A 115343-nucleotide genomic window follows, 5' to 3' on the forward strand; every position below is an offset into this window, starting at 1 on the left:
GGCAAGGACAGTGTAGGTCTCTACCTCGAAGAGATCGCGCGCACGCCTCTGCTGACGGCTGAGGAAGAGGTCGAGCTCGCTGAGACGGTCGAGGCAGGACTCCTGGCGGAGCAACTGCTGGCCGAGGGGCGGGTTGGACGCAAGAAGGGCGGAGCGCCCAAATATGCGACGGAGGATGAGCTGGAGTGGCTGGCCGCGGAGGGCCGGCGGGCTCAGCAGCGGTTCGTGACCGCGAACCTCCGGCTGGTGGTGTCGATCGCGCGCCGGTACGGACGATCCCAGATGCCCTTGCTGGACCTGGTCCAGGAAGGCAACACGGGACTCATCCGGGCGGTGGAGAAGTTCGACTACCGAAAGGGATTCAAGTTCTCGACGTACGCGACGTGGTGGGTGCGGCAGGCGATCACCCGCGGTATCGCGCAGCAGGCCCGCGTGGTCCGGCTGCCGGTGCACGTGGTGGAGCAGCTGAACCAGATCGGATCGGCGCGGCGGACGCTGGAGCGCAAGCTCGGGCGCGAGCCGGAGATCGACGAGATCGCCGCCGAGCTGAACCTGGACGAGGAGCGGGTGACCGAGCTCATCCGCATCGGCCGGGACCACATCAGCCTGAACAGCCCGGTCGACGACGAGGGTGAGACCTCGCTGGGCGACCTGATCGCGGCCGAGACCGCGCCAGGTCCGGACCAGCTGGTCGCCGACGCGTCGGACCGTTCGGGCCTGTTCAGCCTGGTCGATCAGCTCGACCCACGGTCCGCCGACGTGATCCGCCGCCGGTACGGTCTGCACGACGGCCGTCAGGCCAAGCTGGCCGACATCGGCGCGGTGCACGGCATCTCGGCGGAGCGAGTCCGCCAGATCGAGCGTGAGGCGCTGGGCCGCCTGCGCCTGATGGCAGACCCGACCCTCGCCGCGTAACACCCACTCCGAAACCCCTCAGGACCCCCTGGCCACGATCTGGCCGGGGGGTCCTTCGGTTTTCAGCGGGTCAGCGAGACCCAGGCCTCGACCGGCAGGTGGTCACTCGGGAACTGCCCGTTCTTGCTGAACGTGTTGATGTTCGCCTTCCGTACGCGCAGGCCGGGCGTGGTCAGAATCCAGTCGATCCGGTCCCCGTTCGGCGTCAGCGGCTTGTAGCCGTGGAACGTCGCGTACAGCGCGCTACGCCGCTCGGCGGTCAGCCAGCTGTCGGCGAACTTCCCGCTCGTGACCAGCTTGTCGTACACCGGCAGACCGGGCTTGGCGGCTTCGTTGTAGTCGGCGGTGAGGATGACCGGCAGGGCCGGGTCGAACCCGGCGATCCGCTGCAGGATCAGGTCGGCAGACTTGGCGCGGGCCGGCGCGGAGTACGCCTCCAGGTGGGTGTTGACGGCGTAGAACTCCCGACCCGTCGCCTTGTCCTTGAAGTGCACCCAGGTGACCATCCGCGGGCAGCAGCCTCCCCAGGTCTGCGAACCAACCACGTCCGGGGTGTCCGACAGCCAGAAGTGGTCGTACTCGAGCGGTTGCAGCCTGCGCTGGTCGAAGAAGATCATCATGAACTCACCTTTGCTGCCGCCCTCCCGCCCGAGCCCGATCGAGTCGTACGACGGACCCAGGTCGGCCTGGAGGTCCTGCAGCTGGGAGTACAGGCCTTCCTGGGTGCCGATCAGCGCGGGGCGGGTCTTCTTCAGCTGCTCGCGCATCACCGGCCGGCGCTCCGGCCAGCTGTTCGGCGGGGTCGCGCTGGCGTACCGCAGGTTGTACGACATCACGTGCAGCGCGGTGTCCGTCGTGGCTGTGGTCGCGGGCGTTCCGGTCGCTTCCGTGGGGGCCGCCTGGGAAACCCCGCTGGTGAGGGTCAGGCCGGCAGCGGCCGCCGCGACAAGCGCGGCGAACCGACGGCGGGTGGTGAACATGTGAAAAACCTCCAAGGGCGGTCGGCAAGGAGGTTGGACGTTAACCACTCCAGGTAACCATCCGCTAGCCGAAGCGAGTCGCCCACATGACACCAAACCTCCACCCCCTCCGCCTCCTCCCCGCGCCCCGAGCTCCCCAAACTGGTTTGGGGAGCGCCGCCTACCCAAATCAGGCAGTAGATCTCCCCGGTCCAGGGCGAATCCCGCCCCAAACCGGTTTGGGGAGCTCGGGGTTCTGGAGCAGGGCTTCGGATAGGCCCCGGTCCAGGGCGAATCCCGCAGGGCGTCAGGCGGCGCGGTTGTTCCAGGTGTCGATCAACGCCGGCAGCTCGGCCAGGCGCTGGATCGTCGCCTCGGGGGTGCCCTCGGTGTGGCCTATCTGCTCCAGCGGGATCGCGCTGTGCGGGAGGTGGGCGGCGCGCATGCCGACGTTCTGAGCACCCCACACGTCGTCGAACAGCCGGTCGCCGACGAACAGGCAGCGCGACGGATCACTCACCCCGACCGCGCCCATCGCCGCCAGGAACGCCTCCGGGTGCGGCTTGGTGTGCGCGATCTCGCTCGTGTACACCGCGCCGTCCAGCAACTCCAGCACCCCGTCCCGCGCGAAGATCGCCTCGTGCCGCCGCCGGGACCAGATCGTGTTCGACAGTACCCCGACCTTCAGACCGCGCTCGCGCAGCGCACGAAGCGTGTCGATCGCATCCGGCTCCAGCTCGGTATGCGGATCCCATTGCCGTTCGTACTCCGCGAGTGCCTCCGCCGACAGCACCACCTCGGCCAGTACGCAGACCTCCTCCAGGGTGCTGCTGCGGTGCTCGTCGCGCGAGCGCCGCCAGATCGACCCCTCGGCCGCGACCAGCCGGGCCGCCAGCTCCTCGGCGCGGGGCGCGTCGAGGACGGTCGTCACCGCCCGCCAGGTGTCGTGCAGGTCGATGTCGTGCCAGGTGGCAAGCGTCCCGCCCCAGTCGAAGAGGACGGCTTCGATGTTCGCGTCAGTCACGGACGCAACCCTGCCAGAGCCCACCGACAGTTTCAGCCCAGTTTCAGCTCACCGTGGCCACGCGCTTGCGCTTGGCCAGCCAGAGCACGGCGAACGCGTAGAACGCCAGGCACGGGATGTCGGACACCAGCAGCGTCCACGGCGCGCCGCCCTGCTCGTCCCAGCCGCTCAGCCGACCCATTGCCGCAGGCAACAGAAACGCGGACAGGTTGTTGAGCGCGTGCAGCGCGATCCCGGACTCCAGTCCCCCGGTGCGTACGGTCAGCCAGCCGACGACGACCGCGAACAGGAACACGTCGGCCATCGCCCAGCCGGTGTACCCGTGCGCCGAGACGAACGCCAGGCCACCGATCACGATCCCCGGCCACGGCGTCCGGAAGATCGTCCGCAGCCACCGCATCCGCCCGTGCGGCTGATCCGGCCCGTACGCGCCGATCGCCTGCAGCAGCCAGCCGCGGAACACGAACTCCTCCGCCGCGGACTGGAACGGCACCAGCGCGATGATCACCAGCGCCGGCGCGATGAACGCACCGAGGCCGACCCAGGACCCGCCGTCCTGACCGATCGCGTCGTTCGACGGGAACACCGCGTCGACGAGGATGCCCATCAGGTAGGTCAGCAGGATGTACCCGAGGCCGGGCAGGCAGCACCAGAGCAGCCAGCGCCAGCGAATCCGGTTCAGTACCGAGGCGACACTCCAGAACGGCCGGCGCTGGACCAGCCAGGCCGTCAGGCCGACGGCCGGTGTCAGTACGCCGAGCAGAGCCAGGTTGAGCGCCAGGTTCTCGGTCTCGCTCGAGAACAGGTCCGTACCGCTCGCCGCCGGCAGCGGGCCGATGAGGACGCGGTGCACCACCACCCAGGCGACCGCCACGAAGCCGGTCAGGAAGAGCGTGAGCGCGCCGAGCAGGAGCGTACCGACCACCGGGCGCCACCAGGCGTGCTTCGGCGTACGGCCGAGCCGGTGGTACGGGGTGCCCTCCGGCGCCGGGATGATCCGCGGCTCGCGGTACCCGAACTGACCCGGGTACGACGGCGGTGCGCCCCACGGTTGTGGGTACGGTCCCGGATACTGCTGAGTGTGCGGCTGCGGATACGGCTGTACATAAGGACCCGGCGGCCCAGGCGGCGGGTACGGCCCCGGCTGTTGCGGGTACGGGCCCGGTTGCGAAGGTGGTCCGGGCTGTTGCGGGTCCATGTCTGGACTCTAGAAGATCGGGCCAAAGTCGACGGAGGGAGTACACGGTGGTTACTGAACCGGCACCGGGGGCAGCTGCCGCGACCCGAGCCCTGCCACAGTCGGTACTGATGCCGCTGACCGGCTCGGCGATCTTTCTGGTCGTCGCGGTCGAGCCAGGCGGCGAGGAGGCCACCCGTGATCTGCTGGAGGACGTCAGCGGCCTGGTGCGCTCGGTCGGCTTCCGTGTCCCGGCGGGCAGCCTGTCCTGCGTGACCAGCATCGGCGCGGACGTCTGGGACCGGCTGTTCGGCGGTCCGAAGCCGGCCGGTCTGCATCCGTTCGTCGAGCTCAACGGCGACGAACACCACGCGCCGTCCACGCCGGGCGACCTGCTGTTCCACATCCGGGCCGCGCACCTGGACCAGTGCTTCGAGCTGGCCAATCAGATCATGAAGGCACTCGACGGCGCCGCCACGGTGGTCGATGAGGTGCACGGCTTCAAGTACTTCGAGATGCGCGACCTGCTCGGCTTCGTGGACGGTACGGAGAACCCGACCGGCGCGACCGCGTCGGACGCCGTACTGATCGGCTCCGAGGACCCGGCGTTCGCGGGCGGGAGCTATGTGATCGTGCAGAAGTACCTGCACGACATGACGGCCTGGAACACGCTGAGCGTCGAGCAGCAGGAGCAAGTGATCGGCCGGACCAAGCTGGACGACATCGAGCTGTCCGACGACGCCAAGCCCGCCAACGCGCACATCGCGCTGAACGTGATCGAGGACGCGGACGGCAACGAGCTGAAGATCCTCCGCGACAACATGCCGTTCGGTACCGTCGGTACGCGCGAGTTCGGCACGTACTTCATCGGGTACGCCAAGACGCCGTCCGTGACCGAGCTGATGCTGCGGCGGATGTTCCTCGGCGAGCCGGCCGGGAACTACGACCGGATTCTCGACTTCTCCACCGCGGTCACCGGCGGGCTGTTCTTCACCCCGTCGGCGAACTTCCTGGACGAGCTGCCGCCGGCGCCCTGATCCCCGAAACGCCGTCCGGAAACTGTCCGGGGCATGAGTGACACTGGGATCATGTTGCTGAGTGAGGTGGTCACGACGTCGGCGGCGCTGGCCGGGACAAGGTCGCGGCTGAAGAAGGCCGAGTTCATCGCCGGACTGTTGTCGAAGGCCACCGAATCGAGCAGCGCCCAGCCCGCGGTGACCGGGTCCGCGGTGACCGAGATCGTCGTCACCTACCTGTCCGGTGAGCTCCGCCAGCGGCGTACGGGCGTGGGCTGGCGGACCTTGCAGGACGCGCCTGAGCCGGCGGCGGAGGCCTCGCTGACCGTCGTAGCGGTCGACGCCGCGTTCGCCGAGCTGGCAGAGATGTCCGGCACCGGCGTGCAAGCACGGCGGCGGGCGGCCGTCGACGCGCTCTTTGGGCGTGCGACCGCCGACGAGCAGTGGTTCCTGCGGCAGCTGGTCAGCGGGGAGCTGCGGCAGGGCGCGCTGGACGGGGTGATGGCTGACGCGGTCGCCCGCGCGACCGGCATCCCGCTCGGCAAGATCCGGGCGGCCACGATGCTTCGCGGAGCGGCCGCTCCGGTCGCGGTCGCGGTGCTGACCGAAGGTGAGGCGGGCCTGGCCCAGTTCGGCCTCGAGGTCGGGCGCGGCGTGCAGCCGATGCTGGCGCAGTCGGCGACCACGATCGCGGAGGCGTTGGCCAAGACGGGTACGCCGGCCGCCCTCGAATGGAAACTGGACGGCATTCGCATCCAGGCGCACCGGAACGGCGATCACGTGGTCGTGTACACGCGGACGCTCGACGACATCACGGCGCGAGTCCCGGAAGTAGTGACTGCCGTACGCGCCTTGGACGCGCGGCAGATCGTGCTCGACGGCGAGCTGATCGCGCTCCGGCCGGATGGGCGGCCGGAGCCGTTTCAGGTCACTGGATCGCGTACGGCGACGCGATCGGCGACCGGGCCGGACACGGTTCCGTTGACGCCGTACTTCTTCGACATCCTGCACCAGGACGGGCAGGATCTCCTCGGCCTGGACAGCACCGCGCGGCACGAGTGGCTCGCGAAGCTGGTGCCGGAGGAGCGCCGCGTACCGCGCTTGGTGACTGATGACGCGGCGGCCGGCCAGGAGTTCTTCGCGGACGCCGTCCGGCGCGGGCATGAGGGCGTGATGGTGAAGTCGCTGACGGTGCCGTACGAGGCCGGCCGGCGCGGATCCGGGTGGGTGAAGGTCAAACAGACGCACACGCTGGATCTGCTCGTACTCGCGGCCGAGTGGGGTCACGGGCGCCGCACCGGGTGGCTGTCGAACCTGCATCTCGGCGCGCGGGACGAGGAAACGGGCGAGTTCGTGATGCTCGGGAAGACGTTCAAAGGGCTGACCGACGAGCTGTTGCGCTGGCAGACCGAGCGGTTCCAGGAGATCGCCGCGCGCCGCGACGACTGGGTCGTGTACGTACGCCCGGAGATCGTTGTCGAGATCGCGTTCGACGGCGTGCAGACCTCACCGCGGTACCCGGCCGGCATGGCGCTGCGGTTCGCCCGCGTGCTGCGGTATCGCGAAGACAAGTCGCCCGCGGACGTGGACACGATCCAGACCGTCCGCTCGATCCACCTCGGACCTGACTGAATTCAACGCGGACATGAAAGTGTGGAGCATGCCTGAAGATCCTGATGTCGTCTCCCGTCGGCTGGCCCGCGAGTCACTGGACCGTGACGATGCGACCGGCTGGTTCGAAGACCTGTACGCCGCCGCGGCCGACGGCGAGGCGGTCGTGCCGTGGGACCGCGGTACGGCGCATCAACTCCTGGTCGACTGGATCAACGAGTCGCAGCCCGAGGGCACCGGCAAGACCGCGGTTGTTGTCGGCGCCGGCACCGGCTGGGACGCGGAGCTGGTCGCCGACCGCGGCTACGACACCACCGCCTTCGACATCTCCCCCAGCGCGATCGAGACCGCTCACCGCAACCACCCCGGCTCGCGAGCGCACTACCGGGTCGCCGACCTGCTCAACCCGCCCGCGGACTGGCACCAGGCCTTCGACCTGGTGGTCGAGATCTACACCGTCCAAGCGCTCCCCCGGCCCCTCCAGCCAACCGCCATCCACCACGTGACCAGCCTGGTAGCCCCCGGCGGCACCCTCCTGGTGATAGCCGCCGCGGCCCCCGACGCCGCTGCCGCCCCCTCTGACGCACCCACTTCTGACGCTGACCCCCAGTCCGGCGAGCCTCAAGGCCCACCCTGGCCGCTGACCCGGGCCACCATCCAGTCCTTCACCACCCCCGACCTGCACCTGATCCAGCTCGACCGAGCCCCCAGCCCCACCACCCCCTCCATCCTCCGCTGGCGAGCCGAGTACCTCCGCGACTGAACCCCCGCAGCCGGCCCGGATCAGATGGGAACACCTGTTCGATAATGGTGTAGGGTTGTGGTTATGGCGGGGCGTGGGGTGGTGGGGCCGACGGCTTTGCGGATGATGCTGGGAAGTCATCTGCGGGAGCTGCGCGAGCGCGCCGGCGTTTCGCGTACGGACGCCGGCTGGGCGATCCGCGCGTCGGAGTCGAAGATCAGCCGGCTGGAGCTCGGCCGGGTCGGCTTCAAGGAGCGCGATGTCTCCGACCTGCTCAGTCTGTACGGGGTGGTGGACGCCCGCGAGCGGGAGCGGCTCCTCGACCTGGCCCGGGAGGCGAACGACCCGGGCTGGTGGCATCGGTACGGTGACGTCACGCCCGACTGGTTCGACGCCTACCTCGGGCTCGAGGTGACCGCCGACCTGATCCGGAGTTACGAGATCCAGTTCGTGCCAGGCCTGCTGCAAACCGCCGGCTACGCCCGGGCCGTCGCGCGACTGAGTCCCGGCGGATCCCGCACCGACGCCGAGATCGAGCGGATCGTCGCGCTCCGGACGCGCCGCCAGCGGGTGCTCGACCGGGAGCCGCCGCTCAAGTTCTGGGCAGTGATCGAGGAGGCCGTCCTGCACCGCCCGATCGGTGGTCGCGGCGTGCTCCGCGAGCAGCTCACCGCGCTCCGCGAAGCGGTCACCCGGCCGAACGTGACGATTCAGATCATCCCGTTGCACAGCACCGGCCACGCGGCGACCGGTGGCGCGTTCTCACTACTCCGGTTCCCGCAACGCGACCTGCCCGACATCGTGTACCTGGAGCATCTGACCAGCGCGCTCTACCTGGACAAGCGCGACGACGTCGAGGCGTACACCCATGCCCTGGATCTGCTTGCCTCCACCAGCCCGTCACCCCAGCACACCAACCAGGAGCTCACCCGGCTGCTGAACGATCTCCCCTAGAGCTCGAGCTGGTGGTGGTGCGCGTGCGGCGCGAGGTCCGGATGATGCAGGTCGAACGCGGGCGACTCGGAGCGGATCCGCGGCAGCGACACGAAGTTGTGCCGTGGCGGCGGGCAACTGGTCGCCCACTCCAGCGAACGGCCCCAGCCCCACGGATCATCCACCTCGACGCGAGGGCTGCGCCGCGACTTGTAGACGTTGTAGAAGAACGGCAGCATCGACAGGCCGAGGATGAAGGCACCGACGCTCGACACCTCGTTCAGCGTCGTGAAGCCGTCCGCCGGGCTGTAGTCCGCGTACCGTCGCGGCATGCCCTCCACGCCCAGCCAGTGCTGGACGAGGAACGTGGTGTGGAACCCGATGAACAGCAGCCAGAAGTGCAGTTTGCCGAGCTTCTCGTCGAGCATCCGCCCGGTCATCTTGGGCCACCAGAAGTAGAACCCGGCGAACATCGCGAACACGACCGTCCCGAAGACGACGTAATGGAAGTGCGCGACCACGAAGTACGAATCCTGCAGCTGGTAGTCCAGTGACGGCGACGCCAGGATCACCCCGGTCAGACCGCCGAACAGGAACGTGACCAGGAAGCCGATCGACCACAGCATCGGGGTTTCCAGCGACACCGCGCCGCCCCACATCGTCCCGATCCAGTTGAAGAACTTCACCCCGGTCGGTACGGCGATCAGGAAGGTCATGAACGAGAAGAACGGCAGCGCGACCGCGCCGGTGGTGAACATGTGGTGCGCCCAGACCGCGATCGACAGCGCGCCGATGCCCATCGTGGCGGCGACCAGACCCATGTACCCGAACACCGGCTTGCGGCTGAACACCGGGAGCACCTCGGTGACGATGCCGAAGAACGGCAGCGCGATGATGTACACCTCTGGATGCCCGAAGAACCAGAACAGGTGCTGCCACAGGATCGGCCCGCCGTTGGCCGCGTCGAAGACATGCGCCCCGAGAGATCGGTCCGCCTCCAGGACGAGCAGCGCGGCGGCGAGGATCGGGAACGCGATCAGCACCAGGATCGACGTGACCAGCACGTTCCAGCAGAAGATCGGCATCCGGAACATGGTCATGCCCGGCGCGCGCATGGTCACGATCGTGGTGACGAAGTTGACGCCGCCCAGGATCGTACCCAGACCGGCCAGGTACAGGCCCATGATCCACAGGTCGCCGCCGACGCCCGGTGACCGGATCGCGTTGGACAGCGGCGAGTACGCGGTCCAGCCGAAGTCGGCCGCGCCGCCCGGGGTGAGGAACGCGCCGAGCGTGATCAGGCCGCCGAACAGGAACAGCCAATAGCTGAACATGTTCAGCCGCGGGGAACGCGACATCGGGCGAGCCGATCTGCACCGGCATGATGACATTGGCAAAGCCAACGAACAGCGGGGTCGCGAACAGGAGCAGCATGATCGTGCCGTGCATGGTGAAGAGCTGGTTGTACACCTCTTCGTTGACGAACTGCAGGCCTGGCTGGGCGAGCTCGGCGCGGATGATCAGCGCCATCACGCCGCCGACCAGGAAGAAGCAGAAGGACGTGATCAGGTACATCTGGCCGATCACCTTGTGATCGGTTGTCGACAGCACCCGTCCGATCGCCCGCCCCAGCTGCCGCCGCCGCGGTGCGGCGGCGGACCCGGCGCGTGCGGCGACCCCGGCCTGTCCACCAACAGTTGCCATGTGGACCTCCCGAACTACCGCAACCCTTCCGATTAGACACCTGAAGCCGCGACAGCAAAACCCCCGTCGGCCGAACTACCGCGGTGGGCCGGCCGCGATGATCGCGCGGGCATCGGCGAGACGGAGCGTCTCGGAATTGGCTCGCCGGTCCACCCGGTCGTCAGGATGCCGAGGATCAGCCGCCCGCCGGGCAGCGGATCCAGAGTCGTTGCCTCAGCTGACCGTCAGGACCTTCGAAGCCGTCTGTGTGCCCTGGTGGTCGGCGTCCGCGAGCCACACCACGCGGTACGTGTACGTACCCCGCGCCGTCGGCTTGATGCTGAACGCGAACTTCCCGTTCGTCGTCAGCCTGCCGGTCGTCACGGCCACCCACGACGTACCCGACCGCCGCTGCAGGTAGGCGGTCATGCCCGCGTGCGGCGGGTTCAGGTACCCGTACAGCAGCGTCGACGCGCCGAGCTTGATCGCGGCCGGCGTCAGGTACGCCGACATCGCCGGGCGCACCTCCACCAACGTGGCCGCGCTGCGCGTACCAAGGAGCCCGGCCGCGCCGTTGTGTCCCCACATGTAGTACGTGGACACGCCCGGCTTCTGCGAAGTGGACACCACCCCATTGGCATCGGACTTGAATGATCCGACCGTCGACCACTTCGTCGCGTTCTTCGCCTTCGCGTACAGCACGACCGGTACGCCGGCCAGCTTCGCGGCACCGTCGAGCCGGGTCACGGTCGTCGACACCGTCACCGCACCCGTGTACATCACCGACGCCGGGGTCGCGCCGATCGTTGCCTTCGTACCAACCAGGCGTACGTCGACACCGGGCCCGATCTTGCCCTTGCTGTCCTTCACCCACACGCGGTACGCGTAGCTGGCCGAGTTCGGCAAGCCAGTCTGGGTGAACATGCTCGCCGCGCCGTTGTACACCGCCGTACCCGACGTCGGCAGCAGCGGCGGGTTCGAGCCGGCCGAACTCCGGACCATGATCTGGCCGAGCGTCGTGTTGGCCGGCTTCGTCCAGCGCAGGGTGGCGGCCGCGACCCCACCGGTGACACTGAGGCTGGCGACGGGCGGCGGCGGCGCAGTCAGGTTGACGTAGTTCCGGTCGATCTTCATCGTCACGCCACCGTTGGTTTCGGACACATTGCCCGCGAACTGGTGCACCCGCTGGTGGTTGTTCCAGTACGTCGCCGGAATGAATCGGCTCGTACCAACCGGCGTCGCTCCCCAGTGCGCGAACCAGATGTTGTCCGGCCGCGTGTACGCCGTACTCGTGTACACGCTGGCCAGATCCGCCCCGCCGGACGCGGCGCTGACGTACGCCCCACCGACGTACCCGCGTGAGTTCAGCTCCTGCGTCCAGCCACTCAGGTACGACAGCACGGCCGCCTTGCACGCCGCGGTGGAGGGATAGTCCTCGATGTCGCTGTAGATCGCGCTCCGCTGGGCGAAACCGAGCGCCTGCGCGGCGGCCACCGAGTTGATCGCGGCGTTCCGGCCCTGCGTCATCGCTGTCGCCGCGACCGACGACATCCGGTTCGACACCGGGAATCTCGTCGAGCAGGGCGCCTGCAGGCCGACGTCGAGGAGCAGGAACTGCCAGCCCTTCGCGGCATTCGCCGACACCCAGCCGGACGTCAGGTTCGGCTGCGTGCCACAGGTCCGGACCGAACCGCTGATGTAGACACCGACGCCCTGGTACGCCGGTCGCCAGGCGTCCATGGTCGCCTGGGTCGGCGCGTCGCAGGCGTCGAAGGCGTTTCCGGCGAAGTTGCCGGTAGCAACCACCGACGGCGTCACGGCGAGCGGCCGGGCGATCGCCGCGCGTCCGGACTGCGCCTTGCTGGTCACCCGGCCGGTGGCGAGAAGACCGTTCGCGGCAGTCTCGGCGCCCGGCGCGTAGTACGCGGTCGCGAGTACGCCCGCGTCGGTGATCTGGCGGCGCAGCAAGCCGTCGGTGGATGGCTCCGCGCTGGTCAATGGCTCCAGGATCAGGCCGGAGCTCCGGCCGACCAGGTGGGCCGGGCAGTCCGCTTGGGCCGTACTGCGGCCCAGGTAGACGGCGGGCCGGTCGAGCCGGACGCACGCGGTCGGGTCGGCGGCCAGGTCGACCACCGGCCATGCTGCTGGAACGGTTACTTGGTAGCCGCGATACGAAACCGTTCTGGTGCCGTCAGCGGCCGCCGGGCCGGTCACGGCGACAATCGAACCGATCCCCGCCACCAGCGCAAGGGCTAATGGCCCCCCAGGTCTGAACAACCTCACGATGCTCCCCAGTTGCTTGTCGGACAACTCCCCCGAGTGAAACCGAGCAGCGGCCTGTTGTCGAAGAGCCGCTGCCACTCACGTCGATGCGCAGATGCTATCGGTGTAGTTTTGGATAGATCAGTCCAGAACGTGCTAACCTCGGAGTCATGGCCAGACCAAGGACGTTCGACGAGGACAAAGCGGTCGACGCCGCGATGCGCGTCTTCTGGCGGACCGGGTACGAGGCGACCTCGACCCAGGACCTGTGCGACGCGACCGGCCTCGGCCGGAGCAGCATCTACAACACGTTCACCAGCAAGCACGATCTGTTCGACCGGGCCATCCGCCGGTACGTGGCGGACTTCAGTGACGCACAGCTCGCGATGATCCAGGACACCGCGCTGCCGATCCGCGAGCGGGTCCGGCGAATTCTCTGGGCCGCGGTCGACCCCGACCCCGCCAACCCGATCGGATGCTTCGTGATCAACACGATCGTCGAGCTGGGACCGACGGACGCCGAGCTGGCGGCGCTGCTCGACTGCGATCACGACCGCAAGCTGGCCGCGCTCACCGCGGCCATCCGGACGGCGCAAGGCGCCGGCGAGATCGACCCGGACCAGGACGCGGCCGGGCTGGCGATCTATGTGTTCACGGTGCTCGGCGGCCTGAACGTCGCCGCCCGCCGGCGCGCCCCACGCGCCCAGCAGGAAGCCGTCGTCGAAGCGGCGCTCCGGCCGTTCTGACCTGCCATCGGTTCCACCGGGGGCGTACGCATGCCCTGGTTTTGCACTGATCGTTCCAATATTGACCGTTCCCATCTTGAGAGGCACGTCCTATGCCCCGCGCTGTCTACCTGCTCGGCCTGGCGATCTTCGCCCAGGGCACGTCCGAGCTGATGCTGGCCGGCCTGCTGCCTGAGCTCGCCACCGACCTGCACGTCTCGATCCCGGCGGCCGGCCTGCTGATCTCCGCGTTCGCGGTCGGGATGCTGGCCGGCGCTCCGATCCTCGCGGTCGTCACGCTGCGCTGGTCCCGGCGGACCGCGATGCTGGCGTTCCTGGCCGTCTTCACGCTGACCCACGTGGCCGGTGCGCTCACCTCGTCGTACGGGGTCCTGCTCGCCACCCGGGTCGCCAGCGCCTTCGTGTACGCCGGGTTCTGGGCGGTCGCGTCGGTGACGGCGATCGAACTCGCCGGTCCGGAAGCGCGCGCGAAGGCAATGAGCGTCCTGGTCAGCGGGCTCACCGTCGCGACGGTCGTCGGTCTCCCGGCCGGCACGCTGCTCGGCCAGCACCTCGGCTGGCAGTCGGCGTTCTGGGCGGTCGCCGGACTGTCGGTGCTGGCGATCGCGGGGGTGCTCGCGACCATTCCGGGCGGCCGCTCGGCGACGACGCCAGAACTGCGTGCGGAGCTGCGCGGCATGGCGAACCCGCAGCTCTGGCTCGCGTACTCCACCACCGCACTGATGATCAGCGCGATCCTGGTGATCTTCAGCTACGTCGCCGCCCTGCTCACCGAAACCACCGGCGTGCCTGCCGGCTGGGTCCCGGTGGTTCTCGCTCTGTACGGCGTCGGCGCGCTGGCCGGGACCACGGTCGGTGGCCGCACCGCGGACCGGCGCCCGTTCGGCGTCCTGGCCGTGAGCCTGAGCGGTCTCGGCGCCGCCGCGCTCGTGCTCGGGCTCGGCGCCGGAACCCCGTGGATCGCCATCCCGGCGATCATCCTGGTCGGCACCTTCGGCTTCGCCGCGAACCCGGCGGTCAACTCCCGGGTCTTCGCGATCGCGGATTCCGCGCCGACCCTGGCGGCCGCGTTCAACATCTCCGCGTTCAACGTCGGCATCACCGTCGGCCCATGGCTCGGCGGCCTGGCCCTGGACGCCGGCACCGGCTACTCCGCCGTCGGCTGGATCGGCGCGGGCCTGGCACTCCTTGCTCTCGGCACCGTCCCGCTGGCCCGCCGCGCCGCCTACCGCCGGGCCCGCACCGAGGCAACCTCGGCCTTGAGGTCGGCCCAGAACTCCGGGCGTGGGTTGATGGAGAAGGCCAGGCGGTAGGTCGTCGTCGTTGCCGGGCCGCGCACGCGGAGGCGCACTTCGGCGGCGCCGGGGTGCGCGGCGAGGATGTCGCGGAGCTGGTTGACCGTGCGCGGGACGACGTTGGCCTGCGTCATCTCCAGCTCCACGATCCCGGCCGTGGTCAGCTCGGGGACCGTGATCTCCGAGCCGATCAGGCGGGGTACGTCGTCGCGCTTGTCCAGGCGGCCTTTGACCAGGACGACCGCGTCCTGCAGCAGCCGGCCGGACACCAGTTGGTAGGTCGCGGGGAAGAACAGGCACTCCACCGAGCCGGCCAGGTCCTCGACGGTCGCGGTCGCCCAGGGATCGCCCTTCTTCGTGACCCGGCGTTGCAGGCCGGAGATGATGCCGCCGATCGTGACGACCGAACCGTCCGGCCGGTCCGCCAACTGGGCGATCGCCGCGTCGGAGCGATCGGCGAGTACGTGTTCCAGGCCGAAAAGTGGATGGTCCGAGACGTACAGACCGAGCATCTCGCGTTCGCGGGCGAGCAGCGTGGTCTTGTCCCACTCCTCCGGCGCGAACCGCTCATCCACCGCGAAGACCGGCACCTCGCCGGTACCGAACGCCGTACCGAACAGGTCGAACTGCCCCTCGGCCTCCTTGCGCTTCACCGCGACCGCGTTCTCCACGAGCTCCTCGTGCCGCGCGAGCAGACCCTTGCGAGTATGCCCGAGCGTGTCGAACGCGCCGGCCTGGATCAGCGACTCGATCGCCCGTTTGCTGCATCCAGCGCTGTCGACCTTCGCGAGGAAGTCCGGGAAGGACGTGTACCGGCCGCGCTCCCGGCCGCGGGTGATCGCGTCGACGACTCCGGTACCCACGTTCCGGACCGCTGACAGTCCGAAGAGCACCACGTCGTCGCCCTGCGCCGCGAAGTTCGCCACCGACTCGTTCACGTCCGGCGGGAGTACCTTGATGCCCATCCGCCGGCATTCGTTCAGGTACACGGCGGACTTGTCCTTGTCGTCCTGCACCGACGTCAGCAGGGCGGCCATGTACTCGGCCGGGTGGTTCGCCTTCAGGTACGCGGTCCAGTACGAGACCAGCGCGTACGCCGCCGCATGCGCCTTGTTGTACGCGTACCCGGCGAACGGGACCAGGACGTCCCACACCGCCTGGGTCGCCGCGTCCGAGAATCCATGCTTGCGGCAACCATCCCGGAACGGCACGAACTCCTGGTCGAGTACCTCCTTCTTCTTCTTGCCCATCGCCCGGCGGAGCAGATCGGCCTGACCGAGGCTGTACCCGGCGAGGACCTGCGCCGCCTTCTGCACCTGCTCCTGGTACACGACCAGCCCGTACGTGAGCCCGAGCACCTCGCGCAGCGGCTCCTCCAGCTCCGGATGGATCGGCGTGATCTCCTGCTGCCCGTTCTTCCGCAGCGCGTAGTTGTTGTGCGAGTTCATCGCCATCGGGCCCGGCCGGTACAGGGCGGTCACGGCCGTGATGTCCTCGAACTGGTCGGGCCGCATCAATCGCAGCAGCGCCCGCATCGCCGTACCGTCGAACTGGAACACGCCCAACGTGTCGCCGCGGCCGAGCAACTGGAACGTACGCGCGTCGTCGAGCGGCAAGCGCAGCAGATCGATCTCGATCCCCCGCGTTGCCCGGACCATCTTCACCGCGTCGTCGATGATGGTCAGGTTCCGCAGCCCGAGGAAGTCCATCTTGAGCAGGCCGAGCGACTCGCAGCTCGGGTAGTCCCACTGGGTGATCGTGACGCCGTCGGTGTGCCGGACCCAGACCGGTACGTGATCGACGATCGGCTCGCTGGACATGATCACGCCGGCCGCGTGGACGCCCATCTGCCGGACCAGGCCCTCGACGCCCTTGGCGGTGTCGATCACGGTCCGGACGTCCGGTTCTTCCTCGTACATGGTCCGGACCTGGACGGCCTCGTCGTAGCGTGGATGCGCCGGGTCGGTGATCCCGGTCAGGCCGATCCCGGCGCCGCCGACGTCGGCCGGCATCGCCTTGGTGATCCGGTCGCCGGTCGCGTACGGGAAGCCGAGGACGCGGGCCGAGTCCTTGATCGCGTTCTTCGCCTTGATCGTGCCGTACGTGCCGATCATCGCGACCTTGTCCGCGCCGTACTTCCCGGTCACGTACCGGATCACCTCGACCCGGCGGCGTTCGTCGAAGTCGATGTCCACATCCGGCATCGACACCCGCTCCGGGTTCAGGAACCGCTCGAAGATCAGTCCGTGCTCGATCGGGTCCAGGTCGGTGATGCCGAGCGCGTACGAGACCAGCGACCCGGCCGCCGAGCCGCGCCCCGGGCCGACCGCGATGTCGTTGCCCTTGGCCCACATGATGAAGTCCGCGACCACCAGGAAGTACCCCGGGAACCCCATCTGGACGATCACGTCCATCTCGTACTCGGCCAGCTGCTGATACCGCTCGCTCCACCCGTCCGGGAACCGCCGCCGCATCCCACGCAGCACCTCTTCCTTGAACCAGGTCACCTCGGTGAACCCGTCCGGCACGGCGAACCGTGGCATCAGGTCCTGCTTGGTGAACATCCCGGCCGGATCGATGCGCTCGGCAACGACCATGGTGTTCCGGCAACCTTCCTGCCACGCCTCCGACGAGTCCACCGCGTACATCTCGGCCGCGGACTTCAGGTAGTAGCCGGACCCGTCGAACCGGAAGCGGTCCGGCTCGGCCAGCGTCTTGCCGGTCTGGATGCACAGCAGCACGTCGTGCGCCGTCGCCTCTTCGGCGCGGGTGTAATGCGAGTCGTTCGTGACCAACGGCGGAATGCCCAGCCGGCGGCCGACCGCGAGCAGGTCGTCGCGGACGCGACGTTCGATGTCGATGCCGTGGTCCATCAGTTCGAGGAAGTAGTTCTCCTTGCCGAAGATGTCCTGGTACGCCGCTGCCGCCGCGACCGCCTCGTCGAACTGACCCAGCCGCAGCCGCGTCTGCACCTCACCCGACGGGCATCCGGTCGACGCGATCAACCCGTCGGACCACCGCGCCAGGGTCTCCTTGTCCATCCGCGGCCACTTCGTCAGCCAGCCCTCCTGGTACGCGTCGGACGACAGCCGGAACAGGTTGTGCAGGCCGGTCGCGTCCCGGGCCCAGATCGTCTTGTGCGTGTAGCCGCCCGACCCGGAAACGTCATCGCGCTTCTGATGCGGCTGGCCCCAGACCACGCGTTGTTTCGTACGCCGCGAACCGGGCGCGACGTACGCCTCGATGCCGATGATCGGGGTGATTCCGCTCTTGCGCGCCTGCTGGAAGAAGTCGTACGCGCCGTGCAGGTTGCCGTGGTCGGAGATCGCGAGGTGGGTCATGCCGTGCTCGGCGCAGGCGGCGAAGAGGTCCTTCAGCCGCGCGGCGCCGTCGAGCAGCGAGTACTGCGTGTGTACGTGCAGATGTGTGAACGAAGACACCCGGGCTCCACAACTGTCAGTTGTCTGGAGTCCTCATCCAAATGCGGTGACCGCCGCGCGATCAAACAACCCGACACGCTGCTCGACAACTGTTGGTTGTACTGTCTGGTCCCGTGAATCTCGACAGCCTGCGGGCGTTCGTAGCCGTCGCCGAGGAAGGACAGTTCCGGTACGCCGCCGATCGGCTCGAGCTCAGTCAGCAGGCGGTGTCGAAGCGGATCGCGGCACTGGAGGCCTCGCTCGGCGTCACGCTCTTCGACCGGGTTCCCACCGGCGCGACGTTGACCGAGCAAGGACGGCGGTTCCTGCCGCACGCGCACTCGGTCCTGATCGCCGCGCGGCATGCGATCGAGTCGGTGCAGAGTGAGGCGCGGCCGTTGCGCGTCGACATCCTCGGCTCCCGCCTGCTGCCCGCCGTGCTGATGCTCGACTTCCACCACACGCATCCGGAGATCGCGCTCAAGACACTCGTACTGCGGGGGCTGAACGCGGCGGTGCCGGCCTTGATCGCCGGCGAGATCGACGCGACCTTCGCGTACCACCCGGAGCCGCTTCCGTCCGGTCTGAACAGCATGGTCGCGTACCTGGAACCGCATGACGTGATCGTCGGCGACCGGCATCCGCTGGCGAACCGTACGACGGTCCCGCTGGACGAGTTGCGCGCGTACACGATCTGGATTCCGGGGATCATCGAGGGCAGCGAGTGGGGCGCGTTCTATCGCGAGCTGTCCGCGGACTTCGGGCTGACGATCGACTCGACCGGACCGAACTTCGGGTTCGAGGACCTGGTCGAAACCGTGGCCGAGTCCAAGTCACTCGTCACCTTCTGGGGCGAGCGGACCCGCGAGGCCGGGCCGTGGCTGCGGAACCTACGGCGGCTCCGGGTGGTCGATCCGACTCCGGTGTACCCGTGGTCGCTGATCCGGTTGCGAGCCAACAAGCATCCGGATCTGACGACTCTCGTCGAGCACATCCGTGACCACCACCCCCCACCGACCGACACCACTTCGCTCTGGCTCCCCCACCAACTCCGCCGCTGACCCGCCCCAAACCGGTTTGGGGAGGTCTACAGCCCGTTCCGGGTAGGCGCGACTCCCCAAACCGGTTTGGGGCGGTGTCGCCGGGGCGACTAGGATTTCGCGGTGACTGATCTCGACCTGTTCGGCGACCTCGACCTCGCCGCTCTCCCGGAGCGGCAGCAGCGGATCCTGGTGGTGATCCGGGACTGGGTGACCCAGCACGGGTACCCGCCGAGCAGCCGGCAGATCGGCGACGCGGTCGGGCTGCGTTCGTCCTCGTCGGTGTCGAAGCACCTGGCCGCCCTGGAGGACAAGGGATTCCTGCGCCGCAGCCCGTCGGTGTCGCGGCCGATCGACGTCCGGATGTTCCTGCAGGAGCCGGCCGCGCGGGACAACGGCGACAACGTACCGGTCCCGGTCGTCGGAGACATCGCGGCCGGTACGCCGATCTCCGCGATCGAGCACGTGGACGACGTACTCCAACTCCCCCGCGGCCTGACCGGACGCGGCAACGTCTTCGGGCTGCGCGTCCGCGGCGAGTCGATGATCGACGCGGCCATCTGCGACGGCGACATCGTCGTGGTCCGGCAGCAGACCGAAGCACACTCCGGCCAGATCGTCGCCGCGATGATCGACGAAGAGGCCACCGTCAAGGTGTACCGGCGACGCAACGGGCACGTGTACCTGGAACCCCGCAACCCGGCCTACGAAGTGATCGACGGCGACAACGCGGCCGTGCTGGGCGTCGTCGTGTCGGTGCTGCGCAGTGTGTGACTCAATCGGCACAGCGCGGTGGATGGGCACAGCGCGGTGGATGGGCGCGGCGCGGTGGATGGGCACGGCGCAGCTGCGCTCGGCGCCGGAGCACCTGCGCTGCTGTCGCGCCTAGCTCGTCGGCGCGGCCGCGCACGCCAGCGGATCGTCGGTTTCCATCAGCGGTTCGGCCTCGATGATGGAGTCCAGCGTGTCGCGCGCGGCAAGGAGTTCTGCCACGGCCGCGTTGAGTCGTTCACGTTCCCGGCGCAGATTCGGGAGCAGCCCAGAGCAGCCCGGCGTCAACCCTCGGTCATCGTTGATCATGCAGGGCAGTAGTTCGGCGATCGTGGCGGTGTTGAGTCCGGCAGCGAGCAGGATGCGGATGCCCCGCACGGTTTCGGAGTCCTGTTCGCGGTACTCGCGGTATCCGCTGGACCGCCGTAGCGGATTCAGCAGGCCCTGCTCCTCGTAGTAGCGCAACGACCGCACGCTGACCCCGGTTCTCCGGGACAGCTCCCCAATACGCATGTGATGCTCACCGCTTCGAGTTGACTCTCACGCCCACGTGAGGGTCCAGGTTATCCCGTATGACAAATCAGCATTCATCCGGATATGACCGCACTCCCGTCAGCGTCATCGGCCTGGGACCGATGGGAGCAGCGCTGGCTGCGGCGTTCCTGGACCACGGCCACCCCACGACCGTCTGGAACCGTTCACCCCAGAAGGCTGACGACCTTGTCGCCAAGGGCGCCCACCGTGCGTCCACCGTCATCGAGGCGGTCTCGGCGGGCCCGATGATCATCGTCTGCGTCAAAGACTACGAGACCATGCACGAGATCCTCGGCGCCGCCGGTGACACCCTGAACGGCCGCGTGCTGGTCAACCTCAACTCCGGTACGCCGTCGCAAGCCCGTGCGGCGGTCGGCTGGGCAACCGAACGCGGCGCCGGCTACCTTGACGGGGCGATCATGGTGCCGCCGCCTCTGGTCGGGCACCCCGGATCGGTCTTCCTGTACAGCGGTTCGCCGGGCGTCTTCGACCAGCACCGGCAGACGTTGGCGAGCGTGGGCGACCCCCGGTACCTCGGCTCCGACCCCAGCCTGGCGGTGCTGTACAACGCGGCACTGCTGGACATGATGTACGCGACCATGAACGGCTTTCTGCACGCCACCGCCCTGGTCGGCTCGGCGAACGTCTCGGCGGTCGAGTTCGCCGAGCACGCCCTCGGCTGGTTCATGCCCACAGTAGTGGATTCGGTCCTCGCCGAGCAGGCGCCCGAACTGGACAAGGGCAACTATCCCGGTGACCTCGGCACCTTGGAGATGAACCTCAACGCGCTTGAACACATCACCCAAGCCAGTGTGGAACAAGGCGTCCACTCCGACCAGCCGCGACTGATGAAAGAGATCGCCGAACGGGCGATCACCGACGGCTACGGCGGCAAGAACTACCTGGCCGTGTTCGAGATCTTCAAGCAGGCGACCAGGGAGCCGCCCACCTAGTCCGAGCGGCTGGACAGGCGTTCGTGCAGTAGTTCTGGCTGGGCCGGGTTTGTCGTGAGCTCGGCGGCGCGCCACCTCCGGCATATCTGACAAGGTGGGTGCCATGAAACGGCCGATCTTCGCCCGGATGTACGCGCGGGTGCGCCCGACGCTGGACCAGCACGGCGCGGCCGAGCACCGGCGGCGGCTGCTGGCCGGGGCAGTCGGCGAGGTGATCGAGGTCGGTGCCGGCGACGGCGGAAACTTCGCGCACTATCCCGCCGAGGTCTCGCAGGTGCTTGCGGTCGAGCCGGAGCCCTTCCTGCGTGCGCACGCCGAACAGGCAGCCGCGAAGGCGCCGGCTCGTGTGAAGGTCGTCGAAGGTACGGCCGACCAGCTTCCGGCGCCTGACGCGTCAGTGGATGTGGTCGTGGTTTCGCTGGTCCTGTGCTCGGTGCCCGACCAGCGCATCGCGCTCGCGGAAGCCCGGCGCGTACTGCGACCTGGTGGCGAGCTCCGCTTCTACGAACACGTCGCCGCCGAACCGGGCCGCCGCCTCGCGACCGTGCAGCGCGCCCTGGACGCGACCATCTGGCCGTTCTTCGTCGGCGGCTGCCACACCCACCGCGACACCGCGACCGCGATCAGCTCGGCCGGTTTCACGATCGAGGAACTGGATGCGTTCGAGTTCCCGCCGGATCAGAAGAGTCCCGCGAGCCCGCACATCCTCGGCCGCGCGGTGCGGACCGGCTGAGGCCCGGCCGGCGAGTCGGGTCAGCGAATCGGGTCAGGGTGTGAGGTCGGTGGCGGCGTGGCCCTCGGGGAAGTACATCGGGACAGACGCCTGGTCGTGGACGATGAGCCAGGTGCCGTTGGTGCGTTGCCAGGCGGCGGTCCAGCGGACCCACATGCCGGATTCGGTGCCGTCGGCCAGGGTTCCGCTGAGTCGGTTCACGGCGTACGTGACAGCGAGGTCGCCGTCGACCAGGACAGTCAGGTCGCGTACCTCGTACCCGAGTGGGAGTTGGTAGATGGTGAAGATCTGCTCCCAGCTGGCCAGCTTCACCGCCGCCCCGAGGTGCCGCAGCGGCGCCTGGACGTCGAACGAGACCAGGTCCGGCGCGAAGATCGTCTTCAGCGCGCCGAGGTCGCCGGTGCGTACGCCGGTCAGCAGGGTGTCGATCCGCTGCCGGATCTCGATTTCGGAAACCGCGTTCGGTGTGCTCATGATCGGTACGACGGGACAGCCCTCGCGAGTGTCAGACCTGACGTTTCGGCAGGCTGCTTCGTCGGACCGGTATGGACGAGAGGATCGAGATGACCGACCCAGGCCTGAGCGCGATCATGAGCGAGCGGCGGCAGCTGATCAACCTCGCCTACCGGCTGCTCGGCTCGCTGGCCGACGCGGAGGACGTGGTCCAGGAGACGTACGCGCGCTGGTACGCGATGACGCCCGCGGATCAGCAGGCGATCGACAACCCGGCCGCGTGGCTGACTCGGGTGGCGAGCCGGATCTGCCTGGATCAGCTCCGGTCGGCACGCGCCCGCCGGGAGCGGTACGTCGGCGAGTGGATTCCGGAGCCACTGCCCGAGAGCACCGAGTGGCACACCGGTCAGGGCGGCGCGGACCCGGCTGACCGGGTGACGCTGGACGAGTCGGTGAACATGGCGTTCCTGGTCGTGCTCGACTCGATGACGCCGGCCGAGCGGGTCGCGTTCATCCTGCACGACGTGTTCCGGTACCCGTTCGCGGAGGTCGCCGAGATCGTCGGGCGTACGCCGGCCGCGTGCCGCCAGCTGGCCTCGTCGGCGCGGCGGCGGATCGACGCGTCGCAGTCGCCCACGCCCCCGTCGGCCCGGCGCGCCGAGCTCGTGCGGGAGTTCAAGGCGGCCTGGGAGGCGACCGACATTCAGGCGCTGGTCGGCATCCTGGACCCGGACATCACCGCGGTCGCCGACGGTGGCGGGATCGTGCAGGCGATGCTCGAGCCGGTCCACGGCACGGATCAGGTCGCGCGGTACTTCTCGAAGCTCACGCTCGTACTGCACGGCCGGACGATCCTGGAGCGTACGGTGAACGGTCAGCCTGGTTTGGTCGTGCAGTACGAAGGGGTGACCGAGACGGTGTTCGCGTTCGGGTTCACCGGCGAGCGGATCTCCAACATCTGGGCGGTCAGGAACCCGGAGAAACTGCACCCCTGGACGAGCTGACCAGCGTCTGGACGGTCTCCTGGGCGCACGCCTTGTTCACGCCGATGCCACCGCGTGCGCCCCGCTTGATCCAGCCCGCGACGTAATGCCCCGGCCGGCCGACGACGGCGCCGCGTACGTTCGGCACGGTCCCCCGCGCGGAATCGAACGGCAACCCGTCGATCGGATCACCTTCGAAGCCGATCGCGGTCACCAGCGTGCCGGCCGAAATCAGCTCCCCGCCGTCCAGCAGAAGCCCCCGGCCGGCACCGGATGCTCCACTGGCCGCGCGGTCGGCGCTGGGCGTGCGGTCGGCGCCGGTCCAGGCGACCGGTGTCGCGTGGTACTTCAGCGTGACCCGGCCACCCGACATCGCCTGCAGCTCCTGCAACGCGGACTCGGTGTACGCGGCATCCTCCGGCCCGCGCCGCCCGAGCAGCACGACCTCCCGAATCCCACTGGCACCAAGCACCCGCCGCACCCCGGCCGCAACGTCCATCGACCGCAACCGCTCATCATCACTCACCAGCAACCGCGCAACATCCAGCGCGACATTTCCGTTGCCCACCACAACCACCCGGGGACCGTTCAACTCGACCGGCAACACCGCCCCCGGCCGCCCATTGCACCAGGCAACAAAATCCTCAGCCGTACAAGCCGAGTCCTCACCCACGATCCCCAACCGCCGACTCCGCCGGGCCCCCACCGCATGAACCACGGCATCAAACCCACCCCGACCGAGCAACTCCTCGGCTGTGGTCCCCGGACGCCAGCGCGCCCGGGGATGCCGGGTGATGCGCTCGAACGTGTCGATGATCTGCTTCGTCTGCGGGTGATCGGGTGCGACGCCGAATCGCACCAGCCCACCGACCTCCGCGAGCCGATCCACGAGCGTGACCTCGGCATCCGTCCGCAACAGCAGTTCGCGCGTCGCGTACATCCCGGCCGGCCCGGCGCCGACCACCAGCACTCGCCGCGGCCCGCCACCCCACACCTGGTACTCCGGCGGTTCCCACGTATCCAGATCCATCGCCGCGAGCGGGTCGGACCCGGCGAAGTACGCGGCGTTCCGCGAAACATCCTCGGCCGCCGACCGGTCAGCCGGCTTCGCCGCGTCCACCGGGCAGATGTCCGCGCACGCGCCACAGTCGATACAGGTGCGCGGATCGATGAACAGGCTGACACCCGTGCCGAACCCGGCCTCCCCCGGTGACGGATGGATGCTGTTCATCGGGCACACCGCGACACAACTGGCGTCCGAGCAGCACTCCCCCGAGATCGCGAACGTCATCGCATCCTCACAGCAGCCCGGTCCGCCGATACACGCGCGCCGCCGCCGGCGTCAGCAGGCCGACCGACCCGAGGAAATCCATCAAGTTCGCACAGCTCGTCCGCAGCAAGGAGCGATGGTGCTCGTTCCGCCGCGCCTCGCGGACCGCCCGATCCACATCCAGACCGACGTTCGCGTACACCTGCGGGCTGACCATGCTGGACACGATCATGTCGGCGGCGATCGCGATCACCAGCGCGCTCACCCAGCGCCGACCACGTCCCGCCGAAGCCAGCCGCTCCCGCGTCTCCTCGCGGGCGAACACCATGTGCCGCGACTCCTCGACGACATGGATGTGGTTGACGGTCCGTACCAGCGGCGCGACCCGCCGGTCCCGCATCCAGTCACGCTGCATCACGTCGAGGACCTCTTCGGCGACCAGGATCGCGGCGTACGCGGACTCGCCGGTCGCGACGGTCTTGAACATCCGCCCGAGCTCGCGGGCCAGCAGCCGCGGCCGGTACGCGGGTTCGACCAGCTTCGCGGTGGCCCGCGCGAACATGATCGAGTGCCGGCACTCGTCGGCGATCTCGGTCAGCGCCCACTGGAACTCGGCGGTCCGCGGTGGCTTGTCGTAGATGTCCCGCAGGATCAGCTGCTGCAGGATCATCTCGAACCAGATCCCGGTCGTCGCCACCGACGCGGACTCGTGCCGGGTCAGCTCCCGGCGCTGGTCAACGGACAGCTCGTCCCAGTACGACGTCCCGTAGAGCGTGCTCCATTCCGGCGACAACCCGTACCCGTCACCGACCGGCGCGTCCCAGTCGATCTCCGTCTCCGGATCCCTGGACAGCCGGTCCGCCGACCCGAGCAACCGCTGCGCGGTCTCGTCCATCCGACACCTCCGCACTATATGACATCGCCTATGTAACATAACTGCTGTCCCAATCCCGCGCAAGCCATCCCGCGAATGCGCGCCGAGGTGACGAGCTAGATTGAGGCCGGAATCGGCGACCAGCTGCCGGGAGAAGTTCGGTGAAGCAGATGTGGCCGCTCTACGCGGCCGGGTTCACGACCGCGTTCGGGGCGCATGCGGTGGCGGCGAACTTGGGTGGATCGTCGTCGGACGCCGTCACCTCGCTGCTCACGCTGGGCGCGCTGCTGGCGTTGTACGACGGCGCCGAGGTGCTGCTGAAGCCGGTGTTCGGATCGATTGCGGATCGGGTCGGGGCGCGGCCGGTGCTGCTGTTCGGGCTGATCGGGTTCGCGATTGCTTCGAGTACCTCTGTGATCGCGGACCGGCCGGGGTGGCTGTGGGTCGCGCGGCTTGGGCAAGGCGCGGCTGCCTCGGCGTTCTCGCCGGCCGCGTCGGCGCTGGTCGCGCGGTTGAATCCGGCGGCGAAACACGGGCGGGCGTTCGGCAGCTACGGGTTCTGCAAGAGCCTCGGGTACACGGCTGGGCCGCTGCTCGGTGGCGGGTTGGTGTGGCTTGGGGACTTCCGGTTGCTGTTCGCGGTGATGACGGCGTTGGCGCTTGCCGTGGCGGTGTGGGCGTTGGTTGTCGTACCGGTGGTGCCGCCGCTGCCTCGGCGGCGGCAGACGGTGGTCGACCTGGCTCGGCGGATCACGGACCCGCGGTTCCTGCGGCCGACCTTGGCGCTCGCTGCCGCGACGGCGGCGTTGTCGGTCGGCGTCGGGTTCCTGCCCGTGACCGGCAGGTCCGACGGGCTGGGGTCGATCGCGACCGGCGCGGCCGTTTCGCTCTTGGCCGCGACGGCAGCCGTCGTGCAGCCGCGCGCGGGGCGGGCGCTCGACGCCGGCCGGTTGAGCAGCCGCACCGGTACCGCGGTCGGGCTCGGGCTGGCCGCCGCCGGTTTCGTCTGCGCCGCGTTGCCGGGCGTCGTGTTCCTGCTGATCGCCGCCGCCCTGATCGGCGCGGGCACGGGCATCATCACCCCCCTCGGCTTCGCCGCGCTGGCCGCGAGTACGCCACCTGAACGTCTCGGTCAAACGATGGGGACCGCCGAGCTGGGCCGCGAGCTGGGCGACTCCGGCGGGCCGCTCCTGGTCGCGGCAGTGGCCACCGCGACCGCCCTCGATACCGGCTACCTGATCCTCGCGGCGCTCCTCGTGCTCGGCCTGCTCCTCCTCGGCCGTGCGGGAAGAGTAACCTCGCCGTGACGTACAGGTAGGAACTTCCGGGGCCGATGCATAGTTGTTCTTGCGGAGCCTGGACGCGAGTTGGAGGAGAGTCATGGCAAGGCGTGTCGAACAGAAGGCTGCGGCCCGGGAGCGGATCGCAGCGCAGCTGGCCGCGCAGCAGCAGGCCGAGCGGCGCCGGCGCCTCCTGCTCGCGCTCGGAGCCGTGGTGCTGGTGGTGGTGATCGTCGGCGGCCTCATCACGATCCGGCTGGTCGGCGGCGGCAAGAAGACCGCGACGAACCCGAGCGGGTCCGCGGACGCGCAGATCGTGAACGCGCTGTCGTCGATCCCGGACTCCGCGTTCGCGACCGTCGGCAGCGCCGCCGTGCAGGCGGCGCCGAACGCGATCAAGGGCACTCCCCTGACCGCCGACGGCAAGCCGAAGGTGCTCTACATCGGCGCCGAGTTCTGCCCGTACTGCGCCGCCGAGCGCTGGCCCGTGACGGTCGCGCTGTCCCGGTTCGGCAAGTTCACCAACCTGGGTACGACGCACTCGTCCGGCAGCGACGTGTTCCCGAACACGGCGACGCTGTCCTTCCACGGCGCGTCGTACACGAGCCAGTACCTGGCGTTCACCGGCGTCGAGACGACCACGAACCAGCAGGTCGGCGGCCAGTACGCGCCGCTCGACACCCCGACCGCCGAGGACCAGAAGACCTTCGACACGTACAACAAGCCGCCGTACGTCTCGAGCAGCGGGTCGATCCCGTTCGTGGACCTGGGCGGAAAGTTCGTGTCGTCCGGCGCGACGTACACGCCTGAGGTGCTGACCGGGAAGACGCAGGCCCAGATCGCCGACGCGCTGAAGGACCCGTCGAACCCGATCAGCAAGGCCGTCCTGGCCTCGGCGAACGTCTACACCGCCGCGATCTGCAAGCTGACCAACAACCAGCCCGCCAACGTCTGCTCCACCGAGGCCGTGACCGGCGCGGCCGGCAAGCTCGGCGCCGAGAAGGGCTGACGTGAGCAGGACAGCGCAGCCGACCACGAAGGCAGGCCGGCCGTCCGGCGGCCTGGGCGTGATCCCGTGGGCCACGCTCGCCGTCTCGATCGCCGGGCTGGCCGTCGCGGCGTACCTGACCTACGAGCACTTCACCGCCGGTACGACGCTCGCCTGCCCCGACACGGGCGTGGTGAACTGCGCGAAGGTCACCAGCAGCCAGTACTCGAAACTGTTCGGCATCCCGGTCGCACTCCTCGGCCTGGCGTTCTTCGTCGGCATGACAGCGCTCTCGGTTCCACCGATGTGGCGGACCGGATCCCCATGGCCGGCCCGCCTGCGCCTGGCCGGCGTACTGGTCGGCGTGGTCTTCGTGTGCTACCTGATCTGGGCCGAACTCTTCCAGATCGACGCCATCTGCCTGTGGTGCACGGTCGTCCACGGCCTGACCCTCGTCCTCTTCACCCTCGTCATCGTCCGCCAGGCACTCCTCCCGCCGTCGCCCTAGGGCGTCCAGCGCCAGTCGCGGACCTCGGGGAGGTCATCGCCGTAGGTGGTCACGTGGGCGTGATGCCGCGTTCGCTGATCCGCGAAGTACTGACGTGTGCTCGCCGCGCGCGTGCCCAGGGCCGGGACTCGGTCGATCACATCCATCGCCAGGTGGTACCGGTCGAGGTTGTTCCGGACGACCATGTCGAACGGCGTGGTCGTCGTACCCTCCTCGATGTACCCGCGGACATGCAGATTCGCGTGCCCGTTCCGCCGGTAGGTGAGGCGGTGGATCAGCCACGGATAGCCGTGGTACGCGAAGATGACCGGCTTGTCGGTGGTGAACAACGCGTCGAACTCGGCATCCGGCAGGCCATGCGGATGTTCGGTCGCGTCCTGCAACCGCATCAGGTCGACCACGTTCACGACGCGGATCCGCAACTCCGGCAACTGCTGCCGAAGCAGATCCACCGCCGCCAGCGTCTCCATCGTCGGTACGTCACCCGCGCACGCCATCACCACATCAGGATCACCGTCGTCGTTGCTCGCGAAGTCCCAGATCCCGGCGCCGCGAGCGCAATGCAGCGCGGCGTCCTCCCAGTCCAGCCAGTTCGGCTGCGGTTGCTTGCCCGCGACAACGACATTTATGTAGTTCCGGGTCCGCAGACAGTGGTCCATCGTGGACAGGAACGTGTTCGTGTCAGGTGGCAGGTACACCCGGACGACCTCGGCCTTCTTGTTCACCACATGATCGATGAACCCGGGGTCCTGATGCGAGAAGCCGTTGTGGTCCTGTCGCCAGACGTGCGACGTGAGCAGGTAGTTCAGGGACGGGATGCGCCGCCGCCATTCCAGCCGGTTGATCGTCTTCAGCCACTTGGCGTGCTGATTCACCATCGAGTCGACGATGTGCACGAACGCCTCGTACGAGGAGAGCACGCCATGCCGGCCGGTCAGCAGGTACCCTTCCAGCCAGCCTTGGCAGGTGTGCTCGCTGAGGATCTCCAGCACCCGCCCGTCCCGCGCGAGATGGTTGTCGCCGTCGCGCAGCTCGCCGAGCCAGCGCTTGCCGGTCACCTCGTACACGGCGCTCAACCGGTTCGACTCGGTCTCGTCCGGTCCGAAGAGCCGCAGGTTGTCCGGGTTCAGCGTGAACGCATCGCGCAGGTACGCACCGAAGACCTTCGTCGGCTCACCGTCCTCCGCGCCCGGCACCTTCACCGGCACGGCATACTCGGCCACCGCCGGCAGCTCCAGGTCGCGGCTGACTTCCCCACCGTTCGCGTGCGGGCTCGATCCCATCCGCCGCCGTGGTTCCGGGGCGAGCTCGACCACCGACGCGACCGGCCGCCCGTCCGCGTCGAACAGTTCTTCCGGCCGGTAGCTCCGCAGCCACGATTCCAGCTGGCGCAGATGATCCGGATTCGTCCGTACGCCGGACAACGGGACCTGGTGCGCCCGCCACGTACCCTCGACCTGTTCACCATCCACGGTGTGCGGCCCGGTCCAGCCCTTCGGCGTACGAAACACGATCATCGGCCAAGCGGGCCGACTCGCAGACCCCGAGCGTGCCTCGCGCTGGATCTCGTCGATCCGCTGCATGCACTGATCGAGTGTCGCCGCCAGTGCCTGATGCACGGCCTCCGGCTCGGATCCGGCGACCAGGTACGGCTCGTACCCGTACCCGCGGAACAGCGCGGTCAGCTCGTCGTCACCGATCCGCGCCAGGACGGCGGGGTTCGCGATCTTGTAGCCGTTCAGATGCAGGATCGGGAGTACGGCACCGTCGCGCGCCGGATCCAGGAACTTGTTCGAATGCCACGCCGCCGCGAGCGGACCGGTCTCGGCTTCGCCGTCACCGACCACGCATGCCACGACCAGGTCCGGATTGTCGGCCGCCGCGCCGTACGCGTGACTCAGCGAGTAGCCGAGCTCGCCACCCTCGTTGATCGAGCCCGGCACGTCCGCGGCCACATGGCTCGGAATCCCACCCGGAAACGAGAACTGCTTGAACAGGCGGGCCATGCCGACCTCGTCCCGCGTCGTGTTCGGGTACGCGGCGGTCCAACTGCCCTCCAGCCAGGTGTTCGCCACCAGCGCCGGACCGCCATGGCCCGGACCGGTCACGAACAGCACGTCCCGATCACCCTGCCGGATCACCCGGTTGAGGTGCGCGTAGAGCAGGTTGAGCCCGGGCGTCGTACCCCAGTGACCGAGCAGCCGGGGCTTGATGTGCTCCGGCTGCAACGGCTCGCGGAGCAGCGGGTTGGCGAGTAGGTAGATCTGCCCGACGGACAGGTAGTTCGCGGCCCGCCAGTACGCGTCGATCCCATGCAGTTCCGCGTCGGCCAGCGGCCTGGTACCCAGCTGCTCCACGTCTCGCCCCCTCCGGTGCCCTGGTTTCCAGCCCGCCAGTACCCGATGGCGCGGGCCACAATCGGCGCGGTAGGATTGATTCTCGATCGCGCTTACAGGAGCGGTGAATTCTGAGCCGTGTTCCTGGAGGACCCTCTGGACGGCTCCGCGTGACGTCTCGTCCGCGGGCCGGTCCTCGTGCGGTCTGGCGTTCCGCCGCGGCTCCGTCGTGGCACGACACAGGAGGAAACGTTGGCCCGACGAGGTCAGCGCCAGCCCGGCGCTACCCGTTCCGCAGCAGCACCCCGTCGACGGCGCCGTACCCGCGACGGTGAGTCGGACGGTCTGATCCAGGTCCTCGCCCAGGCGGTGCGCGAGGTCGAGGGCGCGGTCACGCGGTCCGCGACCAAGCCGTCGACCCGGACCAAGTTCCAGGTCGTCGCCCTGCTCGTCCGCGAGGAGCGGGCCCGGGTGAACGGTGACACGGCCGCGACCGAGGCGTACCGGACCGAGCAGCTCCGGCGGCTCGACGGGATCGCCACGATCCTGGCCAAGACCGCCGCGCTGGACCCGTCGCTGCTCGGTCTGCTGGCCGAGGAGGCGGTGATCTCCGAGGCGGCCGCGACGCTGCGCAGGCAGATGCTGGCCGACGCCGGGATCGAGCCGCCCGAGGAGCCCGAGCCGGTCCAGCCGGAGATCGCCCCGGAGACCACGTCCCGGCGGGTCGTACCGCAGGCGGTGGTCTCGCGGCAGCTGGCCAACCCGTTCCTGACCCCGGACTTCTCCGCCGCGCCGGCCCGGCCGGCGCACGCCGGCCGGCTGGCGGGCTGGGAGCTGATCGGGCCGTTGCTGCGCTCGTTCGAGCACGCCGCGGCCTCCGCCACGATGAACCTGCCGGACCCGATGTCGATGCGGCTGGCCGGTGGCATCGACGCGCTCCGGCTCCGCGGCCTGGAGCTGATGCCGCACCAGGCCCGGCTGATCGCCGCCGCGGCCGAGGGGCACCGGACCTTCCTGCTCGCCGACGAGCCCGGCCTCGGCAAGACCGCGCAGGCGCTGCTGGCTGCCCAGGCCGCCGACGCCTATCCCCTGCTGGCCGTCGTCCCGAACGTCGTCAAGACGAACTGGGCCCGCGAGGCCGGTCTCTGGACCCCGCGCCGGACGCCGACCGTGATCCACGGTGACGGCGACTCGATCGACGGCTTCGCCGACATCGTGGTGGTGAACTACGAGGTGCTCGACCGGCACGTCGGCTGGCTCGGCGACCTCGGCTTCCGCGGCATGGTGGTGGACGAGGCGCACTTCATCAAGAACAAGAAGTCGCAGCGCTCCCGGAACGTGCTGGATCTGTCCAACCGGATTCGCTCCCGGGCCGGGCGCCCGCTGCTGATGGCGCTGACCGGTACGCCGCTGATCAACTCGATCGAGGACTTCACCGCGATCTGGGAGTTCCTCGGCTGGGTCGACGAGAAGGCGCCGCGGCCGGAGCTGATGGCGAAGCTCGACGACACCGACCTGACCCCGGCCGACCCGGGGTTCGCCGCCGCCGCGCGGGCCGCGGTGATCGACATGGGCATCGTCCGCCGCCGTAAGGTGGACGTCGCCGCCGACATCCCGGCGCGCCGGATCGCCGACCTGCCGGTCGAGCTGGACGGCGCCGTCGGCCGCTCGATCCGGGCCGCCGAGCGGGAGCTCGCCGACCGGCTGGTCGAGCGTTACCGGACCGCGCTGGAGACCCGCCGTTCGGGCGTGGTCGTGGACGGGATCGACCACGACCTGGTCCGTCAGGTGGCCGGCTGGGAACGTACCGAGATGGCGGCCAAGAAGACCGGCGAGAACGTCTTCAGCCTGTTCCGCCGGATCGGTCAGGCGAAGGCCGGACTGGCCGCCGACTACGCCGCCCAGCTGGCGCAGAACGTGGGTAAGGTGGTCTTCTTCGCCCGGCACATCGAGGTGATGGACGCCGCCGAGGAACTGTTCGCCGAGCGCGGCATCCGGTACTCCTCGATCCGTGGCGACCAGACCGCGAAGACCCGGCAGAAGAACATCGATGCCTTCGTCAACGATCCGGAGGTGGCGATCGCGGTCTGTTCGCTGCTCACCGCCGGCGTCGGCCTGAACCTGCAGGTCTCCTCGAACGTCGTCCTCGCCGAGCTGTCCTGGACCAACGCCGAGCAGACCCAGGCGATCGACCGGGTGCACCGGATCGGCCAGGACGAGCCGGTGACGGCCTGGCGGATCATCGCCGCGCAGACCATCGACACCCGGGTCGCCGACCTGATCGACGCCAAGGCCGGCCTGGCCGCGAAGGCGCTGGACGGGTCGGACGAAGAGGTCGCCCAGTCCGCCGACTTCCAGCTCGAAGCCCTCGCCGCCCTGCTGACCAGGGCGCTGGAGGCGGTCAGTTCTTGAGGGCCTCGGCCGCCGTCGGCCAGTACTTGTGCAGGCGGTCGAGGTACGTCCCCGCCTGCGGGCCGGCCTTCCGGCCGCGGGCGAAGATCCGCATGTTGCCGCCGCCGGCGTTGTAGCCGAGGGCAAGCAGTTCGTCCTTGGTGTACAGGCCGGCGCGCTTGGCGGGCAGCCGTTTCGCCAGGTCGTGCAGGTGCCAGGCGGCGGCCTCGATCGCCAGCGCCGGGTTGTCCGGCAGCTCCGACCACTTCCGCTTGGCGAAGTCCCGGCCGCGTTTCGTCTCGTCGAACGCGGCCTCGTGCATGTTCGCGATCCCGAACGCCGGGTTCGAGTCCACCTGCGCCCACTGCCGCTCGAACTTCGGGTCGTGCGGCTTGTACGACTCGCAGTACAGGATCGCCATCAGCAACTGCGGATTGACCCCGGCCGCCTTGGCGTACTTACGCACCTCGGCCGCGAAGTGCGCCGGGTCGTAGTTTTCGTACCAGGGCTTGGTCGCGGTCGCTCTCGGTGTCGTTTTGGTAGCGGTCGGCTGCGGTTCCGGCGCCGACCCGGTCTTCGTGGTCTGGTCCGAGCAGGCCGCCCACACACCCACCATCAGCGCCCCGACCACAACCCACGACCACCGCTTCGCCACCTGCACCCCTCCAACTTATCCGTACGGCCCCCGGATCGAGTCGAACCGGGGGCCGTACGGGTGTTTCGGGGGGTTACTTGCCCTGGAGGACGGTGAAGAGGTCGGTGTGGTCGTTCGTACCGAGAACCGCGTCCGCGCCGGGGCCGTTGGCCCAGACCGGAACGACCGCGCCGGTGTGCTGCTGGCTCGGGCCGCCGGCGACCGGCGCCTTGCCCTCGCCGCCATACCCGGCGGTGCCGTAGGTGAGGCTCAGGGTCTGACCGTCCTTGGTGGTCACGTTCGTGGAGTAGCCGGTCGGCAGACCGGTGCCGGAGGCGTCCTCACCGACGATCTGGCTGGTGTGCGAGTGGTCAGCGGTGATCACGATCAGCGTGTCCGGGTGCGTCTTCTGGTAGTCCAGCGCGACGCCGACCGCCTTGTCGAAGTTCACCGTCTCGCCGAGCTGGCCGCACGCGTTGGTGGCGTGGTCCTGCTTGTCGATCGAGGCGCCCTCGACCTGCAGGAAGAAGCCCTTCTTGTTCTCCAGCAGGCTGATCGCCTTGGCGGTCATGTCGGCCAGGCTCGGCTCGTTCGCCGGGCGCTGGTTCTCCTTGCACGCCTGCGGCGCGTTGCCCTTGCCGAGCGACGCGGCCGGTCCGCTCCACTCCAGCGACATGTTGCTCTTGTTGAACAGCCCCAGCACCGGCTTGCCGGCCTTCACGGACTTCAGCCCGGCGGCGTCGGTGACGTACTGGATGCCCTTGTCCTTGGCCTGGTCCACGACCGTCTTACCGGCGTACGGACCACCGGTGATCTGCTGCTCGAACCGGCCACGGCCACCACCGAGGAGTACGTCAACCTTGTGGTCGACCTCCTGCTCCGCGATCGAACCGAGCCCGCCGGCCGCCTTGGTCTCCTTCGGGCAGGCGGCCATGTCGGCCGGACCCTGGCAGCCGCGCAGCGACATGTGCGAGGCGAGCACGGCCGGCGTCGCGTCGGTGATCTCCGCGGTGGACACGTCGCCGACCTTCTGGCCGCGCTTCTGGGCCAGCTCGAGCAGGGTCTGGTAGTTCGTCCCCGGTACGTTCTCGGCGCTGCTCGGGCCCTGCGAGATCCGCTCGTCGAGCGTCTTCTTGCCGGTCGCCCAGCTCGAGCCGGTGGAGGCGGAGTCCGGGTCGTAGTCGGGCAGGTACGGCGGCTTCGCGGCCGGCTTCACCGAGTACGTGGTGTCGAAGCCGGTGTACTTGGCCCGGTCGACGTTCAGCTTGTTGTGGACGCCCTGGTAGTACCGGGCGGCGGTGATCTCCTGGGTACCCATACCGTCACCGAGGAAGAAGATCACGTTCTTCGGCCCGCGCTGCGGGTGCCCGCCCTTCGCCTCGGCGGAGTCGAACGCGCCACCGGCGGCGGCCGAGGCCATCCCCGCCGCGGCAATCACCGAGGCCGCGGCGAACGCGGCCACGAAAGCCTTTTTCCTGATCATTACGGGCCTTTCTGCTCGGACAAAACATCCGGAACGTATGCGTCTCCGCCGCCCAGCAGGTGACCAGCAACCAACCATCAGATGACGGCACGTTGCGTACTGTTGGGAGGACCCTCCGTGCTGAGTGACCTGGATCACACCGGATTGCAATGGCAACGTGTCGAGCTGCCCGGCGCCCGCTCGACGCACTGGCATCAGGCAGGACCACGAACATTCAAGGAGCAAGCAGATGCGTACCCTCATCACCACCGCGTTCATGTCCCTCGACGGCGTTGTCGAGGCGCCTGGCGGCGACACGGACTACCGGAACTCCGGCTGGACGTTCAAGGGCATCCCGTTCGACCTGGACGCGTACGCGCTGAAGGGCGAAGAGCAGGCCGAGGCGACCGCGCTGCTGCTCGGCCGGGTCAGCTACGACATGTTCGCGCCGGTGTGGCCGAGCATGACCGACGACTTCCCCGGCTACAACGCGATGCCGAAGTACGTCGTGTCGACCACGCTCAAGGACAGCGACCTGGTCACGAACTGGGGTGACATCACCATCCTTCGCTCGCTCGACGACGTCGCCGCCCTGAAGCAGACCGAAGGCGGCCCGATCATCGTCAACGGCAGCGCCGCCCTGAACCGCAACCTGGCCGACGCGGGCCTGATCGACCGCTACAACCTGCTTGTCTTCCCGGTCCTCCTCGGCGCCGGCGACCGCCTCTTCTCCACCGCCGACAAGGACAAGCAGCCCCTCAAGCTGACCGACAGCCAGGCGTACCCGAACGGCATCCAAAAGCTCGTCTACGAGGTCCAGCACTGACCAAACCTGTCCTAGCTCCGTACTACCGTGCGGGCATGGACATTCTGGGGTCGCGATGACGATCGAGGTGCGGGCGGCGGAGGTGTTTGCGGATGTGTGTGCGGTGCTGGGGCCGAAGTCGCCGGCCGCGAGTGTGTGTTTTTGTCTTAGTTATCGGGTGCCGTCGGCGGTGAACAACTCGTTGCGGGGGCCGGCGCGTGGGGAGTACGTGGCGGGGCTGGTGCGGGAGAAGCCGGCGCCGGGGGTGATCGCGTACGACGGGGAGACGCCGGTCGGGTGGGCGGCGGTGGCGCCGCGGGCGGTGACGGCGTTCGCGCGGAACCGGAAGATTCCGCACGTCGACGATCTGCCGGTGTGGTCGTTGTGGTGCATCCGGGTCCGGCCGGGGCATCGCAAGCAGGGGATCTCGCATGCGCTGATCGCGGGGGCGGTCGAGTTCGCGCGCGACAACGGCGCGCCGGTCGTGGAGGCGTACCCGTTGGACAACGGCGACAGCAAAGTCGATCTGACGATGGCGTACGCGGGGCTGCGGAAGAACTTCGAGCGGGCCGGCTTCCGCAAGGCCGCCGACACGACGTCGGTCCTCGCCGGTCACCACCGCATCCTGATGCGGCTCGACCTCAGCTGACCGGTCAGCCGGCCGGGTGCGTCAGCCAGCGCGCGGCCGCGTTGTACGTGTCCGCCGGGCCGTCGTTGAACGCGATCGCCGCATCCGGGGCGTGCCGCCGGACCAGGTTCACCACCGTCTCGAACAGGTCCAGCGAACCCCGGATCCCGCCCCCGATCACCACGCACTCCCACGCCCGCGACGCCAGCGCCTCGCTGACCACGGTCTCGATGTCGTCGCTCCCGTCCAGCCCGACCAGACAGGTCTGTACGCACACGTCGTGCGCCACGAACTGGTCCATCCCGGCCTGAAGTCCGGTGGCCACCGGTTCCGGGTCCCACGGCCCGGGCACCCGGTACGGATCGAGTCCGATCACCAGCACACGAGGTGTATCCATGATCGGACCATACGCCCGCCCGAGCTCTGGATCCGTGAAGCGATGCCCTACTACGTCGTGCTGAAGCCGCGCTCCATCGTGTCCAGGAAGGACTCGACCTGGCGGTACGTCGCGGTGCTGTACGCGCCGATGCCGCGTTCGGACTGCAATGCTTCGCGCATCGCATCCAGGTACCGGCGTTGAAGTACCGCCATTTGCTCGCGGATGTCCGGTTTGGTGTCGCGGAACTGCCGGCTCCCGGACATCAGCCGCGGCACGATCCGTTCCTTCAGCGCGCTCACCGCCGCCGGGTCGAGTGGTTCGCCATCGACGGTCTGTTCATCCAGCGGACCGAGCGCGTCGATCGCCGCCTCGCCGATCTGCCGCATCAGCGCCTGCACGGAGTCACGCTTGTCCTCGGCGCTCTCCGCGCGGAACCGCATCCGCGCGATCACGGCCGGCAGCGTCAAACCGAACAGCACCAGCGTGATCAGCGCGACGATGAAGGCGGCCAGTACGACGGTGGCGCGATGTGGTGTCCCGGCCGGGATGGTCTGCACCGCGGCGACCGTGACGACGCCGCGCATACCGGCCCAGCCGAGCACGATCAGCCCACGGCCGGTGATCGGCTCACGTTCCTCGAAGTCGATGTCGGCGTGGCTGCGGGCGAGCCGTTTGCGGGCCCAGGCGAGCCGGTTCTCCTCGCGCTCCCCCGACGGTTCCATCGCGTCGAGGCGTTCGCCCATCTCGCTCAGCCTGGCCCGGAGCTGGTCGTTGCGGTCGCTCGACCCGAACCGGCTCTGCACGGCGGGCCAGGCCAGTCCGAGGAAGCGCAGCACGATCAGCAGCACGACCACCAGCAGTACGAGCAGGGTGATTTCGCCGAAGGTCGTCTCGGCGCGGGCGTCATCGACCAGCTCCGGCAGCTGGTAGCCCATCGCGAGGAAGACGCCGCTTTCCAGGATGAAGCTGATCGTCGTCCAGGTGGTCGCCTGCGTCTGCCGGTCCCGCGCGGTGAATCGCCGGCTGCCCAGCGCGCCGGTCAGCAAACCGGCGATCACCACCGCGAGTACGCCGGAAGCGTGCACGCCCTCGGCCGGGAAGTACGCGAGGAACGGTACGGCGAACGAGATCGTCGTGTTCAGCACCGGGTCGTCGAGCCGCTGCCGGAGCAACGCGGTCAGCAGGCCGACGGCGCCGCCGATCAGGATCGCGCCGACGACCGCCCAGGCGAAGTCGAGGGCGGTGTGCCCGAGGCTGAAGTGCGTGGTCACCGCGAGCGCCGCCAGCGCGGTCCGCAGCACCACCAGCGCCGACGCGTCGTTGACGAGGCTCTCCCCCTCGAGCACCGTCATCAGCCGCGGCGGCAACCCGACCCGGTGCCCGATCGCGGTCGCCGCCACCGCGTCCGTCGGGCTCACCACCGCTCCGAGCGCGACCGCCAGCGCGAACGAGATGCCCGGGAGCACGGCGTGGACGAGCGCGCCGATCACCAGCGCGGACACGATCACCATCACGACCGACAACCAGGAGATCAGCCCGAAGTTCCGGCGTACGTCGAGCACCGGCAACTGCACCGCGGCCGAGTAGAGCAGCGGCGGCAGTACGCCCGCGAGGATGATCTCCGGCTCGATGTGGATGGCCGGCGTACTCGGCAGATAGCTGGCCCCGATCCCGAGCGCGACCAAAAGCAACGGCGCCGCCACCCCGGTCCGGCGCGCGAACACCGACGCGGCGATCATGATCGCGAGCCCGCACCCGGCGATCAGAACAATCTGATGATCCACGTAACCGCACCTTAGGCCACCGATCCGGGATTTCCGCGCACCTGACTGCTGGACAATTGCCGGGGAGGTGCCGGCGGGACGCTATTGTCTGAGGTACCGACGGTTCGCCCGGTCATGCGGTTCGTGACCTGGCGAGGCAAGAGGGAACCCGGTGGGAATCCGGGACTGCCCCGCAGCGGTGAACGGGAACGACCGCCGTCAACAGCACTGGACGCAAGTCCGGGAAGCGACGGCCAGTAGGTTCACCGGTCATACGACCGGTCCGCCCGTGAGTCCGAAGACCTGCCGTTGGTCCGCGTACCACCCGGTATGCGGCGGATCGGATGTCCCGTGGGAGGACCCGCCCGGCCCCGCGGCAGCACCGGTCCTCCCGGGCAGCCGTGGCCGGCACGTCGTACCCGCGAGGCCCGCCGATCCCTCGGCACGCTCGCGAGGAGAGAGACGTGAACACCCTCACCACGGTCCTGGGATACCCGCGCATCGGCCCCAGGCGCGAACTGAAGCACGCCCTGGAGACGTACTGGCGCACCGGCGACCAGGATGCCCTTGAGGCGACCGGCCGCCGGCTCCGGGAGGAGACCTGGCAGCAACTGCAAGGGCTCGACTCGGTCCCCGGCAACACGTTCTCGTACTACGACCAGATGCTGGACCACGTTCAGCTCTTCGGTCTCACACCGGCCCGCTTCCGGCAGCTCGGCCTGTCGCCACTCGACACGTACTTCGCGATGGCCCGCGGCCGGGACGATGTCGCGCCGCTGGAGCTGACCAAGTGGTTCGACACGAACTACCACTACCTGGTGCCCGAACTCGACGGGACCACGACGTTCGGCCTGGAGCCGGAGAAGTTGCTGGGTGAGCTCGCGGAGGCGCGCGCGCTCGGCGTCGAGCTGCGCCCCGTACTGATCGGTCCGCTCACCTTCTTGTTGTTGTCGAAGGCAACCACGCCGGATCTGAACGTACTGACCTTGCTGGAGCCGCTGCTGGACCAGTACGTCGAGCTGCTCGCCGTACTCGATCAAGCCGGTGCCAGCTGGGTGCAGCTCGACGAGCCCGCGCTGGCCCAGGACCGTACGCCGGCCGAACTCGACGCCCTGCTTCGCGCCTATGACCGGCTCACGGCCGCGCCCGACCGCCCGAATCTCCTGGTCGCTACCTACTTCGGCGACCCCGGCGGCGCACTGCCCGTGCTCGCTGCCACCGCCATCGAGGCACTCGCCGTCGACCTGGTGTCCGCGCCGGGCCTGGTCCGGCGGATCGCCGAGCTCCCGTCGCTACGCCGCAAGACCGTGTACGCCGGGGTGGTCGACGGCCGCAATGTCTGGCGTACCCGGCTCGGCGACGCGGTCTCGACCTGTACGGACCTGCGGGCCGTGGTCGGCCGGCTCGGCATCTCCACCTCCTGCTCGCTGCTGCACGTCCCGTACGACCTGGAGGTGGAGGACGAGCTCGACCCAGCTGTCGGGGACCGACTGGCATTCGCGCGGCAGAAGGTGGACGAGGTCGTCCTGCTCGGCCGCGCGATCAACGAGGACTACGGCGTGCTCGTCGATCTGGAGCGGGTCAAGCGGCGGCTCCCCAACGAGTCCGATCTCCTCCGGGATCAGGCAGTACGCGAGCGGGTGGCCGGCGTACGCCCAGAGGACCGGCAGCGGGTGCCGTACGAGGAGCGTCGTACGGCGCAGCAGGCACTAGGACTGCCCGCACTGGCGACCACGACGATCGGATCGTTTCCGCAGACCGCCGACGTCCGCAGGATTCGTACCGACCTGCGGGCCGGGCGGATCACCCGGCCCGAGCACGACGAGCGGTTGCGTACGGAGATCCGGCGCGCGATCGAGCTTCAAGAGGAGCTCGGGCTGGACGTCCTGGTCCATGGTGAGCCCGAACGCAACGACATGGTCCAGTACTTCGCCGAGCGGCTGGACGGCTTCGCGACGACCAGGCTCGGCTGGGTGCAGTCGTACGGCAGCCGCTGTGTCCGGCCGCCGATCCTGCACGGCGACGTCTCCCGGCCGGGTCCGATCACCGTCGGCTGGACGTCGTACGCCCAATCGCTCACCGATCGTCCGGTCAAGGGCATGCTGACCGGGCCGGTGACGATCCTCGCCTGGTCCTTCGTCCGCGACGACCAGCCGTTGGCGACCACGGCCGACCAGGTCGCGCTGGCGCTCCGGGACGAGGTCGCCGATCTGGTCACGGCCGGGAGCCGCGTCGTCCAGGTCGACGAGCCGGCTCTGCGCGAACTGCTCCCGCTCCGGGAAGCGGATCGCAAGGCGTACCTCGACTGGTCGGTTGGGGCGTTCCGGCTCGCGACCGGCGGGGCTCCGGCGGCGGTCCAGGTCCATACCCATCTCTGCTACTCCGAGTTCGGTGCCGTCATCACCGGTATCGACGGCCTGGACGCCGACGTGACCACGATCGAGGCGGCCCGGTCCCGGATGGAGGTGCTCGGCGACCTCGGCTCGATCGGTTTCCGCCGTGGCGTCGGACCGGGCGTGTACGACATCCACTCGCCGCGCGTGCCGAGTACGGACGAGGTCCGCGCGCTGATCCGCGCGGCGCTCGCGGTGGTCCCGGCCGACCGGCTGTGGATCAATCCGGACTGTGGCCTGAAGACCCGCGACTGGCCCGAGGTCCGGGACTCGCTGCGAAACCTGGTCAGCGCCACCCGGGAGGTGCGCGCCACACTCGGCTGATCTGTCGGTGCCGCCGTCTAGCCTGCGGACATGAATCGGATGGATCGGTTGTACGCCCTCGTGGAGGAGCTTCGCGCGGCGGGGTCGCGGGGGCGTACGGCGCGGCAGCTGGCCGAGCGGTTCGAGGTGAGCGTGCGGACGATCGAGCGGGATCTCAGCGCGCTCGGGCAGGCCGGGGTGCCGCTGGCAACCAAACCGGGGCGTACGGGTGGGTACTCGGTGGATCGCGCGATGACCTTGCCGCCACTCAACTTCACGCCGCGGGAGGCGATGGCGGTCGCGGTCGCGCTGAGCGGGAGTGAGCATGCGCTGTTCGCGAAGGACGCCCGGAGCGCGCTGCTGAAGATCGTGGCGGCGATGCCCGCGAAGGATCTCGACGAGGCACGGGCGGCCGCGGCCAAGGTACGGCTGCTGGTCCGGCCCGCGCCCGATCCGGACGGTGAGATCGCCGAGCAGATCTGGCGGGCGATCAGCGACAACGCGGTGCTGCGGATCGTGTACACCGACACGAACGGGGCCGAGACCGAGCGGGACGTCGAGCCGCAGCATGTGGTGGTCGCGCAGAACGGCTCGTACCTGACCGGCTGGTGTCACCTGCGCCAGGAGGACCGGATCTTCCGGATGGACCGGATCGTCCGCGCGGAGCGTACGCCGGTGCCGCGCCGCCGGGCGACCGAGGAGCTGAAGGTGGTCTGCCGGGACCCGGACCTGCCGATCGAGGCGCTGCGGCCGGAGGAACTTTTCCCAACACCGACATAGGGCTGTCGCGTCCGGCTGGAACCGTGGAACTCGTTCGACGATCGATTCGATGAAAGCGAGTTCCCATGACTCTTCCCGGACCCGGCACGCTGGCCTGGTTCGAGGTCGCGACCGATGACCCCGACACCGCCCAGAAGTTCTACGGCAACCTGTTCGACTGGACCTTCGTCCCCGAGGCAGACGGCTTCGACTACCGCAACATCAAGGCAGCGGACGCGGAGCGGCCGATGGGTGGCATCCTCGGCACCAGTGGCAAGCAGCCGAACCACGCGGTGTTCTACATCGTGGTCGCCGACATCGAGGCGACCTGCGCGGAGGCGGTCCGGCTCGGCGGCTCGGTGATCAGCAAGGAGCTGGACGGCGTACCGGCGCTGGCGCATCTGCGTGACCCGGCCGGCAACCACTTCGGTATCTTCACCCAGCCCGGCGACTGAACCCGGTGCTCGCCGGCCGCGTGGAAACGCGGCCGGCGAGTTTCCACGCCCGTCAGGTGACCATTCACGGTCATTCCCCAACTCGTCCGGATCTCCGTATCGTCAGCGGTCATGGAACGCAGCGTCTACATCGCGTCGCTGGAAGGCACGACCGGGAAGTCAGCCGTCGCCCTCGGCGTCCTGCACCAGCTCGCCCGGCACGCCGGGCGGGTCGCGGTCTTCCGGCCGATCGTGCAGGTCGGCGCCACCTGGCTCGGCGGCCGCGATCACCTGCTCGAGCTGCTGCTCGCGCAGGACGCGGTCGATCAGGAGTACGCGGACTGCATCGGCGCCAGCTACGCCCAGGTGCACGCCGACCCGGACGCCGCGCTGGAGCTGATCGTGCAGCGGTACCGCGCGGTCGCTGCCCAGGCTGATGCCGTTCTGGTCGTCGGCAGCGACTATTCCGACGTCTGCGCGCCGACCGAGTTCTCGTACAACGCCAAGATCGCGGCCAATCTCGGCGCCCCGATGCTGCTGGTGGTGAACGGGCACGAGCGGCGGCCGCACGAGCTGCGCGCGCTCGCCGACGTGACCGTCGCCGAGCTGACCGCGAACCATGCCACGCTGCTCGGGCTGATCGCGATCCGGGTCGCCCTCGACCAGGGCGAGCGAGTGATCGCGGCCCTGGACGGTCTCGGCGTACCGGCCTTCGCGCTCCCGGAAGAGCCGGTACTCAGCCAGCCGGTGGTCCGCGACCTGGTGGCACCGATCGGCGGCCGGCTGCTGAGCGGCGATCCACAGCTGCTGACCGAGGAGGTCACCGGCCTGCTGGTCGCGGCGATGACGATGCCGCGCGTACTCGACCATGTCTTCGACGGCGCGGCGGTGGTGATCGCAGGCGACCGGTCGGAGGTTATCCTCGGAGTGCTGATGGCCAACGCGTCCGGGACCTGCCCGCCGATTTCCGCCGTCGTAGTGAACGGCGACGTCGAGCTGCCCGCGCAGATCCGTGAGCTGATCGACTGCCTCGGTTTCACCCTGCCGATCATCGAGACCCGCCTCGACACGCAGACCACCTCGACCCGATTGACCGCGGTACGCGGGCGGCTGACGAAGGATGCGCCGCGCAAGATCGACACCGCGCTCGCCTTGTTCGAGAAGTACGTCGACGGGCAGGCGCTTGTCGATCAACTCGCGCGGGCGCGAAGCACTGCGCTGACACCGTTGATGTTCGAGCATCGGCTGGTCGACCGGGCGGTGGCGGACCGGAAGCACATCGTCCTGCCGGAGGGCGATGACGAACGCATTCTGCGTGCGGCCGACGTACTGCTCCGGCGTGGGGTCGCGGACCTGACCTTGCTGGGCGATCGTGATGCGATCAGCCGGCGGGCGGAGTCCCTCGGCGTGGACGTGTCGGCAGCGCACGTCGTACACCCCGAGCACAGCGAGCTGATTGAGCAGTTCGCCGCCGAGTACCACCGGCTGCGGCAGCATCGGGGCGTCGAGCTCGAGCAGGCACGTGAACAGGTCCGCGACGGGTCGTACTTCGGCACCATGATGGTCCAGCTCGGCCTCGCGGACGGCATGGTGTCAGGCGCCGTCCACACCACCGCGCACACCGTCCGGCCGGCGCTCGAAGTGGTGAAAACCGTCCCCGACGTGTCGATCGTGTCCTCGGTGTTCTTCATGTGCCTGCAGAACCAGGTCCTCGTGTACGGCGACTGCGCCGTGAATCCGGACCCGACGGCCGAGCAGCTCGCCGACATCGCCATCTCGTCCGCGGCCACCGCGGTCGCGTTCGGCCTCGAACCACGGGTCGCGATGCTCTCGTACTCGACCGGTTCTTCCGGTACCGGGACCGATGTGGAAAAGGTGTCCAAGGCAACCAGCATCGTCCGGGAGCGGGCGCCACGGCTGCCGGTCGAAGGACCGATCCAGTACGACGCCGCGATCGACGCCGCCGTCGCGCGGACCAAACTGCCGGACTCCCCCGTCGCCGGCCGGGCGACCGTGTTCGTCTTCCCGGACCTGAACACCGGCAACAACACGTACAAAGCGGTCCAGCGCTCGGCGAACGCGGTCGCTGTCGGCCCGGTGCTGCAGGGACTGCGCAAGCCCGTCAACGACCTGTCTCGCGGCTCGACCGTCCGGGACATCGTCAACACGGTCGCGATCACCGCGATCCAGGCCCAGCAAAACGGAAGGCTCGGATGACCGAACATGTGCTGGTGATCAACGCGGGCTCGTCATCGCTGAAGTACAGCCTGGTCGACTCCGATTCCGGCGACGCGGCGGCGACCGGGCTGGTCGAGCGGATCGGCGAGCAGAGCAGTCACCACGTACACCATGGGCCGAAGGGGGATTTCGAAGACGACAGCCCGGTCGCCAGTCACGAGAAGGCGCTGGAAGCGGCGGTGCGCGCGTTCGAGACGTACGGGCCCGCGCTCGGCGACGTGGACATCGTGGCGGTCGGGCATCGGGTCGTCCACGGCGGATCGCAGTTCGCGGCGCCGGCGCCGGTCGACGACGCGCTGATCGCGGCGGTGACGGAGCTGGTTCCGCTCGCCCCGCTGCACAATCCGGCGAACCTCGAAGGGATCAAGGTCGCGCGCCGGCTGCTGCCGGATCTTCCCCACGTGGCGGTGTTCGACACCGCGTTCCACCAGACCTTGCCGCCGTACGCCTACCGGTACGCCGTCCCGTTCGACTGGCTGAAGGAATACGGCATCCGCCGGTACGGGTTTCACGGTACGTCGCACGCGTTCGTGTCGGAACGTGCCGCGCAACTGCTCGGGCGCGGCGCCGACCAGCTCAACCTGATCGTGCTGCACCTCGGCAACGGCTGCTCGGCGGCCGCGATCCGCCGGGGCAACTCGGTCGACACCTCGATGGGGCTGACGCCGCTGGAGGGACTGGTGATGGGGACGCGGTCGGGCGATCTCGATCCGGCCGTCCACGGTCACCTCGCGCGGGTCGCCGGCCAGTCCGCGGCGGAGACGGACCGCATCCTCAACTCGGAGTCCGGGCTCAAGGGGCTGACCGGCGAGAACGACTTCCGCGAGCTGACCCGGCGGCGCGCCGCGGGTGACGATCGGGCCCGGCTCGCGTTCGACCTGTACTGCTACCGGATCAAGAAGTACGTCGGCGCGTACTACGCGGTGCTCGGCACGGTCGACGCGATCGTCTTCACCGCCGGTGTCGGACAGCACTCTGCCGAAGCCCGGGCCGCCGCCCTGTCGGACCTGGACGGCCTCGGCATCCAGGTCGACCCGGTCCGCAACACCGCCACCACCGAGGGCGTGATCTCCACGGACGGCAGCCGGGTCAAGGTACTCGTCGTGCCCACCAACGAAGAGTGGCAGATCGCCCGCGAGGCGTTGGCGGTCGTACGCGGCTAGCCGTGCGGGCCGGATCCGGCGTGGCTGTTCATTTGCGGCCATCGGAGAGACGCTGGAGATCCGGTCACCCAGAGCACAGGAGGTCGTCCCATGTCGTCACAACCCGCTCCCATCGTGATCGGGTACGACGGATCGCCGGGCAGCCGCGCGGCGCTGAACTGGGCCGCGGCGGTCGCGGAGCGTACGGAGGCGCCGGTGCGGATCACCGGCGCGTTCGAAATCATGATCGACACCCAGCCCACCCCCGGGTACGTAGTTCCGCTCGAAGCGGCCCGCGCGGCCGCCGAGGAAGCGCTGCTCGCGGCCGCGACCGAGCTCCGGGGCGAGCGGCCGGCCTTGCGGGTCGAGAGCACGCTGGTCGACGGCGGTGCGCCGACGGTGCTGATCGAGGCATCCCGGGACGCCCGGCTGGTGGTCCTTGGCTCGCGCGGTCTCGGCGGATGGAGCGGTCTGGTACTCGGCTCGGTCGCACTCCAGGTGACCGCGCACGCGGAGTCGCCGGTGGTGGTGATCCCGCACGGCGTGACCCCGGAGGTACACGACGAGCTGACGGTCGTGGTCGGCGTGGACGGCTCGAAACCGGCGGAGAAGGCGATCGGCTTCGCGTTCGAACAGGCCGCGGCGATGCAGGCCAAGGTGGTTGCCCTGCACGCCTGGGCGAATCCCTTCCTCACCTACGCGAGCGGCGCGGCGATGCTGCAGTTCGACCAGGAGGAAGTGCTGGAGGACTCCCGGCTGCTCGTCTCCGAGTCGGTGGCCGGCGCGGCGGCGGAGTACCCGGATGTGCAATGGACGATCGAGCTCGCCGGTGGCTCCGCGGCATTGGCACTGACCGAGCGGTCCGGGACGGCTGACCTGCTCGTCGTCGGCTCCCGTGGACGCGGCGGCTTCACCGGCCTGCTCCTCGGCTCCGTCAGCCAGAGCGCCCTGCACAGGACCCGGTGCCCGATCGCCGTCGTCCGCTGATGGGCGACACGAAGCGGGTACCGAAGAAGCGGTACGAAAAGGAGCTCCTGCGCTTGCAGGCCGAGCTGGTCAAACTGCAGGAGTGGGTACGGACCGAGCAGGCGCGGGTCGTGGTGGTGTTCGAAGGACGTGACGCGGCCGGGAAGGGCAGCACGATCAAGCGCGTCGCCGAGTACCTGAATCCGCGCGTCGCCCGGATCGCGGCGCTACCGGCACCGACCGAGCGGCAGAAGACCCAGTGGTACTTCCAGCGGTACGTCGAACACCTACCCGCCGCCGGTGAGATCGTGCTGTTCGACCGCAGCTGGTACAACCGCGCCGGCGTCGAGCGGGTGATGGGGTTCTGCACGAACCAGGAGTACGCGCGGTTCCTGCACCAGTGCCCGATCTTCGAGCGGCTACTGGTCGAGGACGGCGTGCTGCTCCGCAAGTACTGGTTCTCGGTCAGCGACAGCGAGCAGGAGAACCGTTTCCGGAGCCGCCTGGAGGACCCGATGCGGCGCTGGAAGCTGTCGCCGATGGATCTGGAGTCGATCACCCGGTGGGAGGACTACTCGCGCGCCAAGGACGAGATGTTCGTCCACACCGACATCCCGGAAGCACCCTGGTACGTGGTGGAGAGCGAGGACAAGCGCGCTGCCCGGCTGAACATGATCGCGCACCTGCTGTCGACGATCGAGTACCGCGAGGTCAAGCCACCGTCGGTCGAACTCCCGGCCCGCCCACCGTCGCAGGGGTACGAGCGTCCGCCGCGGGAGCTGCACGCTCAGGTGCCCGACCATGCCGCTGCCTTCCGCCGCCGCTGATCACTCTTCGGAGTTGGACGGTTTCGATTTCTCGCCGATTGGTTAAGGGTTCGTGGCGATGAGGAGCTGAGACGGCGGGGAGCAGTGGCGACGGGGCGGAACGTTCGCCGTGGTTGATGCTCGTGCTGGCCACGGTCGGCTTCGCGGTGAACTTCTGGGCCTGGGCGCTGCTCAGCCCGCTCGGGCCGCTGTTCCGCACCCAGGGCACGCTCGGTGAGCTGTCCGAGTCGGACGTCGCGCTGCTGGTGGCCGTGCCGGTGCTGGTCGGGTCGGTCGGGCGGATTCCGGTCGGCGCGCTGACCGACCGGTACGGCGGCCGGCTGATGTTCCCGCTGGTTTCGGCGGCGACGATCGTACCGATCCTGTTCATCGGCTTCTTCGCGCTCGAGTCGTACGCGGCGCTGCTCGTCGGCGGGTTCTTCCTCGGGATCGGCGGCACCACCTTCGCGGTCGGCGTGCCGTTCGTGAACGCCTGGTTCCCGCCCGAGCGCCGCGGTCTCGCGATCGGCATCTTCGGTGCCGGCATGGGCGGTACGGCGATCAGCGCCCTGACCACCGTCAACCTCTACACCAGCGCCGGCCACCGCGTACCGTTCCTGCTCACCGCGGTCATCCTCGCGGTGTACGCGGTTGTCGCCTGGTTCGTGCTCCGGGACGCCCCGAACCGCCGGCCGGCCGCGGGCGGGTTCCTGCCGCGCCTGATCGCGAACGCGAAACTCCCGATCAGCTGGCAGGCGTGCATCCTTTACGCCGTCGCCTTCGGTGGGTACGTCGCGTTCTCCGTGTACCTGCCCTCGTACCTGAAGATTGCCTACAACCTGAGTGCGACCGATGCCGCCAACCGGATGGCCGGGTTCGTCGTGATCGCGGTGGTGATGCGGCCGATCGGCGGCTGGCTGACGGACCGGTTCGGGCCGATCCCGGTGCTGGCGAGTTGCTTCGCGGTCGTGGTCGTCGGCGCCGCGATCGCGTCCACCACGCCGATCCTGGAGAACTTCGGCACGATCGCCTTCCTGGCGATGGCCGCCGCGCTCGGCGGCGGCAGCGGCGCGACGTTCGCGCTGGTGGCCCAGGTGACCGACCCGGCGCGGGTCGGCGGCGTGACCGGACTGGTCGGCGCCGCGGGCGGTCTGGGCGGGTTCGTGCCGCCGCTGATCATGGGGTACGTGTACGGGCGCACGCAGTCGTACGGGATCGGTCTGGTGCTGCTGTCCGTGACCGCGGCCTTGACGCTCCTGCTGACCCTGACGATCGTGAGAAGAACCGCCCAGCCGAACACCCAGGAGCCGCGCACCGCAACCAGCGAGGGAGCCGCATGACTCCGGAGAAACCCGGCCTGGACAACGGGCTGACCGATGCCCTGGTCCGGACTCGGCGCTACTTCACCAAAGGCAAGGTCTCCGACGATCTGCGCACGCTCACGAAGGCAGGTGGCCGTGGCGCGGACGACTTCTACCGGGACCGCTGGAGTCACGACAAGGTCGTCCGGTCGACGCACGGGGTGAACTGCACCGGCTCCTGTTCGTGGAAGGTGTACGTCAAGGACGGCATCATCACCTGGGAGACGCAGCAAACGGACTACCCGTCGGTCGGACCGGACAAGCCGGAGTACGAACCACGCGGCTGTCCCCGGGGCGCCGCGTTCTCCTGGTACACGTACTCACCGACGCGGATTCGCTACCCGTACGTGCGGGGCGTACTGCTTGACCTCTATCGGCAGGCGAAGGCCGAGTTGCACGATCCGGTCGAAGCTTGGGCGAGCATTGTCGACAATCCTACGTTGGCGGCGCGGTACAAGGCGGCTCGTGGGAAGGGCGGGCTGGTTCGGGCGACCTGGGACGAGGCGGTGGAGCTCGTCGCGGCCGCCTACGTGCACACGTTGAAGAAGTGGGGTCCGGATCGGATCGCCGGGTTCTCCCCCATTCCGGCGATGTCGATGGTGTCGCACGCGTCCGGGGCGCGGTTCACGTCATTGATCGGCGGGACGATGCTGTCGTTCTACGACTGGTACGCCGATCTGCCGGTCGCGTCGCCGCAGGTGTTCGGGGATCAGACCGATGTACCGGAGTCGGGTGACTGGTGGGACGCCGGTTACCTGATCATGTGGGGCTCGAACCTGCCGGTCACCCGGACGCCGGACGCGCACTGGATGGCGGAGGCGCGGTACCGCGGCCAGAAGGTCGTCGCGGTCGCGCCGGACTACGCGGACAACGTGAAGTTCGCGGACGAATGGTTGCCGGCGGCACCTGGTACGGACGGCGCGCTCGCGATGGCGATGGGGCACGTGATCCTGAAGGAGTTCTTCGTCGACCGGCAGACGCCGTACTTCGTCAACTACGTGAAGCACTACACCGATCTGCCGTACCTGATCCGGCTGGACGAAGCCGACGGCGGGTACCGGGCCGGCAAGTTCCTGACCGCCGCGGACCTCGGCGTGGAGGAGGAGAACGCCGCCTTCAAAACCGTTGTCCTCGATGCGGCCACCGGGCAGCCGGTGGTGCCGAACGGATCGCTCGGCCATCGCTTCGGCGAGGCCGGGAAGGGCAAGTGGAACCTGGACCTCGGCAGCACCGATCCGCTACTCACCCTTGCGGGTACGGAAACCGGATCTGTCGTTGTGCAACTGGCGCGGTTTGATGGTGGGACCGAGGCGGGCGTGTTGTCGCGCGGCGTTCCGGTGCGGCGGGTTGCCGGCCAATTGGTGACCACTGTCTACGATCTGATGCTCGCGCAGTACGGCGTCGCGCGGGCGGGGTTGCCGGGTGATTGGCCGGCTTCGTACGACGACCGCACCCCGTACACGCCTGCCTGGCAGGAGTCCATCACCGGTGTACCGGCGGCCGCGGCGGCGCGGATCGCCCGTGAGTTCGCGCGGAACGCCGCGGACAGCAAGGGCCGCTCGATGATCGTGATGGGCGCCGGAACCAACCACTGGTTCCATTCCGACACCATCTATCGCGCGTTCCTGGCCTTGACCACGCTCACCGGTTGTCAGGGCGTGAACGGCGGCGGCTGGGCGCACTACGTCGGTCAGGAGAAATGCCGCCCGATCACCGGCTGGGCCCAATTGGCCTTCGCGCTCGACTGGACCCGGCCGCCCCGCCAGATGATCCAGACCGCCTATTGGTATCTGCACACCGACCAATTCCGCTACGACCATTTCACCACCGACACCTTCTCGGCAACCCGAGGAGGAATAGCCGGCAAGACCACCGCGGATCTGATTGCACTGAGCGCCCGCCTCGGGTGGATGCCGTCTTATCCGACGTTCGACCGGAATCCGCATCAGCTTGCCGATGAGGCGGCCGCCGCCGGCCGGTCCGTGGGTGATTATGTGGTGGATCAGCTGAAGTCCGGTGAGCTGCGGTTCGCCTGTGAGGATCCGGATTCACCGGAGAACTTTCCACGGATTCTTTCGATCTGGCGGGCCAATCTGCTCGGCTCGTCCGCGAAGGGCAACGAGTACTTCCTCGAACACCTCCTCGGCGCCGGCTCCTCGCTGCGCGCGAGCGAAGGCGTCCACCCGGAGGAGCTCGAATGGCACGACCAGGCACCCCGCGGCAAGCTGGATCTCCTGCTCACCCTGGATTTCCGCCAGACCAGCACGACCCTGTTCTCCGACGTGGTGCTGCCCGCGGCAACCTGGTACGAGAAGCACGATCTCAACACCACGGACATGCACCCGTTCGTACACTCCTTCAATCCCGCGATCGCCCCGCCCTGGCAAACCCGGACCGACTGGGACGCCTGGCAGACCATCGCCGAAAAGTTCAGCGAATTGGCCCGGACCCACCTCGGCATACGAAGAGACCTGGTCGCCGTACCGCTCCTGCACGACACCCCGGACGCATTGGCCACCCCGCACGGAATCGTTCGTGACTGGAAAGCCGGTGACTGCGAACCGATCCCCGGCGTGACCATGCCAAAGATTGTCGAAGTCGAACGTGACTACCCCGCGGTCGCCGCGAAAATGGCCGCGCTCGGCCCGTTGATGGAGAAACTCGGCGCGACCACCAAAGGCGTCACGTACGACGAATCCGCCTCGGTCGACTACCTCCGCGCCAAGAACGGCACGATCCGCGGCGGGCCCGCCGACGGCCGGCCATCCCTGCGTCGCGACATCCACGCCTGCGAAACCATCCTCGCCCTGTCCGGTACGACCAACGGCCGCCTCGCCACCGAAGGCTTCAAGACCCTCGAAACGCGGGTCGGCAAACCGCTGCACGACCTGGCCGCCGAACACGAAGGCAAGCAGATCACCTTCGCCGACACCCAGGCCGCGCCCGTTCCGGTGATCACCTCACCCGAATGGTCCGGCTCGGAAGCGGGCGGCCGCCGCTACTCCCCCTTCACGATCAACGTCGAGCGGCTGAAACCCTGGCACACTCTCACCGGCCGCCAGCACTTCTTCCTGGACCACGACTGGATGGCCGAGCTGGGCGAGAACCTGCCCGTCTACCGGCCACCGCTCGACATGAGCGCGCTCTTCGCGGAGCCGGAGCTCGGCACGCTGACCGAGCACGGCCTGACCGTTCGGTACCTGACCCCGCACAACAAGTGGTCGATCCACTCGGAGTACCAGGACAACCTGTTCATGCTCTCGCTCAGTCGCGGCGGGCAGACGATCTGGATAAGTGACCAGGACGCGGCCAAGGCCGGGATCGCGGACCACGACTGGATCGAGGCGGTGAACCGGAACGGGGTCGTGGTCGCGCGGGCGATCGTCTCGCACCGGATGCCCGAAGGCACGGTGTACATGCACCACGCGCAGGACCGGCTGATCGACGTACCGCTGGCCGAAACGTCCAAGAAGCGCGGCGGGATTCACAACTCGCTGACCAGGTTGCTGATCAAACCGTCGCATCTGATCGGCGGGTACGCGCAACTTTCCTTCGCCTTCAACTACCTCGGCCCGACCGGGAACCAGCGCGACGAGGTGACGGTCATCCGCCGGCGCTCGCAGGAGGTGACGTACTAGATGCGCGTGATGGCCCAGATGGCGATGGTGATGAACCTGGACAAGTGCATCGGGTGCCACACCTGCTCGGTCACCTGCAAACAGGCCTGGACCAACCGGACCGGCACCGAGTACGTGTGGTTCAACAACGTCGAGACGCGCCCCGGACAGGGCTATCCGCGGACGTACGAGGACCAGGAGAACTGGAAGGGCGGCTGGACGCTCAACCGCCGCGGCCGGCTCAGCCTCAAGGCCGGCGGCCGGATCCGCAAATTGTTGACAATCTTCTCGAACCCGAAGCTGCCGGCCCTGGACGACTACTACGAGCCCTGGACCTACGACTACGCCACCCTCACCGAAGCGCCCGCACAGCAGCACACGCCGGTCGCCCGGCCGAAGTCGCTGATCACCGGGCAGGACACCAAGATCACCTGGTCGGCGAACTGGGACGACGACCTCGGCGGCTCGGCCGCGACCGCCGAGCGGGACCCGATCCTGCGGAAGATCGGCGACAAGGTCCGGTTCGAGTTCGAGCAGACGTTCATGTTCTACCTGCCCCGGATCTGCGAGCACTGCCTGAACCCGTCGTGCGCCGCGTCCTGCCCGAGCGGCGCGATCTACAAGCGCAGCGAGGACGGCATCGTGCTGGTCGATCAGGACCGGTGCCGCGGCTGGCGGATGTGCATCTCCGGCTGCCCGTACAAGAAGGTCTACTTCAACCATCGGACCGGCAAGGCGGAGAAGTGCACGTTCTGCTTCCCGCGGGTCGAGGTCGGAATGCCGACGGTGTGCGCGGAGACCTGCGTCGGCCGGCTGCGGTACATCGGCCTGCTGCTGTACGACGCCGACCGAGTTCTGGAGGCCGCGTCCGTGACCGACGAGCACGACCTGTACGAGGCGCAACGATCCATCTTGCTGGACCCGAACGATCCGGACGTGATCCGCGCCGCCGAGCGGGAAGGCATTCCGCACGACTGGATCGAGGCGGCGCGGCGCTCCCCCGTACACGCCTTGATCAATCGGTACCAGGTGGCGCTGCCGTTGCATCCGGAGTACCGCACGATGCCGATGGTCTGGTACATCCCGCCGCTGTCGCCGGTGGTCGACGTCGTACGCGAGACCGGCGAGGACGCGGAGCGGCGGGAGAACCTGTTCGCCGCGATCGACGCCTTGCGGATCCCGATCGAGTACCTGGCCGAACTGTTCACCGCGGGCGAGGTCGCGCCGGTCGACCGGGTGCTGCGCAAGCTGGCCGCGATGCGCTCGTACCTGCGCGATCTCAACCTGGGCCGTGATCCGGACGCGACGATCCCGGCGGCGGTCGGGATGAGCGAGGAGGACCTGTACGAGATGTACCGGCTGCTCGCGCTGGCCAAGTACGACGAGCGGTACGTGATCCCGCCAGCGCACCCGGAGGCGTACCAGCAGGCGCATGATCTTGAGGAGCTGGCCTGCTCGCTGGACTACGAGGGCGGTCCGGGGATGAGCCCGTTCGGCGAGGGCTCTGGCGCACAGACGCCGCTGGCGGTGGAGAACTTCAGGGAGCTGAAGGACCGGCAGACCGCCGACCGGGTGAACCTGCTCAACTGGGACGGAAACGGCCGACCGGACGGGTTGTTCCCGCCGAAGGACAAGCCATGAGGTACCCGAAGCTGGCACTGCCGGCACACCAGCTGACCATCGCCTGGCAGACCGCCTCGCTCGTCCTCGACTATCCGGACGAGGCGCTGACCGAACGGCTGCCGTTGATCCGCCGCGCGGTCGCCGAGCTCCCCCGCGAGCTCGCGGATCCACTGGGCGCGACGGTGGAACAGCTTGCCGCCGGCAACCTTTCCCAGCTTCAGCAGCGGTACGTCGAGACCTTCGACAACCGCCGGCGCCACAACCTGTACCTCACGTACTTCGCCCACGGCGACACCCGGCGCCGCGGCGTGGCCCTGCTCCGGTTCAAGCAGGCCTATCTGCGCGCCGGGTTCGTGCTCGACGAGTCCGAGCTGCCGGATCATCTGTGTGTCGTGCTGGAGTTCGCCGCGACCGTCGACCAGCAACTCGGGCAACGGCTGCTGCTCGATCACCGCGCCGGCCTCGAACTGCTCCGGATCGCGCTGGCCGAGGCGGATTCCCCGTGGTTCGGGGCGGTTCAAGCGGTGACCGCATCGCTTCCACCGCTGGTCGGCGACGAGCGGGACGCGATCGCGCGGCTCGCGGCCGAGGGTCCGCCTCGGGAAGAAGTCGGACTCACGCCGTACGCGATCGGTGGCCCACGATGAAGCAGCTGCTCTGGGTGGTGTACCCGTACATCTGCCTGACGATCTTCGTCGCCGGACACATCTGGCGGTACCGGTACGACAAGTTCGGCTGGACCACGCGCTCGTCGCAACTGTACGAGAACCGGCTGCTGCGGATCGGCAGCCCGCTGTTCCACTTCGGCATCCTGGCGGTGTTCCTCGGGCACGTGATGGGCCTCGGCATCCCGAAGTCCTGGACCGAAGCGATCGGCGTCTCCGAAGGGCTGTACCACTTCCTCGCCGTCTCGATCGGCGCGATCGCGGGCTTCTGCACCCTGGCCGGCCTGACCATCCTGATCTACCGGCGGCGTACGGTCGGCCCGGTGTTCTCCGCGACCACCCGGATGGACAAGCTGATGTACGTCTTCCTCGCCGCGGTCATCCTGCTCGGCCTGGCGAACACCGTGATCGCGAACCTCGTCGGCCACTACGACTACCGCGAAGGCGTATCGATCTGGTTCCGCGGCATCTTCCGGTTCCAGTTGCACCCTGACCTGATGGCCGCCGCGCCGCTCACCTTCCAGTTGCACGGGCTGGTCGCGATCACGCTGTTCGCACTGTGGCCGTTCACTCGGCTCGTACATGTGTTCAGCGCGCCGCTCGGGTACCTGACTCGGCCGTACATCGTCTACCGCAGTCGCGACGCGCGCCCGGTCTCGCACAGCCCGCGCCGCGGCTGGGACACACCCGCCCGCTGATCCAGGGCTCGATCAGGTTCAGGGCTCGATCAGGTTCAGGGCTCGATCAGGCCGGCGCGGATCGCGTACCGGGTCAGTTCGGTGCGGTCGCGCATGCCGAGCTTCTGCAGGATGTTCGCCCGGTGGCGTTCGACGGTCTTGATGCTGATCGTCAGCATGCCGGCGATCTCCTTGGACGGATGGCCCTCGGCGATCAGCTTCACGACCTCGTCCTCGCGGTCGGTCAGCACCTGGCCGGGCACTCGCTCACCGCGCCGGACCCGCTCGACGTAGTCCCGGACCAGCGTGCTCATCACCCCCGGATACAGGAAGGATTCGCCCCGGCCGGCCGCGCGGCAGGCGTCGACCAGGTCGCGGTCGGCCACCGATTTGAGTACGTATCCGCTCGCGCCGGCTTTCAGCGCGGCGAAGAAGTACTGCTCGTTGTCGTACATCGACAGCATCAGCATCCGCGGCGGTTCGCGCCGCCGTGACAGCTCGCGCGCCGCCTGCAGCCCGGTCATCCGCGGCATCTGGACGTCGAGAACAGCGAGATCCACCGGCGTACTCCGGAACAGCTCCAGCGCCTCGGCGCCGTCCCCGGCTTCCGCGACGACCTCAAGGTCCGGTTCGTTGTCGAGGATCAGGCGCACGCCACGGCGTACCAGCGCGTGGTCGTCGGCCAGCAGAATCCGGATCACCCGGCCTCCAACGGAACTCGCAGCCGGACCGACGTACCCGTCTCGCCGGGGCCGACGGTCAGCTCGGCGCCGATCAGCAGGGCGCGCTCGCGCATGCCCCGGATGCCCGTGCCTTCTTCGGCGCCCCGGAGACCGTTGCCGTCGTCATCGACCGACAGGACCACCGCCGCGCCCTGACGGTGCAGCGAAAGCCGCACGGTACGGGCCTGCGCGTGGCGGGCCGCGTTCGTCAACGCTTCCTGCGCGACGCGATAGATCACCAACTCCCGCTCCGATCCGAGCTCGGGCAGTCCCGGCGAGGTGACGCGGCGTACCTGCAGCCCGTGCGCCGAAAAGTCGGTCGCCAGCGCGGCAAGCGCACTCTGCAAACCAAGATCCTCCAGTACGCCCGGGCGCAGCCGCCGCGCGACGCCACGTACCTCATCGAGGGTCGCCCGTGCGGTCTCCTGCACTTCTTCCAGTGCCTGCCGCAGCTTGGGCGGCGTACCCGCCTCGAGTCCTTTCAGGCCTAGCAGCACGGCGGTGAGACCCTGGCCGATCTCGTCGTGCAGCTCGCGCGCGATCCGGTGCCGCTCGGCCTCCTGCGCCGCCAGTGCCTTCGCGTTGCTGCGGCCGCGCTCGCTTTCCAGCCGATCGAGCATCGCGTTGAAACCTTGAACGAGATGACCGACCGCTCCCCCGCCGGCCTCGGACAACCGCTTCCCGGGGCGTTGCAGGTCGACCGTGTCCATCAACCGAACGAGCCGGTCGAGCGGGGCGAGACTGGTCCGGAGCAGGATCGAGTTGAGTACGACGATCGCGATCAGTCCGACGACCAGGATCACGGCTTCGGACTGCAGCACGGTCGCGGAGACCGTCACCGGGGCCAGCGCCAAGGCGGTGGTCCCGGCAACGAACATCAGCCCGTTGATCAGGCAAACCCGCCAGTACAAAGGCATTCCGGCTCCCGTCTTCACTCCTCCAGCGTCCATCAGCGACGTCCTCGTTGTCCATTCACGGCGGCGAAAGTGGGTGCTGGCACTCATTTCGCCACCGTTGGCCGAACAGCAGACTGGAGCCGCGGACATCTCCGGGAGGCAGGATGCAGCACGCGACAGTTGACCTTTGGGCCGGCGAACCAGCGGCCGCTTATCCGTTGGTGGTGCTGGCGGTGCTCGCTGTGGTGGCGGCCGTCGAGCCGCGGATCGTCCCGCGCGACCGCTGGCTCGTCGTACTGCGGTCCGGCCTGGTCCGCCGCGTGCTCGCCACCGGAGTTAGCGTACGGATCCCGCTGCTGGAGTCGTACGTGTGGATCGCCCGCGGGCGTACGCGCCGGCCGTTGACCGTGACCGCGCGTACCGGCGACGGCACCGAGGTCCGCGTCGCGGCCGAAACCATCATCGAGGTCGTCGACCCGCTCGCCGCGATCCAGCTCTCGCTCACGCCGGTAGATCTCGCGCTCGACGAGACCGAACGAGCGTTGCGCCAACTGATCGCCCGGCACGACGTGGTTTCGCTCGCCGCGCTGCGGACCTGCACGGTCCCGGTCGACGTACCAGGCGTCGTGATCGGTGAGCTCGAGCTCGGGAAGGTCGAGCTCGAGCTCACCCCACAGGCGATCCGCTCGGTCGCGGATCAGACGAAGTAGCGCAACCACACGTACCCCCAGGCCAGCACCATGCTGAACACGGTCACTACCACCCCGTACCGGGTGAACTGCCAGAACGAGATGTGGTGCCCGCTGCGCGAAGCGATGCCGAGGGCAACCACATTGGCGCTCGCGGCAACCGCCGTACCGTTCCCGCCGAAGTCGGCGCCGAGCGCGAACGCCCACCACAGCGACTGCCCGGTCCGGTGGTCCGGCGCCTGCTCGACGACCCCTTCGACCACCGGCGTCATCGTCGCGACGTACGGAATGTTGTCGAAGAACGCGCCGAGGATGCCCGACCCGAACAGCAGCGCGGTCGCGGCCAGCAGGTACCGGTCGCCGATCGCGGCCACCGCCCAGTCGCCGATCGACTCGATCACGCCGGTGTGCGTCAGGCCCGAAACCATCACGAACAGGCCGACGAAGAACACCAGCGTGCCCCACTCGACCTCACGCAGCACCTCGGGTACGTCCGCCTTCGCGACCAGCACCATCACGCCGGCCCCGATCAGCGCGACCAGCGACGGTTCGAGATGCAGTACCGAATGCAGTGAGAACGCGGCGATCATCACCGCGAGCACCACCAGGCAACGAACCAGCAGCCACGGATCCCGGATCGCCCGCTTCTCCTGCAACGCGAGCACCGCCTGGACCTGCTCCGGATTGTGCTTCAGGCCCTTGCGGAACAGGAACCTGGACAGGATCACGAACAGCACGAACACGATCACCACGATCGGCGTCATGTGCACCAGGAAGTCGTTGAACGACAGCCCGGCCCGGGACCCGATGATGATGTTCGGCGGATCACCGATCAGGGTCGCGGCGCCGCCGATGTTCGACGCCAGCACCTCGGCGATCAGGTACGGCTGCGGCGCGATCTTCAGCCGCTCGCAGACCACGATCGTGACCGGCGCGACCAGCATGATCGTGGTCACGTTGTCCAGGAACGGCGACGCGACCGCGGTGATGATCATCAGCATCACCATCAACCGGTACGGCTCACCCCGGGACCGTTTCGCCGCCCAGATACCCAGATAGTCGAACACCCCGGTCTGCTTGATGATCCCGATCACGATCATCATCCCGAGCAGCAGGAAGATGACGTTCCAGTCGATCCCCTCGTGCTCGGAGAAGAACACCTCGGTACCCGGCGCCAGCCCGAGTACCAGCATCGCGGCGGCACCGATCAGTACCACCTTGACCTTGTCGGCCTTCTCGGTCGCGATGAAGAAGAACGCCACCCCGAAGATCGCCAGCGCGAACAGCGGCCGCACGCCTACCCCGGCGGCTGGTCACCGAGCCCGGCCACGGCCAGACTCGTGAGCAGACGATCCAAGGTGATCACACCGGTCAACTCGCCACCGGCCCCGACCACCGCCACCAACGGACTCCGCCCGCGCGCCATCAACGCCGCGATCTCCAGCAGCGTCGCGTCCTCGGTCACCGTCAGCGGCCGCGCGACCGGCCGCGGCAGGCAGTCGCCCACCGTCAGCCCACCCAGCTCCCGCCAGAACACGTCCGCCGACGGCTCGTCCACGGCGCGTACGAGCATCGGATCGTCCTGAAACGCCGCCGGAATACTCAACCGCAACACCTGAGACCCCGGTAGTACCGCGACCGGGCGTCCCACCCCGTCCACCACCACCAACCCGGGTAACCGCCCGACCGCCATCACCTGCACGGCCCGAATCACCGAGTCGGTCACCGAAACCGTCGAAACCCCTACCGCAACATCAACAGCCCGCATCCCCACACTCCGCCGCTCAACCCCATCCACGCCGACCGCACCGGCCGCACCGGCCGCACCAACCGCACCGGCCGCGCTGGCTACACCGACCGCATCGAAACCAATCACCCGGACCTCCCCGGCCACCACCACCGGGCGGCCTTGTTCGCCACCAGTCTTGGCGCCGCCGGCCCCGCAAACCATGGGGTCCACACCCCAACTTCCCCACCACCCACCTGACGGGCCAAACCCTCCCTTTCAGGGGGCAAGCAACAGCGCCAAGTACTCAGTGCACTCGCGAGGTTGGGCTCGGTTTGTTCGTGCGGGCGACCCGGAGGTGTGTCCGGTGGTGCAGGGCCGGGATGCCCAGGACAGCGTGGAGGTCCTGGGTTGCCTGGGTGACTGCCGCGTGGACCGCGTCCAGGTTGGCAGCGGGTTCGATGGTGCAGTGGAGTTCGGCGACCAGTTGGCCGCGGTCGGCGCGGATCCGGCCCGAGCCTTCGCGGAACTCCGGGCGGGCGGCCAGGCCTTCCGCGGCAGCTGTTACGGCGGCGTTGGCGTCAGCAAGCAACCGGCCGTTCGTGATCGTGCTGGGGAGGGTGAAGCGGGAGTTCGTTCGGCGCGGGAGGTGGCGGGTCAGCCAGAAGAGGCCCAGGAGGAGTACGGCGATGGCGGCCGCACCTGTTGCCCAGGGCCACCAAGTGGAGTGGGAGTAGTCGGCTGGGGTTCGGGTTGTGAGTTCGGTGGGGGCGGTCGGGAAGACGTTGTAGTACCAGCAGAGGGCCAGGGTCCCGGCGGCGATCAGGACCAGGGAGATCAGGGTGCCGACGGTACGGTCCAGGGTGATGACTCCGCGGCGCATGTCAGTCCTCCTGGAGGGTGATACGGAGCCTGAGACTCGGGGTGAGCGCGGCTAGGCGGTCGTCGACGGCAGCGCGTACTTCCCCGGTGACCCGCTCCGAGTCGCCGAACGTGGTGACGGCCGCGCGAAGCGTACGGCGTTTCGCGGTCACGGACACGCCGGTGACCGAGTCCACGCGATTCGCGGCATCCGCAGCAAGCCGAGCAACATCACGAGCCCGAATCCACAGCATCGCACTCGCGTCGCTGGGCGTACTCGACGTGTGAACTGCCAGATGGGTTCGGCGGCGGGGTTTGAGGGTGATGGTCAGGACGAGCGCGCCGAGGACGATCGTGGCGATCGCGGCAGCGGGTAGCCAAGAGGTTTGGTGGAGTGCCAGGGTTCGGCCGTACCAGGTGGGTGGGATGACCTGGCCGCGGAGGAGGCCCGCGCTGCGGAGGGTTTCGGCGCTTCCGGTCAGGCCCAGGGCGATCACCGCAAGCGCGGCGAGGACACCCAGCACGCCGGCCGCAGGGCGGGCGACCGGCGGTTTGGCCGCCGCCGGCAGGGCGGCCGGCATGCACTCGGTGCCGGTTCGCGCGAGGTTCGCTCCGACGTCGTCGACCGAGGTTCGCGGAGACGCGGGGGTTGCCGAGGTGATCTGCGCGGACGTCGCCGACCCGGTCTGCGCGGGGCCCGCCGAGGTGGTCCGCGCGGGGGTTACCGCGGTGATTTGTACGTCTACGCGGTCGACGCCCAGGCCGGTGAAGTCTTGGATGGCGTTGGTGACGTCCTGATGTAGCTCGGTGGCTATCTCGGATAGGGGCCGGCCCCAGTTGGTGGCTACTTCCAGTTCGATTCGGGCGCGTTGGCCGGCCAGCACTGCCCGCGCTTTGGGCAGGCCGCGTCCGAGCGTGGCGGGCTGGCGTACGACCTCGTGGTGCCGGCGTGCGGTGATTTCGGCGATCCGCTCCACCGCTCGCTGGGCGATGTCGAGCCGCCCTCGATCACCCCCGTAGATGACCGAGGACGACTCGGGTACCGCGCCGGCCGGGCTGACCGCGCCGACCGCGCCGGCCGGGCTGGGCTCAGCCACGGCCGCGGCGGGAGATCAGGTCGTCGAGACCTTTCGTGCCGTCGGACAGGAAACGGCCGACGACGAACCCGATGGCGCCGAGGACGAGCGCGAGCAGGAAGCCGGCGAATCCGCCGGCCGCGGCGGCGATGGCGATCAGCAGACCGGCGAACAAACCGATGGTCGACGTGCTCACGTAATCTCCTCGAACTGGGACGAACCGGCGCCGGCCTGCACCCGGGTGCCGCGGGACGCCGACCGGAATGGTGGCTGGAACTGGCTGTTACTGCACGCGACGTTCAGCGGCAGGTTCGGTGTCATCATCATCGTCGTCATCGCCTTCGAGGTGTACGTCGGTGACGGCGATGTTCACCTCGGTCACCTCCAGACCGGTCATCCGTTCGACGGCGGAGATCACGTTGGTACGGATCGCGGTGGCGAGCGCCGCGATGCTGACGCCGTACTCGGCCACCAGTTCGATGTCGATCGCGGCCTGCTTCTCGCCGACCTCGACCGAGACACCCTGGGACAGATTGGTCCGGGAGCCGGGGATGCGGTCGCGGAGCATGCCGACCGCGCGGGCGGCGCCGCCACCGAGGGCGTGTACGCCGTCGAGCTCGCGGGTGGCGATGCCGGCGATCTTGGACACGACCACGTCGGCGATCGTCGTCCGTCCGGTCGCGTCCACCAGTCCGGTGCCGTCGGCAACCACCTCGGCGGACTCCCGGGCGGCATCGCCGGTGGAACCTCCGGCCCGGCGGGACGTCTTCACGGTTTCGGTCATCGGCTGATGCCTTTCTGGTCAGCGGTTGGTGCCCGTACGCCGTTGGGACGACGGCAGCTACCGGATCGTCACGCGCCCGGACCGGATTTTCTGCCGCGTACGCGCCCAGCGTGACATGTCTCACCCCGTAGTTCGGGGAGGTCCGCGTGACTTCGGGGCGGTCCGTGTCGTCTACCCACCATGACGGCGCTGGCTGAGCTCGACGAGGCGACCCTGGTGTCCAGGGCGCGCGATCGTGACCCGGCGGCGTTCGAGCTGCTCGTCCGGCGGTACCAGCGGCGGATCTACACGCTCTGCCTGCGGATGCTGAACGGTGCCAGCGGGGACGCCGAGGACCTCACGCAGGAAACGTTCGTGACCGCGTGGCGCCGGCTGCCGGAGATCCAGAACGACGCGGCGTTCGGCGGCTGGCTGTACCGGACCGCCACGAACAAGTGCCTGACGGTGCTGCAGCGCCGCCGCCCGACCGTCGATCTCGACGATCACCATCCGCCGGCCGACGTGGACAGCGATCCGGCCCGCACGGCCGGTACGAGTGCGGCGATGAGCGCGCTGTCCGAGGCGCTCCGGCAACTGCCGCCGCAGCAGCGGGCATGCTGGTTGTTGCGGGAAGTCCACGGTCGTTCGTACCAGGAGATCGCCGATCTGGTCGGGACGACACCGACCGCGGTGCGGGGCCGAATAGCCCGCGCCCGCGCCGAGCTCGCGGAGGTGATGAAGCCATGGCGATGAACTCTGACAGCCCAGTCGCCGACCTGCACCCGCTCCCCTGCGGCCGGACCGTCGAAGATGTCTCGGACGACCTCGACACCGAACAGCACGGCGGCCCGGCGAACGCGCACCTGGCCCACTGCCCGCACTGCCAGACCGCGAAGGCCAGTCTCGAGCAACTCGCGGCGGCGACCGCGCTGCTGATCGACGACCCGGTCGACGTACCGACCGGCCTGCTGGATCGGATCATGACGGCCGTCCGCGCCGACCTCAACCTCGGGCGTACGCTCCCGCTGCCGACCGGATCGGCGCAGGTCGAGGTGTCCGTCTCCGCGCTGGCGTCCGTCCTGCGGTACGCGGTCGACGGCGTGCCCGGCATCCGTGCGCGCCGGTGCCGGATCGACCTGGATGAGGACCGCCCGGATGCCGTCCGGGTGTCGATGACGGTCGCGCTGCGCTTCGGCGCCGGCCAGGTCGCGGCGCTCGACGAGGCCCGCGACCGGGTGGCCGCAGCGCTCCAGGGCCAGGTCGGCTACACCCTGACCAGCCTCGATTTCGAGGTCGTCGACGTGTGGACGGACCAGCGGTGAGCCTTCCGGGCGAGGGCACGGGCAAGGGCGAGATCGAGCGGGTCACCATCGCCGAAGCCGCGGCCACGGCGGCCCGCGCGGTGGACGGGGTGGTCCGGCTCCAGCCCGGCCTGGTCGGTTTGCTCAAGCAGTTCGCCGCGCAAGCCTGGGAACGAGCGACCGGTCGCCCGATGCCGGACATCGCGGGCATCGACGTCGACCTGCGCGCGGACGGCACCGTGCACCTCGACGTACGCATCGTGACCGCGATCGATCGTCACACCGCCGCGGTCGGCGCCGCCGTACACATGGCCGTCACGGCAGCGGTCGAGGCCGCGACCGGCCGGGTTCCGCAGGTACGGGTTCGCGTGGTCGAGATCGACCTCGAGCCCACTCGCTCCTGATCGACCGGCGCGCGAGCGATCCGAGGACCAGGCCGAGGCCCCAGCCGCCGACCACGTCCGACGGCCAGTGGTAGTGCAGCCGCACCACCGACACCGCCACCGCGGCCGACACGATCGGCACGACCCATCGCAGGACGGTGTCGAGCTTCGTACCCGGCATCGTCAGCACGGTCGCCGCGATCATCAGCATGGCCAACGAGTCCGCCGTATGGCCCGATGGCCACGACATGCCGCCGGCCGCGAGCTGGTCGACGTGCCCTTTCGGCGGCGTACGCCCGACCAGCGTCTTCGTGAGCAGCACGACCGCCTGGGTCAGCGCGACCCACACGGCGGCGACGATGAGCGTACGGATCGGTCGCCGCCGCACCAGGTGCACCGCGGCCGTGACGATCAGTACGGCGGCCAGCGGCCAGACGCCACCGATGTCCGACACCACGTACCAGAGGTCGCCCGCCGGATGCCCGATCGGGAAGACCGTGTGGTCCCAGCGCCGCAAGGGCCCGTTCGCGATCAGGTCGATCAGCGCGGCCACGAAGAGCACCGCACCCACGACAACGGGTAGCCGGTTCTGACTGGTCGACCGCATGTACTCCCTCGCTCTTTGCAGCCAGTCTGACACCCGGCGCCAGAGTTCTTCGGGGACGTCAACCAACCGCGCGGGTCCGGCGTCGTACAAGAGTCACAAGCGTGTCACAGGCGTACTGCCGGGCGGACGTACGGCTGGCGGAGCAGGAATGGGAGTCATGTCGCGGAGTGCACGTTCGGGCGGTCATCGCAGCGCGCCGCGCGCGAGCCGGGCCCGTCGCCGTACCTACCGGACCCGCACCAGCGGCGCCGCGATCACCCTGACCATCCTCGGCGCGTTGCTGCCCGGTCTGGGGTTCATCCTGGCGGGCCGCCGCAAGCTCGGCGCGGCCGTGCTGACCGGCTTCCTCGGCCTGATCGCCCTCGGCGCGTACCTGGCGCTCGCCCAGCGGAACACCATCCTGGAGCTGGCCGTCGACCCGAACCGGCTGCTGATCGCGACCGCGCTGGTGGTGCTGCTGAGCGCGGCCTGGATCGTGGTCGTGGTCGCCTCGCACAAGATGCTCCGGCCGCTCACCCCGACCGTGACCGGCCGGCTGGTCGGCGCATCCGCGGTCGGGGTGCTGTGCTTCGCGATCGCCGTCCCGACGACCGTCGCCGCGCAGACCGTGATGGCGCAGCGCAACCTGGTCGGCGCCGTGTTCCAGTCGGAGGGTCACTCGAAGAGCGCGACCCGGCCGAAGGTGAACAAGCAGGACCCGTGGGCGAACACCCCGCGGCTGAACATCCTGCTGCTCGGCGCGGACGACGGCGCCGGCCGGACCGGCGCGCGGACGGACACGGTGATGGTCGCCTCGATCGACACCAGGACCGGCGACACCAAACTGATCTCCCTCAGCCGGAACTGGATGCGGATGCCGTTCCCGGCCAGCTCGCCGCTGCACAAGGTGTACCCGAACGGCTTCTGGGACCCGAACCTCGGCAACACCGAGCAGCCACAGTACTACCTGGACGCGATGTACGACACCGTCCCGAAGGCACATCCGGGCATCCTCGGCCCGACCGACAATATGGGCGCCGACGTGCTCAAACTCTCGGTGGGCGCCGCGCTGGGTCTGGACATCGACTACTACATGCAGGTCAACCTGGCCGGCTTCCAGCAGATCGTCGACGCGGTCGGCGGGATCACGGTGAACGTCAACTACCGCGTCCCGATCGGCGGCGAGTACGGCATCGGCCCGGGCGCGAACGCCCCGAAGCCGCCGAGTGCCTACATCGAGCCGGGTCCGGAGCAGAAGCTCGACGGCTTCCACGCGCTGTGGTTCGCCCGCGGCCGGTACGGGCTGAGTGACCCGTCGCGGCAGGAGCGGCAGCGCTGCACGATCCATGCACTGGTGAACGGCGTGAACCCCGCGACGCTGGTGACGAAGTACCAGCAGATCGCGGCCGCGAGCCAGGAGATGCTGCGCACCGACATCCCGCAGGAGCTGCTGCCGGCGCTGACGCAGCTCGCGCTGAAGGTGAAGACCGCCGGGGTGTCGAACATCGACCTGAACAAGGACAAGAACTTCCCGACCGGCCGCGACCCGAACTACGCCGGGATGCGCGCGATCATCCAGAAGGCACTCACCGCCCAGCCGACGGCGACCGCGACCTCCACCTCGGGTACCGGCAAGACCACCTCCGGCACCGCGACGACCCCGCCCAGCCGCGGCACCGGCTCGGCGAAACGGCACACGACGAGCGCGAGCCCCAGCACCCAGAGCTTGAATGACGCCTGCGCGTACCACCCGGAGCCCGGCGGCTCCTGAGCCGTCACCCGAAGCTGAAGGTGTACGCCGAGATGCCGGCCGAATAGGTGAGCGTGATCGTCCCGCGCTCGACTGTAGGATTGTCAACAATCTGATAGGCATTCGGTGTGCCGGTGACGACAATCCGACGATCGGCCTGACCTGGCGCGGAGATCGTCACCGTGCCGTGCCCGGACAGCACGTGGTACACCTTGGCCGCCCGGTAGTTCAGCCGCGTCTGCGATCCGGAAGTCGCCGTCACGTTCTGCGTGCCGACAATCCAACGACCACCGAGGCTGTACGTGTCGTCCGGCTGGTAGGCGTTCAGGCTGAACGCGGTCGGTGTCTTCCGTGGCGCCAGTGACCCGGTGCCCTTGAAGTTCTGCGAGCGCGAGTAGCCCAAGTACGTCTCCGGCGTCAGGTCCTTGCCAGCAGCAACCGCCTGCACAGCCACCGGCGCCGGCAGCCGGACGCCCGGATTCGCGGCGGTCAGCAACTGCCGCAGCTGGTTCTCGGTCTGCCCGTACGACCCCTCACCGAACTTGATCGACCGAACCACGCCGTTCGCGTCGATCAGGTACTTCGCCGGCCAGTACTGATTCCGGTACGCCGTCCAGGTGGCCAGATTGTTGTCCTGAGCAACCGGATAGCGAATGCCCGCGGACCGGATCGCGGCCGCGACGTTGCCGGCGTCCTTCTCGAACGCGAACTCCGGCGAGTGTACCCCGATGATCTCCAGGCCGGCCGCCCGGTACGCCTTGTCCCACGCGACCAGGTACGGCGTGGCGCGCTGGCAGTTGATACACGAGTACGCCCAGAAGTCGATCAGTACGACCTTCCCCCTGAGCCGTGACAGCTCGACCGGCTGTCCGTCGGGCGTGTTGAACCACTTCTGCGTGCCCTGGATCGCGGGCGCCGGACCGCACTCGGCCAGCTCCGCCGCGCCCGGCGTGCACTTCGACAGCTCGGTCGACGCGTCCCCGATCGCCGGTGCGAGCGCGCCCTGGACGGTCTTGTTCTCCGCGACCTTCTGCTCCAGCCCACTCGTGTACGAAGGCAGCGCGCGCTGCAGCACATCGGTCAGGTTGAACGCCAGCGCGACCGCCAACGCCAGCATCACCACACCGCCGGCAATACGGAAGCCACGCGCCCGGTCCCGGTACGCCTTCACCCGCTGCGAGATCCGCGACCCGGCCGACGCGAAGATCAGCAACGGCAAGGCAGCACCGATCGCGAACGAGACGGTCAGCACGACCGTACGCCAGCCGATGTGTCCGGTCGCGCCCGCGACGGTGATTGCCGCGAGCACCGGTCCGGCGCACGGAACGTACAGCGTGCCCAGACCGAGGCCGAGAACGAACGCGCCGCCGTCCTGCCGGTTCAGCTTCGGCAACCGGTAGAACGGCCGCTCGATCAGGTGACCGAGCGCCGGGAAGATCAGCCCGAGGCCGACCAGCCCGAGCACGGTCAGGCCGATCCAGCGCAGGAAGCTGTCCGGCAGGCCGAGCGCGGACAGGATCACCGAGCCGGTCAGCGTGAAGACACTGAAGCTCACCACGATGCCCGCGATGATCTTCACCGGCCGAACATCCCGCCGCTTCCCGACCGGGACCGCACCGCCAGTACCGGCGAAGAAGATGATCGGCAGCATCGGCAGGACGCACGGTGAGACACCGGTGATCAGGCCACCGATCAGTCCGATCAGAGCGAGCGTGGTCATGACGGCACCTCACGGTCTCGGGTACGGGATGCCAGTCCTTCGCCGCCGGACGCCAACCGGATGGGTCGAAAACTCATACCCATCCGCGACCCGGACGGCACCGAACGACTCCTGACCGCCGCGTCAGCGGCACCCCCAGCCGAGAGAGAGATCGTCATGTCCCGAAAGATCGTCCGGGCGGGCCTGTCCGCGACCACGCTGGCCCTGGTACTCGCGACCGCCGCCTGTGGAAGTGACGACAACAAGGCCGGCAACACCTCGGCCTCAAGCTCAACCTCAGCTTCAACCCCGGCCGAGACCCCCGCGGAGACCCCGAGCGCCTCGACGGACCCGGCCGCCGCCGGCCTCGTCGGCCCGGGCTGCGCCGGGTACGCGAAGGCGAACCCCACCGGCGCCGGCTCGATCGACGGCATGGCCGCCGCGCCGCTGGCCACCGCCGCGTCCGGCAACCCGCTGCTGAAGACCCTGGTCGCGGCCGTGTCCGGAAAGCTCAACCCGAAGGTGAACCTGGTCCCGACCCTGAACGGCGGCGAGTTCACCGTCTTCGCCCCGGTCGACACGGCGTTCGCGAAGATCCCCGCGGCGACGATCAACACGCTGAAGACCAATGACGCGATGCTGACCAAGATCCTCACGTACCACGTCGTGGCCGGTCAGCTCGATCCGGCGGCCGTGCTCGGCAAGCACCCGACCGTGGAGAAGCAGGACGTCACGGTCACCGGCTCGGGCGACGCCCTGAAGGTGAACGGCGCGAACGTGATCTGCGGTGGGGTGAAGACGGCGAACGCTACCGTGTACCTCATCGACAGCGTACTGATGCCGCCGGCTGCCTGATCCCGTAGCAGCGATCCAGTAGCAGAGGAATCCAGTGCCCGATCCGATCGCGCTCCCCTGGCCCTCGCGGCAGGGGGTGGTGTCCGTCGGCGACCTGCTGGCCAGGACCGCCGCCGGTGACACCGCCGCGTTCAGCGCCCTGTACGACCGCGTCGCGCCCGCCGTGTTCGGCCTTGTCCGGCGGGTCCTGCGCAACCCGGCCCAGTCCGAGGAAGTCACCCAGGAAGTGATGCTGGACGTGTGGCGGACGGCGACGCGCTTCAACCCCGAGCGCGGTTCGGCGCACTCCTGGATCCTGACGATCGCGCATCGCCGCGCGGTCGATCGGGTCCGCTCCGAGCAGGCATCGGCCGACCGTACCGAGTTGGCCGGTGCCCGCGCGGTCGACGTGGACTTCGACCAGGTGGCCGACACGGTCACGACTCGCCTCGACGTCGAGCAGGTGCGGCGGTGTCTGGGCAAACTCACCGAGCTGCAACGCGAATCCGTCACGCTGGCGTACTACAACGGCTATACCTATCCCGAGATCGCCGAGCGGCTCGGGGCGAAACTGCCCACCATCAAGGCGAGAATGCGGGACGGCCTGATCCGGCTTCGCGACTGCCTCGACCCCGCGCAGGGAGGCTGACGTCATGACCGATCCCGACGTTCACACCTTGGCCGGGCCGTACGTCCTGGACGCGCTGCCGGCGCCCGAGCGGACCCGGTTCGAGGCACATCTGAAGGACTGCGCGTTCTGCCGTACCGAGGTGGACGAGCTTCGCGAGGCCGCGGTGAAACTGGCGACCCAAGTGGCGGCTCCCCCGCCGCCGCACCTCAAGGCGAATGTGATGGCCGCGATCGACCAGGTCCGCCAGCTCCCACCGCAGGTCTGGGGTGAAGACGCGCCGGCCGAGCGACGGTACTCCCGGCGGTCGGTGCTCGCACTGGCGGCGGCTGCCGTGGCAGCGGCGACCGCCGGTGGGGTCGCGATCGACCAGTACCGGCGGCGATCCGAGCAGACCGAGGCGAACCAGCGGATCAGCGCGATCCTCGCCCAGCCGGACGCCCGTACGGTCCACGGCGCCGTCTCCGGTGGCGGCCAGGCGACGGTCGTCACCTCCGCGCGGGCCAACGCCGCCGTTGTCGTCCTGAAAGACCTCCCGAAGCTGCCCGCGCAACGTACGTGGCAACTGTGGATGATCGACACCTCCCAGCAAGCACATTCGATCGGCCTGGCCACCGGCGACGAGACCCAGGTGATCGACGGCAACGTCACCGGCAAGGCCACCTTCGGCCTGACGATCGAGCCGGCCGGCGGCTCCCCCAGCCCCACGCTGCCTGCCGCGGCCCTGATCCCGCTCACCTGACCGGTCACGGAGCGTAGGTGAATGTTCGATTAACGGCCGGTGTCCATTGAACCCCGGTCAGGTCTTCCCTGCGCGGCCGGATCGTTCCAGAATGGCGATATCCGCTACACACGGTCATCCGCGGAGGGGGCGAAGATGACCAAAATTCTGGTGATCGACGACGAGCCGGATCTGATCCGGTTCGTCCGGCGGGCCCTGGAGGCCGGAGGCTACCAGGTGCTCAGTGCCACCGACGGGCTGACCGGGCTCCGGCTCGCGCTCGAGCAGCGGCCGGCGCTGATCGTGCTCGACCTGGTGATGCCCGGCATGCATGGCGAGGCGGTGCTGTCGGCGTTGCTGGCCCAGGACCCCGCGTACCGGCTGCTGATCCTGTCCGCCACTGCCGACGTCCAGCTCCGGATCAGCTGCCTGGAACAGGGCGCGGTCGACTTCCTGGCGAAGCCGTTCGCGATCCGTGAGCTGCTCGCGAGGGTCCGTGGCCGGCTCGGTGAGGACGCCGGTGGCCGGCCGAAGAACCGGCTCCGGGTCGGTGAGCTGGTGCTCGATCTGGAGGCCCGGCAGCTGGTCGTGGACGGCCGGCCGACGGTCCTGCCGAAGCGGGAGTTCCTGCTGCTGCGGCACCTGATGCGGAACCCGGACGTGGTCTGCTCCCGGCAGGAGCTGCTCTCCGAGGTCTGGGGGTACGACTTCGATCCGTCCACGAATGTCGTCGACGTCTGCGTCGGCCGGTTGCGCTCGAAGCTCCGGCCGGACCTGATCGTGACCGTGCGCAATGTCGGGTACCAGCTCCAGAGCGCCTGAACTGCGCTCGCGGCGGCGGGCCGACCTGGCCATCGACCTGACGGTCGCGGTGGTCGTGATCGTCATGATCGGGCTGATGGTGGCGTTGCCGGGCCACGAGGCCGCGCCGTTCCATTTCATGTTCCTGGCGGTCGCGATCGCCTACGGGTACCGGATCTGGCCGGTGGTCCCGACCATCGCCGCGACGGTCACGATCACCGCGCTGAGCGGGTGGCTGATGATCTCGCAGGCCTCCGAGGGGCAGCTGCCGAAGGCCGAGCTGGCGGAGATTCCGTTGATGCCGCTGCTCCTGCTGGTGATGATCTGGCACGCGCGGCGCCGGGTGACGGCGGTCGAACAGCTGAAGGAGATGGCCGGCCGGCAGCTCGCCGCGGTCGATCGGGAACGCGAGTTCTTCCGGGACGCCTCGCACGCGATTCGTACGCCGGTGACCATCGCGCGCGGACATCTGGAGCTGGTCGCCGCCGGTTCGCTGGACGACGACGCACGGGAGGACGTGTCCGTCGCGATGATGCAGCTCGATCGGATGTCGGCGCTGTCCAACCGGCTGCTCGCGGTCGCGCGCCTCGACTCCGGCGGTGCCTTGTCCGCGCAGCCGACCGATCTGGCCGGACTGGTCCGCGAGCTCGGCACGAACTGGTCCGCGCGGGCCGACCGGGTCTGGCAGGTCGAGTGCCGGCCGACCGGCGAGATCTTCGTCGATCCCGAGTGGATCGAGATGACCCTGGACGCGCTGGTCGAGAACGCCGTCAATTTCACCCCGGAGGGCGGCGTGATCAGTCTGCGCTGCGGCCGGTCGGCCGAGCGCTGCATCGTCGAGGTCGCCGACACCGGGCCGGGGATCGCACCCGCGGATCTCCCCCAGGTGTTCGACCGGTTCTGGCACCGGATGCCGCCACACGGACCGATGGGGACCGGTCTGGGGTTGTCGATGGCGCGGTCCGCCGCGATCGCGCACGGTGGCACGCTGACCGCCCGGAACGGCCCGGGCGGCGCGGTCTTCGCCCTGGAGCTGCCCGCCCGGCTGACCGATCGATGACAGCATCGTCATCTTTCTTGCCCGCCCGGGCCCGGGGCGCCACGCTGCAGAAGGGGAACATGCTGCGTACGTCGCACTTGCCCGGAAGCGCCCCACACGCCCCGGACCGCCGCGCCGGCCGCGGTCGGCGACACCCCCTCGTCGTGACCGCCGCCTGAAACGCGCGGACCCGGCGTACGCAGCCGTTCTCACCCGTTCGGCAGCGCCGGGTACGTCATTTGCCCGATGCGCTTCCGCCTGCCCGGAGCCACGCTGAAGGCATGAAGCTCGCGTGGCGAGTCGGCGGCGTGGCCTTGATCTCCGGGGCCGTTCTGTCCTGCTCGCTCGCCGCCCGCGCGGCCACGACGACCTTGTACGTCGACCGCACGATGCCGAGCTGCTCCGACTCCGGACCAGGTACTTCGGGTACGCCGTACTGCACGATCGTCAAAGGCGTCAGCAAACTGGCCGCCGGGATGACGTTGTACATCGGCGACGGGACGTACGCCGAGACGATCAAGCCCGCCGTGTCCGGGACCGCGGACGCCCCGGTCACGATCACCGCCTGGCCCGGCAAGCATCCGCTCCTGACCCCGGCCAGCTTCGGCGCGAACATCAGCTCCCGGGCGTACCTCACGCTCTCCGGGATCGCCTTCAGTGGTACGAAGTACGACGGCGTGTACGTGACCGGCAGCCAGAACATCACCATCAGCGGCAACACGGTCACCGGCGCCGGACACCCGGTGGCCGGCCAGAACGCGTACGGGATCAGCATCCGCGGTACCAGCGCATCGGTTGTCAGCGGCAACGATGTGAACCACAACAACGGCACCGGCATTCTGCTCACCTCCGGCTCCACGGGCAACGTGGTGAGCGGCAATGCGGCCAGCTACAACGCCGACGGGTACCAGCGGAACGCCAACGGGATCAACGTGATCAGCCCCGGCAACACGGTGATCCGCAACATCACCCACGACAACGAGGACTCCGGGATCCAGTTCTACCCCGGCGGCAACAACAATCTGGCGACGCTGAACGTCACCTACGACAACGGCGACCACGGCATCGACGACTACAACGTCACTGGTGGCTTCCTGATCGGCAACACGGTCTACCGCAACTGCACGACCGGGATCAACGTCGAGGGGACCTCCGGCAACTACACGGTGATGAACAACATCGCGGCCGACAACGCCGTCTACCCGGCGTACAACGGCATCGCCTGCAACCGCCGGGCCGGGAACATCGGGATCTGGGACTCCGCGCCCGCGTCGACGACCGTCGACCACAACCTGGTCTGGCTGACCAAGAGCGGCACGATGTACGCGTTCGCCACGACGTACAAGACCCTGGCCGCGGTGCAGGCAGCCACCCACCAAGAGGCGCACGGTGTCCAGGCCGATCCTGCTTTCGCGAACGCGGCCGGGTGGGATCTGCGCCTGAGCGGGACGTCCGCGGCCATCGACCGGGGCAACTCGGGCGTCGCCGGTGAGCAGCCCACCGACCTCAACGGCAACCCGCGGGTCGACGATCCCGCGGTCAGCAATGCCTTCGCGGAGGGCCCGCGCCTGTACGACGATCTCGGAGCGTACGAGTACCAGCCGTGACAGATGACGTGAAGATGACCGAATCATGACGTCTGCCCCGAAACCCTGCCTCTGCCACCGGCTCGCGGCCTCTACTGGTCCCCTGAGGGGGGACATCGATGAGTGCTGCGGAGGTACCTGCCACAACCGACGAGTTCGGCGGGACAGAACAACAATCGGGGCAGCTGGTGCGGTTGTGCCACGACTTGCGGCAGTACGTGGCCGCGGGGCTGCTGCTGTCGGAACCTGCTGCTGACGACGGGCCGGATCGGCTGGGATTGATCCATCAGCAGTTCGCCGCGATCGCCGAACTGCTCGAGGTCGAGCCCGGCCCCGCGCCGCGGATCGGCGGCGTCAACCTGACCCAGCTCGCGGGTGAGTGCGCGGAAGTGGTCCGGGTGACATACCGGGTTCCGGTCGTGTTCGAACGGACCGGCCGGGTCGTCGTCGCCGGTGACAAGGCGCTGCTGCGGCGCGCGATCGGGAACCTGCTCGACAATGCCTGCCGCGCGGCGGGCAGCTCGGGACACGTCCGGATCCGGGTCGCCGCGACCGACAGCGAGGCGTGGATCGAGGTGTCCGACGACGGGCCGGGGTTCGGCGCGGTCGTGTCCGGCACCGGGCACGGCCTGCGGGTCGTCGCCGCCGCGGCGCGGGCCTGCGACGGCCGGCTCGAGATCAGTACCGCATCGGCCACTGGTACGACGGTCCGGCTGCACGTGTCAGCCGGTTGCCGCGCGGTACGACCGGCATGAGGGTCGCGATCTGCGCCGAGCAATGGCTGTTCGCCTCGGTGCTCGCGGCGGCGTTCGACGGGCAGGGCCACGAGGTCGTCATCGCCACCGACGATCCACGCCAGTTGCCCGGTATGGCCGGACGGCTCGACGTCGACGTCTGCGTACTGGACGCGCCGCCGGCCGCCGTCGAGTCCCTGTTCGGCCGTGGTTCCAGGCCCTTCGTCGTCCTGCTGGCCGACGCGCACGACGAAGCGGCCTGGGACGCGTACGACCGTGGGCTGGCCGACGGCATCGTGAGCAAAGCGTGCGACCTGCGCACTGTCTCCTGGGTCGTCCAATCCGTTGCACACGGCAACCGGATCGCGGAGGGCCGGCCAACCCAGGATCGGCGGCGCACCCAGGCAGCGGACCTGCTGACGACCAGGGAGCTGGAGGTACTGCGTCTGGTCGTCCGCGGTCTGTCCACCGAGGAGATGGCGAACGAACTCGGCGTCAGCAGACACACGGTACGGACGCACGTGCAGCAGGTGCTGCGCAAGCTCGGGGTGCATGGCCGTGGCAAGATCGCCGGCGCGGCAGCCGCCGCCGGGCTCGGTGAGGTCCGGGATCTGCTCACCGGCGGGCACCCGTGACCGAGCCCGACGGCGTCACCATTCTGCTGGTCGATGACCACCGGGTGTTCGCCGAAGCACTGGCCGCCTTGCTCGCCGCGGAGCCGGGGATCCGACGGGTCAGTACCGCCGCGACGCTCGGCGCCGCTCGTACGCTGATCGGCTCCGATCCGCCGGATCTCGTCCTGGTCGATCTCGCGCTCGCCGGCGAGTCCGGGTACGACCTGCTGACCGAGCTCGCCGCGACTCCGGACGCACCGGCGGCGATCGTGCTGTCCGGCAGCGCCGAACCACGGCTGATCGTGCACGCGCTGGAAGCCGGCGCCCGCGGCTGGCTGACCAAGACCACGCGGCTGAGCGCTCTGGTCGCGGCGCTCTGGCAGGTCATGGACGGGCACCTGTACCTGGCGCCCGCGACGCTGCAGCCGGTACTAGGCCATCTGCTGAACGAACTGCACCATCAACGCGCCGCAGCCGGGTTCGTCGATCAGCTGACGCCGCGCGAGCTCGACGTACTGCGCTGCCTGGTGTCCGGGATGAACCGGGCCGAGGTCGCCGAGCATCTGTTCGTGTCCACGAACACCGTGCGGACGCACATCCAGAGCTTGCTGCGCCGCACCGAGCAGCACTCGGCGCTGGCACTGGTGGCCTACGCGCGGTCACACGGTGTGACCGGGATCGATCAGACCGAAGCGTCCGTAATTGCGCCGGCCCCTGACTCATCCGCTTGACGTAGACGTTCTCGTCCCGTCGTCGGGCGCGGGTTTCGGTTACCCGCCGTAACGTCGATGGACATCAGGGGGCTCTGAGGGGGGGCACACCGGATGACTACCGGAATCAATGCCGTGCCGCGTTCCATCGGTACGGACGACATCGCCGTACCTTTCGCGGACTGTCACATCACCGAGGAAGCACAGGCCGCCGCGCTGCGCGTACTGCGGTCCGGCTGGGTGACCACCGGACGCGAGGTCGCGGCTTTCGAAGCATCGTTCGCGACCGTGGTCGGCGCCGAGTACGGCGTCGGGGTCTCGTCGTGCACGCACGGGATCGAGCTGGCGCTGCGGTCGCTCGACCTGCCGCCGGGTTCGCTCGTGCTGAGTTCGACGATGACGTTCTGCGGCGCGGTCCAGGCAATCGTGCACGCCGGCCAGCTGCCAGTACTGGTCGATGTCGATCCGAAGACCGGGATGCCGACGCCGGCCACGATCCGTACCGCGGTCCGCGAGTTCGGCCCGCCGGCGGCGCTGACCGTCGTGCACTGGGCCGGCGACGTCGCCGACGTACCCGCGCTCGCCGAGGCCGCCGGGCTGCCGCTCGACCGCGTCGTCGTGGACGCGGCGCACGCGGTCGGGACGTACGCCGGGGACCGGCCGATCGGGTCCGGTTGCGCCGCGACGTGTTTCAGTTTCTACGCCACCAAGAACCTGCCGCTCGGTGAGGGCGGGATGATCACCACCGACGACCCGGTCCGGGCGGAATGGTTGCGCAGGGCAAGGTTGCACGGCATGACCGCCGACGCCTGGCGCCGGTACCTGCCCGGCGGCAGCTGGCGCTACAACGTCGCCGCTCCCGGGCTCAAGGCCAACCTGACCGACATCCAGGCGGCGATGGGACGGGCGCAGCTCGCGTACCTCCCCCGCTGGCAGCGCCGGCGCGCCCAGATCGCCGCCCGGTACGACGAGCAGCTGGCCGGTATTCCGGGGATCACCCTGCCGCACCGGCCGGCGCTGCGCGACGGCAAACACGCCTGGCACCTGTATCCGATCCAGCTGCGCTTCGCCGGCATCGACCGGGACGCGGTGATCGCCGCGCTGTCCGAGCGCGCGATCGGAACCTCGGTGCACTTCATCCCGGTCCACCGGCTGGCGTACTTCAGCCAGACCGCGGTGATTCCGTCGATCGGGCTGGCCGGAGCCGACACGTTGTTCGACCGGCTGTTGTCCCTGCCGATCTATCCACGGCTGACCGACGAACAAGTCGACGCCGTGTGCGCGGCGCTCGCCGACATCGCCCAGCAGAACCTCGCCGACCGCACCACATGCAAGGACGGGAAGGGAACGGAATGAGTCAGCCTGTGCTGCTACACGACAGCGGGAACAGCCCACTGCGGACCATCGTCGTCGGGGCCGGTGAGGCCGGCATCGCGCTGGCCCGCGACCTGCACCGGGTCACCTCGTTCGGCCTGGAGCCGGTCGGGTTCCTGGATGACGACGCGAGCAAGCAGCGCCGCCGGTACGGCGGCCGGCCGGTACTGGGCACGCTGGCCGACCTCGAGCAGGTGCTCGAACGCAACGACGTGGACGTGGTGGTGGTCGCCATCCCGTCGATGCCGGCACACGAGGTGAAGCAGCTCGGGCTCCGCGCCGCGTCCCTCGGCGTGACCGTCCTGCACCTGCCGCCGTTCCTGTCCGCGCTGCAACGCCAGATCGCCGGTACGGACATGCGCGCGCTGCAGGTCGGACCGCTGATCGGACGGCCGGAGATGCATGTCGTCAGCCGCAATGCCCGTGCCGCGATCGCCGGCAAACGTGTCCTGGTCACCGGTTCCGGAGGTTCGATCGGCAGTGAGTTGTGCCGGCAGGTGTACGGGTTCGGTCCCGAACAGCTCGTCATGCTCGACCACGACGAGTCGAACCTGCACCGTACCCAGCTCGAACTCTGGGGTGAGGCGCTGCTCGACACCGAGAACACCGTCGTCGCCGACATCCGCGACGCCGAACGGATCTTCCAGCTGTTCCGAGACTACCGGCCGCAGATCGTCTTCCACGCCGCGGCGCTGAAGCACCTGCCGATGCTGGAACGGCATCCCTGCGAAGGCGTGAAGTCGAACGTCCGCGGCACCCAGAACCTGATCGAGGCAGCGGTCGCGCACGACGTCGAACGGTTCGTGCTGATCTCGACCGACAAGGCGGCCAACCCCAGTTCGGTGCTCGGGGCAACCAAGCGGCTGGCCGAACTGGTCCTGGACGCGCAGCAGCCGGCCAGTACGGTGCTGACCGCGGTGCGGTTCGGCAACGTACTGGGAAGTCGTGGATCGCTCTTGCACGTCGTCCGGGACCAACTTGCCAGCGGCGCGCGGGTCACCGTCACGCACCCCGACGTCAGCCGGTTCTTCATGACGATCGAGGAAGCGGTCGGTCTGGTCCTGGAGGCGGTCCGGATGTCCGGCGGCTCGGCGACGTACGTCCTGGACATGGGCGAACCGGTCCGGATCGTCGATCTGGTCCGCAACTTCGCGAATCTGCTGAACGTCCGCGACGTCGACTTCAAGTACACCGGGCTGCGGCCCGGCGAGAAGCTGACCGAGGAACTGTTCGGCGCCGGCGAGGAAGCCCTGCCGACCGACCATCCGCGGATCTCGATGACCCGGCCGCCGCATCCGGTGCCCGGCTTCCGGGCCGGACTGCGCGAGCTGTACGACGCCGCGGCGCACAACCGGCCGGACGAGGTCTTCCGGCATCTCCGCCGGCTCGTACCCGAGTACAGCCCGGCGCCCGGCCTGGTGTCCGCCGGCGCGCCCTATCCCGACGACTTCTGAGCAGACTGCGAGGACCAGCATGACCACTGCGGCCAGACGACCACTGGACGTCCGCGTCCTCGACGGTACCGTCACGAACCCCCCGACGGTCTTCGATGACAGCACGCTGCTCCCTGCGGACCGGGCGACGATGTCGGCGCTCGGGCATCGGGTCGAGGGCGCGGACCTGGCCGCGCCGCCGGTCGTGCTGCCGGACTTCCACCACAAGTCGAAGATGGAGCTGCCGTCGAGTGTCGCGGTCGCGACCGCCGGGACGATCCGGCCGGACCTGACCAGTTCGTCGGTGAACTGCGGGATGGCGCTGATCGCGGTCGATTCCGAGGTACCGGACGCGAAGGCCGTCGACGTCTTCATGCGCGCGGTCCGCGAGCGCTACCCGCACCCGACGCGTGGCGCCGCCGAGCTGAGCCGCAAGGAGGTCGTCAAGGCGGTCCGGGACGGCTCCGAGTTCAGCGTGGACCGCTGGGGCGCGCCGGGCGACGATCTGGAGCGGATCGAGGAAGGCGGCCGGATCGAGCTGGAACGGTACGGCGGCCTGGACCGGCTGCATGCGGAACTGCCCGGCATCGCCTTCCAGCTCGCCCGGTACCGCTTCGGAACCGTAGGGCCGTCCAATCATTTCGTCGAGCTGCAACGGGTCGAGGAGATTCTCGATCCGGACCGGGCCGCGAAACTCGGCGTGTCCGAAGGACAGTTGACGATCCAGTACCACGGTGGTGGCGGCGTGTTCACCGGCGAGATCGGCCGGCTGTTCTTCCGTCGCAAGGACTACCCGGCGCAGGTCAAGGCCGTCAACGCGGCGCTGAAACCGTGGTTCCACCTCCGGTCCGCGCGGTCCTTCGCCCAGCTCAAGGCCCGGCTGAGTCTCTACTTCACCGCCGGTTGCACGCCGCTTCCGTTGGAAGGTGACGAGGGTCAGCGGCTGATGCTGGCGACCGCGGCGGCGATGAACTACGGCTTCGCCTTCCGTACCGCCACCTACGCGGCGCTGCGCCGGATCGCCGCCGGCTCCTTCGGTGGAGCGGTCGGCCGGCTCGTCGTCGACTCGCCGCACAACAGCATCTACGAAGAACCGGTCGGCGCGCGTACGGGCGTCGTACACCGTCACAACGCCTGCCGGGCGTTCCCCGCCTCGATGATGACGCCGGGTACGACGTTCGCCGAGACCGGACAAGCCGTCCTGCTGCCCGGTACGCACCGTACGTCGAGCTATCTGGCGGTCGCCGGTGATCGCGCGGCCACCAGCCTGTACTCGGCGTGCCACGGCGCCGGCACCGTCGTCGCCGACCTGGTCGCGCGCGGCGTCTCCGGCGACGACCCACTGAAGCGGACGACCCGGCGCTACCGGTACGACGATGCCGCGCCGACCGACGCGCACCATTTCGACGACCGCGGCGTGAACGCGGCCCTTGACGTTCTTGTCCGCAACGGCCTGGTCAAGCCGGTCGCACGGATGCGTCCCATCGCGGTTCTGCACTGAGGTTCGACAGCGGTCTGACAAGCGGTCCGACGAGCGGAGAGCATGATGAGCAAGCGGCTACGCAACCTGGCGGCCGGTACGGCCATGATCACGGCCGCTCCCCTGCTGCTGGCCGCCACCAGCAGCCCGGCGGCGGCCGTCGGAACCGGCTACTGGGTCAACAACGCGGTCACCTGCAGCGACACCGGCGCCGGTACTCAGGCCGCGCCGTTCTGCACCATCAGCCAAGGCACCAAGAAGGCTGTCAACCCCGGCGACACCGTCCACGTCGAGCCGGGGACGTATCGCGAGCAGATCACCGTGAACGCCTCCGGTACCGCGACCGACCCGATCACGGTCACCGGTGACGGTCCCGGCGTGATCGTGCTCGGCACCCGATCCCTGGCCGGCGCCGCGCTGTGGACCGCGACCAGCACCAACGCCTGGTCGACGCCGTACGCGCCGCCGTCGGCGCCGCGCCAGGTCTTCGTCGACGGTCAGCGTCTGACCATGGCCACCTCGGCCACCACCACCTCGGCGAGCACCTGGTTCTACGACAGCACCGCGAAGGTCCTGTACGTGGACGTCGGCGGCGCGAACCCCGGTGACGGGCATCAGGTCGAGGCCGGCGCGCAGTCGTACGGAGCGACCACGAGCAGCAAGCAGAACGTTGTCATCAGCAACCTCGAACTGGACCGCGCGAACCTGGCCGGGGTCCGGCTGCTGTCGTCGTCGGCGATCACCGTCGACCACGTCACCACGTCGCAGTCGGCGGCCAACGGCGTCCTCGTCGACACCTGCCCGAGCAGCTCGATCACGATCCGCGCCGCCGCGGTCGACAACGCGCTGTCCACCGGGATCAAGCTGTCCGCGTCCAGCGGCGTCACGGTGACCGGATCGACGAGTCACAACAACGGTTTGCACGGTATCGGCCTGGCCACTTCGACCAACAACGTCATCTCCGGCAACACCGCGTACGCGAACGTGTCGATCTCCCCGACCGCGACCGCCAACGGGATCGACGTCGATACCACCTCGCCGGACAACTTGGTGATCGGCAACGTCACGTACCAGAACCAGGACAGCGGCATCCAGGTGTACAGCGGTTCGAACCGTGCTCTCGTCGCGCGCAACATCTCGTACGGCAACGGGGACCACGGCTTCGACACGTTGTCGTCGACCGGAGTGCAGTACCTGAACAACACCTCGTACGGGAACCGGCGGGACGGGATCTCGATCGAGGGCAACTCGACCGGCGCGACGGTTGTCAACAATCTGCTGGTCGACAACGGCACGACCGCGACCGAGTACGACCTGTACGTGGACGCCGGGTCGTACTCCGGCCTCACCGCTGATCGCGACATCGCGTACAACCGTGTGGTCGCACCCAGTACCAAGGTGAACGGGGTCATCTACAAGACGCTGACCGCCTTCGCGACCGCGACCGGTCAGGAAAGTCATGGGCTGTCAGTCGATCCCGCGTTCGTGAACGCCGCTGCCGCGGACTTCCGGCTCACCGGCGGCTCGGCCGCGGTCGACTCGGCCGACGCGTCGCCCGCGGGCTTCACGGCTGCCGACCAGGCGGGCAATCCGCCGGTCGACGATCCGATCGTGCCCGACACCGGCGCCGGCACGCCGACGTACGCCGATCGTGGCGCCCTGGAGTTCCAGCCGACGGCCGGCGCGACCGACTACCCGCCGCACGCGGCCGTCGTACTCAACCCGAGCGCGGTGAGCCTGCCGCCCTCGACACCGGTCACCGCGGATGCCAGCGGCTCGAACGACGCGGACGTCGACGGCATCGCGTCGTACACCTTCGACTTCGGCGACGGCACCGTGGTCGGTCCGCAGGCCGGCGCGACGGCAACCCACCAGTACGCCGCCGCCGGCACGTACACGGTCACCACGACGGTCACCGACACGGCGGGCCTGACCGGTACGGCCACCGCGCAGGAGGTTGTCAGCAACCGGGCGCTGCAGACGTACTCGGTCGAGCAGACGAACCCGGCCTGCAGCGACACCGGCCCCGGCACCACCGCCACCCCGTTCTGCTCGATCGGCGCGGCGACTCGCAAACTACTGGCCGGCGATACCGCCCTGGTCGGTCCGGGCCAGTACCGCGAGCAGGTTCAGGTCACGGCGAGCGGTCAGCCGGGCGCGCCGATCACGTTGCGGGCGACTTCGCCGTCGGCCGTCATTCTCGGCAGCAACGACGTCTCCGACGCGGCCGGCTGGACCGCGACCTCGACGACCGCGTGGAAGCACGCCTTCGGTGCCGTGCCGACGCAGGTGTTCCTGGACGGTCAGCCACTGGCCCAGGCGTCGAGCAGTACGACGACGACCAGCGGCACGTGGTTCTACGACACCGCCGGAGCGACGCTGTACGTGGACGTCGGCGGCGCGAACCCGGCCACCGGACACACCGTCAGCGCGGGCGCCCGAAGCTTCGGCATCCTGCTCCGCCAGGTCACCGACGTCAACGTCAGCGGCTTCGCGGTCCGGCAGACAAACCTCAGTGGCGTGTACTTCGACACCGTGCAGCGCGTGTCGCTCGGCACGATCGACACGGCGCAGTCCGGCGCGCAGGGCGTCACCGTTGACAACTCGGCCAATGTCGCGCTCAGCGGCATCCAGGCGTCGGCGAACCAGTCGATCGGCGTCCGGTTCTTCAACTCCACGGACAGCTCGCTCCAGGCATCCGTTGCACATGACAACAACTTCCACGGTGTCAGCGTGCAGGGTGGGGCTCGGGTAACGGTTTCGGGCAACACGGCGTACAAGAACAAGCGGCTGTCGGCGCGGATCGCCGCCGGTATCGACGTCAGTTCGTCCTCGCAGCAGAGTGTTGTCACGGGCAACCTGTCGTACGCGAACGACGACTCCGGGATCGAGGCGTACACCGGTGCCACCGGGACCGTGATCCGGCGGAACGTCTCGTACGACAACGGCGATCACGGGATCGACGACTTCCAGGCACCGGGTTCGCAGGTGATCGGCAACACCGTGGTCGGCAACGCCACCGCGGGGATCAACTTCGAGGGCGGTTCGACCGGCGCGCTCGCCCGCGACAACGTCACGATGGACAACGCCGTCGGCAGCACGCGTACGGTCGGCGAGATCCGGGTCGACCAGCCCTCCACGACGGGTACGACGCTCGACCGCGATCTGGTCTTCCAGACGTCGGGCGGACCGCTCTTCGAGTGGGCGGCGGTGCGGTACTCGACGCTCGCATCCTTCCAGACCGCCAGCAGTCAGGAAGCAACCGGCAGGTCCGCGAACCCACGGTTCGCCAACCTCACCGCCCGCGACCTGCACCTGACCAGCGCGTCGCCCGCGATCGACACGGCCGACACGACGCCGGCTGCCTGGATCGCCACCGATCAGGACGGCAACGCACCGGTCGACGATCCGGCCGCCACGAACGCCGGCACCGGTTCGGTCAGCTTCGCCGACCTGGGCGCGTACGAGTACGTCGGACCGGTCGCCCGGGCGACCGTCTCGCCGACGTCGGGCTTCGCACCGGTCGCCGTCACCGTCGACGGCTCCACCAGCGCCGGCCTCGGCGCCTCGATCGCGACGTACTCGATTGCCTGTGGCAACGGTACGACGATCGCGCAGGCGACCGGGACGTGTACGTACAGCACCGCCGGAACGTACGCGCCGACGCTGACCGTGACCGACACCGCGGGTCTGAGCGACACCTGGACCAGCGCGCCGATCGTGGTGAAGCCCAACGGCGTACCGACGGCACGACTGACCGCGACGCCGAACCAGGCGTACGTACCGCAAACGGTCGCGCTGGATGCGTCGGCGTCGTCCGACGCCGACGGCCGGCCACTCGCCGGGTACGCGTTCGACTGCGGCAATGGGCAGACGACCGGCGTGCTGACCACGTCGAAGTCGACTTGCACGTACACGACCGCCGGGACGTACACCACCGCGGTGACCGTGACTGACACCGGCGGTCTGACCAGCAAGGCGACGGCTCAGGTGAAGATCCTCGCCGACCAGCCGCCGACCGCGGTACTCAATGTGAACAAGTCGTCGATCAGGCTCAAGCAGGCCGTCCAGGCCGACGCCTCGAAGTCGACCGACGTCGACAAGACACCGATCGCGACCTACACGTTCAGCTGCGGCAGTGGGCCGGCCCAGCCGCCACAGACGAGCGCGAGCACGAGTTGCACGTACACCGCGATCGGCCTCTACACGGTCCGCGTGACCGTGACGGACACCATCGGGCAGTCGGCCTCCGCAACCAAGACCGTGCTTGTCCTCCCTTGACATGACACCGACGAAAGCGACGAAAGCGCTGCACGGACGAAAGGTACGACGATGACGCTCGAAGAAATGTTCCGCCGGATCGTGCGTGCCCACCTGGGGATCATCCTGGTGTGCATCCTGCTCCCGGTGGCCGGAGCCGCCGTCCTGGCGGCACGCCGGCCGGACCCGACCGTCGCCTCGCTGCGGCTGCAGGTCATTGCCGCGGCACCGACGTCGGCGACGCAGGCGGACGGCCTGAACAGCCGTGTCCTGGCGGTGGCGACCACACCCAGCCTGCTGAGTAGCGCGTTGAAGGCGGCCAAGGTGTCACGGGACGTGGAGACCTACGCGACGAACAACGTGACGGCTCAACGGCTGGGCAACTCCCCCATCGTCGAGCTCAGTGTCAGCGATGACGACCCGGCCGCCGCGAAGCGGATCGTGAGCCAGCTCGCCGCCCGCGTCACCGACTTCATGAACCAGGGTGACCAGGCAACCTTCCAGGCGACGATGGCCAGTCTCGCGCGACAGGTCGACAGCGCCACCGCGACCCGTGACCAGCTGGTCGCGCAGCTCCGCGGCATCTCGGACGTCACCGCCCGCTCGGACCTGAGCGTACGCATCCAGACCGCCGACCAATTGATCAGCCAGCTGGCCGGCCAGCGCGCGACTCTGCTGGCGACCGAGGCGACCCGTGACCAGGTCGTACTGGTCAGCGCTACACCGGACGCCGTCGCCGCGCCCAGCTCGGTGCTGCCGCAACTGGCGCTCGCGCTGCTGCTCGGCCTCGTTCTCGGCCTGACCTCCGCGACGCTGCTGGAGACCTTCCGGCCACGCGTCAACAGCATCCGCGCCCTCGCTCATCTACTCGAAGCTCCGGTACTCGGTAAGTCGTCCGAGCCGATCGAGAACCTGCGCAACACGCTGGCACTGGCGGCCCGCCGGCAGGGTGTCGACGCGGTCGTCATGATGGGCGCCGACGACAGCGACGCGGCGACCGTGAACAAGCTGCTGATCGCGTTGTCCGATCGGTCGAGTACTCCGGACCGCGCGAAGAAGCCGGCCGGCCGCGACGACGCTGCCGGGGTCTTCGACCTGGGCGACGCCACGCTGTCCGGGTTCGCCGATGTTCGCTTCACCGGCCTGCCGGCCGTGACGCCCGAGGACGAGCTGACGGCCGGAGTGGTCGTCGTGTCCGGCGGAAACGTGCTGCTGCGCCGGCTCGACGACCTCGACGACGTACTCAAGGCGGTCCGCTGGCCGGTACTGGGCGTCGTGCAGCGTCCGGCCAAGCGCCGGTTCAGCAGGTCCCGGTGATCGTCCGATGAGCACAGCGCTCCTTCACACGGCTGGGCAACGAGTGGCCATGCACGGTTCGAACCGGACCGTGCGCGCCCTCGTCGCCGCGGCCGGCGGACCTGAGCGGCCGGGCCTGATGACGGCCGATCTGCCCAACGTGGTGCTGTCGGTCGAGGACACTCGCCGCCCGTTCAACACGCACGGAGCCGAGGTTGTCACGCGTGGCGCGGCGGCGTTGAGCGGCTCGGAGGTCGTGTTCGAGAGCGCGGGTGGTTCGGGGTTCGATCAGCGGTGGACGATCAACGAAGACGGGTTGAGCGTCACGAGTCGGTGGCGGCCGTCGCACCAGGAGTCGCTCGCGGCTCGGCTGCTTCCGGCCCGGCATCGCGCGTTGAGCAGCCAGGTCCTGTTGCAGTACCCGGTGCTGTGGTTCGCGATGGTGCGTGGGTTCGCGCCGCTGCATGTGTCGGTGATCGAGGTCGGCGGGGTCGCGGTGCTGCTGGCCGGGCCTGGTGGAGTCGGCAAGTCGACGTTGGTAGCGCGGGCGCTGGCCGACGGTGCGCGCGCGACGTGCGACAACCTTGCGGTCTGCGACGGTTCCACGGCGTACGGGGTGGCCGAGCCGCTTCGTTTGCTGGATGGGAACGGGCAGCGGGCGGCGCATGGTCGACGTGAACAAGCGTGGGCACATCGCGTACGCGCGCTGCCGCCGGAGTTGGTGGTCGTGCTGCGGCGCGGGACGCAGGCAGATCCCGTGTTGCGCGAGCTGACGCCGACGGAGGCGGCGCGCGGGATCGTGGCGGGTACGTACGCCGCTGGTGAGTTGCGGCGGTTCTGGTCGATCGCGGCAATCACGTCGGCGGCGACCGGGTGCGGCCCGGTCCATCCACCGATCGAGGAGATCGCTGCCCGCCTGACCAACCGCCTCCCCTGCGTCGAGCTCCGCCTCGCACAGCAACCGGGTGCGGGCCTGACAGAACTACTGCGGCGCCCGTTGGCGGCCGTACGCACGGGGAGGGTGGGCTGATGTCCAGGCGGACCGACCCGACCGCTGGGGATGGGCGGGCCGAGGTTGCGGTGATCGTGACCCGGTTCATCGCTGGTGCGGGTGGGGTTGCGCTTCGGGGTGTCCTGCCACTCGACCCCGCCCGCTACCGGATCACCATCATCACCGGGCAAGGCGGCCCATTGACCGACCGCGCCACGGCCGCCGGGATGAACGTGGTGATCGAACCATCGCTCGTCTCACCACTGTCACCCACCGACGACCGCCGCGCGCTGTCCCGGCTGACGGAACTGTGCCGCTCCGGGAAGTACGACGTCGTCCACACGCACAGCGCGAAAGCGGGCGCGCTCGGCCGCCTCGCCGCGCATCGGGCCGGAGTACCGCGGATCGTGCACACGTACCACGGCTTCCCGTTCCACGAGTTCCAGAACCCGGTACGCCGGGCCGCGTACGTCGCGATCGAGCAACGCCTCGCCCGGATCACCGACAGCGTCCTCGCCATCGGCAGCGGCGTAGCAACCGAAGCCCTCCGCCGCGGACTGGCCACCCCGAGTACGTTGCGCACCATCGCACCGGTGGTCGAAGCGATCACCGTCCCCCGGACGCCGGCATCCCGAGCCGCCGCCCGCGCCGAACTCGGACTCGACGCGTCCACCCCGCTCGTCGGCACCGTCGGCCGCATCGACTACCAGAAGGCCCCAGAACACTTCATCGCCGCCATCGCCAAACTGCGCCACACCTCCGCAACCGCCGTCTGGATCGGCTCCGGCCCAGGCGACCGCGAGGCCAAGGAGCTCGCCCGGCGTACCGGTCTCCAGGACCGCATCATCTTCGCGGGCGAGCGATCCGACGTACCTCAACTCCTACCGGCGTTCGACGTCTTCGCCATGGCCAGCAGGTACGAAGGGCTGCCCTGCGCCGTCGTCGAAGCCATGCGCTGTGGCATCCCGGTAGTCGCAACCGCGGTCAACTCCGTACCCGACCTGGTCATCCCCGGCGAGACCGGCCTCCTGGTACCGCCAGGCAGACCCGCGCTCTTGGCCGACGCGATCGACAACCTGCTGGACGACCAACGCAAGGCCGACCGCCTGGCCAGCCACGGCCAAACCGCGGCCGGCAGCACGTACGACGCCAACAGCCTCGCCGACGTCCTGGACGAGGTGTACTCCGCGCATCGCACCACCCAACTGGTGGCCTCATGAGCAGCGCCGAACCGGTCGGCCGTCTCCACCGACCCACCTCACCTTGGCTACAGCTCTGCCCACCCGGAACGATCGAGCTCGACCTCCGCGACGGACCATTCGATGCGGCCGGGCTGACCACCGAGCGCCCGGTGGTACTGCTGGACCAGCATCCGCTGAGCCGATCCCGGCTCCGCCGGACCGCCCGCCGGCTCGGCGTCGCGGTGGAGCGCGAGCTCGTCGTACTGCCGACGCTCGCGCACCCGATGATCGTCATGGACGACGTCGAGCAGGCGATCCGCTACTTCTGGACCGCGGTCGCGACCGTACCGCCCGGTCTCGCCCTGACCGCGCTACCCGCGTCCGCCGCCCTCGGCATTGCCCGGCGTACGCCGTGGCGCTGGACCGGCGCGATCGCACCGGCGCGCGTCGTCATCGGGAGGCGATCATGACCGAGGTTTCGAACGCGTTCCACCCGCACGCGCGGTCCGTACACGACCTGCTCTTCGCCCCGGGCAGCCGCGGCGTACTGATTGCCACGTCCCGCGATCCCGACGCCAAGCGCACGTTCATCATGACACCGCCGGCGGGTACGTACGTCGACGGACCGGCCGGCCCGGTCGCGATCAAGATTCCGGTCACAGCGGCGGCCGCCACGGCCATCTCCCGCGAGACGCGGATGCTCATCGCCCTCGGCGAGGCGGACCTTGGTGGCCTGGGGCTGACGATCCCCCGGTACCTGGAAACCCTCGACAGCGACGGTCTGCCCGCGGTCGTCACGACCGTCGTCCGCGGTGCCCCGATGAGCGTCGGCTACCACCGCTGGCTGCACACGTCGCGCCGGCGCCCGGTGGCGGAGGACTTCGCGCTGGCCGGTGGCTGGCTGCGCCAGTTCCAGGCCGCGACCGCCGGCGACCGGGCCCGGATCACCTGGGCGAGCGAGGTCGCCGACCAGCTCCGTGCCCGCTGGCCCGGACATCCCCGGCTCGAGGCCGCGTACCTTCGGCTCACCGCCGCGGACCGGCAGCTCAAGCGTCACCGGGTCGCCAAGACGATCGTGCACGGCGACTACTGGTTCGGCAACTTGCTCGTCAACGACGGCCGGATCACCGGCGTCGTGGATTGGGAGAGCGGTGTACGCGCGGGCTGGCCGTTGCGTGACCTGGTCCGCTTCGCCCTCAGCTACTGCCTCTACCTGGACCGGCACACCCGGCCAGGCCAGCAGGTCCGCGGCCACAACGGACTGCGCCGGGAAGGATTCGGTGCCGGGATCAAGTACGGCCTGCTCGAAGCCGGCTGGCTGCCCGACCTGGTCCGGCTGTACCTGCGGACCGGCATCGACGCCGTCGGTCTGCCGTCCGGGCTCTGGTACGGCGCCGCGCTGATCGGCCTCGGTGAGATCGCCGCGACCGCGAACGACGACGGGTTCGCCGCGAACCATCTCGAACTGCTCGCTGCTCTCCCGCACTGGCCGATGGCCGAAGACCTGTCCGGAGCTGATGCCCGATGACGACAACGATCCCCGCGCGCACGGGCGGCATCGTCCGCTGGCCCGCTCTGCCCCGCGGCGACGTCCTCGCGACCACCGCGGGACTCACCACCTGCCTGCTCCCGTTCCTCAACCCGGCCGGTCCTGGGAACACCGCGCCCGCCGACGCCGGTATCCTGCTCAGCATCCTGCTCGCGGTCCTCTGGGCCGCCCGTGAGCACCTGCCGATCAAGCTCCCGTACGCGGCCGGTGTCGCCGGGATGCTGCTCGGCGGCGCCGTCGCGGAGCTGGTCTCGGTCGCACCGGGCCGAACCGGCCTCGTCCTGGTCCAGGACCTGCTCCTGTTCGCCTGGGGCGTCACGATCGCGCTCGGCCGGCACAACCGCGCGATGATCAGCGCGATCACGGTCGCCTGGTGCCGGACCGCGACGATCTACTCCGGCGTGATGGTGGTCGCGTACGTCCTCGGGATCAACTCCATTGCCGGCGTGACCGCGCGCGACGGCGTGCGCGCCGCGTACACCTTCGGCGACGCCAACCTGGCTGGGAACTACCTGGTGATGTCGTTGTTCGTGATCGCCGCGTGCAAGCACCCGCGGTCGCCCGGCGTCCGCAAGATCGCGTACCTGCTGGTGCTGATCGCGATCGGGTTCACCGGTTCCAACGGCGCGATGCTTACCCTGCTGATCGGATTGGTCCTCTCCTTCGCCGTGACCAGGTACCGCAACCACGGCGCCGTCGCCGGTGTCTCCGCGCTCGCCGTCACCGCCCTGCTCGGCGGCCTGATCGTCGGCGTGGTGATGCCCCGCGTCGACCTGACCGCGGTCCGGGAGCATGCCGCCGGCAGCATCCCGATCCTGCGCGACTCGGTCGGGCGCAGCGCGAATTCGAGCAGCCAGCGCGCGACAATCGATCAGGAGGGCGCCGGACTGTTCCTGCGCGGCGACGCCATCGGATACGGCCCGGGCCGGACGAAGACCACCCTCCAGGCGACCCAGGCACCGTACGTGAAGGAGGCTCACAACGACTACCTGGCGACTCTGCTCGAGCGTGGTGTCATCGGCGGCATCGGGCTGCTCCTGTTCGGTATCGCGCTGTTCGCACGATGCCTGCGGCTGGTGTTCGGCACGCTGCCCAAGCCGTACGCCGAAGTCGTACCCAGAGCGTGGCTGCTGGCGGTCATCGGACCGGTGATGGCGACCGCGGCGGGGTTCTACGAGGTGCTGCACTTCCGGCATCTGTGGACCTGGCTCGGTCTCATCGCCGCGCTCGTCCTGGTGATGCAGGACCAGGCTCAGCAGCAGCGCAAGGCGAAATCATGACCCGGCCGCACGCCGGCGAGCTGCTGCGGACCGTACTGTCGAACTGCTCGGCGCGCTTGCTGGCGATGCTCGGGCTGACGCTGGCGACCGTCCTGGTCGCACGAACCGGTGGCCCAGCCGCGGTCGGCGAGTACGCGCTGTTGCGGATGCTTCCCGGCCTGATCGGCGTCCTCTGCGTACTGGGGCTGCCCGGCGCGCTGGCGTACTTCCTGGCCGAACACCGCCGGGACCTTCCACGCCTGTGGCCGACCTTGATGGCGATCGGCTTCGCCGGCGGCTTCGTGGGTACGGCGCTGTGGCTGGCCGCCTCGCCGCTGCTCGCCAAGGTGTTCTTCCCGCACGAGTCGCCGTGGCTGATCGCGGCCGCGGGCGGCACCGTCGCGACGCAGTTGCTGCTGACGCTCGGCAAGACGGCGCTCCAGGGCCTCGAAGACCGGCGCGGCGGCGATGTGGTGATCGCCGCCGAGGAACTGGCGTTCCTGCCCTGCTTCGTACTCCCGCTCGTCGTCGGCGTGCACGGCATCGCCGCGATCATCGTCGGTCTCGCCCTGGCCGACGTGGTCGTCGCGATCGACGCCTGGCGCCGGGTCAGTCGACGGCTCGGTTGGCGGCGATTCGGCCTCGCGGGTGGCGGACGCGGCTGGTGGGGACGGCCCGACCGCCGACTCGGCCGCGAGGTCGCGTCGTACGGCCTGCGCGGTCAGGTCGGCGGCCTCATCACCCTGCTGAACCTCCGGCTCGATGTCGCCATTCTCGGCGCGATCGCCGGACCGGCGATCCTCGGTGGGTACGCGGTCGCGTCGAAGTACGCCGAACTGCTCCGGCTACCCGGCACCGCGCTGACCTGGGTGTTCTATCCGCGCCTTGCCAAACTCGACGAGAAGCAGGCAAGCGCGGTGGCGCGCCGGATGATCCGGCCGGCGCTGCTCGGCATCATCGCGGCCGCGATTCCGGTCGCGCTGCTCGCGTCGCCGATCCTGCGGCTGCTGTACGGCGCCTCGTTCGCGCCGGCCGTGACCCCGGCGCGGGTCCTGGTCGCGGGGATGGTGCTGGCCGGTGCGTCCGGAGTGGCCAGCGCCTACTTGTACGGTCGCGGCACGCCCGGTCTCAACTCCGTTGTCCTAGGCATCGGTCTGGTCATCACGGTGGTGCTCGACGTGACTCTGATTCCGAGTCACGGAGCGCTCGGCGCCGCGTTCGCATCCACGGCCGCGTACCTGTCGACCGATGCGCTGCTGATCGTTCTGCTGGTCCGCCTGAGTTCGGCGGCGCCACGTCACCGTACCGCTATTGCTGTTAGTGAGGGAACGCCATGAGAGGGCTCGCCGTCGCGGCTGCCGTGCTGTTGCTGGTCACCGGCTGCTCAAGCAACAGCCCGACGTCCACTCCGACGCGACATCCCAGCTCGACGGCCACCAGTCCGAGTGGACCGCCGACGTCGTCATCGAGTGCTCCGACGAACACCAACGTTCCGGTCAGTCTGGTGCACGATCGGTACGTCGCCCTCGCCTCGGCGCTGCATCAGCGTGGCGTAGCGATCTGGTGGGAGACCGACCTGGTGTCCAAGTGGCTGCAAGGTCCGGCTGCCTTCGACCAGGCGATCAACCGGCTCGGCCAGCTCGGGAAGGTGCCTGGCACCGCCGGCTTCAAGATCTCCGACGAGATCGGGTACGGCGACGGGCTGGGGTCGATGTCGCAGGCAACCAACTTCCTGACCCAGGCACGGCAGCGGTTGGCACAAGTTGCTCCGGGCAAGCAGCTTCTGGTGGACGCGGTCGTACCCGAGCTCGGGTGCCTGCCTTGGCGCGGCGGAGTCCAGCTGAGTTGCGCGAATCAGGTACGGCAGAAGTACCCGGCCGCGACCGCCGCTGCGGTCGAGAGTTACTTGCGCGCGCATCTGATCGACCGGCTCGATCTGAGCACGGGTTTGCTGAGCGACAGCACGTACGCGCAGTGGGGTCTGGACCGGAAGACCGCGCAGACTGACATCTGGAATCGTGTCCACGCCCAAGGGTGGGGTTCGATGACGATTCTGCAGGCGCGCAAGGCACTTGCCGTACCCAATGGGTATCAAGGGTCAGCCGACCAGGCGGCGGCCGACGCGGCGACGTACATCGACGTGCCGGTCGCGGCGGGCGCGCATGCGGTGGACATCTGGACCTGGCGGCAGCGGTACCAAGGTCAGATCGTCAGTCTGCTGGGACCGAACCTGCAGACCAATCCGCTTTGGACGGAGTTGCTGAAGCGGCGGCAACAAGGCGTGCAGCTGATCACGCACATGACGCCGTCGATGCTGCCCACCGACCCATCGAGTTACGGCCACGAGTGCGATCTCGCCGCCCAGGCGTTCACGACGGTCTTCGTTGCCGCCGGCACCGGCCAGTAGAGGAGACCACCATGGCAACAACTACTCGGGTGCACGGACGGCACGCGGCGGGAGGTCCCGCTCGCCCTGGTGGTGCTGTCGGCCTCGCGCGGCGGGTGCTGGATGTGGTGATTGGTGGGTTGTTGCTCGCCGTGGCGACTCCCCTCCTGCTCGCCGTCGGCGCGGTGTTGCTGGTCACCAGCGGCCGGCCGGTGCTCTTCCGGCAGTCCCGCGTCGGCGAGCACGGCCGCCCGTTCGTCCTCTACAAGTTCCGCACCATGCGCATGGTCGCCTCCGGCCCCGAAATCACCGCCGCCACGGACGCGCGGATCACCCGCGTCGGCAGCTTCCTCCGCCGGACCGCCATCGACGAGCTACCCCAGCTCTGGCACGTGGTCCGTGGCCAGATGACCCTTGTCGGCCCACGGCCGGAGAGCGCGGCGCTCGCCGCCAGGTATCCCGAGCAGTACCGCCCGGTGCTGCTCGCGCGACCTGGCCTGACCGGTCCGGCACAACTGCAGTACCGCGAACGCTCGGCAGTACCGCCCGACGGCCGGGCCGACCTGGAGAGTTGGTACCTGGAGGTACTCGTACCGCTGCGCGTGACGGCCGACCGTGACTACCTCGACCACCCGACGATCCGGCGGACGCTGTACTACCTGCTGGTGACCGCGCTGTTCGTCGTCGGTCTCGCGGATCTGCAGCAACCGGTGACGGCTCAGACCGCCTCTTCCGCGTAGGTCGCGTCCTTCACCACGATCGGATCGCAGCGCGCGTTCAGACACGCCCCGGTCGTCAGGTCGAACTCGAAGTTGTGGCCCAGGCAGCGCAGCACGCCGTTGACGACGACACCAGTCTCGGCCAGGTCCTCCCCGGCGTGCGGGCAGTACCGGCTCACGTACACCTGCTCGGAGCCAACCGTCACCGCGGTGGTATCCTCGGGATCGCGGGCGGCCTCGAACGCCTCGACCGCCCGTAGCGCCGCGCGGTCGGCGTGCTTGAGCAGCCCGACCAGGTAGTCGTTGTAGCGGTCCGGATCGCGGCGCGCGGTGAAGCGCAGCGAAAGCAGGAGCTCCTCCCACCGCGTCCGGCCGGTGACGACCCCATCGAGCCAGCGGCCGTCCATGGTGAGGCAATAGTCGGCATGCCCACTGCCGCCGTCGACATCGACCACGACGCCGTCAGGCCCGATATGCGCGTCCCAGACACCGCCGTACGGACCCTCGACGACGAACCGCACGGTCATCCCGATCCGCGCCAGGAAGTACTCCGACAACGTACCCAGCGACTCGAAGTGGGCCTTGAACCGGTCCGCCAGACCAGGCCCCGGCTCAGGGTTCGCCGCCCAGGCAGCCTCGATCGCCCGCCGGCGCCGCGCCGCGTACGCCGATAAGTAGCGACGTCGCTCCTGCGGTCCGCTGTCCAACGCGAAACCCGCCCAATGCGGATCGTGGACAATAGACAGGTCCGCCAGCCGAATCCGGTCACCGGGCAGCAAGTACGCCGCTGCCTGGCTGGGAATGCGGTCCCCCAGCCAGGCGAGCGCCTCACCCTGGTCCGGAAAGATCCCGCCCGGGCTCAGACCGCTGTTCAGCTCGAACAGGTCGTCGTCCAGGAAGCACGGCGGCCCGGCGTACGGCATCACGAACCGCGGCTCGATCTGCCGGACCAGCCGCGTCACCGCCTTGAACTTGCCGACGCGTTTGATCGTCGCGATCCGCTCGCGTTCGACCTCGTCGTACTCGTACCGCACCGGGTGCCAGCTCGCACCGGACATCTGTACGCCCATCACGTCCAGCGGCCCGCCGACCTCCGTACTGGCCCGGCGCGCTTGGCTGAGCGAGATCCGGGCGTCGTTGGTGTGCAGTACGCTCCGGTCCCCCACCTTCACCAGCACCGCCGAGTCGTGACTCATCGGGCACTGCTCGGGGATCACCGTCAGCCAGTCGGTCCCGGTCAGCGGATAGCGCTGCCAGGCGTCGAGTACGACGATCCGGTGCCGGCCGATCGCCCGGAGACGGCGTTGCATGATTGTCGACGGGTAGCGCGGGATCACGATCGGGATCTCCGGCGCGAGCGCGGCCAGCAGGTCCAGATCCAGATGATCGAGATGCTCGTGCGACACCACGACGGCATCCACGTCGAGCAGTTCGGGCGCCAGCAGGTGCGAGTTGTCAGGGAAGGGGAACCACGAACCGAGGAACGCGCCACCGGGCGACAACCACGGATCGGCGAGGAGGCGGAACCCCTCCCCGTCGATCCGTAGCCCGGCATGACCGAGTGCAGTGACCATCGGTTCACCCATGCCTCCAGCGTCCCGGTCCGCGGCGGCGCGGGCATCCCCCGCGCGTACGAGACGGCGTACGTCAGGTGGGTCAGCTCCGCAGGGTGACCGCCTCGCCGCTGGCGGCCGATTCATAGATCGCCAGCACCACGGAGAGCGTCCGGCTGCCTTCGGCGACCGTCACCAGCGGTTCGCGGTCGTTACGGATCGCGTCCAGGAAGTCGGCGTACTGCAGGCCGTGCGCGTTCGACAACGCGGACGGGTCCGCACCGGCGGTTTGGCCCGTACTGGCCGCCTGCTCGGCTTGGTTGGTGTCTCCCCCGCCGTACGCCGGCGCCTCACCGTCGGGTGCCGCGACGTGGAAGTACGTCAGCCGGTCGTCGTCGATGACGGCGGAGCCGCGGGCGCCGTGCACCTGCAGGCGCGCGCTGGTTCCCGGGTACGCGGCGGTGGTGCCGTGGATCGTTGCCAGCGCGCCGCTCTCGAACCGGACAATCGCGACCGCGGTGTCCTCGACGTCGATCCGGTCGTGCGCGAGCAGGGCGCCGTACGCGGTGATCTCGACCGGCTCACCGAGCATCCAGACCAGCAAGTCGATCGTGTGGATGCTCTGGTTCATCAGCGCGCCGCCGCCGTCGTGCTCCTTGGTGCCGCGCCACGCGCCGGAGTCGTAGTACGCCTGGCTCCGCCACCACGCCACGCTCGCGACCGCGGACGTGAGCGGCCCGAAGTCGCCGGCAACCACGGCGGCGCGGACGGCCTGGCTGGCCGGGTCGAACCGGTGCTGGCTGATCACGGTCGCCCGCCCGGCCGACTTCCGCTCGGCCTCGGCGAGCTCGTCGGCCGCCTCCATCGTGATGTCGATCGGCTTCTCCACCACGACATGCTTGTTCGCGCGCAGCACGGCGACAGCCTGCTCGGCATGATCGCCACTCGGCGTACAGACGGCGACGGCGTCGATCTCGGCCAGGGCGAGGACCTCGTCCAGCTTCTCGTACGCGGGCACGCCGTACTTCTCGGCCAGCGCCCGCGCCGCCTCCGGATCGATGTCGATCACGGCCGCCAGCTCGGCGCCCGGAACCTCGTCGAGCACGGCCGCGTGATGCTTGCCGATCACGCCGCAGCCGAGGACGGCGAAACGCAACGGTGTCTCGGTCACGCGAACTCGATCCCTTCCTGGGTCAGCAGACCGGTGAACGCCTTGTGCGCCCGCTCGAACTGGTCGGCGCCGGAGTACCCGCCGAACTTGCCGGCCGACTGCAGGTGCGGCTCGAGCGAGAAGAACCCGTCGAAGCCGTCCGCTCGCAGCGCCCGCAGCGTGTCGATCATCTCGCCGTCACCTTCGCCGGCCGGTACGACCTCGCCGGTGGCCAGGATCGCGTCCTTGATCTGGACGTACTCCAGGTACGGCCGGAGCTGGTCGAAGCCCTCGCTGTGCGGGCGTACGCCACACTGCACGAAGTTGGCCGCGTCCCAGGTCATACGCAGCTTGTCCGAACCGACCGACTCGATGAGGTCGAGGCAGCGGCTCGGGATGTCGCCGTAGATCTCCTTCTCGTTCTCGTGCGCCAGGACCACCGGCCGATCGCCGACCTCGTTCGCGAGCGCGGCCATCCGGCGCAGCACCTCGTCGCGGTACTTCGCCGGGTCGTCACCGGCCGGGAGGAAGAACGAGAACACCCGGATGTACGGCGTCCGCAGCCGCTCCGCCACGTCCAGCGCCCGGCGCATCCGCTCCAAGTGCGGCTCGAACGGGTCGGTGATCTTGATCTTCCCGATCGGCGATCCGACCGCGGACACCTGAATCCCGTGCCGGTCGAGCAGGGCCTTGACCTCGCCGAGCTGCTCGTCGGTCAGATCGAGCACGTTCACTCCCCACGCGCTCCGGAACTCGACGTACTTCACCCCGAGCTTCCCGAGCACCTGGCACTGCGTCTCGAAGTCCTTGTCGATCTCGTCAGCGAATCCCGACAGCGTCCACATATCAGTCCTTAGCGGTTCGTCCGATCCAACTGGCCAATCCGCCGTCCATCCAAACACACCTGGATAACGCTTACCAGCCCCCTCGGCGCGGCCTGCCTTGTTGCCGGGACGCTTGGTTGTTTACTATCTGCGCATGCATGCAGATAAGCAGGCAGGTACCGGGCACGGCCACGGACATGGTCACGGACATGGTCACGGCCACGGGCATGGGCACGGTTTCGCCGCGAAGGTCAAGGAGCTCTTCGTACCGCACTCGCATGACAGCTCCGCCCGGCTCGACTCCGCGCTCGAAGCGAGCCGGGAAGGTCTGCGCTGCCTGAAGATCAGCTTCGCTGGGCTGATGCTGACCGCGATCATCCAGACAGTGATCGTGGTGTACACCAACTCGGTCGCGCTGCTCGGCGACACGCTGCACAACTACGCCGACGCGCTGACCGCGATCCCGCTCGCGATCGCGTTCCTGGTCGGCCGGCGTGTCGCCACCCGCGCGTACACCTATGGTTTCGGCCGGGCCGAGGATCTCGCCGGGATCGTCGTGGTGGTCCTGATCGCGGCGTCATCCGCGTACGCCGGGTACGAGGCGGTGCGGCGGTTCATCCATCCGTCGGACGTCCGGCACGTCGGCGTACTGATCGTCGCGGGCGTGGTCGGATTCCTCGGCAACGAGGTGGTCGCGCAGTACCGGATACGTACCGGCCGGCGAATCGGCTCGGCCGCGCTGGTCGCCGACGGGCTGCACGCCCGGACCGACGGGTTCACCAGCCTGGCCGTCGTGCTCAGCGCGATCGGTGCCTGGCTCGGATTCCGGCTGGCCGACCCGATCGTCGGCCTGTTGATCACGGTGGCGATCCTGTTCGTGCTGCGGGACGCCGCCCGCGAGGTGTACCGCCGGCTGATGGACGCCGTCGATCCCGCGCTGGTCGACCAGGCCGAGCAGATCATCCGCGCCACACCCGGTGTCGTCGACGTGCCGGGTATCCGGCTCCGCTGGATCGGTCACAGCCTGCGCGCCGAGGCCCGGATCACGGTCGATTCGGCCACTTCGCTCGTCGACGCGCATCACCTCAGTCACCAGGTCGAGCACGCGCTCATTCACGGCGTACGCCGCCTCACCTCGGCGACCATCCACATCGAGCCACTGGTCACGGACGCGAGCCCGGCGCACCAGCTGGTCGCACATCACCACTGAGAAGCCGCGGCACGACGCGTACGTACGCGACCATGCCTAGCACCTCGACCAGGGTTTGCGTGACGACCACGACCGCCGCGATCGCGAGGTGGTCCGGGAGGGCGAGCGCCAGTGGGAGTACGACGAGGGAGTTGCGGGTCGCGCCGGTGAAGATGATCGCGCGGCCGGACGGTACGTCGAGGCGGAACAGGCGTACGACGGCGAGGCCGGCGAACGCCATCACGATCAGGAACGCCACATAGAACGGGACCACCGCGACCACCTTGCCGACGCGGCCGTCGAGCTTGGGGACCTGGGAGGCGACCACGGTGAACAGGGTCGCGGCCATCAACGGCACCATGCTGGTGCTCAAGGCGGCCGTCAGGCCCGGCCGTCGGCGGGCCGCCAGGGCCTGGGTCAGCCACGCGAGCGTCAGCGGGATCACGATCAGCACCACGAACGCGTGCACGAACGGTCCGAGTTCGACGATCTTCGCCAGGTCCGAGCCCAGGAACAGCCAAAGGTACGCGGGCAGCAGCACGATCTGTGCCAGCAGCAACAAAGGTGTTGCCGCCAGCAACTTCTGACTACTCCCGCCGGCCAAACCGCTGAACACGATCACGTAATCGACGCACGGCGCGAGCAGCACCAGCAGTACGCCGAGCCGGACGGCTTGATCGTTCGGCAGGAACGCGAACATTCCAGCCACCACCACCGGTACGACCACGAAGTTCACCACCAGCGCGGCCGCCGGGAATCGTCCGGCGCGCAGGCCTCGCACCAATTCGCGGGCGGGCACCTGCAAGAACGTCACGTACAGCAACGCGGCCAGTACCGGGTTGATCGCGTGCTCCAGCCCAGGTCCGGCGCTCGGGACGATCAGTCCGGCGAGTGCACCAACCACCAGCGCGGCCACGTACACGGCGACCTGCCGCCGCTCCATCCACGAAACCACGCCCACAACCTACTGGCTGGGTCGACCTGCGCACACATGCATATGCGTGACCAGGCAGGCAACGTACGATCGACCCATGCACTCGTCGATCGAAGACTTCGAGATGCCGAACGAGGAACAGGTCCACCTCGCGGCCGAGTCGTTCCGCCTGCTCGCCGACCCGACCCGGATCAAGGTCCTCTGGGCCCTGCTGCAAGGCGAGTCGTCGGTCGCGTGCCTCGCCGAGCTGGCCGGCGCCGCGCCCACCGCGGTCAGTCAGCACCTGGCCAAGCTCCGCCTGGCCGGCCTGGTCAAAGGGCGCCGCGAGGGCACGTTCGTGTACTACTCGGCCGCCGACCACCACGTCCAGGGTCTGCTCACCCAGGCGCTCTTCCACGCCGACCACCTCGATCACAGCCTCGACAGCGGCCTCGAAAACAGCCTCGACAACGGCTGATCAGGCCGCCGGGAGCTGCACGGTCACCCGCAGCCCACCGGAGGGACGCGGCGCCAGCGTCAGGAACCCATCGTGCGCGCGGGTGATGCTCTTGACGATCGCCAGCCCGAGCCCGACGCCCTCGTCATCGGACCGGATCCGCTCCGCCCCACGCTGGAACGGCTCCACGAACGTCGCCACCGCTTCCGTTGCGAGCTCCGCCCCGGTGTTCTCGACCGTGAGCTCCACCAGCCGGGGATGAACACTGGTCGTGACCCAAACGTTTCCGCGGTCGGGCAGATTGTGAATGATCGCATTGTGGACAAGGTTCGTGGTCAGCTGCAGCAGCAGTGCTTCCGAACCGATCGTCGCGGCCGCGTCGCCGGTGGTTTCGATGCTCAGACCGCGCTTCTCGGCCAGCGGCAGCAGCGTCTCGGTCGCCTCCTCCGCCATCAGCGACAGATCGACCGGCGCCCGCGTGAACGACCGCTGACCGGCACGGCTCAGTACGAGCAGCGCCTCGGTCAGGTCGATCGCCCGCGTGTTCACGGCCCGCAGCCGATCCACGAGGACGCCGTTGTCGCGATCCAGATCGTTCCGCGCGACATCGAGCAGGGTCTGGGTGATCGCCAGCGGCGTACGCAACTCGTGGGACGCGTTCGCCGCGAACCGCTGCTGCTCGGCGACATGCGATTCGAGCCGCGCGAGCATCGTGTCGAACGCGTCGGCCAGCTCGCGGAACTCGTCACTCGGTCCAGGCAGCCGAATCCGGTGCGACAGCGAGCCGGACGCGGCCGTACGAGTCGCGTCGGTGATCCGGGTCAGCGGCGCGAGCATCTGGCCGGACAGAATCCACCCGCCGACCAGGCCGAACACCAGCAGGAACCCGGCCACCGCGAGCGCCGCCGGGCCGAACGAGCGGATCAGCAGGCGCGGAAAGCTGTCGGTCGTGGTCATGATCACCACTCCGCTGGACTTGAACTGCATCAGCCCGACCCAGGCGGCGATCAGCAGCAGCGCGCCGGCGACCATCAGGAACGCGGCATAACTGAGCGTGAGCTTCAGCCGTACGCTCAGGCCGGGTTGCCTATCCACCGTCGCCGTCCTCGATCCGGTACCCGACGCCGGCCACGGTCGCGATCAGCCACGGTTCGCCGAGCCGCTTGCGGAGCGCCGACACGGTGATCCGGACGGCGTTGGTGAACGGGTCGGCGTTCTCGTCCCAGGCGCGTTCGAGCAGTTCCTCCGCGCTGACGATCCCGCCTTCGGCCGCCATCAGCACCTCGAGCACCGCGAACTGCTTCCGGGTCAGCGCGACGTACCGCCCGTCGCGGTACACCTCCCGCCGGAACGGATCCAGCCGCAGCCCGGCGAGCTCGTGTACCGGCGGCCGCTTGTGACCGCGCCTGCGATCCAGCGCGCGCAACCGGAGTACCAGCTCCCGCAGGTCGAACGGCTTGGTCAGATAGTCGTCGGCGCCGAGCTCGAACCCGGACGCCTTGTCGTCCAGCCGGTCGGCCGCGGTCAGCATCAGGATCGGCATACCGCTGCCGGAGGCAACTATCCGCTTGGCGATCTCGTCCCCGGACGGGCCGGGGATGTCCCGGTCCAGGACGGCGATGTCGTACGTGTTGATGCTCAGCAGTTCGAGCGCCGTGTCTCCGTCCCCCGCGATGTCGGCGGCGATCGCCTCCAGGCGCAGCCCATCGCGAATGGCACCCGCCATCTCTGCCTCGTCCTCGACAATCAGCACCCGCACGCTACCGATGGTACGAGGTTCGGCCATATCGTCGGCGTATCGGAAAGCCCATACGCGCGGGCAACAGGGCAACGACTTGGCTTGGGTCATGTTCGCGAGCAGACCGGCCACCGACCGCCGAACCAGATCGACCGTCCGCGCCGTCCTGATCGTCGCCAACGTGGCGGTGATCGGCGTCTTCGTCCATCAGCTGCTGGCGCAGTCCACGTACCCGGCCGTATCGAGCTCTGCGTCGTCCACCTCCGCGTCGTCGTCCGCGTCCGCGCTCGGGACGGCCGACGGTGCGATGCCGGCTGGGGTGACGGTGTTCGATGACCAGGTCCCCGGTGTGATCAATCTCGACACGGATCTGCTGCTCGCGTTACGCAAGGCGGCGACGGCTGCCAAGGACGACGGCGTGCGGTTCTTCGTCAACAGTGGATGGCGGTCCCCCGCGTACCAGGAGCACCTGCTTCGCGAAGCGATCACGAAGTACGGCTCGAAGGAGGAGGCCGCGCGGTGGGTGGCCACGCCGACCACCTCGCCGCACGTCGCGGGACGCGCGGTCGACCTCGGCCGATCCGACGCCACCACCTGGCTCTCGAAGCACGGCGCCAAGTACGGCCTGTGCCAGATCTACGCGAACGAGCCGTGGCACTACGAGCTCCGCCCGGATGCGGTCGTCAACGGCTGCCCACCGATGTACGCCGACCCGACGCACGACCCGCGGATGCAGCAGTGACGCTCATGGTCGGTCCGATCAGCGCCGACGACCACCTGGCCTTCGTACAAGATCAGCGGATTGTCAGCTTTCTACAATCGCCGGAGTGGGCGCGCGTCAAGACCGAGTGGCGCAGCGAGTCGCTCGGTTGGCGCGACGGTCGGCAGCTGGTCGGCGCGGGGCTGGTCCTGCATCGCCCGGTACCGCGGCTGGAGCGCTACACATTGGCGTACTTGCCCGAAGGCCCGGTGATCGACTGGACCGGTGATCTCGACGCGTGGCTCGGTCCGTTGGCCACGTACCTGCGGGCGAATGGGGCTTTCGCGATCCGGCTCGGTCCGCCGGTGCGTACGCACGTCTGGACTGCGACGCAGGTCAAGGAGGGCGTCGCCGACCCGGCGGTCGAGCGGCTCACGGACCTGCCGAGTCAGACCGATCCACTCGGCGCCTTGGTCACGAGCCGGCTGCGCGACGGCGGGTGGCTGCCGCAGAGTCCGGAGGACGGGTTCGGGGCCGGGCATCCGCAGTTCAACTTCGAGCTGCCGCTGGCCGGGAAGACCGAGGACGACCTCCTTCGCGGCATGAATCAGCTCTGGCGGCGCAACCTCAAGAAGGCTGCCAAGGCGGGCGTCGAGGTTGCGGTCGGCAACGATCTGAAGGCGTTCCACGAGCTGTACGTCGAGACCGCCGCGCGCGATCAGTTCACGCCACGACCACTGAAGTACTTCGAGACCATGTTCGCCGCGCTCGGCCCCGGGCGCATCCGGCTGTACCTCGCGCATCACGACGGCTCGCTGGTCTCGGCGGCGATCATGGTCCGGGTCGGGGCGCAGGCCTGGTACTCGTACGGCGCGTCGTCCACCGCGAAACGTGAGGTCCGCGGCTCGAACGCCTGCCAGTGGGCGATGATCCAGGACGCGCTCGCGGCGGGTTGTGACGTGTACAGCCTGCGCGGCATCACGCCGACGCTCGACGCCGCCGACTCGCACGTCGGCCTGATCCAGTTCAAGGTCGGTACGGGCGGCCAGGCGGTGCGGTACGTCGGCGAGTGGGATCTGCCGCTGCGGCCACTGGTGTACCGGGCGTTCGACCTGTACATGCGGCAGCGCGAGCACCGCCGGAAGCGGTAACGCACACCGTGCATATCGTCCGTGTATCGGGTTTTCGATACACGGATGTAACGCCCAGTCGTGTTGGCTTGCCCGGTGATACTGCACGGCTGGCACGGCTGGCTGCTCACCTTCACCGGCGTCGCTCAGCTGACAGTGATCTGTCTGCCGCTGGCCGCGCTGGCGGTCTGGCTGTTGGCCCGCCTCCGGATCGCCGGCGGCACCGAGCGGCCTTGGGCGTGGCGCCGGTCGATCGCCGAGGTCGGCATTGTCTACGGGACGCTGCCGACCGTCTGGCTGACGATGCTGCCGGGCAGCCACGCGGGCACCGCACCGGGCCGGGTGAGTCTGATCCCGTTCCACGACCTGATGACGACATCGCCGCCACAGCTCATCGGCAACCTGCTGCTCCTCGCCGCGCTCGGCGCCTTCGCGCCCGTGCGGTTCCGCGCGTTCGCCACGCTGCCGCGGGCGATCGCCCTCGCGGCGGGCGTCTCGGTGCTGATCGAGCTCGCGCAGTACGTCTTCCGCCTGGACCGCGTCTCGTCGATCGACGACGTACTCGTGAACACCGTCGGCGCCGGGCTGGCCGCGCTCGCGTCGAACCGCTGGTGGCGGACCAGGACATGTCGTCGGCATATCGAAATCCGGATACGCGACGACAACACCACGCGTACTTGACTGTGAGGCATGAACCACGCCCCGGCCATCGGCATCACCGTCTACGGTTGCGAACCGGACGAGGCCGTCCTGTTTCAGCAGTTGGCACCAAGCCTCGGCGTACTGCCGACGCTGACCGCCGCTTCGGCGACTGAAAGTACCGCGGAGCTGGCGTTCGGCAATCGCTGCGTCAGCATCGGCCACAAAACCCCGCTGACGAACGCGACACTCGACGCGTTCAGCCGGGCCGGCGTCACGTACATCTCCACCCGGAGCATCGGCTACAACCACCTCGACCTGGAGTACGCGGCGAGTATCGGCATTTCGGTCGGGAACGTCGCGTATTCACCGGACAGCGTCGCCGACTACACGTTGATGCTGATGCTGATGGCGGTACGGAACGCGAAGATCGTGCTGCGTCGCGCCGAAGTGCACGACTACCGATTGCACGAGACGCGCGGGCGGGAACTGCGTGACCTCACCGTCGGGGTGATCGGTACGGGACGGATCGGTGCCGCCGTACTGGAACGGCTGCGTGGTTTCGGCTGCCGGGTACTTGCCGCGGACAACCGTCCTGGAACGCCGGCCGACTATGTCCCCTTGGACGAGCTGTTGCGGTGCAGCGACATCGTCACCTTGCATACGCCGCTCACGGTCGAGACGCATCACCTGTTGAATCGTGAGCGCATTGGCCGAGTGAAACCAGGTGCGTTTCTCGTCAACACCGGACGCGGCGGACTCATCGACACCGACGCCCTGGTCGACGCATTGGAGCGTGGCCGGCTCGGCGGCGCGGCGCTCGATGTCGTCGAAGGTGAGGACGGAATCTTCTACGCCGACCGCAGCCGTACGCCGATCGACAGCAAACCGCTGCTACGGCTCCAGCAACTGCCCAATGTCCTGATCACTCCGCATACCGCCTATTACACCGATCACGCGCTCCGCGACCTCGTCGAGAACTCCATCGTCAATTGCCTGAAGTTCGAAAGCAGGAATCAGCATGTCTAGGTTGAAAATCGGAATCCTCTTCGGCGGCGTCTCCGAGGAACACCCGGTCTCCGTCAAGTCCGCGCAACAGGTCGCCGAGCAGCTCGACCTGGACAAGTACGAGCCGTACTACGTCGGGATCACCCAAAGCGGCGCGTGGCGGCTGTGCGACGGCCCATCGCTCAGCGGCGAGTCCCGGTCGGCGATCCTGTCACCGGACCGGAACGTCCGCGGGTTGCTCGTGCTCGAATCCGACCGGCTCGGATCGCGGATCCGGCAAGGGCAGTACAGCACCGTCAACCTCGACGTGATCCTTACGGTTCTGCACGGGAAACAGGGTGAGGACGGCGCGATTCAAGGTCTACTGGAGCTTTCCGGCATCCCGTACGCCGGCTGCGGCATCCAGAGCTCGGTGCTGTCGATCGACAAGACGCTCACGTACCTGGTCGCGCGGGACGCGGGCGTCGCCACGCCGGACTTCTGGACCGTGTCCGCCGACGAGACCATCGACGCCGGCCAACTCGGCTACCCGGTCTTCGTGAAGCCGGCCCGCTCGGGATCGTCCTTCGGCGTCAGCAAGGTGGAGCGCGCCGAGGAACTGCCGGCCGCGCTCGAGACCGCGCGTCAGTACGACACGAAGGTGCTGATCGAGGCGGCGGTCGTCGGCAGCGAGGTCGGCTGCGCGGTTCTCGGCAACGAGCTCGACCTGACCATCGGCGAGGTCGACCACATCAAGCTCACCCACGGGTTCTTCAAGATCCATCAGGAAACGTCGCCGGAAACCGGGTCGGAGAACTCGATCCCCATCGTGCCGGCCGACATTCCCGCGGCCGCGCGTACGCTCGTGCAGGAAACCGCGCAAACGGTGTACCGGGCGCTTGGTTGCCGCGGTCTTTCCCGGGTCGACCTGTTTCTCAAGGAGGACGGGTCGGTGGTGCTCAACGAGGTGAATACGCTGCCCGGCCTGACGTCGTACAGCCGGTACCCGAGAATGATGGCCGCCGCCGGATTCCCGTTGTCCGAGGTGATCGACCGGCTGGTGTCATTGGCCTTGACAGGAAAACAGCAATGAAATCCGGATTCGTCTTCCTGGACGAGGTGACGTCCGGTATTCGCTGGGATTCGAAGTACGCCACCTGGGACAACTTCACCGGCAAACCGGTCGACGGGTACCTCGCGAATCGGATCGTCGGCACCCGGGCATTGTGTACGGCGCTGGCGAACGCCCGCGAAAAGGCCGAACCGCTCGGCTTCGGCCTGTTGCTCTGGGACGGTTACCGCCCGCAGCGCGCGGTCGATTCGTTCCTGCGCTGGTCGACCCAGCCGGACGACAGCCGGACCAAACTGCGCTATCACCCGAACCTCGAACGTACCGAGATCATCGATCAGGGGTACGTGTCCCGGAAATCCGGTCACAGCCGCGGCAGTACCGTCGACCTGACCATGTACCACCTGGACACCGGCGAACTCGCGGCAATGGGCGGTGAGCATGATCTGATGGATTCCATCTCGCACCACGGCGCACCGGGAATCACCGCGGCCGAGTCACGGAATCGTGAAACCCTGTCGTCGGTCATGGCATCGTGTGGTTTCCAGCGATACGAGTCGGAATGGTGGCACTACACGCTGCGCGACGAACCGTACCCGAACACCTACTTCGACTTCCCCATCGACTGACCTCCGCGAGCTCAGGTGAGTGAGACGACCTTGGATCGGCAGCCAGGCTTGAGTGTGCGGCTCAAACTGACCCTCAGTTATGCCGCGTGCCTGATGATCGCCGGGGTGATGCTGCTGGCGGCCGTCTGGGTGTTCCTGCTCCGTTACGTGCCCGATCGGGTGCTGATCATTCCCGGCAGCGCGACGTTCGTCGACGGCGTGTTCCCGATCCGGTCCGAGCTCCTGCGGGTCTTCGCCCCCAGAGCGTTCGTGGTGATGGTGATCCTGCTGGTGCTCGGCCTGGTCGGCGGCTGGTTCCTGGCCGGCCGGATGCTCAGGCCGCTGGACCGCATCACCGCGGCCACTCGCCTGGCCACCAGCGGATCGTTGTCGCACCGGATCGAGCTGACCGGTCGCAAGGACGAGATCCGCGAGCTCGCGGACGCCGTCGACGGCATGCTCGCGCGGCTGGAGGCGCACGTCGCCGAGCAGCAACGCTTCGCCGCCAACGCTTCCCACGAGCTGCGTACGCCGCTCGCCATCACTCAGACCTTGCTCGATGTCGCCCGCAAGGACCCTCGCCGCGACGCCCACGAACTGGACGACCGCCTCCGCGCCATGAACACGCGGGCGATCGACCTGACCGAGGCACTGCTGCTCCTGGCCCGCGCCGATCAGCGGTCGTTCACGCGTCAGCAGGTGGATCTGTCACTGGCCGCCGAGGAAGCCACCGAAACGCTGTACCCGTTCGCGGCGCGGCACGGCGTCGGGATCGAGACGAGCGGCAGCGCCGCGATCACCATCGGATCGTCGACATTACTACTGCAGCTCGCGACGAATCTGGTTCACAATGCGATTGTCCACAATCTGCCGGAGCACGGCACCGTTCGGGTCACCACCAACGCCCACGCCGGTACGGTCTCGCTCATCGTCGAGAACACCGGCGACCAGCTGTCCGCGGAACTCGTCTCCACTTTGACCGAACCGTTCCAGCGCGGCGCGTTGCGTACGCAAACCGACCATCCGGGCTTGGGCCTCGGCCTGGCGATCGTCAAGAGCATCACGCAAGCTCATGACGGCACGCTGACCCTCACGCCACGCCGTACCGGCGGTCTGCAGGTCAAGGTTGAGCTGCCTGCCGCTCCGCCCGTTTCGCCCGCTGGGTGACGACAATGCAGGCAAGCACGATGACGGCGGTGATCGGTACGGCCGGTCCGACGTGCTCGCCGAGCAGGAGCATCGACCAGAGCACGGTGAGCAGCGGCTGAGCCAGCTGCAACTGGCTTGCTTTGGTGACTCCGATCAGCCCCATCCCCCGGTACCAGACGACGAATCCGCCGAACTGCGAGATCGCCCCGATGTACGCGACTCCGGCCACCGCCTTCGCGGTCAGGTGTACGGACTCGTGCGGCAACGCCCACGCGGCCACCGCGAGATTGATCGGCGCGGCCACCACGACCGCCCAGGCAATCACCTGCCACCCCGGCAGGTGCGCGGACAGCCGGCCACCCTCGGCGTACCCGGCCGCGCAGACGACAAGCGCGGCCGCGAGGTAGAGGTCGGCGATGGTCGGCCGGCCGTTGTTCTGCAGCAGCGCGAACGTGACGATCGTCGCCCCACCGAGCGCTGCCGCCACCCAGAACAGCAGTGGCTCCCGGCGCCGGTTGAGGGCGGCGAAGATGATCGCGGTCGCCATCGGGAGCGCACCGATGACCACCGCCGAATGCGCTGACGACGACGTCTGCAGTGCGAGGGTTGTCAACAATGGGAATCCGATCGCGCAGCCACCGGCCACGACGGCGAGCGCGGTCCAGTCGGAGCGATCCGGCAGCCGGACTCGGGCGATCAGGAGGGACCCGCCGGCAAGGACGGCGGCGATCAGCCCGCGTACGCCCGTCGCGCTCCACGGACCGAACCCGTCGAGAGCGAACACCGTGCCGGGGAAGCTCAGCGAGAAGCTCAGTACGCCGAGGGCGGCCAGGACTGATCCGCTGGACAGTAGCGATACCGTACGTTCGGCGATAGCGCTACGCTCGATACTCATGTCCAACGGTAGCAGCGCCCAGGAACTTGCCGATGCAGTCGCCCGCGAAATCGCCGGCATCCCTCCTGGTACGAGGATTCCGGCGCACCGGGAGCTGATCCGGCGATTCGGGGTCAGCGCTACTACTGTCTCGCAATGCCTGGCGATCCTCGCGCAGCGCGGTCTCGTCGTCACCCGGCCGGGCGCGGGTACGTTCCGGAGCTCCGCGCAGCCCACGCAGCGCAGCGGCGACACCTCCTGGCAGGACGCGACGCTGGGGATCGACTCCGCGCGGAGCTTCCAGTCGGCCGGGATGCTCGGCACGTTGTCGATCGTCGAACCCGACGTCATCGACCTGAACGCCGGGTACTTGCATCCGGATCTGCAACCGCTGACAAAACTGGCCGCCGCGCTCGCCCGTACGGCACGTCGGCCGGAGGCGTGGGATCGGCCGCCGGTGGGTGGCGTACCGGAACTGCGGGACTGGTTCGCGACCGCGATCGGCGGTGGTCTCAGCCGGCACGACATTCTGATCTGCGGTGCCGGTCAGAGCGCGTTGGCGATCAGCTTGCGGGCGATCTGCTCGCCTGGTGGGCGAGTCGTGATCGAGTCGCCGACGTACCCGGGGATCATTGCCGCCGTGCATGCGGCGGGCCTGCGGCCGGTGCCCGTACCGCTCGACGCCGATGGACTTCGCGCCGACTACTTGGATGATGCGCTGACCCGTACCGGCGCTCAGGTCGTGGTCGTGCAGTCGCTGTTCCAGAACCCGACCGGCATTTCGATCTCGGCTGGGCGGCAGGGTGAGTTGCGGGAGATCGCGCGGCGGCACGGTGCGTTCGTGATCGAGGACGACTTCGCGCGGTACCTGACGCATACCGACAGCGGTCCGACGCCGCCGCCGCTGATCGCCGACGATCCGGACGGCACGGTCATCCATGTCCGCTCGCTGACCAAGGTGACCTCGTCGAACCTTCGCGTCGGCGCGATCGCGGCCCGCGGCCCGGTCGCCGCGAAACTCCGGGCGGTACATGTCATCGACACCATGTTCATACCTGCACCACTGCAGTACGCCGCACTGGATCTGGTGACCGGTTCCGGCTGGAATCGCGCCCTCACCACGCTCGCTCTGGCGCTGACCGAGCGCAGAACGGTCGCCGTCAGCGCGGTCGCCGCCGCCTTCGGCCCGTCCGCGCTGACCTTCGAACCACGGGGTGGGTACCACCTTTGGCTCACCCTCCCCCGCGACCACGACGGCCGCCAGCTCGCCTCGTCCGCCATGGCCCTGGGCGTCGCGGTCACTCCCGGCGAGAACTACTACCCCACCGACAACAGCCCACCCCACGTACGCCTCAGCTACGCCGCCGCCCCCTCCATCGCCGACATCGACACCGGCATCCACCGCCTTCAGCCATTAACCGGCTGACCCTTCACCTTGCGTGCCCTGGGCGCCAACCGCATCAGCAGCAGTACGTTGTCATCACCGTCAACCGGGTTTATGAACTCCGAGTGAGTCGCCCGGCTGGCGAGAAGGTGTGGGTTTGGTGGTGGCCGGGCGGCTAGCCTGGCTCGGGTCGGGTTGGTTGGTTCTGCCGGGAGGGTTTTATGCCTGAAGTCGCCGCTCAGCCGCTTGTCGCTTCGGCTGTGAGGGCCGTGAAGACGCTCGCGGAGTCGGGGGATCCGGTGCCGGCTGAGGTGAGTTCGCAGTTATCGGCGCTGGCTGGTAGTACCGCCGGGGACAGTGAACGCGTCAGCGCGGTCGAGAAGCTGCTGCAGCCGTTCGTGCTGGTGGACGCGTCACTCGACGAGTACGGGACCACGACCACGTCCGCCGGCGCCGCGGTTCCTCAGCTGGTGCAGCACGGGTGGCGCAGTTTCCTCGTACGCGTCGTGAATCCGCACCGCCTCGAAGGCGAGCTGATCACGCCGACCAAGGGCGTGTACGGGCTGATCGACTACCGGAGTCACTCCGCCCGGATCGCGTTGCACGACACGCTGACCGAGGTTCCGCGGATCAAGGAGGCCTGGCTGGAATCCACGATCGCCGGGTCCAGTACCGTCTCCGGCCTCGAGGTCGAGTACGCGGTGATCAGCCTGTACAGCCGCGACAGCGGTACCCGTTCGGGTGGTCTGATGCTCGGCGTAGCGGATCATCGCGGCCACCAGAGCTTCAGCCGGCCACCGGAGATGCTCGCGAACCTGCAGGCCATGTTCGAGACCAAGGACATCGGCGCGTCGTTCGAGTTCGACTGCGTACCGGCACGGGACATCAGCTTCGACATCCGCGAACCGGACGGCGCCAGCTGCATGGCCTCGATCACCGTACGCGACTCGCAAGGCCGGTCGTACCCGTCCAAGGGGATGCGCCTCGCACCGGACATGTTCTTCCAGGAGCACGTCTACCGCGCGACCGGTGAACCGATCCGGCTGCCCGACGGCGCGTACGAGATCACGGCGCTCCGCGGCCCGGAGTACCGCCCGGTCCGGCTGGAGCTGAACGTTGACCCGGACACCACCACAGTGGCAGTCCCACTGGACCGCTGGATCGATCCGACCAGCCACGGGTACTACTCCGGCGATCCGCACATCCACGCCGGCGGCTGCTCGCACTACAACGTCCCTAGCGAAGGTGTCACACCGGAGACGATGATCCGGCACGTACGAGGCGAGGGGCTCGCGCTGGGCAGCGTACTCACCTGGGCACCGTGCTACTACCACCAAAAGCAGTTCTTCAGCGGTAGCTCGATCAGTCCGCCGTCGGAGCTCGAGTACGCGGAGATGCAGGCCGCACAAGGCATGGACTGGCAACCACAACCGACGGATCAGGACAGCAAGAGCCTACTGCGGTACGACGTGGAGGTGTCCGGCTTTCCTTCAAGCCACTCAGGTCATGCGATTCTGCTCGGACTCACTGACCAGGACTACCCGGGTACGTCCGTCATCGAGGACTGGCCGTCCTGGAACCTGCCGATCATGCAGTGGGGCCACGACCAGAACGCACTGGTCGGCTACGCGCACTGCGGCATCGGTCTGTCCGTCGGCACCGACGAGCTGCCCAACTACATCGTCCCGTCATTCCAGGGCATCGGCTCCAACGAGATCATCGTGGACGTACCGCACGGAGCGGCCGACTTCCAGTGCGGCAGCCAGTTCGCTCCGGCGTCCGAGTTGAACATCTGGTACCACCTGCTGAACGTCGGCTACCGCACCTTGATGCTGGGCGAGACCGACTACCCCTGCGTGTACGACGACGGTCCCGGCGTGGGGCGTACCTACGTACGCATGACCGAACCGCCACAAGGACCGCGGGCCCTGGAATCGTGGATCGCCGCACTGCGCGAAGGCACCTCGTACTTCGGCGACGGCCGCAGCCACATCTTCAACCTGGCCGTCGACGGCTCACTCGACCGCGAACACCGCACCGACACGGCCGGCCCCGTACACGTCACCGCGACGGTCGCCGCCTGGCTACCCGAGGACCCGCCCGTACCGCCCGCCACGCGCCCCGCGTACAGCGCCCCCGTCGGTTGGCACCTGGAGCGTTCCCGGGTACCAGGTACGCGCACCGTCGTCGTAGAGCTGGTCGTCAACGGCGAACCCGTGGCCACCCACGAACTAGTTGCCGACGGCACCGAACAGGACGTCGCCTTCGACATCCCCCTGGACCGCTCCTCCTGGGTGGCCCTCCGCATCCTCCGCAGCGTCCACACCCAACCCATCTTCGTCGAACTCGCCGGCCGCCCCATCCGCGCCTCCAAACGCAGCGCCCAATGGCTCCACGACTCGGTAGACGCCCTCTGGACCGCCAAATCCGGCTTCATCCGCGACTCCGAACGCCCCACGGCCCGCGCCGCCTACGACAACGCCCAAGCCATCTACAAGTCCCGCCAAAACGAGTGCGAGCCCAACTAATGCCCACCCCCACACACCCCACACCCCTGACCACGCCGACCACGCCGACCACGCCGACCACGCCGACCAACGGAATCTCCGCCGGCGCCTGCGCCCATCCCACGAACACGCATCCCGCCCACCCTCAGCCCGAGGACCTCCGCCCCATCGGCGCTCCTCCCGCCGCCCGATCCACCGGCGCGGAGCTCCCAGCGTTCCTCTTCACCCAGCCCGACCGCACCTGCGGCTGCTCAGGCCCAGTGGAAACCGACGCCCCCATCGCGATCACCATCAACCCCGAGGCCCGCGTCAACGTCACCCGAACCACGGCCCCCATCCCCACCCTCACCCCCAACGAGTGGCACCCCATCCCCATCACGTTGACCAACGAGGGCTTCGTCACCGGCCCGCTGTCGATCACCACAGACCCAGTACCCGGCCTGGACCTCGACCTCCCCACCCCCACCATCACCGGCGCCCCACGCCAGGACCTGGCCATCCGCGCCCGCCTCCACTCCCCCACCACCGTCGACATCCCCCTGACCTTCACAGCCCTGAACGCCCTGGGCGGCCTAGCCACCCACAGCCAAATCCACCTACTCCTCCGCGCCGCCTAACCCGCGACGTCCACGATCGTCCGGGGCCAGGTCCAGGCGGACCGGATGATGAAGAGGAGAAGGATAAGTTCCAGTGCGATGCCGAGGCCGTAGAAGATCAGCCAGGACTCGCCCAGTACGTTGAAGGCCGTGACCGGGAGGTAGAGCGAGGCCACGGTGAGGTTCGTGATGCGGCTTGCCCTGGCTGGCAGGGTCATCGACAGGACGATCATGAGGATCGGGATGGCCATCAGGGTCAGCGCGGTGGTCGAGAAGGTTTGGGAGAGGTCGAAGTCGAAGACCTTGCCGTTGAGGATGTCTTCGACGACGCCGGGTGTGAAGAAGTTGAGGATGTCCACGTACGCGTAGAGGAACATGAAACTTGTCCACGCTGCGGCGAGCTTGGCTCGCACCGAGATCGGCTGGTCCGCCAGGGCGGCGGCGGCGATGGCGGTGGCGGGTTGACGGGTTGTCATCGTGGGCTCCGTTGTCGTGGTGATGATCGAGTGGGTCCACGATCGCCTGGCGCGGCGGGCGGGCGCCTCGGCCCGGAGGCCGGGGTTCGCCTGGCCGATGGCATGATCTGTCTCTAGTCCTTTCGGCTGGTACGGCGAACCCGCGCCGAACCCTAGGCTGGAGCCGTGGTCACTCTCCGGCGCTCCATCTGGCATGAGCCGCGGCCTGCTGACGCCCCACCCATCGGCCGGCTCGACTGGCTGCTGATTGGCGCACTCGCGGCCGCCGCCTTGATCGAGGGCATCGCCCGGCCGAGCCTGGCCTGGCGACCCGTTGTGACGGTGCTCGCCCTCGCGCTGATGGCCGTCCTGCTCTGGCGGCGGAGCCGACCCCTACTAGCCGCCCTGGCCGGGTGGGGCGTCGCCGGGCTGCTCTCGGTCCTCCAGCTGACCGTGCACGCCGGGGACCTCGGCCTCGACTCCATGTCGGCCGTCCTGATCCTGCTCTACTCCCTGGTGCGATGGGGTTCGGGCCGCGAGATCGTCCTGGGTACGGCGTACGTGACGGTCGTCGTCGTGTTGGGGATGTACGCCACCACCGCGGGCCGGGCCGAGGTTTTCGGCGGGAGCGTGCTCTTGCTGTTGGTCGTCGCCCTCGCGGTGGTGTTCCGCTACCGCGCGGACCTCTGGCGTCGCCAACAGCGCGAGATCCGCAATCAGGAGCGGGTGGCGCTGGCGCGCGAGCTGCACGACACTGTGGCCCACCACGTCTCGGCCATCGCGGTGCAGGCGCAGGCCGGTGGCGTGGTCGCCGGTCTGCGGCCGGAGAAGGCAGTTGAGGTACTGGCCGCGATCGAACGTGAGGCGTCGCGAACCCTGGCGGAGATGAGATCCATGGTGCAGCTACTGCGTGAAGACGAAGCCACCGCCTACTCACCGCAGCTTGGTGTCGCGGACCTGCCTGCTCTGGCGCGTACGGAGGCGACGCCCACCGTCGAGGTCTCGCTGGACGGTGCGTTGACCCAGCTGGCACGACCCGTGGACGCCGCGCTCTATCGACTGGCGCAGGAGTCGCTGACCAACGCCGTACGGCACGCCCGGAGCGCGACCCGTGTCAGCATCGACGTCCGCCGGGAAGGCAACACCGTCAAACTCTCCGTCAGCGACAACGGCCAGACCGAGCCGGGACCGCCTCCTCGACCTGGATTCGGCCTGCTCGGCATGGCCGAACGCGCCCAACTCCTCGGCGGATCCCTCTCCGCCGGCCCAGCACCCGAGGGCGGCTGGCTGGTAGAGGCCGTCTTACCAACGAAGGCACTGCGATGAGCATCCGTATGGTGATAGCCGACGACCCGGACCTGGCACGCACCGGCATCGTGACCGCCTCACCGGTGGAGGCGTTCGGATGAGCATCCGTGTTGTCGTAGCTGACGATCAGGATCTGGTGCGAACCGGCCTGGTGATGATTCTCGACGCGCAACCCGGCATCGAGGTCGTCGGGGAGGCGGCAGACGGGCTTGCGGCGCTCGACCTGGCGACGCGGCTGCGCCCCGATGTCCTCCTCGTCGACATCCGGATGCCCGGGCTCGACGGCGTCGAGGTCACCCGGCGCCTGGCCGGACCGGACGTGGCGGACCCAATGGCTGTCGTCGTGATCACCACGTTCGACCTCGACGAGTACGTCCTCGGCGCCCTCCGCGCCGGCGCCCGCGGCTTCCTCCTCAAGGACGCCGGCCCGGCGCTCCTCGTACAGGCCATCCACGCGGCGGCCAGCGGCGACGCGCTGATCGCCCCCAACGTCACCCGCCGCCTACTCGCCGCCT

The 115343-nt window shown here is 68.8% G+C and carries 103 protein-coding genes, 1 pseudogene and 1 riboswitch (2 of these 105 only partly in view); of the genes and pseudogenes, 71 read left to right on the plus strand and 33 right to left on the minus strand.

Features of this window, described 5'->3' with window-relative positions:
- Nucleotides 1–915, plus strand: partial view of a sigma-70 family RNA polymerase sigma factor gene (locus HDA44_RS08105; protein WP_184832626.1) — the 3' portion only. It extends 45 nt beyond the left edge of the window; the window shows 915 of its 960 coding nt (coding positions 46–960); its start codon lies off the left edge, out of view; it ends in the stop codon at nucleotides 913–915.
- Nucleotides 916–977: 62 nt separating this feature from the next.
- Here the strand turns inward: HDA44_RS08105 and HDA44_RS08110 are convergent, their stop codons facing one another.
- The 3 genes from HDA44_RS08110 to HDA44_RS08120 form a co-directional block, all read right to left on the minus strand.
- On the minus strand, nucleotides 978–1895 hold the full coding sequence (locus HDA44_RS08110) for an endonuclease/exonuclease/phosphatase family protein (protein ID WP_184832627.1): 918 nt from the start codon (nucleotides 1893–1895) through the stop codon (nucleotides 978–980).
- 286 nt (nucleotides 1896–2181) lie between these two features.
- Complete coding sequence (locus tag HDA44_RS08115; RefSeq protein WP_184832628.1) at nucleotides 2182–2898, minus strand: HAD family hydrolase; 717 nt, start codon at nucleotides 2896–2898, stop codon at nucleotides 2182–2184.
- A 43-nt stretch (nucleotides 2899–2941) separates the two neighbouring features.
- Nucleotides 2942–4096: a CPBP family intramembrane glutamic endopeptidase gene (locus HDA44_RS08120; protein WP_184832629.1), complete on the minus strand. Its 1155-nt coding sequence runs from the start codon at nucleotides 4094–4096 to the stop codon at nucleotides 2942–2944.
- Between the two features lie 47 nt (nucleotides 4097–4143).
- Between HDA44_RS08120 and HDA44_RS08125 the strand changes: the two genes are divergently transcribed.
- The 4 genes from HDA44_RS08125 (at nucleotide 4144) to HDA44_RS08140 (ending at nucleotide 8398) form a co-directional block, all read left to right on the plus strand.
- Entirely contained in the window at nucleotides 4144–5112 is a 969-nt protein-coding gene (locus tag HDA44_RS08125) for a Dyp-type peroxidase (RefSeq protein WP_337905720.1), read from the plus strand.
- A 33-nt stretch (nucleotides 5113–5145) separates the two neighbouring features.
- The gene (locus HDA44_RS08130; protein WP_238352391.1) at nucleotides 5146–6723 is read left to right on the plus strand and encodes an ATP-dependent DNA ligase; all 1578 of its coding nucleotides are present in this window, start codon (nucleotides 5146–5148) and stop codon (nucleotides 6721–6723) included.
- A 28-nt stretch (nucleotides 6724–6751) separates the two neighbouring features.
- Nucleotides 6752–7465: a class I SAM-dependent methyltransferase gene (locus tag HDA44_RS08135; RefSeq protein WP_184832630.1), complete on the plus strand. Its 714-nt coding sequence runs from the start codon at nucleotides 6752–6754 to the stop codon at nucleotides 7463–7465.
- 63 nt (nucleotides 7466–7528) lie between these two features.
- Entirely contained in the window at nucleotides 7529–8398 is an 870-nt protein-coding gene (locus tag HDA44_RS08140; RefSeq protein WP_238352392.1) for a helix-turn-helix domain-containing protein, read from the plus strand.
- Here the strand turns inward: HDA44_RS08140 and ctaD are convergent.
- Both ctaD and HDA44_RS08150 read right to left on the minus strand, forming a co-directional pair.
- A pseudogene (ctaD, locus tag HDA44_RS08145) lies at nucleotides 8395–10081 on the minus strand (aa3-type cytochrome oxidase subunit I). The gene HDA44_RS08140 and the pseudogene ctaD overlap by 4 nt on opposite strands.
- Before the next feature lie 213 nt (nucleotides 10082–10294).
- A complete protein-coding gene (locus HDA44_RS08150) occupies nucleotides 10295–12301 on the minus strand; it encodes a DUF1906 domain-containing protein (RefSeq protein WP_337905721.1) in 2007 nt (668 codons plus the stop codon).
- A 191-nt stretch (nucleotides 12302–12492) separates the two neighbouring features.
- Here HDA44_RS08150 and HDA44_RS08155 point away from each other — a divergent pair, with 191 nt between their 5' ends.
- Together HDA44_RS08155 and HDA44_RS08160 are read left to right on the plus strand one after the other, a co-directional pair.
- Nucleotides 12493–13068, plus strand: coding sequence for a TetR/AcrR family transcriptional regulator (locus HDA44_RS08155; protein ID WP_184832633.1), 576 nt, complete (start codon nucleotides 12493–12495; stop codon nucleotides 13066–13068).
- Nucleotides 13069–13160: 92 nt separating this feature from the next.
- Nucleotides 13161–14381, plus strand: a complete 1221-nt coding sequence (locus HDA44_RS08160) for a Cmx/CmrA family chloramphenicol efflux MFS transporter (RefSeq protein WP_184832635.1) — start codon at nucleotides 13161–13163, stop codon at nucleotides 14379–14381.
- Here HDA44_RS08160 and dnaE read toward each other — a convergent pair.
- Nucleotides 14294–17803, minus strand: a complete 3510-nt coding sequence (dnaE, locus tag HDA44_RS08165; protein WP_184832636.1) for a DNA polymerase III subunit alpha — start codon at nucleotides 17801–17803, stop codon at nucleotides 14294–14296. The two genes, HDA44_RS08160 and dnaE, sit on opposite strands and share 88 nt — an antisense overlap.
- A gap of 113 nt (nucleotides 17804–17916) precedes the next feature.
- On the opposite strand from dnaE, the gene HDA44_RS37050 reads away from it, so the two are divergent.
- The gene (locus HDA44_RS37050; RefSeq protein WP_184832637.1) at nucleotides 17917–18843 is read left to right on the plus strand and encodes a LysR family transcriptional regulator; all 927 of its coding nucleotides are present in this window, start codon (nucleotides 17917–17919) and stop codon (nucleotides 18841–18843) included.
- 102 nt (nucleotides 18844–18945) lie between these two features.
- A complete protein-coding gene (lexA, locus tag HDA44_RS08175; protein ID WP_184832638.1) occupies nucleotides 18946–19596 on the plus strand; it encodes a transcriptional repressor LexA in 651 nt (216 codons plus the stop codon).
- A 111-nt stretch (nucleotides 19597–19707) separates the two neighbouring features.
- Here the strand turns inward: lexA and HDA44_RS08180 are convergent, their stop codons facing one another.
- Entirely contained in the window at nucleotides 19708–20106 is a 399-nt protein-coding gene (locus tag HDA44_RS08180) for a MerR family transcriptional regulator (RefSeq protein WP_184832639.1), read from the minus strand.
- 59 nt (nucleotides 20107–20165) lie between these two features.
- Here HDA44_RS08180 and HDA44_RS08185 point away from each other — a divergent pair, with 59 nt between their 5' ends.
- The gene (locus tag HDA44_RS08185; RefSeq protein WP_184832641.1) at nucleotides 20166–21080 is read left to right on the plus strand and encodes an NAD(P)-dependent oxidoreductase; all 915 of its coding nucleotides are present in this window, start codon (nucleotides 20166–20168) and stop codon (nucleotides 21078–21080) included.
- 103 nt (nucleotides 21081–21183) lie between these two features.
- Nucleotides 21184–21813, plus strand: coding sequence for a class I SAM-dependent methyltransferase (locus HDA44_RS08190; protein WP_184832643.1), 630 nt, complete (start codon nucleotides 21184–21186; stop codon nucleotides 21811–21813).
- A gap of 33 nt (nucleotides 21814–21846) precedes the next feature.
- Here HDA44_RS08190 and HDA44_RS08195 read toward each other — a convergent pair whose 3' ends face one another.
- Nucleotides 21847–22287 carry a YybH family protein gene (locus tag HDA44_RS08195; protein ID WP_184832645.1) on the minus strand — a complete coding sequence of 147 codons (441 nt, stop codon included), beginning with the start codon at nucleotides 22285–22287 and terminating at the stop codon, nucleotides 21847–21849.
- A gap of 89 nt (nucleotides 22288–22376) precedes the next feature.
- On the opposite strand from HDA44_RS08195, the gene sigJ reads away from it, so the two are divergent.
- Complete coding sequence (gene sigJ, locus HDA44_RS08200) at nucleotides 22377–23270, plus strand: RNA polymerase sigma factor SigJ (protein WP_202887266.1); 894 nt, start codon at nucleotides 22377–22379, stop codon at nucleotides 23268–23270.
- Here sigJ and HDA44_RS08205 read toward each other — a convergent pair.
- Together HDA44_RS08205 and HDA44_RS08210 are read right to left on the minus strand one after the other, a co-directional pair.
- Complete coding sequence (locus tag HDA44_RS08205) at nucleotides 23233–24540, minus strand: FAD-dependent oxidoreductase (protein WP_184832648.1); 1308 nt, start codon at nucleotides 24538–24540, stop codon at nucleotides 23233–23235. The genes sigJ and HDA44_RS08205 overlap by 38 nt on opposite strands.
- Nucleotides 24541–24547: 7 nt before the next feature.
- Nucleotides 24548–25414 carry an AurF N-oxygenase family protein gene (locus HDA44_RS08210; RefSeq protein ID WP_238352395.1) on the minus strand — a complete coding sequence of 289 codons (867 nt, stop codon included), beginning with the start codon at nucleotides 25412–25414 and terminating at the stop codon, nucleotides 24548–24550.
- Between the two features lie 149 nt (nucleotides 25415–25563).
- Between HDA44_RS08210 and HDA44_RS08215 the strand changes: the two genes are divergently transcribed.
- From HDA44_RS08215 to HDA44_RS08225, 3 genes are all read left to right on the plus strand, one after another.
- On the plus strand, nucleotides 25564–26700 hold the full coding sequence (locus HDA44_RS08215) for an MFS transporter (protein WP_184843107.1): 1137 nt from the start codon (nucleotides 25564–25566) through the stop codon (nucleotides 26698–26700).
- 73 nt (nucleotides 26701–26773) lie between these two features.
- Nucleotides 26774–27682: a DUF929 family protein gene (locus tag HDA44_RS08220; protein ID WP_184832650.1), complete on the plus strand. Its 909-nt coding sequence runs from the start codon at nucleotides 26774–26776 to the stop codon at nucleotides 27680–27682.
- A 1-nt stretch (nucleotide 27683) separates the two neighbouring features.
- Nucleotides 27684–28169: a vitamin K epoxide reductase family protein gene (locus tag HDA44_RS08225; RefSeq protein WP_337905725.1), complete on the plus strand. Its 486-nt coding sequence runs from the start codon at nucleotides 27684–27686 to the stop codon at nucleotides 28167–28169.
- On the opposite strand, the gene HDA44_RS08230 is transcribed toward HDA44_RS08225, so the two are convergent.
- Nucleotides 28166–30526, minus strand: coding sequence for a phosphoketolase (locus HDA44_RS08230; RefSeq protein ID WP_184832651.1), 2361 nt, complete (start codon nucleotides 30524–30526; stop codon nucleotides 28166–28168). The genes HDA44_RS08225 and HDA44_RS08230 overlap by 4 nt on opposite strands.
- Nucleotides 30527–30757: 231 nt before the next feature.
- Between HDA44_RS08230 and HDA44_RS08235 the strand changes: the two genes are divergently transcribed.
- Nucleotides 30758–32917: a DEAD/DEAH box helicase gene (locus HDA44_RS08235; protein WP_184832652.1), complete on the plus strand. Its 2160-nt coding sequence runs from the start codon at nucleotides 30758–30760 to the stop codon at nucleotides 32915–32917.
- On the opposite strand, the gene HDA44_RS37055 is transcribed toward HDA44_RS08235, so the two are convergent.
- Both HDA44_RS37055 and HDA44_RS08245 read right to left on the minus strand, forming a co-directional pair.
- On the minus strand, nucleotides 32907–33557 hold the full coding sequence (locus tag HDA44_RS37055; RefSeq protein ID WP_202887267.1) for a transglycosylase SLT domain-containing protein: 651 nt from the start codon (nucleotides 33555–33557) through the stop codon (nucleotides 32907–32909). The genes HDA44_RS08235 and HDA44_RS37055 overlap by 11 nt on opposite strands.
- 67 nt (nucleotides 33558–33624) lie before the next feature.
- Nucleotides 33625–35013 carry an alkaline phosphatase gene (locus tag HDA44_RS08245; protein WP_184832653.1) on the minus strand — a complete coding sequence of 463 codons (1389 nt, stop codon included), beginning with the start codon at nucleotides 35011–35013 and terminating at the stop codon, nucleotides 33625–33627.
- Between the two features lie 229 nt (nucleotides 35014–35242).
- On the opposite strand from HDA44_RS08245, the gene HDA44_RS08250 reads away from it, so the two are divergent.
- Together HDA44_RS08250 and HDA44_RS08255 are read left to right on the plus strand one after the other, a co-directional pair.
- Nucleotides 35243–35818 carry a dihydrofolate reductase family protein gene (locus tag HDA44_RS08250; RefSeq protein WP_184832654.1) on the plus strand — a complete coding sequence of 192 codons (576 nt, stop codon included), beginning with the start codon at nucleotides 35243–35245 and terminating at the stop codon, nucleotides 35816–35818.
- A 55-nt stretch (nucleotides 35819–35873) separates the two neighbouring features.
- Nucleotides 35874–36446, plus strand: coding sequence for a GNAT family N-acetyltransferase (locus HDA44_RS08255; protein WP_184832656.1), 573 nt, complete (start codon nucleotides 35874–35876; stop codon nucleotides 36444–36446).
- A gap of 4 nt (nucleotides 36447–36450) precedes the next feature.
- Here HDA44_RS08255 and HDA44_RS08260 read toward each other — a convergent pair whose 3' ends face one another.
- Together HDA44_RS08260 and HDA44_RS08265 are read right to left on the minus strand one after the other, a co-directional pair.
- Nucleotides 36451–36822 carry a hypothetical protein gene (locus HDA44_RS08260; RefSeq protein ID WP_184832658.1) on the minus strand — a complete coding sequence of 124 codons (372 nt, stop codon included), beginning with the start codon at nucleotides 36820–36822 and terminating at the stop codon, nucleotides 36451–36453.
- Nucleotides 36823–36872: 50 nt separating this feature from the next.
- The gene (locus tag HDA44_RS08265; protein ID WP_184832660.1) at nucleotides 36873–38588 is read right to left on the minus strand and encodes a cation:proton antiporter domain-containing protein; all 1716 of its coding nucleotides are present in this window, start codon (nucleotides 38586–38588) and stop codon (nucleotides 36873–36875) included.
- An 83-nt stretch (nucleotides 38589–38671) separates the two neighbouring features.
- A riboswitch (cobalamin riboswitch) is annotated at nucleotides 38672–38892 on the plus strand.
- Nucleotides 38893–39031: 139 nt separating this feature from the next.
- Here HDA44_RS08265 and metE point away from each other — a divergent pair.
- The 12 genes from metE (at nucleotide 39032) to narI (ending at nucleotide 55572) form a co-directional block, all read left to right on the plus strand.
- Nucleotides 39032–41284 carry a 5-methyltetrahydropteroyltriglutamate--homocysteine S-methyltransferase gene (gene metE, locus HDA44_RS08270; RefSeq protein ID WP_337905726.1) on the plus strand — a complete coding sequence of 751 codons (2253 nt, stop codon included), beginning with the start codon at nucleotides 39032–39034 and terminating at the stop codon, nucleotides 41282–41284.
- Nucleotides 41285–41314: 30 nt separating this feature from the next.
- Nucleotides 41315–42043, plus strand: a complete 729-nt coding sequence (locus HDA44_RS08275; protein ID WP_184832664.1) for a helix-turn-helix transcriptional regulator — start codon at nucleotides 41315–41317, stop codon at nucleotides 42041–42043.
- Nucleotides 42044–42108: 65 nt separating this feature from the next.
- Nucleotides 42109–42477 (plus strand): VOC family protein, encoded by a 369-nt coding sequence (locus HDA44_RS08280; RefSeq protein ID WP_184832666.1) that lies wholly within the window; start codon nucleotides 42109–42111, stop codon nucleotides 42475–42477.
- A gap of 111 nt (nucleotides 42478–42588) precedes the next feature.
- The gene (gene pta / locus HDA44_RS08285; protein ID WP_184832667.1) at nucleotides 42589–44673 is read left to right on the plus strand and encodes a phosphate acetyltransferase; all 2085 of its coding nucleotides are present in this window, start codon (nucleotides 42589–42591) and stop codon (nucleotides 44671–44673) included.
- Nucleotides 44670–45857: an acetate/propionate family kinase gene (locus HDA44_RS08290; RefSeq protein ID WP_184832669.1), complete on the plus strand. Its 1188-nt coding sequence runs from the start codon at nucleotides 44670–44672 to the stop codon at nucleotides 45855–45857. The genes pta and HDA44_RS08290 overlap by 4 nt, the downstream gene beginning before the upstream one ends.
- Nucleotides 45858–45947: 90 nt before the next feature.
- The gene (locus tag HDA44_RS08295) at nucleotides 45948–46823 is read left to right on the plus strand and encodes a universal stress protein (RefSeq protein WP_184832671.1); all 876 of its coding nucleotides are present in this window, start codon (nucleotides 45948–45950) and stop codon (nucleotides 46821–46823) included.
- A complete protein-coding gene (ppk2, locus tag HDA44_RS08300) occupies nucleotides 46823–47629 on the plus strand; it encodes a polyphosphate kinase 2 (protein ID WP_184832673.1) in 807 nt (268 codons plus the stop codon). The genes HDA44_RS08295 and ppk2 overlap by 1 nt, the downstream gene beginning before the upstream one ends.
- Before the next feature lie 116 nt (nucleotides 47630–47745).
- Nucleotides 47746–48948 (plus strand): MFS transporter, encoded by a 1203-nt coding sequence (locus HDA44_RS08305; RefSeq protein WP_184843116.1) that lies wholly within the window; start codon nucleotides 47746–47748, stop codon nucleotides 48946–48948.
- Nucleotides 48945–52607 (plus strand): nitrate reductase subunit alpha, encoded by a 3663-nt coding sequence (locus tag HDA44_RS08310; RefSeq protein WP_184832675.1) that lies wholly within the window; start codon nucleotides 48945–48947, stop codon nucleotides 52605–52607. The genes HDA44_RS08305 and HDA44_RS08310 overlap by 4 nt, the downstream gene beginning before the upstream one ends.
- Nucleotides 52608–54227, plus strand: a complete 1620-nt coding sequence (gene narH / locus HDA44_RS08315; protein ID WP_184832677.1) for a nitrate reductase subunit beta — start codon at nucleotides 52608–52610, stop codon at nucleotides 54225–54227. It begins immediately after the preceding gene.
- Nucleotides 54224–54856 (plus strand): nitrate reductase molybdenum cofactor assembly chaperone, encoded by a 633-nt coding sequence (gene narJ / locus HDA44_RS08320; protein ID WP_184832679.1) that lies wholly within the window; start codon nucleotides 54224–54226, stop codon nucleotides 54854–54856. Before narH ends, narJ begins: the two co-directional genes overlap by 4 nt.
- The gene (narI, locus tag HDA44_RS08325; protein ID WP_184832681.1) at nucleotides 54853–55572 is read left to right on the plus strand and encodes a respiratory nitrate reductase subunit gamma; all 720 of its coding nucleotides are present in this window, start codon (nucleotides 54853–54855) and stop codon (nucleotides 55570–55572) included. Before narJ ends, narI begins: the two co-directional genes overlap by 4 nt.
- Before the next feature lie 35 nt (nucleotides 55573–55607).
- Here narI and HDA44_RS08330 read toward each other — a convergent pair whose 3' ends face one another.
- Both HDA44_RS08330 and HDA44_RS08335 read right to left on the minus strand, forming a co-directional pair.
- Nucleotides 55608–56252, minus strand: a complete 645-nt coding sequence (locus HDA44_RS08330; protein ID WP_184832683.1) for a response regulator — start codon at nucleotides 56250–56252, stop codon at nucleotides 55608–55610.
- Nucleotides 56249–57190 carry a HAMP domain-containing sensor histidine kinase gene (locus tag HDA44_RS08335; RefSeq protein ID WP_184832685.1) on the minus strand — a complete coding sequence of 314 codons (942 nt, stop codon included), beginning with the start codon at nucleotides 57188–57190 and terminating at the stop codon, nucleotides 56249–56251. Before HDA44_RS08335 ends, HDA44_RS08330 begins: the two co-directional genes overlap by 4 nt.
- A 143-nt stretch (nucleotides 57191–57333) precedes the next feature.
- Between HDA44_RS08335 and HDA44_RS08340 the strand changes: the two genes are divergently transcribed.
- The gene (locus HDA44_RS08340; RefSeq protein ID WP_184832687.1) at nucleotides 57334–57879 is read left to right on the plus strand and encodes an SPFH domain-containing protein; all 546 of its coding nucleotides are present in this window, start codon (nucleotides 57334–57336) and stop codon (nucleotides 57877–57879) included.
- Here the strand turns inward: HDA44_RS08340 and HDA44_RS08345 are convergent.
- From HDA44_RS08345 to HDA44_RS08370, 6 genes are all read right to left on the minus strand, one after another.
- Entirely contained in the window at nucleotides 57867–59153 is a 1287-nt protein-coding gene (locus HDA44_RS08345) for an ArsB/NhaD family transporter (protein WP_184832689.1), read from the minus strand. The two genes, HDA44_RS08340 and HDA44_RS08345, sit on opposite strands and share 13 nt — an antisense overlap.
- A gap of 2 nt (nucleotides 59154–59155) precedes the next feature.
- Complete coding sequence (locus HDA44_RS08350; protein WP_337905727.1) at nucleotides 59156–59734, minus strand: CBS domain-containing protein; 579 nt, start codon at nucleotides 59732–59734, stop codon at nucleotides 59156–59158.
- 157 nt (nucleotides 59735–59891) lie between these two features.
- Nucleotides 59892–60467, minus strand: coding sequence for an Asp23/Gls24 family envelope stress response protein (locus tag HDA44_RS08355; protein WP_184832690.1), 576 nt, complete (start codon nucleotides 60465–60467; stop codon nucleotides 59892–59894).
- Nucleotide 60468: 1 nt separating this feature from the next.
- Nucleotides 60469–61542, minus strand: coding sequence for a DUF6286 domain-containing protein (locus tag HDA44_RS38450; protein ID WP_184832691.1), 1074 nt, complete (start codon nucleotides 61540–61542; stop codon nucleotides 60469–60471).
- A complete protein-coding gene (locus HDA44_RS08365) occupies nucleotides 61535–61717 on the minus strand; it encodes a hypothetical protein (RefSeq protein WP_184832692.1) in 183 nt (60 codons plus the stop codon). The genes HDA44_RS38450 and HDA44_RS08365 overlap by 8 nt, the downstream gene beginning before the upstream one ends.
- Nucleotides 61718–61804: 87 nt before the next feature.
- The gene (locus HDA44_RS08370) at nucleotides 61805–62305 is read right to left on the minus strand and encodes an Asp23/Gls24 family envelope stress response protein (RefSeq protein ID WP_184832693.1); all 501 of its coding nucleotides are present in this window, start codon (nucleotides 62303–62305) and stop codon (nucleotides 61805–61807) included.
- A gap of 180 nt (nucleotides 62306–62485) precedes the next feature.
- Here HDA44_RS08370 and HDA44_RS08375 point away from each other — a divergent pair, with 180 nt between their 5' ends.
- The 3 genes from HDA44_RS08375 to HDA44_RS08385 are packed head-to-tail and all read left to right on the plus strand — an operon-like array spanning nucleotide 62486 to nucleotide 63989.
- Nucleotides 62486–63037, plus strand: coding sequence for an RNA polymerase sigma factor (locus tag HDA44_RS08375; protein WP_184832694.1), 552 nt, complete (start codon nucleotides 62486–62488; stop codon nucleotides 63035–63037).
- Complete coding sequence (locus HDA44_RS08380) at nucleotides 63028–63606, plus strand: cupin domain-containing protein (protein ID WP_184832695.1); 579 nt, start codon at nucleotides 63028–63030, stop codon at nucleotides 63604–63606. Before HDA44_RS08375 ends, HDA44_RS08380 begins: the two co-directional genes overlap by 10 nt.
- Nucleotides 63603–63989 carry an Asp23/Gls24 family envelope stress response protein gene (locus HDA44_RS08385; protein WP_184832698.1) on the plus strand — a complete coding sequence of 129 codons (387 nt, stop codon included), beginning with the start codon at nucleotides 63603–63605 and terminating at the stop codon, nucleotides 63987–63989. Before HDA44_RS08380 ends, HDA44_RS08385 begins: the two co-directional genes overlap by 4 nt.
- Here the strand turns inward: HDA44_RS08385 and HDA44_RS08390 are convergent.
- Nucleotides 63901–64575 carry a phosphatase PAP2 family protein gene (locus HDA44_RS08390; RefSeq protein ID WP_184832700.1) on the minus strand — a complete coding sequence of 225 codons (675 nt, stop codon included), beginning with the start codon at nucleotides 64573–64575 and terminating at the stop codon, nucleotides 63901–63903. The genes HDA44_RS08385 and HDA44_RS08390 overlap by 89 nt on opposite strands.
- A gap of 157 nt (nucleotides 64576–64732) precedes the next feature.
- Here HDA44_RS08390 and HDA44_RS08395 point away from each other — a divergent pair, with 157 nt between their 5' ends.
- Entirely contained in the window at nucleotides 64733–66325 is a 1593-nt protein-coding gene (locus HDA44_RS08395; RefSeq protein WP_184832701.1) for an LCP family glycopolymer transferase, read from the plus strand.
- A gap of 4 nt (nucleotides 66326–66329) precedes the next feature.
- Here the strand turns inward: HDA44_RS08395 and HDA44_RS08400 are convergent, their stop codons facing one another.
- The gene (locus tag HDA44_RS08400) at nucleotides 66330–68024 is read right to left on the minus strand and encodes a cytochrome c biogenesis protein CcdA (RefSeq protein ID WP_184832702.1); all 1695 of its coding nucleotides are present in this window, start codon (nucleotides 68022–68024) and stop codon (nucleotides 66330–66332) included.
- 156 nt (nucleotides 68025–68180) lie between these two features.
- Here HDA44_RS08400 and HDA44_RS08405 point away from each other — a divergent pair, with 156 nt between their 5' ends.
- From HDA44_RS08405 to HDA44_RS08510, 22 genes are all read left to right on the plus strand, one after another.
- A complete protein-coding gene (locus HDA44_RS08405; RefSeq protein WP_184832703.1) occupies nucleotides 68181–68858 on the plus strand; it encodes a fasciclin domain-containing protein in 678 nt (225 codons plus the stop codon).
- Nucleotides 68859–68892: 34 nt separating this feature from the next.
- Nucleotides 68893–69486, plus strand: coding sequence for an ECF RNA polymerase sigma factor SigK (sigK, locus tag HDA44_RS08410; protein ID WP_337905732.1), 594 nt, complete (start codon nucleotides 68893–68895; stop codon nucleotides 69484–69486).
- A 4-nt stretch (nucleotides 69487–69490) separates the two neighbouring features.
- Nucleotides 69491–70207 carry an anti-sigma factor gene (locus HDA44_RS08415; RefSeq protein WP_184832704.1) on the plus strand — a complete coding sequence of 239 codons (717 nt, stop codon included), beginning with the start codon at nucleotides 69491–69493 and terminating at the stop codon, nucleotides 70205–70207.
- 135 nt (nucleotides 70208–70342) lie between these two features.
- Nucleotides 70343–71008, plus strand: a complete 666-nt coding sequence (locus HDA44_RS08420; RefSeq protein ID WP_184832705.1) for a response regulator transcription factor — start codon at nucleotides 70343–70345, stop codon at nucleotides 71006–71008.
- Nucleotides 70980–72047, plus strand: coding sequence for a sensor histidine kinase (locus tag HDA44_RS08425; RefSeq protein ID WP_184832706.1), 1068 nt, complete (start codon nucleotides 70980–70982; stop codon nucleotides 72045–72047). The genes HDA44_RS08420 and HDA44_RS08425 overlap by 29 nt, the downstream gene beginning before the upstream one ends.
- Nucleotides 72048–72307: 260 nt before the next feature.
- A complete protein-coding gene (locus tag HDA44_RS08430; protein ID WP_184832708.1) occupies nucleotides 72308–73633 on the plus strand; it encodes a right-handed parallel beta-helix repeat-containing protein in 1326 nt (441 codons plus the stop codon).
- A gap of 98 nt (nucleotides 73634–73731) precedes the next feature.
- Nucleotides 73732–74367 (plus strand): sensor histidine kinase, encoded by a 636-nt coding sequence (locus tag HDA44_RS08435; protein ID WP_184832710.1) that lies wholly within the window; start codon nucleotides 73732–73734, stop codon nucleotides 74365–74367.
- Entirely contained in the window at nucleotides 74364–74981 is a 618-nt protein-coding gene (locus HDA44_RS08440; RefSeq protein ID WP_184832712.1) for a helix-turn-helix transcriptional regulator, read from the plus strand. Before HDA44_RS08435 ends, HDA44_RS08440 begins: the two co-directional genes overlap by 4 nt.
- Nucleotides 74978–75691, plus strand: coding sequence for a response regulator (locus HDA44_RS08445; RefSeq protein WP_184832714.1), 714 nt, complete (start codon nucleotides 74978–74980; stop codon nucleotides 75689–75691). Before HDA44_RS08440 ends, HDA44_RS08445 begins: the two co-directional genes overlap by 4 nt.
- A gap of 93 nt (nucleotides 75692–75784) precedes the next feature.
- Complete coding sequence (locus tag HDA44_RS08450) at nucleotides 75785–77026, plus strand: DegT/DnrJ/EryC1/StrS family aminotransferase (protein ID WP_184832716.1); 1242 nt, start codon at nucleotides 75785–75787, stop codon at nucleotides 77024–77026.
- Nucleotides 77023–78498, plus strand: coding sequence for a polysaccharide biosynthesis protein (locus HDA44_RS08455; RefSeq protein WP_184832718.1), 1476 nt, complete (start codon nucleotides 77023–77025; stop codon nucleotides 78496–78498). The genes HDA44_RS08450 and HDA44_RS08455 overlap by 4 nt, the downstream gene beginning before the upstream one ends.
- A 19-nt stretch (nucleotides 78499–78517) precedes the next feature.
- Complete coding sequence (locus HDA44_RS08460; RefSeq protein ID WP_184832720.1) at nucleotides 78518–79978, plus strand: RtcB family protein; 1461 nt, start codon at nucleotides 78518–78520, stop codon at nucleotides 79976–79978.
- Between the two features lie 45 nt (nucleotides 79979–80023).
- Nucleotides 80024–84238 carry a right-handed parallel beta-helix repeat-containing protein gene (locus HDA44_RS08465; protein ID WP_184832722.1) on the plus strand — a complete coding sequence of 1405 codons (4215 nt, stop codon included), beginning with the start codon at nucleotides 80024–80026 and terminating at the stop codon, nucleotides 84236–84238.
- Between the two features lie 51 nt (nucleotides 84239–84289).
- On the plus strand, nucleotides 84290–85534 hold the full coding sequence (locus HDA44_RS08470) for a GumC domain-containing protein (RefSeq protein WP_184832724.1): 1245 nt from the start codon (nucleotides 84290–84292) through the stop codon (nucleotides 85532–85534).
- Between the two features lie 49 nt (nucleotides 85535–85583).
- On the plus strand, nucleotides 85584–86543 hold the full coding sequence (locus HDA44_RS08475) for a hypothetical protein (protein WP_184832727.1): 960 nt from the start codon (nucleotides 85584–85586) through the stop codon (nucleotides 86541–86543).
- Nucleotides 86543–87724 carry a glycosyltransferase gene (locus HDA44_RS08480; RefSeq protein WP_184832729.1) on the plus strand — a complete coding sequence of 394 codons (1182 nt, stop codon included), beginning with the start codon at nucleotides 86543–86545 and terminating at the stop codon, nucleotides 87722–87724. Before HDA44_RS08475 ends, HDA44_RS08480 begins: the two co-directional genes overlap by 1 nt.
- Complete coding sequence (locus HDA44_RS08485; protein ID WP_184832731.1) at nucleotides 87721–88155, plus strand: hypothetical protein; 435 nt, start codon at nucleotides 87721–87723, stop codon at nucleotides 88153–88155. Before HDA44_RS08480 ends, HDA44_RS08485 begins: the two co-directional genes overlap by 4 nt.
- Entirely contained in the window at nucleotides 88152–89213 is a 1062-nt protein-coding gene (locus tag HDA44_RS08490) for an aminoglycoside phosphotransferase family protein (protein WP_184832733.1), read from the plus strand. Before HDA44_RS08485 ends, HDA44_RS08490 begins: the two co-directional genes overlap by 4 nt.
- Complete coding sequence (locus tag HDA44_RS08495; protein WP_184832735.1) at nucleotides 89210–90514, plus strand: O-antigen ligase family protein; 1305 nt, start codon at nucleotides 89210–89212, stop codon at nucleotides 90512–90514. The genes HDA44_RS08490 and HDA44_RS08495 overlap by 4 nt, the downstream gene beginning before the upstream one ends.
- Nucleotides 90511–91830 carry an oligosaccharide flippase family protein gene (locus HDA44_RS08500; RefSeq protein WP_184832737.1) on the plus strand — a complete coding sequence of 440 codons (1320 nt, stop codon included), beginning with the start codon at nucleotides 90511–90513 and terminating at the stop codon, nucleotides 91828–91830. The genes HDA44_RS08495 and HDA44_RS08500 overlap by 4 nt, the downstream gene beginning before the upstream one ends.
- On the plus strand, nucleotides 91827–92900 hold the full coding sequence (locus tag HDA44_RS08505) for a hypothetical protein (RefSeq protein ID WP_184832739.1): 1074 nt from the start codon (nucleotides 91827–91829) through the stop codon (nucleotides 92898–92900). Before HDA44_RS08500 ends, HDA44_RS08505 begins: the two co-directional genes overlap by 4 nt.
- Nucleotides 92901–92911: 11 nt before the next feature.
- Nucleotides 92912–93619 carry a sugar transferase gene (locus tag HDA44_RS08510; RefSeq protein WP_184832741.1) on the plus strand — a complete coding sequence of 236 codons (708 nt, stop codon included), beginning with the start codon at nucleotides 92912–92914 and terminating at the stop codon, nucleotides 93617–93619.
- Here HDA44_RS08510 and HDA44_RS08515 read toward each other — a convergent pair.
- The 3 genes from HDA44_RS08515 to HDA44_RS08525 all read right to left on the minus strand — a co-directional run bounded on the left by HDA44_RS08515 (nucleotide 93598) and on the right by HDA44_RS08525 (nucleotide 97146).
- Nucleotides 93598–95184: an MBL fold metallo-hydrolase gene (locus tag HDA44_RS08515; RefSeq protein ID WP_184832743.1), complete on the minus strand. Its 1587-nt coding sequence runs from the start codon at nucleotides 95182–95184 to the stop codon at nucleotides 93598–93600. The genes HDA44_RS08510 and HDA44_RS08515 overlap by 22 nt on opposite strands.
- 70 nt (nucleotides 95185–95254) lie before the next feature.
- On the minus strand, nucleotides 95255–96322 hold the full coding sequence (locus tag HDA44_RS08520) for a Gfo/Idh/MocA family oxidoreductase (protein WP_184832745.1): 1068 nt from the start codon (nucleotides 96320–96322) through the stop codon (nucleotides 95255–95257).
- Nucleotides 96319–97146, minus strand: coding sequence for a sugar phosphate isomerase/epimerase family protein (locus tag HDA44_RS08525; RefSeq protein WP_184832747.1), 828 nt, complete (start codon nucleotides 97144–97146; stop codon nucleotides 96319–96321). Before HDA44_RS08525 ends, HDA44_RS08520 begins: the two co-directional genes overlap by 4 nt.
- Before the next feature lie 133 nt (nucleotides 97147–97279).
- Here HDA44_RS08525 and HDA44_RS08530 point away from each other — a divergent pair, with 133 nt between their 5' ends.
- Nucleotides 97280–98335 (plus strand): cation diffusion facilitator family transporter, encoded by a 1056-nt coding sequence (locus HDA44_RS08530; RefSeq protein WP_184832749.1) that lies wholly within the window; start codon nucleotides 97280–97282, stop codon nucleotides 98333–98335.
- On the opposite strand, the gene HDA44_RS08535 is transcribed toward HDA44_RS08530, so the two are convergent.
- Nucleotides 98289–99269, minus strand: coding sequence for a bile acid:sodium symporter (locus HDA44_RS08535; protein WP_337905736.1), 981 nt, complete (start codon nucleotides 99267–99269; stop codon nucleotides 98289–98291). The two genes, HDA44_RS08530 and HDA44_RS08535, sit on opposite strands and share 47 nt — an antisense overlap.
- Nucleotides 99270–99345: 76 nt before the next feature.
- On the opposite strand from HDA44_RS08535, the gene HDA44_RS08540 reads away from it, so the two are divergent.
- Nucleotides 99346–99705 carry an ArsR/SmtB family transcription factor gene (locus HDA44_RS08540; protein ID WP_184832751.1) on the plus strand — a complete coding sequence of 120 codons (360 nt, stop codon included), beginning with the start codon at nucleotides 99346–99348 and terminating at the stop codon, nucleotides 99703–99705.
- Here the strand turns inward: HDA44_RS08540 and HDA44_RS08545 are convergent, their stop codons facing one another.
- Complete coding sequence (locus tag HDA44_RS08545; RefSeq protein WP_184832753.1) at nucleotides 99706–100779, minus strand: ATP-binding protein; 1074 nt, start codon at nucleotides 100777–100779, stop codon at nucleotides 99706–99708. It lies immediately after the preceding gene.
- Nucleotides 100772–101443 carry a response regulator transcription factor gene (locus HDA44_RS08550; protein ID WP_184832755.1) on the minus strand — a complete coding sequence of 224 codons (672 nt, stop codon included), beginning with the start codon at nucleotides 101441–101443 and terminating at the stop codon, nucleotides 100772–100774. The genes HDA44_RS08545 and HDA44_RS08550 overlap by 8 nt, the downstream gene beginning before the upstream one ends.
- An 88-nt stretch (nucleotides 101444–101531) precedes the next feature.
- Between HDA44_RS08550 and HDA44_RS08555 the strand changes: the two genes are divergently transcribed.
- From HDA44_RS08555 to HDA44_RS08585, 7 genes are all read left to right on the plus strand, one after another.
- Nucleotides 101532–102164, plus strand: coding sequence for a M15 family metallopeptidase (locus HDA44_RS08555; protein WP_184832757.1), 633 nt, complete (start codon nucleotides 101532–101534; stop codon nucleotides 102162–102164).
- A gap of 5 nt (nucleotides 102165–102169) precedes the next feature.
- Nucleotides 102170–103273: a lipid II:glycine glycyltransferase FemX gene (locus HDA44_RS08560; protein ID WP_202888025.1), complete on the plus strand. Its 1104-nt coding sequence runs from the start codon at nucleotides 102170–102172 to the stop codon at nucleotides 103271–103273.
- 75 nt (nucleotides 103274–103348) lie between these two features.
- The gene (locus HDA44_RS08565; RefSeq protein WP_319041483.1) at nucleotides 103349–103933 is read left to right on the plus strand and encodes a VanZ family protein; all 585 of its coding nucleotides are present in this window, start codon (nucleotides 103349–103351) and stop codon (nucleotides 103931–103933) included.
- Between the two features lie 9 nt (nucleotides 103934–103942).
- Nucleotides 103943–104920, plus strand: coding sequence for a D-isomer specific 2-hydroxyacid dehydrogenase family protein (locus HDA44_RS08570; RefSeq protein ID WP_184832761.1), 978 nt, complete (start codon nucleotides 103943–103945; stop codon nucleotides 104918–104920).
- On the plus strand, nucleotides 104913–105971 hold the full coding sequence (vanA, locus tag HDA44_RS08575) for a D-alanine--(R)-lactate ligase (RefSeq protein WP_184832763.1): 1059 nt from the start codon (nucleotides 104913–104915) through the stop codon (nucleotides 105969–105971). Before HDA44_RS08570 ends, vanA begins: the two co-directional genes overlap by 8 nt.
- Complete coding sequence (gene vanX / locus HDA44_RS08580; RefSeq protein WP_184832765.1) at nucleotides 105968–106576, plus strand: D-Ala-D-Ala dipeptidase VanX; 609 nt, start codon at nucleotides 105968–105970, stop codon at nucleotides 106574–106576. Before vanA ends, vanX begins: the two co-directional genes overlap by 4 nt.
- 15 nt (nucleotides 106577–106591) lie before the next feature.
- On the plus strand, nucleotides 106592–107722 hold the full coding sequence (locus tag HDA44_RS08585) for a sensor histidine kinase (protein ID WP_337905739.1): 1131 nt from the start codon (nucleotides 106592–106594) through the stop codon (nucleotides 107720–107722).
- Here HDA44_RS08585 and HDA44_RS08590 read toward each other — a convergent pair.
- Complete coding sequence (locus tag HDA44_RS08590) at nucleotides 107676–108599, minus strand: DMT family transporter (RefSeq protein ID WP_184832767.1); 924 nt, start codon at nucleotides 108597–108599, stop codon at nucleotides 107676–107678. The genes HDA44_RS08585 and HDA44_RS08590 overlap by 47 nt on opposite strands.
- Between HDA44_RS08590 and HDA44_RS08595 the strand changes: the two genes are divergently transcribed.
- The 3 genes from HDA44_RS08595 to HDA44_RS08605 all read left to right on the plus strand — a co-directional run bounded on the left by HDA44_RS08595 (nucleotide 108598) and on the right by HDA44_RS08605 (nucleotide 113086).
- Nucleotides 108598–110004: an aminotransferase-like domain-containing protein gene (locus tag HDA44_RS08595; RefSeq protein WP_184832769.1), complete on the plus strand. Its 1407-nt coding sequence runs from the start codon at nucleotides 108598–108600 to the stop codon at nucleotides 110002–110004. The genes HDA44_RS08590 and HDA44_RS08595 overlap by 2 nt on opposite strands.
- A 218-nt stretch (nucleotides 110005–110222) precedes the next feature.
- Nucleotides 110223–112490 carry a CehA/McbA family metallohydrolase gene (locus HDA44_RS08600; RefSeq protein WP_337905740.1) on the plus strand — a complete coding sequence of 756 codons (2268 nt, stop codon included), beginning with the start codon at nucleotides 110223–110225 and terminating at the stop codon, nucleotides 112488–112490.
- A gap of 239 nt (nucleotides 112491–112729) precedes the next feature.
- Nucleotides 112730–113086 (plus strand): hypothetical protein, encoded by a 357-nt coding sequence (locus tag HDA44_RS08605; RefSeq protein ID WP_184832771.1) that lies wholly within the window; start codon nucleotides 112730–112732, stop codon nucleotides 113084–113086.
- Here the strand turns inward: HDA44_RS08605 and HDA44_RS08610 are convergent.
- Entirely contained in the window at nucleotides 113083–113541 is a 459-nt protein-coding gene (locus tag HDA44_RS08610; protein WP_184832772.1) for a DUF6326 family protein, read from the minus strand. The genes HDA44_RS08605 and HDA44_RS08610 overlap by 4 nt on opposite strands.
- Nucleotides 113542–113706: 165 nt before the next feature.
- Here HDA44_RS08610 and HDA44_RS08615 point away from each other — a divergent pair, with 165 nt between their 5' ends.
- Nucleotides 113707–114846 (plus strand): histidine kinase, encoded by a 1140-nt coding sequence (locus tag HDA44_RS08615; protein WP_184832773.1) that lies wholly within the window; start codon nucleotides 113707–113709, stop codon nucleotides 114844–114846.
- Between the two features lie 79 nt (nucleotides 114847–114925).
- A protein-coding gene (locus tag HDA44_RS08620; protein ID WP_184832774.1) for a response regulator crosses the window boundary here: on the plus strand, nucleotides 114926–115343 show its 5' portion. 230 nt of this gene lie beyond the right edge of the window; only the first 418 of its 648 coding nucleotides appear in the window; its start codon is at nucleotides 114926–114928; its stop codon lies off the right edge, out of view.

This window comes from Kribbella solani, from assembly GCF_014205295.1.
GTDB classification, from domain to species: Bacteria; Actinomycetota; Actinomycetes; order Propionibacteriales; family Kribbellaceae; genus Kribbella; species Kribbella solani.

Bases quoted from the DNA above. Each gene is read 5' to 3' on its own strand.
- HDA44_RS08595 (WP_184832769.1), top strand. From the start codon at position 108,598: ATGTCCAACGGTAGCAGCGCCCAGGAACTTGCCGATGCAGTCGCCCGC.
- HDA44_RS08370 (WP_184832693.1), bottom strand. From the start codon at position 62,305: ATGACCGAAACCGTGAAGACGTCCCGCCGGGCCGGAGGTTCCACCGGC.
- HDA44_RS08210 (WP_238352395.1), bottom strand. From the start codon at position 25,414: ATGGACGAGACCGCGCAGCGGTTGCTCGGGTCGGCGGACCGGCTGTCC.
- HDA44_RS08395 (WP_184832701.1), top strand. From the start codon at position 64,733: ATGTCGCGGAGTGCACGTTCGGGCGGTCATCGCAGCGCGCCGCGCGCG.
- HDA44_RS08110 (WP_184832627.1), bottom strand. From the start codon at position 1,895: ATGTTCACCACCCGCCGTCGGTTCGCCGCGCTTGTCGCGGCGGCCGCT.
- HDA44_RS08415 (WP_184832704.1), top strand. From the start codon at position 69,491: ATGACCGATCCCGACGTTCACACCTTGGCCGGGCCGTACGTCCTGGAC.
- HDA44_RS08475 (WP_184832727.1), top strand. From the start codon at position 85,584: ATGCACGGTTCGAACCGGACCGTGCGCGCCCTCGTCGCCGCGGCCGGC.
- HDA44_RS08425 (WP_184832706.1), top strand. From the start codon at position 70,980: ATGTCGGGTACCAGCTCCAGAGCGCCTGAACTGCGCTCGCGGCGGCGG.
- HDA44_RS08510 (WP_184832741.1), top strand. From the start codon at position 92,912: ATGGCAACAACTACTCGGGTGCACGGACGGCACGCGGCGGGAGGTCCC.
- HDA44_RS08220 (WP_184832650.1), top strand. From the start codon at position 26,774: ATGGCAAGGCGTGTCGAACAGAAGGCTGCGGCCCGGGAGCGGATCGCA.
- sigJ (WP_202887266.1), top strand. From the start codon at position 22,377: ATGACCGACCCAGGCCTGAGCGCGATCATGAGCGAGCGGCGGCAGCTG.
- HDA44_RS08245 (WP_184832653.1), bottom strand. From the start codon at position 35,013: ATGATCAGGAAAAAGGCTTTCGTGGCCGCGTTCGCCGCGGCCTCGGTG.
- vanA (WP_184832763.1), top strand. From the start codon at position 104,913: ATGTCTAGGTTGAAAATCGGAATCCTCTTCGGCGGCGTCTCCGAGGAA.
- HDA44_RS08480 (WP_184832729.1), top strand. From the start codon at position 86,543: ATGTCCAGGCGGACCGACCCGACCGCTGGGGATGGGCGGGCCGAGGTT.
- HDA44_RS08135 (WP_184832630.1), top strand. From the start codon at position 6,752: ATGCCTGAAGATCCTGATGTCGTCTCCCGTCGGCTGGCCCGCGAGTCA.
- HDA44_RS08140 (WP_238352392.1), top strand. From the start codon at position 7,529: ATGGCGGGGCGTGGGGTGGTGGGGCCGACGGCTTTGCGGATGATGCTG.
- HDA44_RS08255 (WP_184832656.1), top strand. From the start codon at position 35,874: ATGACGATCGAGGTGCGGGCGGCGGAGGTGTTTGCGGATGTGTGTGCG.
- HDA44_RS08540 (WP_184832751.1), top strand. From the start codon at position 99,346: ATGCACTCGTCGATCGAAGACTTCGAGATGCCGAACGAGGAACAGGTC.
- HDA44_RS08560 (WP_202888025.1), top strand. From the start codon at position 102,170: ATGGTCGGTCCGATCAGCGCCGACGACCACCTGGCCTTCGTACAAGAT.
- HDA44_RS08495 (WP_184832735.1), top strand. From the start codon at position 89,210: ATGACGACAACGATCCCCGCGCGCACGGGCGGCATCGTCCGCTGGCCC.
- HDA44_RS08195 (WP_184832645.1), bottom strand. From the start codon at position 22,287: ATGAGCACACCGAACGCGGTTTCCGAAATCGAGATCCGGCAGCGGATC.
- HDA44_RS08215 (WP_184843107.1), top strand. From the start codon at position 25,564: ATGTGGCCGCTCTACGCGGCCGGGTTCACGACCGCGTTCGGGGCGCAT.
- HDA44_RS08525 (WP_184832747.1), bottom strand. From the start codon at position 97,146: ATGTGGACGCTGTCGGGATTCGCTGACGAGATCGACAAGGACTTCGAG.
- HDA44_RS08335 (WP_184832685.1), bottom strand. From the start codon at position 57,190: ATGCCTTTGTACTGGCGGGTTTGCCTGATCAACGGGCTGATGTTCGTT.
- HDA44_RS08500 (WP_184832737.1), top strand. From the start codon at position 90,511: ATGACCCGGCCGCACGCCGGCGAGCTGCTGCGGACCGTACTGTCGAAC.
- HDA44_RS08290 (WP_184832669.1), top strand. From the start codon at position 44,670: ATGACCGAACATGTGCTGGTGATCAACGCGGGCTCGTCATCGCTGAAG.
- HDA44_RS08405 (WP_184832703.1), top strand. From the start codon at position 68,181: ATGTCCCGAAAGATCGTCCGGGCGGGCCTGTCCGCGACCACGCTGGCC.
- HDA44_RS08505 (WP_184832739.1), top strand. From the start codon at position 91,827: ATGAGAGGGCTCGCCGTCGCGGCTGCCGTGCTGTTGCTGGTCACCGGC.
- HDA44_RS08460 (WP_184832720.1), top strand. From the start codon at position 78,518: ATGACCACTGCGGCCAGACGACCACTGGACGTCCGCGTCCTCGACGGT.
- HDA44_RS08570 (WP_184832761.1), top strand. From the start codon at position 103,943: ATGAACCACGCCCCGGCCATCGGCATCACCGTCTACGGTTGCGAACCG.
- HDA44_RS08485 (WP_184832731.1), top strand. From the start codon at position 87,721: ATGAGCAGCGCCGAACCGGTCGGCCGTCTCCACCGACCCACCTCACCT.
- HDA44_RS08515 (WP_184832743.1), bottom strand. From the start codon at position 95,184: ATGGGTGAACCGATGGTCACTGCACTCGGTCATGCCGGGCTACGGATC.
- HDA44_RS08465 (WP_184832722.1), top strand. From the start codon at position 80,024: ATGAGCAAGCGGCTACGCAACCTGGCGGCCGGTACGGCCATGATCACG.
- HDA44_RS08590 (WP_184832767.1), bottom strand. From the start codon at position 108,599: ATGAGTATCGAGCGTAGCGCTATCGCCGAACGTACGGTATCGCTACTG.
- HDA44_RS08340 (WP_184832687.1), top strand. From the start codon at position 57,334: ATGCAGCACGCGACAGTTGACCTTTGGGCCGGCGAACCAGCGGCCGCT.
- narJ (WP_184832679.1), top strand. From the start codon at position 54,224: ATGAGGTACCCGAAGCTGGCACTGCCGGCACACCAGCTGACCATCGCC.
- HDA44_RS08455 (WP_184832718.1), top strand. From the start codon at position 77,023: ATGAGTCAGCCTGTGCTGCTACACGACAGCGGGAACAGCCCACTGCGG.
- HDA44_RS08305 (WP_184843116.1), top strand. From the start codon at position 47,746: ATGCTCGTGCTGGCCACGGTCGGCTTCGCGGTGAACTTCTGGGCCTGG.
- HDA44_RS08530 (WP_184832749.1), top strand. From the start codon at position 97,280: ATGCATGCAGATAAGCAGGCAGGTACCGGGCACGGCCACGGACATGGT.
- HDA44_RS08120 (WP_184832629.1), bottom strand. From the start codon at position 4,096: ATGGACCCGCAACAGCCCGGACCACCTTCGCAACCGGGCCCGTACCCG.
- pta (WP_184832667.1), top strand. From the start codon at position 42,589: ATGGAACGCAGCGTCTACATCGCGTCGCTGGAAGGCACGACCGGGAAG.
- vanX (WP_184832765.1), top strand. From the start codon at position 105,968: ATGAAATCCGGATTCGTCTTCCTGGACGAGGTGACGTCCGGTATTCGC.
- HDA44_RS08450 (WP_184832716.1), top strand. From the start codon at position 75,785: ATGACTACCGGAATCAATGCCGTGCCGCGTTCCATCGGTACGGACGAC.
- HDA44_RS08250 (WP_184832654.1), top strand. From the start codon at position 35,243: ATGCGTACCCTCATCACCACCGCGTTCATGTCCCTCGACGGCGTTGTC.
- narH (WP_184832677.1), top strand. From the start codon at position 52,608: ATGCGCGTGATGGCCCAGATGGCGATGGTGATGAACCTGGACAAGTGC.
- HDA44_RS08190 (WP_184832643.1), top strand. From the start codon at position 21,184: ATGAAACGGCCGATCTTCGCCCGGATGTACGCGCGGGTGCGCCCGACG.
- HDA44_RS08205 (WP_184832648.1), bottom strand. From the start codon at position 24,540: ATGACGTTCGCGATCTCGGGGGAGTGCTGCTCGGACGCCAGTTGTGTC.
- narI (WP_184832681.1), top strand. From the start codon at position 54,853: ATGAAGCAGCTGCTCTGGGTGGTGTACCCGTACATCTGCCTGACGATC.
- HDA44_RS08380 (WP_184832695.1), top strand. From the start codon at position 63,028: ATGGCGATGAACTCTGACAGCCCAGTCGCCGACCTGCACCCGCTCCCC.
- HDA44_RS08310 (WP_184832675.1), top strand. From the start codon at position 48,945: ATGACTCCGGAGAAACCCGGCCTGGACAACGGGCTGACCGATGCCCTG.
- HDA44_RS08260 (WP_184832658.1), bottom strand. From the start codon at position 36,822: ATGGATACACCTCGTGTGCTGGTGATCGGACTCGATCCGTACCGGGTG.
- HDA44_RS08275 (WP_184832664.1), top strand. From the start codon at position 41,315: ATGAATCGGATGGATCGGTTGTACGCCCTCGTGGAGGAGCTTCGCGCG.
- HDA44_RS08400 (WP_184832702.1), bottom strand. From the start codon at position 68,024: ATGACCACGCTCGCTCTGATCGGACTGATCGGTGGCCTGATCACCGGT.
- HDA44_RS08160 (WP_184832635.1), top strand. From the start codon at position 13,161: ATGCCCCGCGCTGTCTACCTGCTCGGCCTGGCGATCTTCGCCCAGGGC.
- HDA44_RS08280 (WP_184832666.1), top strand. From the start codon at position 42,109: ATGACTCTTCCCGGACCCGGCACGCTGGCCTGGTTCGAGGTCGCGACC.
- HDA44_RS08435 (WP_184832710.1), top strand. From the start codon at position 73,732: ATGAGTGCTGCGGAGGTACCTGCCACAACCGACGAGTTCGGCGGGACA.
- HDA44_RS08130 (WP_238352391.1), top strand. From the start codon at position 5,146: ATGAGTGACACTGGGATCATGTTGCTGAGTGAGGTGGTCACGACGTCG.
- HDA44_RS08185 (WP_184832641.1), top strand. From the start codon at position 20,166: ATGACAAATCAGCATTCATCCGGATATGACCGCACTCCCGTCAGCGTC.
- HDA44_RS08430 (WP_184832708.1), top strand. From the start codon at position 72,308: ATGAAGCTCGCGTGGCGAGTCGGCGGCGTGGCCTTGATCTCCGGGGCC.
- ppk2 (WP_184832673.1), top strand. From the start codon at position 46,823: ATGGGCGACACGAAGCGGGTACCGAAGAAGCGGTACGAAAAGGAGCTC.
- HDA44_RS08610 (WP_184832772.1), bottom strand. From the start codon at position 113,541: ATGACAACCCGTCAACCCGCCACCGCCATCGCCGCCGCCGCCCTGGCG.
- HDA44_RS08420 (WP_184832705.1), top strand. From the start codon at position 70,343: ATGACCAAAATTCTGGTGATCGACGACGAGCCGGATCTGATCCGGTTC.
- HDA44_RS08295 (WP_184832671.1), top strand. From the start codon at position 45,948: ATGTCGTCACAACCCGCTCCCATCGTGATCGGGTACGACGGATCGCCG.
- HDA44_RS08155 (WP_184832633.1), top strand. From the start codon at position 12,493: ATGGCCAGACCAAGGACGTTCGACGAGGACAAAGCGGTCGACGCCGCG.
- HDA44_RS08470 (WP_184832724.1), top strand. From the start codon at position 84,290: ATGACGCTCGAAGAAATGTTCCGCCGGATCGTGCGTGCCCACCTGGGG.
- HDA44_RS08355 (WP_184832690.1), bottom strand. From the start codon at position 60,467: ATGCGCCGCGGAGTCATCACCCTGGACCGTACCGTCGGCACCCTGATC.
- HDA44_RS08440 (WP_184832712.1), top strand. From the start codon at position 74,364: ATGAGGGTCGCGATCTGCGCCGAGCAATGGCTGTTCGCCTCGGTGCTC.
- HDA44_RS08555 (WP_184832757.1), top strand. From the start codon at position 101,532: ATGTTCGCGAGCAGACCGGCCACCGACCGCCGAACCAGATCGACCGTC.
- HDA44_RS08375 (WP_184832694.1), top strand. From the start codon at position 62,486: ATGACGGCGCTGGCTGAGCTCGACGAGGCGACCCTGGTGTCCAGGGCG.
- HDA44_RS08390 (WP_184832700.1), bottom strand. From the start codon at position 64,575: ATGCGGTCGACCAGTCAGAACCGGCTACCCGTTGTCGTGGGTGCGGTG.
- HDA44_RS08490 (WP_184832733.1), top strand. From the start codon at position 88,152: ATGACCGAGGTTTCGAACGCGTTCCACCCGCACGCGCGGTCCGTACAC.
- HDA44_RS08180 (WP_184832639.1), bottom strand. From the start codon at position 20,106: ATGCGTATTGGGGAGCTGTCCCGGAGAACCGGGGTCAGCGTGCGGTCG.